The organism is Bradyrhizobium sp. 14AA, from assembly GCF_054185205.1.
Genome location: NZ_JAVAYM010000025.1, coordinates 1 through 114,992 on the forward strand (window position 1 = coordinate 1; position 114,992 = coordinate 114,992).

Annotated in this window: 94 protein-coding genes, 1 tRNA gene and 1 pseudogene (1 of these 96 running past the window's edge); 57 read left to right on the forward strand and 39 right to left on the reverse strand. The window is 64.9% G+C overall.

What is annotated here, in order from left to right; translation table 11 throughout:
- Positions 1-217 precede the first annotated feature (217 nt).
- From RAD15_RS34010 to RAD15_RS34030, 5 genes are all read right to left on the reverse strand, one after another.
- Entirely contained in the window at positions 218-1,057 is an 840-nt protein-coding gene (locus RAD15_RS34010; protein ID WP_458182971.1) for a Crp/Fnr family transcriptional regulator, read from the reverse strand.
- A gap of 234 nt (positions 1,058-1,291) precedes the next feature.
- Positions 1,292-2,272: an LLM class flavin-dependent oxidoreductase gene (locus RAD15_RS34015; RefSeq protein WP_458182973.1), complete on the reverse strand. Its 981-nt coding sequence runs from the start codon at positions 2,270-2,272 to the stop codon at positions 1,292-1,294.
- Positions 2,269-3,000, reverse strand: coding sequence for a 4'-phosphopantetheinyl transferase family protein (locus RAD15_RS34020; RefSeq protein WP_458182975.1), 732 nt, complete (start codon positions 2,998-3,000; stop codon positions 2,269-2,271). The genes RAD15_RS34015 and RAD15_RS34020 overlap by 4 nt, the downstream gene beginning before the upstream one ends.
- A 233-nt stretch (positions 3,001-3,233) precedes the next feature.
- Entirely contained in the window at positions 3,234-3,401 is a 168-nt protein-coding gene (locus RAD15_RS34025) for a hypothetical protein (RefSeq protein ID WP_458182977.1), read from the reverse strand.
- Positions 3,402-3,540: 139 nt separating this feature from the next.
- On the reverse strand, positions 3,541-9,981 hold the full coding sequence (locus RAD15_RS34030) for an amino acid adenylation domain-containing protein (protein WP_458182979.1): 6,441 nt from the start codon (positions 9,979-9,981) through the stop codon (positions 3,541-3,543).
- A 142-nt stretch (positions 9,982-10,123) separates the two neighbouring features.
- On the opposite strand from RAD15_RS34030, the gene RAD15_RS34035 reads away from it, so the two are divergent.
- The 3 genes from RAD15_RS34035 (at position 10,124) to RAD15_RS34045 (ending at position 15,431) form a co-directional block, all read left to right on the forward strand.
- A complete protein-coding gene (locus tag RAD15_RS34035; RefSeq protein WP_458182981.1) occupies positions 10,124-13,588 on the forward strand; it encodes an ATP-binding protein in 3,465 nt (1,154 codons plus the stop codon).
- A gap of 1 nt (position 13,589) precedes the next feature.
- Positions 13,590-14,384 (forward strand): protein-L-isoaspartate O-methyltransferase family protein, encoded by a 795-nt coding sequence (locus RAD15_RS34040; RefSeq protein WP_458182982.1) that lies wholly within the window; start codon positions 13,590-13,592, stop codon positions 14,382-14,384.
- Between the two features lie 96 nt (positions 14,385-14,480).
- Positions 14,481-15,431, forward strand: a complete 951-nt coding sequence (locus RAD15_RS34045; RefSeq protein ID WP_458182984.1) for a DUF6492 family protein — start codon at positions 14,481-14,483, stop codon at positions 15,429-15,431.
- 9 nt (positions 15,432-15,440) lie between these two features.
- On the opposite strand, the gene RAD15_RS34050 is transcribed toward RAD15_RS34045, so the two are convergent.
- A complete protein-coding gene (locus RAD15_RS34050) occupies positions 15,441-16,508 on the reverse strand; it encodes an endo-1,4-beta-xylanase (RefSeq protein WP_458182986.1) in 1,068 nt (355 codons plus the stop codon).
- Entirely contained in the window at positions 16,505-17,593 is a 1,089-nt protein-coding gene (locus RAD15_RS34055) for a glycosyltransferase (protein WP_458183176.1), read from the reverse strand. The genes RAD15_RS34050 and RAD15_RS34055 overlap by 4 nt, the downstream gene beginning before the upstream one ends.
- Positions 17,594-17,856: 263 nt before the next feature.
- On the opposite strand from RAD15_RS34055, the gene RAD15_RS34060 reads away from it, so the two are divergent.
- Entirely contained in the window at positions 17,857-19,293 is a 1,437-nt protein-coding gene (locus RAD15_RS34060) for a lipopolysaccharide biosynthesis protein (protein WP_458182988.1), read from the forward strand.
- A gap of 239 nt (positions 19,294-19,532) precedes the next feature.
- Positions 19,533-21,095, forward strand: a complete 1,563-nt coding sequence (locus RAD15_RS34065; RefSeq protein WP_458182990.1) for a L,D-transpeptidase family protein — start codon at positions 19,533-19,535, stop codon at positions 21,093-21,095.
- Positions 21,096-21,118: 23 nt separating this feature from the next.
- Here RAD15_RS34065 and RAD15_RS34070 read toward each other — a convergent pair whose 3' ends face one another.
- The 3 genes from RAD15_RS34070 to RAD15_RS34080 form a co-directional block, all read right to left on the reverse strand.
- Entirely contained in the window at positions 21,119-21,931 is an 813-nt protein-coding gene (locus tag RAD15_RS34070) for a class I SAM-dependent methyltransferase (protein WP_458182992.1), read from the reverse strand.
- A gap of 90 nt (positions 21,932-22,021) precedes the next feature.
- Positions 22,022-22,561, reverse strand: a complete 540-nt coding sequence (locus RAD15_RS34075; RefSeq protein WP_458182994.1) for a VOC family protein — start codon at positions 22,559-22,561, stop codon at positions 22,022-22,024.
- 25 nt (positions 22,562-22,586) lie between these two features.
- On the reverse strand, positions 22,587-23,552 hold the full coding sequence (locus RAD15_RS34080) for a Bug family tripartite tricarboxylate transporter substrate binding protein (RefSeq protein WP_458183178.1): 966 nt from the start codon (positions 23,550-23,552) through the stop codon (positions 22,587-22,589).
- Between the two features lie 185 nt (positions 23,553-23,737).
- Here RAD15_RS34080 and RAD15_RS34085 point away from each other — a divergent pair, with 185 nt between their 5' ends.
- The 6 genes from RAD15_RS34085 to RAD15_RS34110 all read left to right on the forward strand — a co-directional run bounded on the left by RAD15_RS34085 (position 23,738) and on the right by RAD15_RS34110 (position 28,944).
- Complete coding sequence (locus RAD15_RS34085) at positions 23,738-24,439, forward strand: TetR/AcrR family transcriptional regulator (RefSeq protein ID WP_458183180.1); 702 nt, start codon at positions 23,738-23,740, stop codon at positions 24,437-24,439.
- The gene (locus RAD15_RS34090; RefSeq protein WP_458182996.1) at positions 24,417-24,968 is read left to right on the forward strand and encodes a carboxymuconolactone decarboxylase family protein; all 552 of its coding nucleotides are present in this window, start codon (positions 24,417-24,419) and stop codon (positions 24,966-24,968) included. Before RAD15_RS34085 ends, RAD15_RS34090 begins: the two co-directional genes overlap by 23 nt.
- A gap of 9 nt (positions 24,969-24,977) precedes the next feature.
- Positions 24,978-25,823 (forward strand): SDR family NAD(P)-dependent oxidoreductase, encoded by an 846-nt coding sequence (locus RAD15_RS34095; protein WP_458182998.1) that lies wholly within the window; start codon positions 24,978-24,980, stop codon positions 25,821-25,823.
- A 209-nt stretch (positions 25,824-26,032) separates the two neighbouring features.
- Positions 26,033-26,617, forward strand: a complete 585-nt coding sequence (locus RAD15_RS34100) for a HutD/Ves family protein (RefSeq protein ID WP_458183000.1) — start codon at positions 26,033-26,035, stop codon at positions 26,615-26,617.
- A 114-nt stretch (positions 26,618-26,731) separates the two neighbouring features.
- The gene (locus RAD15_RS34105; RefSeq protein WP_458183001.1) at positions 26,732-27,928 is read left to right on the forward strand and encodes an adenylate/guanylate cyclase domain-containing protein; all 1,197 of its coding nucleotides are present in this window, start codon (positions 26,732-26,734) and stop codon (positions 27,926-27,928) included.
- A gap of 281 nt (positions 27,929-28,209) precedes the next feature.
- Positions 28,210-28,944 carry an outer membrane protein gene (locus RAD15_RS34110; RefSeq protein ID WP_458183003.1) on the forward strand — a complete coding sequence of 245 codons (735 nt, stop codon included), beginning with the start codon at positions 28,210-28,212 and terminating at the stop codon, positions 28,942-28,944.
- 101 nt (positions 28,945-29,045) lie between these two features.
- On the opposite strand, the gene RAD15_RS34115 is transcribed toward RAD15_RS34110, so the two are convergent.
- The gene (locus tag RAD15_RS34115) at positions 29,046-30,125 is read right to left on the reverse strand and encodes a Gfo/Idh/MocA family protein (protein ID WP_458183005.1); all 1,080 of its coding nucleotides are present in this window, start codon (positions 30,123-30,125) and stop codon (positions 29,046-29,048) included.
- Between the two features lie 218 nt (positions 30,126-30,343).
- Here RAD15_RS34115 and RAD15_RS34120 point away from each other — a divergent pair, with 218 nt between their 5' ends.
- Positions 30,344-31,012, forward strand: coding sequence for a TetR family transcriptional regulator (locus tag RAD15_RS34120; RefSeq protein WP_458183006.1), 669 nt, complete (start codon positions 30,344-30,346; stop codon positions 31,010-31,012).
- Between the two features lie 119 nt (positions 31,013-31,131).
- Entirely contained in the window at positions 31,132-31,926 is a 795-nt protein-coding gene (locus tag RAD15_RS34125; RefSeq protein ID WP_458183007.1) for an adenylate/guanylate cyclase domain-containing protein, read from the forward strand.
- Positions 31,927-31,957: 31 nt separating this feature from the next.
- On the opposite strand, the gene RAD15_RS34130 is transcribed toward RAD15_RS34125, so the two are convergent.
- Together RAD15_RS34130 and RAD15_RS34135 are read right to left on the reverse strand one after the other, a co-directional pair.
- The gene (locus RAD15_RS34130) at positions 31,958-32,959 is read right to left on the reverse strand and encodes an NADP-dependent oxidoreductase (RefSeq protein ID WP_458183008.1); all 1,002 of its coding nucleotides are present in this window, start codon (positions 32,957-32,959) and stop codon (positions 31,958-31,960) included.
- A 69-nt stretch (positions 32,960-33,028) separates the two neighbouring features.
- Positions 33,029-33,886 (reverse strand): oxidoreductase, encoded by an 858-nt coding sequence (locus RAD15_RS34135; protein ID WP_458183009.1) that lies wholly within the window; start codon positions 33,884-33,886, stop codon positions 33,029-33,031.
- Positions 33,887-34,001: 115 nt separating this feature from the next.
- Here RAD15_RS34135 and RAD15_RS34140 point away from each other — a divergent pair, with 115 nt between their 5' ends.
- The 4 genes from RAD15_RS34140 to RAD15_RS34155 all read left to right on the forward strand — a co-directional run bounded on the left by RAD15_RS34140 (position 34,002) and on the right by RAD15_RS34155 (position 42,073).
- Positions 34,002-34,553 (forward strand): TetR/AcrR family transcriptional regulator, encoded by a 552-nt coding sequence (locus RAD15_RS34140; RefSeq protein ID WP_458183010.1) that lies wholly within the window; start codon positions 34,002-34,004, stop codon positions 34,551-34,553.
- A gap of 685 nt (positions 34,554-35,238) precedes the next feature.
- Complete coding sequence (locus RAD15_RS34145; RefSeq protein WP_458183011.1) at positions 35,239-38,772, forward strand: DUF5801 repeats-in-toxin domain-containing protein; 3,534 nt, start codon at positions 35,239-35,241, stop codon at positions 38,770-38,772.
- Positions 38,773-39,062: 290 nt separating this feature from the next.
- Positions 39,063-40,766 carry a type I secretion system permease/ATPase gene (locus RAD15_RS34150; protein WP_458183181.1) on the forward strand — a complete coding sequence of 568 codons (1,704 nt, stop codon included), beginning with the start codon at positions 39,063-39,065 and terminating at the stop codon, positions 40,764-40,766.
- A complete protein-coding gene (locus RAD15_RS34155) occupies positions 40,763-42,073 on the forward strand; it encodes an HlyD family type I secretion periplasmic adaptor subunit (protein ID WP_458183013.1) in 1,311 nt (436 codons plus the stop codon). Before RAD15_RS34150 ends, RAD15_RS34155 begins: the two co-directional genes overlap by 4 nt.
- Before the next feature lie 48 nt (positions 42,074-42,121).
- On the opposite strand, the gene RAD15_RS34160 is transcribed toward RAD15_RS34155, so the two are convergent.
- Positions 42,122-43,570 carry a M81 family metallopeptidase gene (locus tag RAD15_RS34160; RefSeq protein ID WP_458183014.1) on the reverse strand — a complete coding sequence of 483 codons (1,449 nt, stop codon included), beginning with the start codon at positions 43,568-43,570 and terminating at the stop codon, positions 42,122-42,124.
- 106 nt (positions 43,571-43,676) lie between these two features.
- Positions 43,677-45,032 (reverse strand): MFS transporter, encoded by a 1,356-nt coding sequence (locus RAD15_RS34165; RefSeq protein WP_458183016.1) that lies wholly within the window; start codon positions 45,030-45,032, stop codon positions 43,677-43,679.
- 138 nt (positions 45,033-45,170) lie between these two features.
- Between RAD15_RS34165 and RAD15_RS34170 the strand changes: the two genes are divergently transcribed.
- From RAD15_RS34170 to RAD15_RS34180, 3 genes are all read left to right on the forward strand, one after another.
- On the forward strand, positions 45,171-45,986 hold the full coding sequence (locus tag RAD15_RS34170; protein ID WP_458183017.1) for a helix-turn-helix domain-containing protein: 816 nt from the start codon (positions 45,171-45,173) through the stop codon (positions 45,984-45,986).
- 183 nt (positions 45,987-46,169) lie between these two features.
- A complete protein-coding gene (locus RAD15_RS34175; RefSeq protein WP_458183019.1) occupies positions 46,170-46,958 on the forward strand; it encodes an aspartate/glutamate racemase family protein in 789 nt (262 codons plus the stop codon).
- Positions 46,955-47,947: an asparaginase gene (locus tag RAD15_RS34180; RefSeq protein ID WP_458183021.1), complete on the forward strand. Its 993-nt coding sequence runs from the start codon at positions 46,955-46,957 to the stop codon at positions 47,945-47,947. The genes RAD15_RS34175 and RAD15_RS34180 overlap by 4 nt, the downstream gene beginning before the upstream one ends.
- Here the strand turns inward: RAD15_RS34180 and RAD15_RS34185 are convergent.
- The 3 genes from RAD15_RS34185 to RAD15_RS34195 form a co-directional block, all read right to left on the reverse strand.
- Positions 47,944-48,672: a helix-turn-helix transcriptional regulator gene (locus RAD15_RS34185; protein ID WP_458183183.1), complete on the reverse strand. Its 729-nt coding sequence runs from the start codon at positions 48,670-48,672 to the stop codon at positions 47,944-47,946. The genes RAD15_RS34180 and RAD15_RS34185 overlap by 4 nt on opposite strands.
- 112 nt (positions 48,673-48,784) lie before the next feature.
- Positions 48,785-49,162: a nuclear transport factor 2 family protein gene (locus tag RAD15_RS34190; protein ID WP_458183022.1), complete on the reverse strand. Its 378-nt coding sequence runs from the start codon at positions 49,160-49,162 to the stop codon at positions 48,785-48,787.
- A 577-nt stretch (positions 49,163-49,739) separates the two neighbouring features.
- A complete protein-coding gene (locus RAD15_RS34195) occupies positions 49,740-51,389 on the reverse strand; it encodes an amidohydrolase (RefSeq protein ID WP_458183024.1) in 1,650 nt (549 codons plus the stop codon).
- A 347-nt stretch (positions 51,390-51,736) separates the two neighbouring features.
- Here RAD15_RS34195 and RAD15_RS34200 point away from each other — a divergent pair, with 347 nt between their 5' ends.
- Both RAD15_RS34200 and RAD15_RS34205 read left to right on the forward strand, forming a co-directional pair.
- Positions 51,737-51,982 (forward strand): hypothetical protein, encoded by a 246-nt coding sequence (locus tag RAD15_RS34200; protein ID WP_458183026.1) that lies wholly within the window; start codon positions 51,737-51,739, stop codon positions 51,980-51,982.
- A 761-nt stretch (positions 51,983-52,743) separates the two neighbouring features.
- The gene (locus tag RAD15_RS34205; protein WP_458183028.1) at positions 52,744-53,028 is read left to right on the forward strand and encodes a hypothetical protein; all 285 of its coding nucleotides are present in this window, start codon (positions 52,744-52,746) and stop codon (positions 53,026-53,028) included.
- Between the two features lie 20 nt (positions 53,029-53,048).
- Here the strand turns inward: RAD15_RS34205 and RAD15_RS34210 are convergent, their stop codons facing one another.
- From RAD15_RS34210 to RAD15_RS34220, 3 genes are all read right to left on the reverse strand, one after another.
- Positions 53,049-53,912 (reverse strand): class I SAM-dependent methyltransferase, encoded by an 864-nt coding sequence (locus RAD15_RS34210; RefSeq protein WP_458183029.1) that lies wholly within the window; start codon positions 53,910-53,912, stop codon positions 53,049-53,051.
- 215 nt (positions 53,913-54,127) lie between these two features.
- Entirely contained in the window at positions 54,128-54,508 is a 381-nt protein-coding gene (locus RAD15_RS34215) for an antibiotic biosynthesis monooxygenase family protein (protein WP_458183030.1), read from the reverse strand.
- A gap of 56 nt (positions 54,509-54,564) precedes the next feature.
- Complete coding sequence (locus tag RAD15_RS34220) at positions 54,565-55,458, reverse strand: NAD(P)/FAD-dependent oxidoreductase (RefSeq protein WP_458183184.1); 894 nt, start codon at positions 55,456-55,458, stop codon at positions 54,565-54,567.
- Positions 55,459-55,840: 382 nt separating this feature from the next.
- Between RAD15_RS34220 and RAD15_RS34225 the strand changes: the two genes are divergently transcribed.
- Together RAD15_RS34225 and RAD15_RS34230 are read left to right on the forward strand one after the other, a co-directional pair.
- On the forward strand, positions 55,841-56,524 hold the full coding sequence (locus tag RAD15_RS34225) for a TetR/AcrR family transcriptional regulator (RefSeq protein ID WP_458183031.1): 684 nt from the start codon (positions 55,841-55,843) through the stop codon (positions 56,522-56,524).
- A gap of 488 nt (positions 56,525-57,012) precedes the next feature.
- A pseudogene (locus RAD15_RS34230) lies at positions 57,013-57,555 on the forward strand (recombinase family protein); the annotation flags it as partial.
- A gap of 310 nt (positions 57,556-57,865) precedes the next feature.
- Here RAD15_RS34230 and RAD15_RS34235 read toward each other — a convergent pair.
- Positions 57,866-57,941 (reverse strand) — tRNA-Ile (locus tag RAD15_RS34235).
- Positions 57,942-58,287: 346 nt separating this feature from the next.
- Positions 58,288-59,262: a Bug family tripartite tricarboxylate transporter substrate binding protein gene (locus RAD15_RS34240; protein WP_458183032.1), complete on the reverse strand. Its 975-nt coding sequence runs from the start codon at positions 59,260-59,262 to the stop codon at positions 58,288-58,290.
- Positions 59,263-59,368: 106 nt separating this feature from the next.
- On the opposite strand from RAD15_RS34240, the gene RAD15_RS34245 reads away from it, so the two are divergent.
- Positions 59,369-60,367, forward strand: a complete 999-nt coding sequence (locus RAD15_RS34245) for a TAXI family TRAP transporter solute-binding subunit (RefSeq protein ID WP_458183033.1) — start codon at positions 59,369-59,371, stop codon at positions 60,365-60,367.
- A gap of 195 nt (positions 60,368-60,562) precedes the next feature.
- Here the strand turns inward: RAD15_RS34245 and RAD15_RS34250 are convergent, their stop codons facing one another.
- Both RAD15_RS34250 and RAD15_RS34255 read right to left on the reverse strand, forming a co-directional pair.
- The gene (locus tag RAD15_RS34250; RefSeq protein ID WP_458183034.1) at positions 60,563-61,777 is read right to left on the reverse strand and encodes an ABC transporter substrate-binding protein; all 1,215 of its coding nucleotides are present in this window, start codon (positions 61,775-61,777) and stop codon (positions 60,563-60,565) included.
- A 100-nt stretch (positions 61,778-61,877) separates the two neighbouring features.
- A complete protein-coding gene (locus tag RAD15_RS34255; protein ID WP_458183035.1) occupies positions 61,878-62,771 on the reverse strand; it encodes a substrate-binding domain-containing protein in 894 nt (297 codons plus the stop codon).
- Between the two features lie 320 nt (positions 62,772-63,091).
- On the opposite strand from RAD15_RS34255, the gene RAD15_RS34260 reads away from it, so the two are divergent.
- The 4 genes from RAD15_RS34260 to RAD15_RS34275 are packed head-to-tail and all read left to right on the forward strand — an operon-like array spanning position 63,092 to position 68,214.
- Complete coding sequence (locus tag RAD15_RS34260) at positions 63,092-63,919, forward strand: substrate-binding domain-containing protein (protein WP_458183036.1); 828 nt, start codon at positions 63,092-63,094, stop codon at positions 63,917-63,919.
- Positions 63,920-63,973: 54 nt separating this feature from the next.
- A complete protein-coding gene (locus RAD15_RS34265) occupies positions 63,974-65,080 on the forward strand; it encodes a molybdopterin-binding protein (protein ID WP_458183037.1) in 1,107 nt (368 codons plus the stop codon).
- A gap of 12 nt (positions 65,081-65,092) precedes the next feature.
- Entirely contained in the window at positions 65,093-67,042 is a 1,950-nt protein-coding gene (locus RAD15_RS34270; RefSeq protein WP_458183038.1) for a molybdopterin biosynthesis protein, read from the forward strand.
- 41 nt (positions 67,043-67,083) lie between these two features.
- Positions 67,084-68,214, forward strand: a complete 1,131-nt coding sequence (locus tag RAD15_RS34275) for an FAD-dependent monooxygenase (protein ID WP_458183039.1) — start codon at positions 67,084-67,086, stop codon at positions 68,212-68,214.
- Here RAD15_RS34275 and RAD15_RS34280 read toward each other — a convergent pair.
- Positions 68,181-68,402 carry a hypothetical protein gene (locus tag RAD15_RS34280; RefSeq protein ID WP_458183040.1) on the reverse strand — a complete coding sequence of 74 codons (222 nt, stop codon included), beginning with the start codon at positions 68,400-68,402 and terminating at the stop codon, positions 68,181-68,183. The genes RAD15_RS34275 and RAD15_RS34280 overlap by 34 nt on opposite strands.
- Before the next feature lie 111 nt (positions 68,403-68,513).
- Between RAD15_RS34280 and RAD15_RS34285 the strand changes: the two genes are divergently transcribed.
- Positions 68,514-68,813: a hypothetical protein gene (locus RAD15_RS34285; protein ID WP_458183042.1), complete on the forward strand. Its 300-nt coding sequence runs from the start codon at positions 68,514-68,516 to the stop codon at positions 68,811-68,813.
- Positions 68,814-68,819: 6 nt separating this feature from the next.
- Here RAD15_RS34285 and mobA read toward each other — a convergent pair whose 3' ends face one another.
- Both mobA and fdhD read right to left on the reverse strand, forming a co-directional pair.
- Positions 68,820-69,455, reverse strand: a complete 636-nt coding sequence (gene mobA, locus RAD15_RS34290; RefSeq protein WP_458183043.1) for a molybdenum cofactor guanylyltransferase MobA — start codon at positions 69,453-69,455, stop codon at positions 68,820-68,822.
- Entirely contained in the window at positions 69,442-70,332 is an 891-nt protein-coding gene (gene fdhD / locus RAD15_RS34295; protein ID WP_458183045.1) for a formate dehydrogenase accessory sulfurtransferase FdhD, read from the reverse strand. The genes mobA and fdhD overlap by 14 nt, the downstream gene beginning before the upstream one ends.
- 209 nt (positions 70,333-70,541) lie before the next feature.
- Here fdhD and mobB point away from each other — a divergent pair, with 209 nt between their 5' ends.
- The 8 genes from mobB to ybaK all read left to right on the forward strand — a co-directional run bounded on the left by mobB (position 70,542) and on the right by ybaK (position 80,448).
- Complete coding sequence (gene mobB / locus RAD15_RS34300) at positions 70,542-71,069, forward strand: molybdopterin-guanine dinucleotide biosynthesis protein B (protein WP_458183046.1); 528 nt, start codon at positions 70,542-70,544, stop codon at positions 71,067-71,069.
- 9 nt (positions 71,070-71,078) lie between these two features.
- A complete protein-coding gene (locus RAD15_RS34305; RefSeq protein ID WP_458183048.1) occupies positions 71,079-72,335 on the forward strand; it encodes a molybdopterin molybdotransferase MoeA in 1,257 nt (418 codons plus the stop codon).
- Positions 72,336-72,380: 45 nt separating this feature from the next.
- Positions 72,381-72,644 (forward strand): sulfurtransferase TusA family protein, encoded by a 264-nt coding sequence (locus RAD15_RS34310; protein ID WP_458183049.1) that lies wholly within the window; start codon positions 72,381-72,383, stop codon positions 72,642-72,644.
- Between the two features lie 314 nt (positions 72,645-72,958).
- A complete protein-coding gene (locus RAD15_RS34315; protein ID WP_458183051.1) occupies positions 72,959-74,614 on the forward strand; it encodes an L-lactate MFS transporter in 1,656 nt (551 codons plus the stop codon).
- 92 nt (positions 74,615-74,706) lie between these two features.
- Positions 74,707-74,982 carry a hypothetical protein gene (locus tag RAD15_RS34320; protein WP_458183053.1) on the forward strand — a complete coding sequence of 92 codons (276 nt, stop codon included), beginning with the start codon at positions 74,707-74,709 and terminating at the stop codon, positions 74,980-74,982.
- A gap of 244 nt (positions 74,983-75,226) precedes the next feature.
- Positions 75,227-76,936 (forward strand): NADH-ubiquinone oxidoreductase-F iron-sulfur binding region domain-containing protein, encoded by a 1,710-nt coding sequence (locus RAD15_RS34325; RefSeq protein ID WP_458183055.1) that lies wholly within the window; start codon positions 75,227-75,229, stop codon positions 76,934-76,936.
- Entirely contained in the window at positions 76,933-79,701 is a 2,769-nt protein-coding gene (gene fdhF, locus RAD15_RS34330; RefSeq protein ID WP_458183056.1) for a formate dehydrogenase subunit alpha, read from the forward strand. Before RAD15_RS34325 ends, fdhF begins: the two co-directional genes overlap by 4 nt.
- A gap of 273 nt (positions 79,702-79,974) precedes the next feature.
- On the forward strand, positions 79,975-80,448 hold the full coding sequence (gene ybaK / locus RAD15_RS34335; RefSeq protein ID WP_458183058.1) for a Cys-tRNA(Pro) deacylase: 474 nt from the start codon (positions 79,975-79,977) through the stop codon (positions 80,446-80,448).
- A 10-nt stretch (positions 80,449-80,458) separates the two neighbouring features.
- Here ybaK and RAD15_RS34340 read toward each other — a convergent pair whose 3' ends face one another.
- A complete protein-coding gene (locus RAD15_RS34340; RefSeq protein WP_458183060.1) occupies positions 80,459-81,154 on the reverse strand; it encodes a GntR family transcriptional regulator in 696 nt (231 codons plus the stop codon).
- A 155-nt stretch (positions 81,155-81,309) separates the two neighbouring features.
- Between RAD15_RS34340 and tcuA the strand changes: the two genes are divergently transcribed.
- The 5 genes from tcuA (at position 81,310) to RAD15_RS34365 (ending at position 85,671) form a co-directional block, all read left to right on the forward strand.
- Positions 81,310-82,701 carry an FAD-dependent tricarballylate dehydrogenase TcuA gene (gene tcuA / locus RAD15_RS34345; protein ID WP_458183062.1) on the forward strand — a complete coding sequence of 464 codons (1,392 nt, stop codon included), beginning with the start codon at positions 81,310-81,312 and terminating at the stop codon, positions 82,699-82,701.
- Between the two features lie 22 nt (positions 82,702-82,723).
- A complete protein-coding gene (locus RAD15_RS34350) occupies positions 82,724-83,752 on the forward strand; it encodes an esterase (protein WP_458183064.1) in 1,029 nt (342 codons plus the stop codon).
- A 4-nt stretch (positions 83,753-83,756) separates the two neighbouring features.
- The gene (tcuB, locus tag RAD15_RS34355; protein WP_458183066.1) at positions 83,757-84,863 is read left to right on the forward strand and encodes a tricarballylate utilization 4Fe-4S protein TcuB; all 1,107 of its coding nucleotides are present in this window, start codon (positions 83,757-83,759) and stop codon (positions 84,861-84,863) included.
- Positions 84,864-84,935: 72 nt separating this feature from the next.
- On the forward strand, positions 84,936-85,094 hold the full coding sequence (locus RAD15_RS34360) for a DUF5993 family protein (protein WP_458183068.1): 159 nt from the start codon (positions 84,936-84,938) through the stop codon (positions 85,092-85,094).
- Between the two features lie 10 nt (positions 85,095-85,104).
- Positions 85,105-85,671, forward strand: a complete 567-nt coding sequence (locus RAD15_RS34365) for a disulfide bond formation protein B (protein ID WP_458183070.1) — start codon at positions 85,105-85,107, stop codon at positions 85,669-85,671.
- Here the strand turns inward: RAD15_RS34365 and RAD15_RS34370 are convergent.
- Complete coding sequence (locus tag RAD15_RS34370) at positions 85,664-86,353, reverse strand: esterase/lipase family protein (protein ID WP_458183072.1); 690 nt, start codon at positions 86,351-86,353, stop codon at positions 85,664-85,666. The two genes, RAD15_RS34365 and RAD15_RS34370, sit on opposite strands and share 8 nt — an antisense overlap.
- Positions 86,354-86,358: 5 nt before the next feature.
- On the reverse strand, positions 86,359-89,763 hold the full coding sequence (locus RAD15_RS34375; protein ID WP_458183074.1) for an acyl-[ACP]--phospholipid O-acyltransferase: 3,405 nt from the start codon (positions 89,761-89,763) through the stop codon (positions 86,359-86,361).
- Positions 89,764-90,438: 675 nt separating this feature from the next.
- Here RAD15_RS34375 and RAD15_RS34380 point away from each other — a divergent pair.
- The gene (locus tag RAD15_RS34380; RefSeq protein WP_458183186.1) at positions 90,439-91,059 is read left to right on the forward strand and encodes a TetR/AcrR family transcriptional regulator; all 621 of its coding nucleotides are present in this window, start codon (positions 90,439-90,441) and stop codon (positions 91,057-91,059) included.
- 13 nt (positions 91,060-91,072) lie between these two features.
- Here RAD15_RS34380 and RAD15_RS34385 read toward each other — a convergent pair whose 3' ends face one another.
- The 3 genes from RAD15_RS34385 to RAD15_RS34395 all read right to left on the reverse strand — a co-directional run bounded on the left by RAD15_RS34385 (position 91,073) and on the right by RAD15_RS34395 (position 94,917).
- Positions 91,073-92,380, reverse strand: a complete 1,308-nt coding sequence (locus tag RAD15_RS34385; RefSeq protein ID WP_458183076.1) for a GGDEF domain-containing protein — start codon at positions 92,378-92,380, stop codon at positions 91,073-91,075.
- Between the two features lie 237 nt (positions 92,381-92,617).
- Entirely contained in the window at positions 92,618-93,922 is a 1,305-nt protein-coding gene (pncB, locus tag RAD15_RS34390; RefSeq protein WP_458183078.1) for a nicotinate phosphoribosyltransferase, read from the reverse strand.
- A 74-nt stretch (positions 93,923-93,996) separates the two neighbouring features.
- Positions 93,997-94,917, reverse strand: a complete 921-nt coding sequence (locus tag RAD15_RS34395) for a LysR family transcriptional regulator (protein ID WP_458183080.1) — start codon at positions 94,915-94,917, stop codon at positions 93,997-93,999.
- 102 nt (positions 94,918-95,019) lie between these two features.
- On the opposite strand from RAD15_RS34395, the gene pcaH reads away from it, so the two are divergent.
- Complete coding sequence (gene pcaH / locus RAD15_RS34400) at positions 95,020-95,808, forward strand: protocatechuate 3,4-dioxygenase subunit beta (protein ID WP_458183081.1); 789 nt, start codon at positions 95,020-95,022, stop codon at positions 95,806-95,808.
- Between the two features lie 4 nt (positions 95,809-95,812).
- A complete protein-coding gene (pcaG, locus tag RAD15_RS34405; RefSeq protein ID WP_458183082.1) occupies positions 95,813-96,439 on the forward strand; it encodes a protocatechuate 3,4-dioxygenase subunit alpha in 627 nt (208 codons plus the stop codon).
- A gap of 24 nt (positions 96,440-96,463) precedes the next feature.
- Here the strand turns inward: pcaG and RAD15_RS34410 are convergent, their stop codons facing one another.
- Together RAD15_RS34410 and RAD15_RS34415 are read right to left on the reverse strand one after the other, a co-directional pair.
- Positions 96,464-97,075, reverse strand: a complete 612-nt coding sequence (locus tag RAD15_RS34410; RefSeq protein ID WP_458183084.1) for a LabA-like NYN domain-containing protein — start codon at positions 97,073-97,075, stop codon at positions 96,464-96,466.
- Positions 97,076-97,386: 311 nt separating this feature from the next.
- Positions 97,387-98,292 carry a helix-turn-helix domain-containing protein gene (locus RAD15_RS34415; RefSeq protein WP_458183085.1) on the reverse strand — a complete coding sequence of 302 codons (906 nt, stop codon included), beginning with the start codon at positions 98,290-98,292 and terminating at the stop codon, positions 97,387-97,389.
- 50 nt (positions 98,293-98,342) lie between these two features.
- Between RAD15_RS34415 and pobA the strand changes: the two genes are divergently transcribed.
- Positions 98,343-99,515 carry a 4-hydroxybenzoate 3-monooxygenase gene (gene pobA / locus RAD15_RS34420; protein ID WP_458183087.1) on the forward strand — a complete coding sequence of 391 codons (1,173 nt, stop codon included), beginning with the start codon at positions 98,343-98,345 and terminating at the stop codon, positions 99,513-99,515.
- A 267-nt stretch (positions 99,516-99,782) separates the two neighbouring features.
- Here the strand turns inward: pobA and RAD15_RS34425 are convergent, their stop codons facing one another.
- From RAD15_RS34425 to RAD15_RS34435, 3 genes are all read right to left on the reverse strand, one after another.
- Entirely contained in the window at positions 99,783-101,933 is a 2,151-nt protein-coding gene (locus RAD15_RS34425) for a CHASE2 domain-containing protein (protein ID WP_458183089.1), read from the reverse strand.
- A gap of 18 nt (positions 101,934-101,951) precedes the next feature.
- Complete coding sequence (locus RAD15_RS34430) at positions 101,952-102,620, reverse strand: hypothetical protein (protein WP_458183091.1); 669 nt, start codon at positions 102,618-102,620, stop codon at positions 101,952-101,954.
- A 189-nt stretch (positions 102,621-102,809) separates the two neighbouring features.
- A complete protein-coding gene (locus tag RAD15_RS34435; protein WP_458183092.1) occupies positions 102,810-103,949 on the reverse strand; it encodes an HD domain-containing phosphohydrolase in 1,140 nt (379 codons plus the stop codon).
- Between the two features lie 270 nt (positions 103,950-104,219).
- On the opposite strand from RAD15_RS34435, the gene RAD15_RS34440 reads away from it, so the two are divergent.
- From RAD15_RS34440 to RAD15_RS34485, 10 genes are all read left to right on the forward strand, one after another.
- Positions 104,220-104,543 (forward strand): STAS domain-containing protein, encoded by a 324-nt coding sequence (locus tag RAD15_RS34440; protein WP_458183094.1) that lies wholly within the window; start codon positions 104,220-104,222, stop codon positions 104,541-104,543.
- Positions 104,543-104,908 carry a response regulator gene (locus RAD15_RS34445; RefSeq protein ID WP_018644022.1) on the forward strand — a complete coding sequence of 122 codons (366 nt, stop codon included), beginning with the start codon at positions 104,543-104,545 and terminating at the stop codon, positions 104,906-104,908. The genes RAD15_RS34440 and RAD15_RS34445 overlap by 1 nt, the downstream gene beginning before the upstream one ends.
- The gene (locus RAD15_RS34450; RefSeq protein ID WP_458183096.1) at positions 104,905-106,971 is read left to right on the forward strand and encodes a chemotaxis protein CheA; all 2,067 of its coding nucleotides are present in this window, start codon (positions 104,905-104,907) and stop codon (positions 106,969-106,971) included. Before RAD15_RS34445 ends, RAD15_RS34450 begins: the two co-directional genes overlap by 4 nt.
- Positions 106,971-107,432, forward strand: coding sequence for a chemotaxis protein CheW (locus tag RAD15_RS34455; RefSeq protein WP_458183098.1), 462 nt, complete (start codon positions 106,971-106,973; stop codon positions 107,430-107,432). The genes RAD15_RS34450 and RAD15_RS34455 overlap by 1 nt, the downstream gene beginning before the upstream one ends.
- A gap of 37 nt (positions 107,433-107,469) precedes the next feature.
- Entirely contained in the window at positions 107,470-109,167 is a 1,698-nt protein-coding gene (locus tag RAD15_RS34460; protein WP_458183100.1) for a methyl-accepting chemotaxis protein, read from the forward strand.
- A 66-nt stretch (positions 109,168-109,233) separates the two neighbouring features.
- A complete protein-coding gene (locus tag RAD15_RS34465; protein WP_458183102.1) occupies positions 109,234-109,722 on the forward strand; it encodes a chemotaxis protein CheW in 489 nt (162 codons plus the stop codon).
- Between the two features lie 57 nt (positions 109,723-109,779).
- Positions 109,780-111,582, forward strand: a complete 1,803-nt coding sequence (locus RAD15_RS34470) for a methyl-accepting chemotaxis protein (RefSeq protein ID WP_458183104.1) — start codon at positions 109,780-109,782, stop codon at positions 111,580-111,582.
- 141 nt (positions 111,583-111,723) lie between these two features.
- Positions 111,724-112,578 (forward strand): CheR family methyltransferase, encoded by an 855-nt coding sequence (locus tag RAD15_RS34475; RefSeq protein ID WP_458183106.1) that lies wholly within the window; start codon positions 111,724-111,726, stop codon positions 112,576-112,578.
- A gap of 16 nt (positions 112,579-112,594) precedes the next feature.
- On the forward strand, positions 112,595-113,686 hold the full coding sequence (locus RAD15_RS34480) for a protein-glutamate methylesterase/protein-glutamine glutaminase (RefSeq protein ID WP_458183108.1): 1,092 nt from the start codon (positions 112,595-112,597) through the stop codon (positions 113,684-113,686).
- Positions 113,687-113,691: 5 nt separating this feature from the next.
- Positions 113,692-114,992, forward strand: the 5' portion of a protein-coding gene (locus RAD15_RS34485; RefSeq protein ID WP_458183109.1) for a chemotaxis protein. The gene runs 427 nt beyond the window's last position; the window shows 1,301 of its 1,728 coding nt (coding positions 1-1,301); it begins with the start codon at positions 113,692-113,694; its stop codon lies beyond the right edge, outside the window.

Below are 114,992 nucleotides of genomic sequence, written 5' to 3' on the forward strand. Positions count from 1 at the left end.
GCGCCAACCTCATGCAGCGCCGCCGTATCGACAGCTTGCTCCAACCACCCACGATCAGCCAAGATCAGCCCCAGATGTGCCTAAGTCTGGCTCAAACCTAAACCGGACACCCGTGGGCTTGTCCCGGGCATCCACGTTCTTTGCTCCGCGCGGTAATGCGTGGATGGCCGGGACAAGCCCGGCCATGACCTAACTCCACCGGCTCGCTGCCAGGCGATCAATCCTTAAACAGGATCTGCTCCAGCAGCTCGATCCGCCTGATCCGGATGGTGCTGCCGTCGATGGCGATGATGCGGCGGTTCTGGAAGCGCTTCAGCATCATCGTGACCCATTGCCGGGTCGAGCCGACCATGGCCGCGATCTGGTCATGAGTAATCTTGCGGTTGATGATGATGGTGTCGCCGTCAACCGTGCCGTGCAGCTCCGACAAAGTGAGCAGGAACTGCGCCAGCCGTTCGATCACCGAGCGCGTGCCGAGGATCTGCGCCATCGAGGAATAGCATTTGCCCTTGGCAATGAGGCCGTCGATCAGCGCCAGCGCGAAGCTGGGCATGCCGGTCAGGAGCTTCTCCAGCGCCGGGCCGGACAGCGCCGCGATCTCGCAGGCCTCGATGGCGATGCCCGACCACATGTGAATGCCGCCGCCGGAGATCTCGGGGCCGCCGATGAAATGTCCCGGCGTCCAATAAGCGAGCGTGATCTCGCGCCCCGATGGCGCCGTGTAAAAGACCCGCACCTGCCCGCGACGGATGATGAAGATGCCGTCGTGGCCGTCGCCCTGGCTGAACACCATCTCGCCCTGCGGCACCGTGATCGTGCGGCCGGCCGCGTGCACGCGCGCTCGCTCCGCCGCGGACAAGCGATCGAGAAAATGCGCGCCGGCGTTGAGCCCGTCGATCGTCTCGCTCATGAACAGCGCCGAGCTTGCGGCCTTCGTGCGCGCGTTGCGGACCCGCGGCGTCTTGGTGCGATCGGTCCAATCGAACTGAACTCCCGCATGAGGGCTGCCGGCGAAAGCGGCGGGCTGGGTCGCGGCAGCTTCCTTGAGTGTGGTCATCGCAATTCGTCAGCTCTCCGGGTGTCTTGCGAACAGGTAAGAGCGGCGGAGGCGCGATGTCCATCTCTTTGCGATCGTTCCAAATCACTTAGCAAAGCTTGATATGTGCGGCGACCGGCTGCGAAACGAAACCCCTGTCCGTCGCTTTGTTTCGAGAAAATCCTTTGCGCCGTTGCGCGACGGAATCGTGAGGCGAACGCTCCGCGATGGCGATGCAAGTAGATGCTTGCGCTCCTAGAACATCCCGCTTGCCGCGAGCGCCTTGCAGACGTGCTTCATCTCGGCGTCATCCGCCACCATGTCGAGCATGATCGTGGTCAGTCCTTTCGCCGCAAAGTCCTTCAGCCTGGCCCCGATCTCCTCGTAGCTGCCGACGAGATAGGGGCAGTCGGCCTGGAAGGTGAGGTACGGCAGCAGCCAGTAGCCGTTGTCCGCGAGCTCGCCGCTCTGGCCTTCATAGAGGCGCCGCTTCCAAACGGAGTCGCTGTTCTCCACGGTGAGCGCGAGCAATTCGCGGTCATCGGGGTTGTCGCGGAAACGCAGCTTCGCTGCCTGCCGGGCCTCGTCGCGGCTCTCGCGCGCGAAAATTCCAAAGTTCATGCCTGGTGCTTCGAGGCCGCGATCGAGATCGGGCGGCAGCATCTGCATCTTGATGCAGCCGGTCTCCTTCGCCACGCGCTGCGCCGCCTCGGACTGGCCGGCGACCAGAAATTCCGGCATCAGCTCCGCGGGCAGGCGCGGGCGCAGTTGCAAATTGCTGGCGCGATAGAACCGGCCCTCGAAATTCACCGGCCGCGGGCTTGCCAGCAACTGGCGCATCAGCATGACGAATTCGCCGAGCCGGACGTAGCGGTCGGCATGCGACTGCTCGTCGCCGAGGCCCTGCAGGTCGCTGACCGCGGTCCCCGTGATCATGTTGAGATAGACCTTGCGGCCGTGGAGCTGCGCGAGCGACGAGACGAACTTCGCGGCCGTGAACGGATGCATGTAGACCGGATTGACGGCGATCAGCGGCGAGCTTCGCGTCGTCGCGGCCAGGATGTGCTGGGCCATCGCCCAGGGCTCGACGAAGACGTCGTTGCCTTCGAACAGCAATATGCCTTCGAAGCCGTTGCGGTCGGCGAACTGCGCCACCCGCATCAGCTCGCCGACATATTTCTTGGGGTCGCGGTTGCGCGAGATCGCGGGAAAGACGCGCAGCCGCGCCGGCATCATTCAGCCGCTTCCTGAAGCGGCCAGGCATTGCGGGTGATGGGAAGGCCGCCGTCCGCCCGCGAGCCGTCGGCAATCGCGAGGCGATGCGAGGGGGATGGCGAGCACAGCGAGAAACGCCAGCCATCCGGATCGTCGGCGATGTCGGGCTTGAAGCTGATCTCGATGGCCTCGCGCGACACCTGCATCGCGAAGGCGTCGAGCGGCAAATTGAGGCCGAAACCCCTGGCCTTCAGATAGGCCTCCTTGAGCGTCCAATAGTCGAAGAAGCGCTCGATCGCGGCGGGTTCAGGCAGTCCGCGCAGCGTTTCGACCTCCTCTGGCGCAAAGAAGCGAAGCGCGGTCGACAACGGTGCCACCCGCCGCGACACGGTTTCGACGTCGACGCCGACCGCCTCGTGTCTGGATACGACGCAGGCGACGCAGCCATCGGCGTGGGACAGGCTGAAATGCAGTGCGGTCGAGGTCTTGGGCGATGCGACAAACGGCCGCCCGTAGCGGCCGGGCGCGAACGACCAGTCGGTGGGCGCCACGTTGGAAGCGACCTGCGACAGTGCCAGGCGCAGCATGGCATGCGCGAAAATATACTGCCGTCGGTGCCGCTCGAACATGAAGCGATCGGCCCGAATCCGTTCGTCGGCCGAGAGCAGACGTCGACACGCATCGACCGCGTCCGGCGCGTCAATGGTCTCGATCAGTCCGACGAAGAGTTCAATTCTGTCGTCTGCCATCAATTGGGCCTTTGGCATCGGGCGGAGGCTGGATCCCCGGTCCCGACGGAAGAATCAACTGAGCAAGAATCAACTAAGCGGACCGCTTCTAACGGTCCACCCGGGCGAATTCTTGTCGATTTGCAGGCCGGTTTACAGGCGCAAGCTTGTGCGAGACCCCAACTCGACAGGCGAGCGGCCCAAATCCGAAAACTGAAGTTCGAAGATTCGTGTGGCGTCCCGGCCGACGAACCTTACTTCTTCTTCTTGGCTTTCTTCGACCCGCCCAGCACCGAAAGGCTGGCGTCGACGTCCTTCAGCGCGGCCTGGAGCTTCTTCTTCTCGGCGCCCAGCAGCTTCTGAAGGGCCTTGCGGTCCTTGTCGCTCAGCGAGGTACCCTTGGTAAATTTGATGAAACCCATAACACTCCCCCGGTTGAAAATAATCGTCCAAATCAAAACACGAGAATAATCTTGCGCGGTGGAGCCAAATAATCAAGATGCAACTTGGTCATTCACAGCTCAGACGAGTGAACCCGTATTCGCCCGTGCTGTATGGCGGTCATGCCGCCCTGCGGTCGAGCAATCGGCCGAGCGGCGTGTTGGGTTGGGCGACGGCAGCCGTCAGCAGCGCGACGAGATCCTCCATCCACTCGCCGACCATGCGGCCGTCGAGCTGTTCGCCCTTGAAATTGCATGAGCCGGTGATTCCGGTCGGGCGTTCCTTGAGCATGAGCGATAGCCAGGTCTGGTCGATCGGCAGCACCGGCTGGCCTTCGCGCGCGATGTTGCCGATCGACCCGGTCGAGAGATCAGGCAGGTCGAGCGGCTGGCGCAGCGGATTTTGCAGGGTGAAATAGACTTGGAGCAGCGAGGCCGGATTGCCCCCCTCGCGCTCCAGATGGTCGGCCAGGATGTTGAACGGCAGCTCCTGCCGCGCATGCGCATCCAGCACGCTCTGGCGGACCCGCGCCAGGGCTTGTGTGAACGACAGTTCCGGCGTGATTCTCGTCCGTACGATCACCGTGTTCTCGAACGGGCCGATGATTCGCTCGGCGTCGGGCTGGGCGCGATTGGCCATGGCGGTGGCGATCGAGATGTCGGTACGGCCGGTCCGCGACAGCAGCAGGGCCTTCAGGCCGGTGAGGAGGCACATGAACAGCGTACAATTGTGCTGGCCGGCGAACGCCGTCAGCCGGCTGATCAGCCCACGATCCAGGCTCACCGGATGATGCCCGGTGGACGCGCCCGGGCTCGATTCGCCGTCGAAGAGAGGGGCCGCACCGCGCAAATTCTCCGTCCAGTCGGCGGCCTGGCGGCGGGCGGCGTCAGTGCCGCACCACCAGCGCTGCCAGCGCGCGACGTCCGAAAAGGCCGGCGGCAGTTTCGGCAGCGGCACTGACGGATATCCGGCCAGCGCCGCATAGCGGCTCGACAATTCCTCGAACAGCACACCGATCGACCAGCCGTCGGCGATGACGTGATGCAGCGTCAGCAGCAGCACATGATCCTCGTCGTGGAGCCGCCACAGCCGGGCGCGCAACAGCGGCGCGCGCGTCGTGTCGATGGGAGTATGGGCCTCCTGTTCGATCAGGAGATCGATCTTTCTGTGCTCCAGGGCCTTGCGCCGCCTGTTGTTGTGGGGCTGACCGTCGCCGATCGTCTCGATGGCCAGGATGCGGCCGAGGGTGCGGGGCGCGGCGATGCGGCTGACGGGCTCCTCTCCGTTCCAGCCGAAGGCGGTCCGCAATGATTCGTGCCGGCGCGCGATGTCGTTGAACGCCTGCGCCAGGGCGGCCGGATCGAGCGGACCCTGGAGGCGGAAGGCGAAGGGCAGGTTGAACAGCGGCAAATCCGGCAGGTTCTGCTCGATCCGCAGCATCTGGTCCTGCGCGATCGAGAGCGTCGGAGGGCCGCTTTCGGCCAGGCGCGGCACGCTTGCGGCAGGCTTGCGCGGCTTCGCCGCCACGGCCTCGTCGACCCGCCGGGCAAGCTCCTCGATCGTCGGCGCCTCGAAGATGGTCTTGATCGGCAGCGACACGCCGAGCGCGCGGGCGACGCGCGCCATCGCCTGGCCGGCCAGCAGCGAATGGCCGCCGAGATCGAAGAAATTGTCGGTCACACCGAGGCTTTCGACCTTCAGCAGGTCGATCCAGATATCTGAGAGCACTTTTTCGGTGAAGCGTCGCGCCGGCACGGCCGCATCCGGTCCGGACGCGTCCTGCGGCGGCGGCGCCAGCAACGCGGACCGGTCGATCTTGCCATGGGTGTTGAGCGGCACTTGATCCAGGAACAGGAACGCGGACGGGATGGCGTGATCCGACAGCCGGCTCTTCAGGAAGTCGCGCAGCTCGCTGGCGCTGATCCGGCTGCCGGAATTTGCGACGATATGGGCGATCAGCCTGACGTCGCCGCCCGCCTCGCGGCGCGCCTCGACGATGCCAGCGCGCACACCCGGATGGTCGGCGAGGGCGTTCTCGATCTCCTTGAGCTCGATGCGGTAACCGCGGACCTTGACCTGATGATCGGCGCGGCCGAGGCATTCGATCGTCCCGTCGGCGCGGCGGCGGGCAAGGTCGCCGGTGCGGTAAAGCCGGCTGCCGGCCTGGCGCGAGAACGGATCCGGCAGGAAGCGCTGCCGGCTCTGCGCGGGATCGTTGACATAGCCGCGGCCGACGCCGGCGCCGCCGATGCAGAGCTCGCCGGTCACGCCGACCGGCTGCGGCTCCAGGTTTGCGTCGAGCACGTGGAGCTGGGTGTTCGGCAGCGGCGCGCCGACCGGAACGTTGCTGGTCGCCGCCGCCGGCGCCTTGGTCAGGCGGTGCAGGGAGACGTCGTCGGAACATTCCGACGCGCCATAGGCATTGATCAGCGGCACTTTCGGACAGCGGGCGAACCAGGTGCGGCAGAGGTCGACGGACAACGGCTCGCCCGTCGAGATCAGCAGCCGCAGTCTGGAGAAGGCGCGCCGCATCGGGGCTTCGTCGATCCGATCGAGGATGACCCGCAACAGCGAGGGCACGATTTCGAGCACCGTGACGCCCTCGCGCTCGATCTCCCGCGCGAGCAGCATCGGATCCTGCACGATCGCGTTGCCGCAGACATGGACGCGCGCGCCGACCATGGGCCCAGCGAGGAATTGCCAGACCGAGATGACAAAGCTCTGCGGCGCGGTCTGCGCGATCACATCCCTGGCGGAGAGACGGAGCTCGGAGACGAGCGAGGCCAGATGGTTCGACAGGCCGCGCTGCTCGATCATGACGCCCTTCGGCGCACCGGAGGAGCCGGACGTATAGATGAGATAGGCGAGGCTCGAGGCCGTGCGCCGTGCGGCACGGGCCGGCTTGGTCGATCCGGATGCGATTGCGTCTTCGAGCTCGGCCACCTGGATGCGCTCGACCAGCGGCTCGATCAGCGCCCCGACCATGCCGGACTGCGCGCGCCCGGTCAGCAGCACGCGGGCGCAGCTCGATCCGAGGATGGTCGTGAGCCGCGCCGGCGGCTGGTCAGGATCGAGGTTCAGGAAGGCCGCGCCGACGCGCTGCACCGCCATCATCGCAGCGAGCAGGTCGGGCCCGCGGTCCACGAGCAAGGCGACCACGCTCTCGGCGCCGACGCCTTCGCGGGTCAGCCAGCGCGCGACTGCCTGGCTGCGGCGGGCCAGTTCCCGATAGCTCAGCGATGCGCGCCCGTCCGACACCGCGATCGCGTTCGGCGTCTTCTTGCTCTGGCGGTCGAAGCGTTCGCTCAAATTGCCGCGCGCGGTGAAATTGGCTGAAACGCCTTGGCCTGTCGCCAGCACCTGCCGGCGTTCAGCCTCGGTCAGGAGCGGCAGACGCGAGATGCGCTGTTCGGGATTGGCGATGACGGCCTTGAGCAGGGTCTTGAACTGGGCAGCCATGCCTTCGATCGTCGCCGCGTCGAACAGATCGGTGGCGTATTCGAAGAAGCCGGTGAACCGGCCATCGGCCTCGACCAGTTCGAGCGTGATGTCGAAGCGTGCCACTTTCGGATCGACTTCCAGCCGTCGCGTCGAAAGGCCCGGGAAACGTGCCGCCTCGATCGACGCGTTCTGGAGGATGAACATGATCCGGAACAGCGGATTGCCGTCGTTCCGGCGCGCGATCTGCAATGTGCGCAGCACGTCCTCGATCGGGAGGTCCTGGTTGCGATAGGCATCCAGCGTGACCTGCCGCACCCGCCGCAACATCTCGCCGAAGCTCGGGTCGCCGCCAAAATCGTTGCGCAGGATCAGCGTGTTGGCGAACAGACCGATCAGGCGCTCGCTCTCGATCTGGTTGCGGTTGGCGATCAGCGATCCGGTCGCGACGTCCTCATGCGAGGTGTGGCGGAACAGCAGGCACTGGAACACTGCGAGCAGCGTCATGAAGGGTGTGGCGCCCTGGTCCTGGCTCAGTGCGCGGACATCGCCCGAGAGAGCCCTGGAGAACTCGAAATAGTGACGGGCGCCGTGACCACTCCAGACCTCCGGCCTTGGCCGATCGGTTCGCAGCGGCAGCGTGGTGACGCCGTCGAGCTGAGTTCGCCAGTAGTCGAGCTGTTCCTTCGCCGCCGGCGTCTGCGCCCAGCTCTGCTGCCAGAGCGCGAAGTCGCGATATTGGAAGGCGGGCGAGGGCAGCGTCGCTGCGCTCGTCTTGCGGGCGGCGGCATAATGGGCGGCGAGCTCCTCCCAGAACAGCCGCTGCGACCAGCCGTCGGTGACGAGGTGATGGACGTTGACCACAAGCGCGTGGCTGGATTTGTCGAACGACAGCAGCGTGACCTTCAGCGGCGCCTCGCGGGCGAGGTCGAACGGATATTGCGCGAGCTCGAGCGCCTCGCGCCGGATGACCGCGGGCCGCTTGTCCGCGGGACAGGCCTTGAGCTTGATCCGCTCGAACCGCGGCGGCGATGGCAGCACGCGCTGCGCCGGCTCGCCCTGGCGTTCGATGAAGACCGAGCGCAGCGCCTCGTGGCGCGCGCAGATCGCGGCAAGGCTCGCCTGAAGTGCGGAGACGTCGAGCTGGCCCTTGAGCAGCGCGACTTCGACGACATTATAGTTGTAGCGGGTCGGATCCAGACGCGAGAGCACGTACATCCGTTGCTGCTGGAACGACAATGGCGTGTCGGCTCCCGTGGCCTGGCGCCAGGTCGGCAGCAGCGTTTCGCGATGAGTTGCGGCGATTTTCAGCCGGGCCGCAAGCGCGGCGACGGTGGCGCAATCAAAAATGTCCTCGAAGGAGAAGTCGACGTTGAAGCGTTCGCGCAGGCGCGAGCGCATCTGTGTCACCGCGAGCGAGTCCGCGCCGAGCGCGAAGACATCCTGATCGACGCCGATTTGCGGCAGTTCCAGCAGATTGGCCCAGATCGCGGCGAGCTGGGTCTCCAGCGCATTGCGCGGCAGCGGGGCCTCGTCATCGCCGTCTGCGCGCGTCGCGATCAGCTCGGCCAGCGCATTGCGCTTGACCTTGCCGCTGGCGCCCTTCGGCAGCGCCGCGACGCTGCGGATCAGGCTTGGTATCTTGTAAGCTGCGAGCCGCTTTCGCGCGAACTGGCGCAACTGGTCGGAGGTCGCCTCCGAGTTCGGCCGCAGCACCACGACGGCGGCGACGTTCTCTCCGAGCTTCTCGTGCGGCACGGCGAACACGCCGGCCTCCAGCACCGCCGGATGGCTGAGCAGGACCTCTTCCACTTCCAGCGGCGAGATCTTCTGGCCGCCGCGGTTGATGACGTCCTTGATGCGGCCGACGATGAAGAGATAGCCGTCGGCATCGAGATAGCCGAGATCGCCGGTTCGGAACCAGCCGTTGCGGAATGCGGCCCGCGTCGCCGCCTCGTCATTGTAGTAGCCGCGGCTCATGTTCGGTCCGCGCAGCATGATCTCGCCGTGTGCGCCGCTCGCCAGCATCCGGCCTGTCTCGTCCATGATTGCGATCTCGGGGCCCGCGGCACGGCCAACCGATCCGGCCTTGCGCAGCCCGAAAGGATTGGCCGCGATCTGCGAGGCCGCCTCCGTCATGCCGTAGGTCTCGAGCACGGGCACGCCGAACATCGTCTCCAGCCCGTTCAGGATCGCTGGCGCGAGCGAGGACGAGGCCGAGCGGATCACGCGCAGCGACGACGACCGGGCGCGGTCCGGGTCGGCTTCGGCCGCCGTCAGCAGCGCGCGATGAATCGTCGGCACCGCCGTGTACCAGGTCGGTTGCAGCTCCCGCATCCAGCCGAAGAAGGACGATGCGTCGAAACCGTCGGTGCAGATCACGCTGGAGCCCGCGGCCAGCGCCGTCAGCAGGCCGGAGATCAAGCCGTGGGCGTGAAACAGCGGCAGGACGTTGAGCAGGCGGTCATGGGAGGAGAGCGACAGCACGCGGCCGGCATTGGCGGCGGACAGACAGACATTGCGATGCGTCAGCGGCACCATTTTCGGCCGCGCCGCCGTGCCCGACGTCAGCAGGATGAACGCATCGTCGTCCCCGCGCGAGACGCCGCTGGCGCTCGCCGGTCCGATCGTCGGGCCGACGAACGCGCAGCCGCCAAGATCATTTTGCGGTCCCGGCACGAAATCGATCACCGCGATGTCGAGGGCTTTGGCGACGTCGCGGCTTGCGGAGTTCATGTCGGCCCGGGTGACGAGCGCCGTCAGCTTCAATTCGCTGAAATAGCGTTGCAGCTCGTCCGCCGTCAGATCGGGATTGACGGGGATGCAGGCGCCGCTCGAGGCGACCGCGATCAGCGCCAGCGCGCTGTCGGCCCCGCGCGGCAGCGCAACGGCGATGCGGTCAACAGGCGCAATGCCGAGCCCGCGCAGGGTTCGGACGAGATCCTGTGTCCGCTCGCCGAGCGCGCCGTAGGTGAGGACCGGCCGGCCAGGGGCGAGGAGGGCGGGTGCCGCCGGCGTCTTGCGGGCGTAGAAATCGAGAAGGCCGCCGATATGCGCGAATATCGTCGGTTCGGCCGTCGTGCCGGCTGATCCCTCCAGCGTTGCGCGTGTGACGTCCGACAATTCCGTTCCCTTTTGATCCGGTTGAGCTATTCTTCCAAGAAGTAAGGGAACGCGTCCAGTCCGAGGTGAAGTTTGGGCCCCAAAATCTGTGGTTGAGGGGCCCTGAAGCCCTTCGACGGAGTGATAGTCGGGCAGAATCACCATGCTGGAGAACGAGCCGGGCACGGAAACGGAGGGCGGGCTGAAGCGCTGGCTCGAGGGCATCGGTCTTGGCCAATACGCCGATCTCTTCGCGCAGCACCGTCTCGATCTCGACGTCATGGCGGACCTGACCGAATCCGATCTGGTCGAGCTCGGATTGCCGCTGGGCGATCGCAAGCGCCTCCGGCGGGCGATGGCGGCATTGTTTCAGGCAGAAACGGCGCAGGCGCCGGCCGCGGCGATGCCTTCGCAGGCTCGGACGGAGGTCGGTGCCGAGCGCCGTCAGCTCACCACCATGTTCTGTGACATGGTGGATTCCACCTCGCTCTCGGTGCAGTTCGATCCGGAAGACGTGCGCGACATGATCGCCAGCTTCCGCGAAACCTGCGTCCGCGTGGTCAAGCATTACGAAGGCTTCGCCGCCCGTTTCGTCGGCGACGGTATCTTGGTCTATTTCGGCTATCCGACCGCACATGAGGACGATGCCGAGCGCGCGGTGCGCGCCGGGCTCGAGATCGTGCGGGTGCTGTCGACTGCCCGCGCCGTCGAGCCGCGTGGCGCGCTCAGCCACTCACCCGCCGTCCGCATCGGGATTGCGACCGGTCTCGTCGTGGTCGGCGACCTCGTCGGACAGGGCACCGAAGAGCGCGACTCCGCGGTCGGAGAGACCGTCAATCTCGCCGCGCGCCTGCAGGGCCTGGCGCCGCCAAACGGCGTGGTGATTTCCGCCTCGACCCAGTCGCTGCTGAAGGGGAAATTCGACTACCGCAATCTCGGCACCCACGTCTTGAAGGGCATCTCCGAGAAAGCGCAAGCTTGGCACGTGGTGCGCGCCTCGCGGGTGGAGACCCGCTTCGCCGCCGCCATGGGCACGCGGCTGACGCCGCTCGTCAACCGTGAGGAGGAGATCGCGCTGCTGATGGGACGCTGGCAGCAGACCAAGGACGGCGACGGCCAGGTCGTGGTCAAGTTCGGCGAACCCGGCATCGGCAAGTCGCGCATCATCCAGGAAATCTTCGAGCGAATTTCGGGCGACCGGCACGGACAGGTCTCGCTCCAGTGCTCGCCTTACTACACGTCCACGGCGTTCTATCCTTTCGCAGAGCAGCTCAAATTCTCCCTCGGCCTCGACCGCGAAGATCCTTCCGCGCAGTCGCTGGCGAGCCTGGAAACCGCGATCGCCGCGGCGCATGGCGACATCGAGCAGGTCGCACCGCTGTTTGCCGCGCTGTTGTCCATCCCGACCGGCGACCGCTATCCGCCGCTCGAGCTGTCGCCGCAGCAGCAGAAGGATGCGACCGTCGCGGCGCTGGTCAATCACTTCCTCGGCCTCGCGCGCGAGATGCCGCTGGTGATCGCGTTCGAGGATCTGCACTGGATCGATCCGACCTCCCGTGAGGTCATCGATCTCCTGGTCGACCGGGTGCAGAACCGACCGATCCTGGTCATCATCACCGCGCGGTCGGAATTCCAGCCGAGCTGGAACGCGCATTCGCACATCACCACCCTGGTGCTGAATCGCCTGAGCCGGCAGCTGCGCACCACGCTGGTCGAGCGGGTCGCCGGGCGGGAGCTGCCCAAGGAGGTGGTCGAGGAGATCATCGTCAAGACCGACGGCGTGCCGCTGTTCCTGGAAGAGCTCACCAAGACCGTTCTCGAATCCAACCTGTTGACCGAGCGACACGGGCGCTACGTGCTGTCGGGCCCGTGGCGGCAGCTCGCGATCCCGGCGACGCTGACGGACTCGCTGATGGCGCGGCTGGACCGGATGGGACCGTTCAAGCGGATCGCGCAGATCGGCGCCACCATCGGCCGCGAATTCTCCTACGAGACGCTGCATGCGGTTGCCAACACGCCGGCGGAGCAGATCGAGGCGGCGCTCAATCATCTGGAGCAGGCCGGGCTGATCGTGCGCCGCGGCCTTCCGCCCGACGCGCTCTATTCCTTCAAGCATGTGATGATCCAGAACGCCGCGCATGCGAGCCTCTTGCACAGCGAACGGCGCAAGCTGCATTCCCGGATTGCCCAGGTGCTTGCCGAGATGTATCCGGAGAAGACCGAGCGCGAACCGGAGCTGCTAGCCCATCACCTGACCGAGTCCGGCCAGAGCGAGGGCGCCGCGAGCTTCTGGCTCAAGGCCGGCAAGCAGGCGGCCAAGAGCGGCGCCAATCTGGAGGCGATCGGCCATCTGCGCCGCGGCCTCGGCGTCGTGCAGGCCAATGCGCGCATGCAGGGTGCGGACGAGATGGAGCTCGAGCTGCGCATCGCGCTCGGAAACGCGCTGATCGCCGCCAAGGGCTACGCGGTGCAGGAGGTCGAGGAGAACTACATCCGTGCGCTCGAGCTCGGACAGCAGCTCGACGACGACGAGAAGGCGTTCGCCGCCACGCGCGGCCTCTGGGTCTGCCATTTCATCCGCGCCGATCTCAGCCGCGCGCACGATCTCAGCGTCGAGCTGCTGAAGTTCGCCAAGCGCGAGCGGCTCAACGAGCGGACGCAGCCGGCGCAGCAGACCGGCTATCTGATCGAGGCGCACCGTTCGATCGCGATGACCATGCTCTATCGCGGGCGTTTTGCGGCTTCCCAACACCACCTGCATCGCTGCATCAACCTCTACAGCCCCGACCTGCACTCGGATTTGATGGAGCGGCACGGCACCGATCCCGGCGTCGTCTCGCTGTCCTATCTCGGCTACCTCCTCTGGTTCCTCGGCCGGCCCGATGCGGCGCGCCAGCACAGCGAGCAGGCGATCGCGAATGCCGAGAAGATCCGCCATCCCTTCACGCTAGCCTTCGCGCTCGTGTTCGGCGCCTATCTCTGCCAGCACTTGCGCGACGTCGAGGGCACGCGCGATCACGCCAACCGCGCCATGATCATCGCCACCGAGCATAATTTCCTGCACTGGAAGCAGCAGGCGGCGATCCTGCGTGGCTGGGCGCTGGTCCAGCTCGGCGAAGCCGACGAGGGTCTCAGCCAGATGCGCTTCGGCCTCGACGAATACGAGGCGATGGATTCCTGGCTCGCCGGCTGCTGGTTCCGCTGCCTGCTCGCGGAGTCCTATGCCAAGGTCGGAATGCGCGATGCCGCCTTGCGCGCGCTCGACGGCGCGCTCGCGACCGCGAGACGGACCGGCGATCACTCCTATCTCGCTGAGGTCTACCGCCTGCAAGGCGAAATCACCCTGTCGGACGGCGACCCGGCGTCGGTGCAGGAGGCCGAGGACCTGTTCGCCCTGTCGCTGGAGACCGCGCGCAAGCAGGGCGCGCTGTCCTGGGAGCTCCGCACCGCCGTCAGCCTCGCGCGCCTGTCGCATCAAGCCGGCAATCGCGAGCACGCAAGTCTCCTGCTCGAGCCGATCGTCGGCAAATTCAGCGAGGGTTTTTACACGCCGGACCTGAAGCAGGCGATGCAGCTCGTCAACGAGCTCGGTGCGGACGCGCCCGTTCACGAACGGGCCGATCCCTGACATGAGCGATCTCGCCGCCGCGCGTGCGCGCTACGTGGAAGGAATCGCAAAGCGCGAGCGGATTTCCTCGAAGCGCCTGCTCGAGGCGCTCGCCGCCGTCCCGCGCGAAAACTTTCTGCCGAGGGGGCCCTGGCGCATCAAGAGCGAGGCGGCGCGCAGCTACCGGCTGACGCCGGATGCCGATCCCGTTCATCTCTACGACAATGTCCTGGTTGCGATCGACGCGCGCCGCAAGCTCGACACCGGCTTGCCGAGCCTGTGGGCGCATTTCATCGATTTGCTCGATATCGGGGAGAAGGACCGCGTGGTCCAGATCGGCTGCGGGCTCGGCTATTTCTCGGCGGTGCTGTCGAGGATCGTCGGCCAAAAGGGCAGGGTGCATGCGATCGAATGCGACGGGCGGCTTGCGGCTCGCGCCGCGACCTATCTTCGTGCCTACCATAATGTCGAGGTGGTCCACGGTGACGGCTGCGAAAGCATTGAACAGCCCGCCGACGTGGTCATCGTGCATGCCGGCTTTTCGCATCCGCATCCGCTCTGGCTCCAGTCGCTGCGCCCGCGCGGTCGCCTCCTGGTGCCGCTGACGCAGCGGGACCGCGAAGGCGCCGCCCTCAAGATCACGCGCAAGGGCAGGGGGTTTGAAGCCGAAGCGGTGCAGCAGATCCGGATCTTCCCCGGCCAGGGCCGGGGCACCACCGCGCTCGACGACCGCGTCGCCGACTGGTGGCAACGGGCCTCAGCGCTCGCGCCGCTGCGCTTTCGCGGGATCGCGCAGGGGTTGCCGTCGGATGGCTAACGCTTCGTTTCATTTTACCTTGATTCCGTTTGTGAGTTTCCAGCGTCTCCCGGCGCGGCTATGAGTGCGGCCTAATGGCCATTCGAGCGCGCGCCCATGTATTCCGTTGCCCTGCTGACTGCCAGCTATGCCAAGGATATCGAACGCTTTTCGCTGCTTAGCGAGAGCATCGACACCTGGCTCTCGGGATACACGCGGCATTATGTTCTCGTTAACGATGAGGACGTGCCGCTGTTCGAGCGCTTCGCCTCCGACAAGCGCGTCATCGTTCCGGCCTCGCGTTACTTGCCGAAATGGCTCTTCGCGCTGCCGCCGGCGCTCCAGTTCATCAGCAAACGGCGCGTCTGGCTGTCACTGCTGTCCTCGCCGGTGCATGGCTGGCACATCCAGCAGATCCTGAAGATCGCCGGCGTGCTCAACGCGCCCGAGCAGCGCGTCTGTATCCTGGATTCGGACAATCTGTTCTTCCGCGAATTCGACGTCGGCCAATATGCCGGCGGCGAGAAAACGCCGCTGTTCGTCACGCGCAAGGCGATCGGCGCCGACCACCCGCTGCATGGCCTGTGGCTCCGCACCGTCGATCAGCTTCTGGGGATCAAGGATCGCGCCTTCCCCGCCGACGATTACGTCGGCAACGCGCTGGTCTGGGACAAGGACACCGCGCGCGCGATGACCGATGCGATCAAGTCGGCGACCGGTCTGAACTGGGTCCTGGCGCTGTGCCGCAAGAAGAAGTTCTCGGAATATCTGATGTACGGCCACTTCGTCGCGGGTTCGCCCGCGCATCTGGCCACCCATCGGGTCACCGAAGACAGTATCGCGGTCTCGCATTGGGACGACACGCCGCTCGACCGCCCGGCCATCGAAGCGATGATGCGTGCCGCCTCGCCCGAGCAGGTCGCGCTTTGCATCCAGTCCTATTCGTCGACCTCGGTCGGCGACATCCGCGACGTGTTCCGCCTCAGTTCGCGCGACCGCCGCGGTCCGAGCCTCGCGCCCGACCACATGGACGACGCGGCCGAGTTCGAGGTGAAGACGCGCAGCTAGGTCGCGCCTTCAGGCGTCCTTCGTGAACTTGCTGATGACGTCCATGAACGGCTTCGGCTTGAACTCGCCGTCGAGCGGCAAGGGACGGTTCGGCTGCTTGTCCTTGCGGGCGAAGGTGCCGTTGATCCAGCTGTAGCGGTCCGAGATGCCCCAGGTCAGGATCGAGCGCACCGGCCCGCTGGTCGAGATCGCAGTCAGCAGGTCATCGACACGCTTGGCGACGATGGCGTCGCGCTCCGCCGGATTGCCCGTCAGCTTCTGATCGTCGACGTCGAGCTCGGTGACGAGAACCTCCAGGCCCCAGGAGCGCAGTTCGGTGACGAATTCGGCGAGCCCATGCGTGTCGATCTCGAGCTCGGCATGCAGATGCGATTGCAGCCCCACGGCGTGCAGCGGAACGCCCTGGTCGAGCAGGTCCATGATCAGGTTGCGGTAGGCCGCGCGCTTGGCAATGAACGAGTCCTTGGCGGACTCGATGTCGTATTCGTTGATCGCGAGCTTGACATAGGGATCGGCCGCCGCGGCGGTGCGAAAAGCGAGCGGAATCCAGCGGTCGCCGAGGTGCTGGGTCCAGAACGTGTCGCGCCGGTCTTTTGGGCTGCGGGGATTGTCCGGGATCGGCTCGTTGACGACGTCCCACGAGGTCAGCTTGTCCTTGTAATAGGACACGACGGTGTTGATGTGGTCGAGATACGCGCGCTCGACGCCCTTGCCGTCCTTGATCTGTTTGGTCCAGTCGGGAATGTCGTGATACCAGGCGAGCGCGTGGCCGCGCATCGTCAGATCGTTCGCCCGCGCGAAATCCAGGATCGCGTCGGCGCGCTCGAAGGCAAACGTATGCGCGTCCGGCCGCAGCATCGGCCATTTCAGCTCGAGCACCGGCACGACCTGCGTGCAATAGGTGCTGATGGCTTCGCCGAGCCTGGGATCGGCTTGCAGGTCCCAGAGCGTCGCCGCGGCACCAAAGCCGGGGCGGCGCTGGGCGAGCTTCGACGCCGGCGCCGCCGACGCAGGTAAGCCCGTCGCAAGCGTTGCAGCGCTGCCGAGGAGAAATTCGCGTCTGTCGAGCCTGGTCACGCGTGCTGCCGCATCGCGGCTTCGGCGATCTCGTAATAGTGCAGCGCGCCCTTCTCGAGCGTCAGGTTCTCGACCACATAGCCGCGCGGGGAGAAGTCGCCGGCGCTGGCTCGCAACCAGAACTCGCGCCAGCTGGAGATGAAGCCAGCCGCATCGGTGAAGGTCATGCCGCAACGCGCGTCGAAATAGGGCACCGAGGACACGCCGCCTTCGTACCTCACCTTGTGCGGATAGTATTTCGGATCCTGCCACGGCCCGCCGCGATCCCAGGCAAAGACGGGAACGCCGCTCGACAGCGCCTGCTGGCATGCGATGCCCTGGCTCTCATGCTCGCACAGGAAGATCATGCTGCGGCAACGCGCCAGCGCCGCCTTGTAGTCGTCTTCCTTGTAGTGGCCGTAGCGGAGCACCTCGACCGTGCGGCCGCTGGCCTCGAGATGCCTGCGGATCGGTTCGATCAGCTCCGGCTGGTAGCGCTCGTAATCCCAGCGAACCTTGTCATAGAGCAGCACGTCCACGCTCTTGCGGTTGGCCGGCGTCGGCGTCCACAGATCGGTGTCGATGCCGACGGGCCAGGCGTCGACATGGGGCCAATGGGGACGGAACATGTCGGCGTACCATTTGCACGGCACCAGCACGCGCTTCACCTGCAGCTCGTTCAGGCGCTCCGGAGCGTCGATCGGGTGGTCATACATGGCGACGCCGAGCAGGAGCGGGTTCTTCCATTTGAACCAGTCGAGCACGAACGTCCGCCCGATGATGCAGGCGAGTTCCTCGGGGTGCTTGCGGATATAGCGATAGTCGTTGACGCGGTAGCGGATGCCGAGTCGGTCGAGGCCCGCGCACAGATTGAGGAGGACGCGCCGCTGTCCGCTGATGAAGGACTCGCCCATGATCAGGCGCCGCAGCAGCGGCCGGATGTGGCGGTCGCCGGGAAACCAGCGGTCGTCCCGCTCTTCAAAGAAAAGGTTGAGGACCATCTTTTCGTGGCCTTGCGTGCTGGAATCCGCCGGAACCAGCGGCGCATCGGTGCCGCCGTGCGGCCGGGAGGTCGGGTTCGCCCGTGTTCGTTCGGCAACGTCCATGTCAGTCACGTCCACGCATCGGGGGAGTCGGGCGACGTCTTGATATCATTGCTTCTTTTCTGTGATCCCGTCGGTCCCTTCAAGGACAGGGCAAATTTAACGCTAACGCGCGATAACCGCCTGCACGCTTCATTCGCGGTCCGATTTGCAGGCTTATGCGACTATCCTCACCGGTGCTGGCGGCGCAGTCCGGTCGCCGTAGCAAAGTCCAACTGTTTTAACGCCCCGTTAATCCTCAAGGTCGCCGCCGGTCCCGTGCTCGCATGCTGAACCGACATTTTTCCATTTATCTCGTGGCCTACATCCTGCCGGCGGCGGTGGGCTTCCTCGCGGTCACCGCCTACACACGGCTGCTGAGCCCGGCGGAGTACGGCGTCTACGTCGTCGGCATCAGCCTTGCCGGCATTCTGGGCGCGATCTTCTTTGCCTGGATCAAGCTGTCGGTGTCGCGTTATCAGGCGATGTCGGCGGAGGTGGATTTCCGCGGCACGGCGATGGTCGCCTTCGCGCTGACGGTCGCGGTGCTCTGCGCCACCACCCCGCTGGTCTTCCTGTTCCGCAGCGATGTCAGCGTCGAGCTGCTGCTCGCCAGCATGTTCGTCGCGATCATGGCCAATGCGGTCGATGTCGGTCAGGAGTTCGAACGCGCCAAGCTGCGACCCTACAGGTTCGCGGCAATTGCAGTCGTGCGCAGCGTGTCCAGCGTCGGCTTCGGCCTGCTCGGCATCTGGCTCGGCTGGGGCGGCATCGGCCTGCTCGCGGCGTTCGGCCTGGGCTCGCTTGTCGGGATCGTTCTCAACCTCGTCGGCGACCGCACCAAGATCGCGCGCTTCCAGCGCGGCCAGTTCATGCAGCTGGCGCGCTATGGCCTGCCGCTGACGCTGGCCGGCCTTTCCGTTGCGGTCTATTCCGCCTGCGACCGGCTCATCGTCGCCTATTTGCTCGGCAAGGACGCCGCCGGCATCTTTGGCGTCGCTGCGGATCTGCCGCGACAGTTCATGGTCATGATCGCCTCGAGCGTCGCTGCGGCGACTGTGCCGCTGGTGTTCCGGTCGTTGTCGGAGAAGAACGACGAGACGACGCAGGCGCGGCTGACCGAAAGCCTCGAGTTGCTGCTCTTCGTCGTCGCGCCCGTCGCCGTCTGGCTCGCGCTCGCGGCGGACCAGGTCGCCGGCACGCTCGTCGGCGTCGACTTCCGCGCCGGCGTGTCGGCGTTGCTGCCGACCCTGGTGCTCGCCCGCCTCTTCGGCATCGCCAATCAATTCTACGTGCAGATCAGCTTCCAGCTTGCCGAGCGGCCGTTCATGCTGGCGGCGCAATCCTTCCTCACGCTGGTCGTCAGCGTCGTCCTGATGTTCGCGCTGGTTGCCGGCCACGGCCTTTACGGCGCGGCGCTGGCGACGCTCGCGACCGAGGCGATCGGCCTGCTCGTTGCCGTCGTCCTGATGCATCGCGCCCACCCGGTGCCGTTCGACGTCAACCGCCTCGCCGGCATTGGGGCTTCCGCTGCGGCGATGGCGGCGGCGATTCTGGTTGCGCGATCGCAAGCTGCCGGCACCGGTCTCGTGTCGCTCACTGTCGTGAGTCTCGCCGGGGGGCTCGCTTATGCGGCGACGGCCTGGCTCCTCAACGTGGCAAACGTCCGGACGCTGTCGCTGCGTTTCCTCCGAAATTTCAACCGGAAGGCCCTGGGCGTCTAGCGGGTCGACCGGCTGGGGCCACCGGCTAAGGCGGACATTCTGCCGCAGCGATAGACGACCAGCCTCGGGTCCAGGCGACCCTTCCGCCTGCACGCGCCGTCATATATGAGAGATTTGTCGCCCGAACGTGCCGAATCTCGCCACAGACGGAACGTAAGGCGGCTGTGATTTCTTAATCCAATGATCGCAATCTGATACAAGCCCGGCATGAGCGGGCTGGTATTTCGACCGAGGATGGCATGAAAAACCGACTGACGACGGCGCAACCCACCAGGTCGATGCGGCGTCGGAGGCCTCCCGGAATAGTCACATTCGCGGCGGTCGCTGCCCTGACCGCGCTGACGGCGAGCGCCGAGGCGGCGAAGCAGGCGCGCCAGCCGGCCGAGGCGGTGGCGCCGCGCGAGGCCGGCGAGCCGATCATGGCGATCGTGTCGATCAAGAGCCAGCAGGTCACCTTCTACGACGCCGAGGGCTGGATCCTGCGCGCGCCGGTCTCGACCGGCACCACGGGACGCGAGACGCCGGCCGGCGTCTTCGCCATCGTCGAGAAGGACAAGGATCACCGTTCGACCATGTATGACGATGCCTGGATGCCGAACATGCAGCGCATCACCTGGAACGGCATCGCGCTGCATGGCGGTCCGCTGCCCGGCTATGCCGCCTCGCATGGCTGCGTGCGGATGCCGTTCGGCTTTGCGGAGGGCCTGTTCGACAAGACCAACATCGGGATGCGGGTGATCATCTCGCCGAACGACGCGGCCCCGATCGACATCGTTCATCCGTCCCTGTTCGTGCCGAAGCGGGAGGCCATCGCGGCGGCTCCGGGCCGTATCGACAAGCTCTCCGCCGAGGCCGAGGAAGCCACCCGGGCTGCCGACGAGACCAAGAAGGCCGCGGCCGTGGCCGCGAAAGAGGCGACGTCGCTTCCGGCATCGCTGCGCAAGCTGGAGCAGCAGAAAGCGCGCGCCGATGCCGAGCTTGCCTTCGCCGACAAGACGCTTGCGGCCGCAAAGACCGATCAGGCCCGCGCCAAGGCCGAGGAGCTGAAGCAGAAGGCCGCCACCAAGGCTGCCGACGCAGCGACGCAGCTCGATGCCGCCAGGACCGCCGCACAGCCGAAACGCGACGCCGTCGCTGCGACGAAGGAGGCTGCCAAGGCGGCAGCGACCAGGAAGACCGACGCGGTCAAGGCTGCGACCGACGCAAAGCTCGCGCTCGAGCCGGTCTCGGTCTACATCAGCCGCGCGACGCTGAAGCTCTATGTGCGGCGGAATACGCACAAGCCGGCGCCGGACGGCGGCGGCGAGGTGTTCGACACCAGCATCGAGGTCCCCGTCACGATCCGCAACCCCGACCAGCCGCTCGGCACGCATATCTTCACGGCGATGGCGAAGAACGACACCGGCCTGCGCTGGAGCGTGGTCACGATCGAAAACAGCGACGAGGCCAGGAACGCGCTGGACCGCATCACCATTCCCCAGGACGTGTGGGATCGCATTGGGCCGACCGCGTTGCCGCGCTCGTCGATCATCGTCTCGGACGAGCCGCTCAGTGCCGAGACCAATTACCGCACCGAGTTCGTCGCGGTGCTGAGCAACCAGCCGCAGGGCGGCTTCATCACGCGCAAGCCGACCGCGCCTCCGATGGACGTTGCCAGCGATGACGGCTGGGACAATGGCGGCAACAATTTCGGCTTCTTCTTCCAGCAGCGCGACCCGTACGCGCAACCGGTCAATCCGCGCCGCCGCGGCCAGTATCAGTATTATCAGCCGGCACAGCCGATGCAGCGGAGCTTCTGGTAGGACGCGGGCTGCAAAGCCTGCAATTACCGGCGCGCCTCGATTACGATAGCCTGGATCTTGCCTTCGATGGCTCCAGAGCCATGGCGCAATCGCAGCGCCTCGGTCACGATATCGGTCGCAGCCTGAAGCTTGCTGGCATCCCTTGCCTCGATCTCGCTGCGCAGTGGCGTGCCCTGGCAGAGCGCGATCGCGACATGGTCGGGCGACGGCGCGCGGCTGATCTCGGATCGCGTTTCGATTCTGATGTCGCGAAAGCCCGCGCGTTCGAGGTCGGTTCTGATGACGGCCTTGTCATGGTAGCCGTGCGGCGTCCGGACCATGAAACGGGGCGGATCGTCGGGAAACAGCTTTTCGAGCGCGACCGTCGCTTCATGCGTCAGCAAATTGTCCTCGATGCGATCCCAGACGTTGAACACGAACGTGCCACCCGGCTTCAGCACGCGCTTCACTTCCGCGTAAGCCTTGACGCGGTCCGGAAAGAACATGGCGCCGAACTGGCAGCAGACCACGTCGAACTCGGCGTCACCGAAGGGCAGGGCCGATCCGTCCGCCTGGCGCCAGGTGATGCGTTCGTCGTCCGCCTGACGCTGCGCCGCGACCGCGAGCATCGGCTCGTTGAGGTCGGTCGCGACATAACGGACGCCGCGCGGCAGCGCCGCCGCCACGGCGCGCGTCACCGCGCCGGTGCCGGCTGCGATCTCGAGCAGCACCGAGGGAGCGAGAGCGGCGACGCGTCTTGCGATGTCCTCGGCATAAACCGAGAAGATCATCGGGACGAGATACTCATCGTAGAGCTTCGGGATCGAGCCGGCGAAAACCTTGTCAGTGCTGGACATGCTTGCCTCGCCCAAGGTTCGGACACGAGGCTCACGTTAGCATGATTTCCCGTTCGCACCAGCAACCGCGCAAATCCCGCCGTACCGGTTCTATGATCTCGCGCCGCCGACCTCGCGGATCGGCCGCGTGCCGTCCCAGCTCAAAGCCGCCTGACGAACTCTTTCGAAGAACGGACCCTTGGTGCCGCTGATGTCGGAGATTTCGATCACGGTGCCCGGATGCGCCTGCGTGTCGAAATAGGCAAAGCGTCCCTTGTCGCCGCCGATCTGCCCCTCATGGCCGATCCTGTAGCCGAGCCCGATCGCCCTGTCGTAGAGCGCCTGATAGTCGTGGCTCCAGTACGACATGTGCTGAAGGCCTTCGTGGCCGGCGTCGAGGAATTCCCTGTAGAGCGAGGGCGCATCGTTGCGCTGCTGGATCAGCTCGATCTGGAGGTCGCCGGAATTGGCGAGCGCAATGCTCATCTCGACCGCGGAGTCCTGGCCGCGATGACGGAACCAGTCGGTCTGGACGCGGTCCATGTAGTACCAGGGACCGACGCCCATCACCTCGATCCAGTGCTTCATCGCAGCCTGGATGTCCCGCACCACATATCCGTTCTGGCGCGCCGCGCCGAAGATGCGGCTCATGCCCGCGCTCCCTTGGTCGCCTTGTTCACTTGACCTCGATGCCCGCGTCTTTGGCAACCTGCTTCCAGGCCGCGATGTCGCGTGTGTTGATGTCGCGCTGCTCCTCGCCGGCGACGAATTGCGGCGTGATGCCGAGCTTCAACAGCTTCTCCTTGACCTCGGCATCGCCGAGTGCGTCCTTCAGCGCCGTCGACAGCCTCGCGGCAATCGGCGGCGCGAGGCCCGCGGGGGCATACATCGCCCAGGACAGGCTGCGGTCGAACGGCACGCCCTGCTCCTTGTAGCTCGCGACATCAGGCAGGCTCGGCGAGCGCTCGCCGCAGGCGGCCAGCGCCTTGATCGAGCCATCCTTGACCAGCGGCGTTGCGGTCGCGACATCCAGCGTCGCCAGCGAGATGTGGCCGCCGAGCAGATCGCCGGCCAGTTTGGCGATGCCGTTGAACGGCACGTGCTCCATCTTGATGCCGGTCTGCTGCATCAAAATCTCTGCGCAGAATTGCCCGGTCGAACCGACGCCCCAGCTTCCGTACTGGATCGGCTCGCCCTTCTTGGCCAGCGCAATCAGGCCCTTGATGTCATTGGCGGCAAAGTCCCTGGTTGCCACCAGCATGATCGAGGACGTCCCGATGCGCCCGATCGTCGTGAAATCCTTGATCGAATCGTAGGGCAGCTTTGGATAGATTGCCGGCGCGAGCACATGGGTGGTCATGCCGCCGACGGTGATGGTGTAACCGTCATTCGCCGACGTCGCGACCATCTGGGTGCCGAGCGTGCCGGCTGCGCCCGTGTGGTTCTCGATATAGATGCTCTGCCCGAGCGTCTTGCCCATTTTGTCGGCGAGCAGCCGGCCGACCACGTCTCCGCCACCGCCGGCCGCGTAGGGCAGCAGCATGCGGATCTTGTGTGTGGGGTAGGCGGCGGGATCTTCGGCGCGCGCCGGCAGCGCCGCGGACAACGAGAGCAGTGACAATGTGACGATGCGCAGCTTCATGATGGTTTGCCGCGTGGGCAAAAGGCGAGCGAAGTGCGCCATGGCGTTGTCCCCCAAATTGCTCTCCGCTTCTTGAGGAGCGGAGTTGAATGCGGCCTGCCCTTGCAAAGGCGAACGATCGCCAAGCAAAACGAACGATCGTTCGTCCGGTTGACTAGCGAACGATCGTTCGTTAGTCAACCATGATGGCTGTCCAAACCTCCAGCGCGGCGGAAGCCGCTGCGCCCACGACCCGCGAGCGCATCCTGAACGAGGCGCTCGATCTGTTCGCGCAGAGCGGCTATGGCGGCGCCTCGATGCGCGAGCTGGCGCGCCGCGTCGGCATTCGCGAGAGCAGCCTTTACAACCACTTCTCCGGCAAGGCCGCGATCCTGGAAGCGATCGTGAGCGAGCACGGTCCGGCGAGCTCGGCGAGCCGGCTGGAAGAGCCGCGCTACAGGCAGCTCGCGCGCCAGCCCGCCGCGTTCTGCCGCCAGTTCGCGCTCGATCTCGTCGAGCAATGGTCCGACCCGCGCGAGCATCAGTTCCAGAAGGTGATCACCGCCGAGCGCAACCGCGTGCCCGGCATCCGCGCCAAATTCGCCGATCATTTTTACGCGCGCGAGCAGCGCATGATGACGGATTACTTTCGCGGCTTCGCGCTCGCCGGCCTCGTCTCGACGCCCGATGCGCGCGAGACCGCGCGGCTGTTCGCCGCCGGCCTCATCTACATCCGCCTCGAGCATTACGTGATGGGCGCGGTGCCTTCGTCGCGATCGAAGGTGATCGAGGCGATCGACCGCTATCTCGCCTTCTTCCTGTCGCTGATCGCGGCGGATGGCGGAGCTGCCGGCAACAAGAAACGAAAAGCCAAGGGAGAAACGCGTGGCAAGGCTGCCCCTGATTGATCCGGAGACGGCGAGCGGCGACATTCGCGCCTCGTTCGACCGCATGCCGGTCAAGCTCAACATCTTTCGCATGATGGCCCATGCCGAGGCCAACATGATCCCGGCGATGCGGCTCGGCAATTCGATCCTGCACAAGCAGAAGCTCTCGGCCGTCAACCGCGAGCTGCTGATCCTCCAGGCCGCCCAGCTCGAAGGCGGCGCCTATGAGTGGCGCCAGCACGTGCCGATCGCACTCGGCGTCGGCTGCACGCAAACGCAGATCGATGCGGTCGAGCGCGGCGACTACGATGCTGCCGCGCTGAATGAGGCCGAGCGCGCCTTGCTGAAGTTCGGGCGCGAGGTCGTCGAGAACGTCCGCGTGCCCGAAGCCACCTTCGCTGCTGCTCGCGCGCACTTCAGCGACCAGGAGATCGTCGAATCCATCGTTGCGCTCGGCTTCTATATGATGATGGCGCGCCTCACCGAGGCGACCGAGACCGATCTCGATCCGGCGGCCGGCATGAAAGTCTATGACGGCGGCAAGAAGTAGGCGGCTGAGATGACGGAGACCGAGAGCAAGCCGGAGCGCTACGTCCGTCCACCGAGCGCGGAGTCGTTGGGCGAAGCGCCGGGCAGGGGGCGCCTGAAGGGGCGCCGCATCCTGATCGTCGGCGGCGGCCAGCGCGTGTTCGATGCGGCCACCGATCCGATCGGCAACGGCCGCGCCATGAGCATCTTGTGCGCGCGGGAAGGTGCCAAGGTCGCGGTGGCCGATCTCAACCGTACCTCGGCTGAGCAAACCGTCAAGCACATCACCGACGAGGGTGGTGAGGCCTTTGCCATCGCCGCCGACGTCACGTCGGAGGCCGACGTTCAGCGCATGATCGAGGAGGCGCACCGCGTCATGGGCGGGCTCGACGGCATGGTGCTGAACATCGGCACCTTCGGCAAGGTCGGGCTCGATGCCGTCAGCCCTGCGGAGTGGAATGCGATCTACGACGTCAACGTCCGTGGTCCGATGCTGTGCTGCCGCGCCGCCGTGCCGAAATTCGACGATGGCGGGTCCATCGTCTTCATCTCCTCGATCGCGGCGCTGAAAGCCGGTTCGCAGATGGCCGTGTATGATTCCTCCAAGGCCGCGCTCGGCGGCCTCATGCGCAACATCGCCCATCTCGGATCGCGCCGCGGCATCCGCGCCAACCTCGTCTATCCCGGCCTGGTCGACACCCCCAACGGCCGCGAAGCCGGCGCCGGCCGCCCTTCGCGCGGCAAGGGCCACGTCCCGTTCGGCCGCCAGGCCACGGCCTGGGAGATCGCCTATGCCGTGCTGTTCTTCCTGTCGGAGGAGAGCGTCTACGTCACGGCACAGACGCTTGCGGTGGATAGCGGCCTGAGCGGGATGTAAGGCGCGCCGCGCGTCGTTCGCCTGTGCCGTGGCCCGGATATCGCTTCGCTCATGCGGGCTACGATCTCCCACGTCGTCCTGGCTTTTGCCAGGACGACACCGTTATTGGAGCAAGCACGCACTTGACCCGGATTGCGTTGCGCTCCATCCGGGCTACGATGACGTGCTAACGCATCCGCACACATGCCTTTCCCGGATAGTCCCAACCCATGAAAACCACGCTGCTCAGATCCGAGGACTATGCCCGCTCGCCCTGGAAGAACGGCGGCGGCGTCTTCACCGATATTGCCGGTGCCCATCGCGCTGATGCCGAGGCAAAGGACTGGGACAGCCTGCTGTGGCGCTTCGCCTCGACGCCGATCGTGGCGCCCGGTCCGTTCTCCTACATGCCCGGCATCGACCGCTTGCAGATGGTCGTGGGCGGGCGCGGGCTGGTGCTGAAGGCGCCGGGGCAGGAGTTCGACGAGCGTGAACCTTTTACGACCGTCCGCTTCACCGGCGAGCTCGAGATCGTGACGGAACTTCACGCCGGTCCGGTCGAGGTCGTCAACCTGATGGCACGGCGCGGTGCGGTCGAGATCGAGCTCGAAGCGCTCAGGGAACCCGGCGACCGATCGCTGTTTGCCGGCACGCATCTGGTTTACGCGGCTCGCGGCGATTGCCGTATCCGTCTCGATGGCGAGGATTTTGCGATTCCCAACGACGGCACGCTGAAGGTCGAGCTCACCGCGAAATTGCAGCTCGCGCTCGTTTCGGGTCTGGCGGTGCTGGGGTCGATCCGGCTTACTGGCTAGGCGGCGACTGCCTCGGCAGGCGCGCTGCGCACAATCCATGCAACTGGCTAGGTTGACGTCGCCGGGCCGGAGCACGATATCTGCCCTCATGCAGACCGCCGCGAAGGGCAGGATATGAACGCGCCGCACGATACCCACGCCCCCGTCACGATGTCCGACGGCGTCGTCGACTGGCTGACCAACGGCACGCGCGACGAGCGCTTCATCGACAACATCTTCGCCGAGATGTGCGTCCGCATCCAGCAAGCCGGCATTCCGCTCAAGCGGTCCACGCTCCATGTCCTGATCCAGCACCCGCAATGGCTGGGGGCCCGCATCCTGTGGTCCGACGGCGTGCGTGAGGCGGAGATTACGCGGGTCGACTTCGATGTGAGGCAGCGCCCCGAATATATAGGCAGTCCGGCCAACGAAATGCAGGACGGCGCCAGCGAGGTGCGCGAGAATCTCGAACGCGACCCTTCGCTTGGCCGCAAGCACGTCTTCTATGACGAGATGCGCGAGATGGGCCTGACCGACTACGTGGCCTGGCCGCTCTACCACACGCTCGGCAAGCGGCACATCGTCACCTTCGCGACCGACCGGCCCGGCGGCTTCGACGGGGTGCATATCGCCGCGCTCAAGAAATTGCTGCCGGTGCTGGCGCTGGTCAGCGAGATACGCATCAAGAACCGCCTCGCGCGAACGCTGCTCGAGACCTATGTCGGCGCGCATGCCGGCCAGCTGATCCTCGCCGGCGCAACGAGGCGCGGCAGCGGCACGACGGTGCGCGCCGCGATCATGATCTGCGATTTGCGCGATTTCACGAAGATCTCCGACAACTGGCCGCGCGACGACGTCATCGACCTGCTCAACGACTATTTCGATGCGATGTCGGAGCCGATCGCGCGGCACGGCGGCGAGATCCTGAAATTCATCGGCGACGGACTGCTCGCCATCTTCCCGCTTCAAGAGCCCAATGCCTGCGCAAACCTGCTGCATGCCGTGACCGAGGCCCGTCAGGCCATGGCCGCCCTGAACGAGCGGAACAACGGCACCGGCCGCGCGCCGCTGAACTACGGCATCGGCGTCCATGTCGGCGATGTCATGTACGGCAATATCGGTTCGGCCAGCCGGCTCGACTTCACGGTCATCGGCCCCGCCGTCAACATGGCCTCCCGTCTCGAAGCCCTCACCAAGCAGCTCGGCAAGACGGTGCTGCTGTCGCGCGATTTCGCCGAGCTGGTGGAGAAGCAGTTCGAGCTGGAGCGTGTCGGCGAGCATCAGGTGCGCGGCTTCAGCGATTCGATCGAGCTGTTCGCGTTTCACGGCTGAGGGGCGCAGCTTCCATCGCAGCGTTCTCCTGTCGCGGCGGATGGCGTAAAAAGCCCAGCAAGATGTCGGTCGAGCCGCTGCCGGAAAATTGCCGGCAACGCGCGTCGTTCGGAAGCAGATGCCATCTGCAGTTCATTTGCTCTTCGCGTCGCGTCATACCTTCAGGTGGCGCTGAGCGCATGCTTAGCAATTTCCTATGTGTCGTTCGGACTACAGCCAGATCGGTGATCGGCAAGTATGAGTCGATCGTCGTTTTAATCGAACTGCTGGGAAATCGAACTATGAAGAAATTCGTTGTCGCATTGATCGCCACCACCGCCCTGACCACCGCGGCGTCGGCGGCAGACCTCGCGGCGCATTATACCAAGGCTCCCGTCGCTGCGCCGATCACCGATTGGACCGGCGTGTATCTCGGCCTCTCGGCCGGCGGCGTGTGGGGCACCAATGAGTGGTCCTCCGACGAGACCTCTCCTTATCGCCCGGGCGCCTACAACACGTCGGGCTGGACCGCCGGCGGCATCGTCGGTGCCAACATCCAGGTCCGCAACACCGTCCTTGGTGTCGAATTCGACGGCAACTGGGCGGACGTGACCGGCTCGAAAGCCATCGGCACGCCGTTCAACGGATTGGCGACCAACATCGCGTCCGTCGACAACAAGATCGACTGGACGGCCCATGCGCGTGCTCGCCTGGGTTACTCGTTCGGCAATTGGCTGCCCTTCGTTGCCGGCGGTGCCGCGATTGCCGGCCTGCGCGACAATCTGAATTTCATCACACCCACCGCGTTCAATGGCGGCATCTATTCCGGCTACAGCAACAGCGCCACGCGCGTCGGCTTCACTGTTGGCGGCGGCATCGACTTCAAGGTGACGCCCAACGTGATCGTTCGCGGTGAATATCTCTACGACAATTTCGGCAACACCTCCGGTCGTGTCGGACCGCCCACGTTCAACAACGAGGTGTTCACGCTCGACACGCATACGGTCCGCGCGGCCGTCATGTACAGGTTCGACTGACCTCTACGACCCGTTCCAGTCGACTCAGCCCGGTCTCGCCAGAGGCCGGGCTTTTTTCACTTTCGGCTCCATGTAGAGCCGGCCGCGGCGAAAGCTCTTCTCTACGTCGTCCGCTGAGCGCCTTGCCCGAGCGCTGCGTAACGTTCGCGCAGATCGATGCGCCGACCCGTTGTCGCGGCCTCGGCGATGGCGAGCGTCACCAGCAGGCTTCGCGCGCCGTCCTCGACCGGTTGCAGCGACGGCGTCACGCCGCGGACCACATCGCGGAAATGATCGAGCTGTGCGACGTAAGGATCGATCGAAGCGGTATGGTTGGCCTGAACCTGGATCGGCTTGTTCCAGTCCTGCGCGCCGCCGTCCTGCGTCCATTGATCGAGGCTCGGAAACTCGATCGCGCCGCGGCGGCCCATCAGGCGGTAGCTGCTCTGCCCGCTGAACGGAAACTCCGGCGCCTCGCCGAGGCCCTGCTCGGTGGTCCATGGGGACACCGCGCAGTCGCTGAGAAAGAACGTGCCGAGCGCGCCGCTCTCGAACGCCAGCAGCGCGACGGCGGTATCCTCCACCGCGAAGCCGCGCTGGCGGTTCGCGGCGATGGCTTCCACGGCGACGATCTCGCCGAGCGTAAAGCGCAGGAAGTCGATCTCGTGGATCAGATTGATCAGGATCGGCCCGCCGCCCGTCTGCGACCGCCAGGGCGCGACCTTGAAATAGTCCGCGGGCTTGTGGACGGCCCAGATCGCGGAGACGCCGACGACATCGCCGATGCAGCCTTCGCCGAGCAGCGCCCTCAGCGTCTTCACCTGCCTGTGATGGCGGCGGTGATGCCCCACCAGCGAGCGGATGCCGGCCTTGCGGACCTCCGCGATGAGCTCAGTGGCGGTTTGAAGCGTATCGGTCACCGGCTTCTCGATCAGGATGTGGATGCCGGCCCGCGCGCAGGCGATGCCGTTCTCGGCATGCAGCTGATTGGGCGAGGCGATGATCACGGCCTCGGGCCGCGCCTCATCGAGCAGCTGTCGGTAATCGCCAAAGACGCGCGCGCCGGGCTGCTCGGCCGCGACCTGCTCGGCATTGACGTCGGCAATGCCGACGAGCTCGTAATCGCCGTGCTCGGCGAGCTTGCGCAGATGCTTGCGGCCGATCAATCCCGCGCCGATCACGCCAATCCTGATTTTCGTCATGTCATGCATTGCGTTGGTTCAGGCCCAGCCGCGGCAGTCTCTGCGGACAGGAGGCGGTGCGGCGGGCGACGGTCGAACGCATCTGTCTCCTCCCGTATAATTAATCCGTAGGTTAATTGCTAATTAATCGATGGGATAATTGGTGTCAAGCCCGTCCGATTGCGCTATGGATGGGCGGCGAAGCGCCGGGGCGCCGAAGCGAAGGATCGAACTGCGAGATGGCAGGTGTGAAGAGGCAGCCCGCGCGGGCGGTGAAGCGGGCGCCGGTCAAGCGGCGCGACCGCGAGCGGACGCGGCAGGAGATCCTCGACATCGCGTTCGAGGAATTCGCCGAGAACGGCTTGTCCGGCGGCAACACCGACGCCATCGCCGCCCGCGCCAACGTCACCAAGCGGCTGATCTTCTACTATTTCAACTCCAAGGAGGAGCTGTTCACCGCGGTGCTGGAGATGGCCTATGCCGAGATGCGCGCCGCCGAGGAGGATCTTCATCTCGAGGCGCTGGAGGTGGAAGCCGCGATCCGCCGGCTCGCCGAATTCACCTTCGATTTCCACCAGGCCCATCCGCATTTCGTCCGCCTCGTCAGCATCGAGAACATCCATCGCGGCCGTCACATGGCCACCAGCCGCAGGCTCAAGGAGATGACGCAGCCGAGCATCAGCCAGATTGCCAAGGTGCTGGAGCGCGGCGAGGCGAGCGGCGCAATCCGGCCCGGCATCGCTCCGGTGGAACTGCACATGACGCTGAATGCGCTGAGCTTCTTCGCGGTCGCCAACCGTCACACCTTCGAGGCGCAATTTGCCTTCGACATGTCTTCGCCAAAGGCGAGAGCCCAGCGCCGCGCCGAGATCTCCGACCTGCTCTGGCGCTGCGTGCGCAAGGACTGAAAAACCGGTGTGAGAGCGGCTCGCCAATCTTCGATTGCGAGCGCTGTTGCCAACGAAGAAATGTCCGACTACGCTTTGCTCAGGTCGCCCAGACGTTCCCGCCGATTGGCCGCGCGTTCATGCCAAAATTTCTTCGCATCGGTGTCCATCAGTCGAACGTATCCGGATATACGTCGAAGGCGTGGTGTGTCAGGCGCGTTGGCTCGGCGGTGTTCCTGAAATGGGGTGCTGTCGAGGTCCTTGGCGCCGGAGACGGGCGAAAGGTCTACTGGACACGTCTGCCGCAGGAGAAGACAATCCGCTGCGGCACGGCGCAGCGCGCCCAGGACTACACCAAGGCCGCGATCGCCCGGCGTGGCAATCATCGTTATGAGCCGCTGACCGGGGCGATTGCGCTCCGGCGCCGATCCGCCGAGCGCAGCGCCGAGCTCAAGCAGGCGCTCGCCACCATCCTGATCGTCGACATCGTCGGCTCCACCGCAAAAGCCGCGAAGCTCGGCGACGCGCGCTGGACCAAAATCATGGGCCACTATTACGCGGCGGTGCGCAGGGAGCTGAAGAGCACGCGGGGCAAGGAAGTCGTGACGACGGGCGACGGCGTGCTGGCGACGTTCAAGGCGCCGTCTGCCGGCATCCGCTGCGCGACCGCGATCCAGAAGGCCGTGCGCACGCTGGGCCTCGACATCAGGGTCGGGCTGCACGCGGGCGAATACACGATAAGCGGGGGCGAAATGGTTGGCCTCGCCTTCCACATCGGCACCCGCGTCGCCGCCAAGGCGCGCGCGGGAGAGGTGCTGGTGTCGAGCGCGGTGAAGGAGCTGATGACGCAGTCTCCAATCGTGTTCAGGGATCACGGCATGCATCAGCTCAAGGGCGTACCGGAGCGGTGGCGGCTGTTTCGGGTGGAGGGGTGAGGGGATTGCGGGAAGGCCCGCGCCAACGCCCTTACCTCATCTGGACAACGACCTTCCCCTTGGCTCGCCCTTTTTCGAGATACGCCAGCGCCTCCTTCGCCTGTTCGAACGGAAATACCTTGTCGATCACCGGCCGGATGCGCTCGGCCTTGAGAAGCTCGCCGATCTCGGCGAGTTGACTGCCGTCGGGACGCACGAAGAGGAACGAATATTTCGCGCCGATCTTGCCGGCGTTGCGAATGATCTTGCGGCTCAGCAATCCGAACAGGAACACCATGACGAAGTTCATCCCCCGGGCGCGCGCGAACGCTGCGTCCGGTGGGCCGATGAGCGAAGCTATCGTGCTCCCCGGCTTCAGGATCCGAAGCGATTTTTCGAGCGCATCGCCCCTGACCGTGCCCAGCACGGCGTCGTAGTCCCGCAGCACGTCCTCGAATTGCTGTGTCTTGTAGTCGACCACCTCGTCAGCCCCGAGGCTGCGCACCAGATCGACATTTCCCGTGCTGGTCGTCGTCCCCACCCGAGCTCCGAGATATGTCGCGAGCTGGATCGCAAAGGTGCCGATCCCGCCGGCGCCCGCGGGGATGAACACTTTCTGATCGGGCTTGAGACGTATGCGCTCCTTCAACGCCTGCCACGATGTCAGGCCGACCATGGGGATCGAGGCCGCTTGCACGAAGTCCAGATTCGGCGGCTTGAGCGCGGCGGCATCCTCCGGTACGCGCGCGAATTCGGCGAGAGCACCGGTTCCGAGATCGAAGGTGCTGGCGAAGACGGCATCGCCCGGCTTGAAGCGGGTCACGCGGCTTCCGACCTCGACGACGATTCCTGCAAGATCACTGCCCAGCGTGGCCGGCAATTGAAACTTGAGGATCGGCTTGAAGGTTCCTTTCGGAATCATGTTGTCGATCGGGTTCAAGCCCGCGGCGTGAACCTGGACCAGAATTTCGTTCGGCTTTGGCGTCGGCCGGGGGATCTCGGCCAATGCGACCTGATCCGGCTTGCCGTAACGTTTGAAGACAAGAGCTTTCATGTTTTCTCTCGGTCCGAAGGTTCTCGCGGTCGCGGCCGCAGGAGGCCGCGCGTGCGCCGGTTGCTGCGCTCAGAAGGCCCGGGCAGTGCGGTTGGTTCGCGATGCCGCCGGCGCATCGAGCCGCAGGTCCTTTCGAATGCCGGCATCCACCAGGACGGCCGGCGCAAATCGCCGTAAAAATCGCAGGCGCTTCGCGAGGCTGCCGGCTGCGTACCGGAGTTGCGGCCGCGCCGCGCTCGCCGCCTTCAGCACGGTCTCGGCCACGACGGCCGGCTGTTCGGCCGTTGCCATCACCTCGTTCACTCTCTTGGTCACGCCCGCGCGCGCCTCGCGATAGTCATCGAGCTTGGCATCGGGCTCCAGGAAGTTCGCGTCGAACGGCGTCTTGGTGTACGCGGGCTCGATCACCGAGACCCGGATGCCTCTCGTGCGCAGTTCATGGTCGAGCGATTCCGAATAGCCGGCCACCGCGTGCTTGGTTGCGGCATAGAGCGCGCCGTAGGGCATCGGCAGAAAGCCGAGCACGGAGCCGATGTTGATGATGTGGCCGCTCCCCTGGCGTCGCATGTGCGGCACGACGGCCCGCGTCATCCGGATCAGCCCGAAGAAGTTCGTGTCGAAGATCGCGCGTGCCTGATCCATCGAACTCTCTTCGGCTCCCGCGGGAGCAACGCCGAAGCCGGCGTTGTTCACGAGCAGGTCGATGCGGCCCTCGCGCCGTATCACTTCGCTGACGGCTGCTTCCACCGATGCATCGCTGGTCACGTCGAGGGACAGCATCTCGAACGGATGCTTGCCGGCCTGCGCGCCGCGCCTGCTGGTGCCGAACACGCTGTAGCCGGCGTTCGCGAGCCGTTCCGCCGTGGCCTGTCCGATGCCTGACGAGGCGCCGGTCACCAGCGCGACCTTCCGCTCAATCCTGTTCATAAGCCTCTCCGACGGCCCCACCGGGCTGAATATCTTTTTGATTACGGTCGTAATTATTGATATACATGACGATCGTAATTATAATTGTCAAGCCTCGTGCCCAAGGATCGGTCCCATGCGCGTCTCAAAGGAACAGGCCGCCAAAAACCGCGAGCGCATTCTTCAGGCCGCCTCCCGCCTGATGCGCGAGCGCGGCATCGCCGGCGTGGGTGTCGACGCTCTCGCCGAGGCGGCCGGGATGACGCACGGCAGCCTGTACAGTCAGTTCGGCTCCAAGGAGCGGCTGGTCGAGGAAGCGATGGCCTATGCGATCAGCGCCAAAGGGCAGGAATTGCCCGAGGCGTTTGCGCTCGACGATTACGTTTCCGAATATCTCTCGCCGGCCCATCGCGACGATCCGGCAAGCGGCTGCCCTTTTTCGGCCCTGGCTTGTGAAGTGTCACGCCAAAGCAGCGGCGTGAGGGAGCGTTTCACGGCCGGCGTGCGGGGCATGATCGGCTTGCTGAGCAGCCGAATGGCCTCCGCGCTGAAGCCACGGCAGCGTGAGGACAAGGCGCTCGCGGCCACCGCCACCCTCATCGGCGCCCTCGTGCTCGCCCGGGCCGTGAACGATCCCAAGCTGTCGAATGATATTCTTCGCGCGACGAGGAATTCGCTATCGGAGTGACGGCGCACTCAATTCACCAATATTCGAAGTCGCGAATGAGCGCGGTGAAGGGGTTGATGACGCAGTCTCCAATCGTGCATCCATCAGCTCAGGGCGTGCCGGAGCGGTGGCGGCTGTTTCGGGTAGAGGATTGAGGGTGGATTGCCAGCGAAGCGCCGCCAGCGTGTGGCGAAGTGTCTTACCCCGAAATTGGTACTGCTTTTTCACCCATTTACCGGGAACTTTCTTGCCGTCTAACTAGGGAACTTCAAGGCGTGGTCTTGCCTCGCATGTCTTCCGAGAGCGCCACGCGTCAATGATTGCCGATTTTACGTTTGATCACGCGAGCAGGGTCACTTCATATGCGTTGATGTCATATGCGTTGATGTCGCGATTTCAGCGGCAACCTCTCGCTTGCTACTCCACTGGCGTTCGCAGCTGCTTGCAGCAGATCGATGGAGCATAGCATGCAAAAGTGTCTGATTATTCTTTTTCCGTTGCTTCTCTCCCCGCCCGATCATTCAAGCAGGGTAGCAAGGGCGAACGCGAAGTAGACCCAAGCTTCGCTCCGCCCCATTTCCTTTGGCCTACCGTTCTCAACGAGCCGACGGCTCCTCGTGGCAAAACGCGGTGGAGTGCCGAAGGGTCGGCTCATGGAATTTCTGACGTGCGAGTTCACCATTGATTCTCCTGGAGGAGGCTTCCCATGGCACTTTCAGTCACCCTTACCGGCAAAACCGTTATTCTCGACGAAACCGCTGGCCTGCAGAATGACGATACCAATACGGCGCTCCCGAGCGAGTTTTCGACCCGGCTGGCGGCACTGAACGCTCCGGCCACGGAGATCAATCACGCGGTCAGCAACGGCGACGTCATCACCATCAGTGGCGTCACGGGCTCGGTCGGCAACCTCGCCTTTACCGATTCGGGTGGCGGCGCGCTCGACGGCGACACGAGCGGTCTCTTCACCAACGACGGCGAGGAGGTCTTCCTCTGGGCGGACCCCCTGAACGACAACATCGTGGTCGGCAAGACGGCTGCGGGTGTCATCGCCTTCGCGGTCTATCTCGAGCAGACCGCGACCGGCGCCAAGATCTGGAGCGTTCAGTACGAGGCCCTGGAGCATCCGGATGGCACCAATCCCGATGACTCCATCGACCTGGGCACCCATCTCAAGGTCGCGGTCAGCGAGGTGATCAATTTCGGCTTCGCCGGGGCGCCCTCCGGCAGCAATCTCTTCATGACCTTCGGAGATCCTACCTCGACCCAGATCGTGGTGATCGGCAAGGATCCGTTAAACCAGTCCCAGGGCGGAAACATCTCGACCAAGGACGTGCTCAATATCAGCCAGGCCGGCAGCACCACCTCGTTCGGCGTCAACGGCAACGCGATCAACCCGGGTGAAGGTGCGTACATCACCTATGTCACGGGCGCGAACACGAACTTCCTCGTGCCCAATCTGGACCAGAACGAGGCCGACGTCGAAGCCAACATCGACTTCCAGAACGTCTTCAATGCGACCAGCGCGTCCTTCACCGTCAACCAGACCAACCCGGGCGTCGGCCCCGTCACCGTCAAGATCTCGGCCTTCAACACCGCCGCGGAGCCGGGGGTGAACTTCGTCGACGGACTCACCAACGACGCGCACGTCAACATCACGTCGTTCTCGCTCACCGACGTCGTCGTCAAGTCAGGCAAGACTCAATTTACGCCGCAAGCCACGATCGACAACGACGGCAATCTGATCATCACCGGCCTGAGCACAGGCGACAAGGTGCAGTGGACGACGAGCGGAACGCATGACCGTGTCCTGATCGAGAACATCAGCGCCATCGACGGCATTACCGGCAACGACAACAACACGTTCGACATCGGCGGCTTCAGCTTGAGCAGCGCCAACGCCGCGAGCGCCACGGTCGGCACGGCTATCCACTTCGAGGATGACGGGCCGACGGCGGGAATCGCGCAGGGCACGGCGAAGGTGGCGCATGACGAGACTGCGGGTATTCAGGCAGATGCTGATGACACCACCGCGGCAGGCGTGGTCGCGCTGTTTGCTGGCGTCAGCAATGTCAGCACCGACCTCAGCCCGATCGGTTATGCGCAGGACCCGAACGCTGTCGTGAGCTCGACCGCGAGCTCGTTCGGTACCGATTCGTTCGGCGGGACGACGGCGTTCTCGCTGGATGTCTCTGCCGCAGGGGTGGATTCCGGCCTCGACACGACGGCCGGCACCAGCATCTTCCTGTTCAAGGAAGGCAGTCTGGTGGTCGGCCGCATCGGCAGTGCCGCCGGGGCGGCGGCCTTCGCGGTGGCGATCAATAGCACGAGCGGCGTCGTCAGCGTGGCGCAATACGCCTCACTGAAGCATCCGATTACGACGAATCCTGACGATTCGGTGTCGATCACCGACGGCGCGCTGCTGGCGGTGGTGACGGTGACCGACGGCGACGGAGACACGGCGACGAGCTCGACCGGCATTGGCGATGCCGTGCAGTTCCAGGACGACGGGCCGACGGCAGCGATCGTCCAGGGCGCCGCGACGGTGGCGCATGACGAAACTGCAGGTGTCGACGCGGATGCCGACGACACAACCGCGGCAGGTGTTGTCGCCTTGTTCACTGGCGTCACCAATAAAAGCACCGATCTCAGCCCCGGCTACGCACAGGATGCCACCCCAGTCGTGAGCGCGACCGGCAGCTCTGCGGGCGCCGATAACGAGGGCGCGACGACGGTGTTCTCGCTGGCGGTGTCCTCCGCAGGCGTGGATTCCGGCCTCGACGCCACCAACGGCACAAGCATCTTCCTGTTCAAGGAAGGCAACCTCGTGGTCGGCCGCATCGGTAGTGCCGCCGGGGCCGCGGCCTTCGCGGTGGCGATCGACAGCACCAGCGGTGTCGTCAGCGTGGCGCAATACGCCTCGCTGAAGCACCCGACAGGCGGTTCCAGCTACGATGAGGCGATTAACATCACCGAAGCCGCGCTGCTGGCGGTAGTGACAGTCACCGACGGCGACGGCGACACCGCGACGAGTTCGACCGGCATCGGCGATGCCGTGCAGTTCCAGGACGATGGGCCGACCATCGGGCCCATCGCCGATGGGCAGGTGGACTTCGCCGCCGGCGCCACCGTAACCAAAACGCTCAACGCAGTGGTCGGCGCGGATGACCCGGCGACATACAGCATCACCAGCTCGCCGGCGAGCCTGACGATCCTGGATGGCACGGTCTCGCAGACAACGCTGCTCCGGGACCTCACGAACAGCAATACTGTCGCAACCTACTACAAGGACGTCGATGGCAGCGGCACACACAACGCAGGCGACATCGACTTCTTCAAGCTGACGGTGTCCGGCGGCAACTACACCTTCGATGTCCTGCAGAATCCCCCGCCGGCGGAGATCAGCTTCAGCTTTGCGGGGGCGCCCTCCGGCAGCAATCTCTTCATGACCTTCGGCGATCCGACCTCGACCCAGATCGTGGTGATCGGGGAGAATCCGCTGAACCAGTCGCTGGGCGGCAATATCACGACCAAGGACGTGCTCAATATCAGCCAGGCCGGCAGCACCACGTCGTTCGGTGTCAACGGCAACCAGCTCAATGACAGCGCCAATTACCCCACTGAGGGTGCGTACATCACCTACGTGACGGGCGCGAACACGAACTTCCTCGTGCCGAATCTGGACCAGAACGAGGCCGATGTCGAAGCCAACATCGACTTCCAGGCCCTGTTCAATGCGACATCGGCGTCCTTTACCGTCAACCAGACGAACCCGGGCGTCGGACCCGTCAGCGTCAAGATCACGGCCTACAGCACCGCCTACGAGCCGGGGACGGGGTTCGTCGATGGTCTCACCAACGACACGCACGTCAACATCACGTCGTCCACGTTGACCAACTTCGTCGTCAAATCGGGCAACACGACATTTACTCCGGTTGCCACGGTCGACGCCGACGGCAATCTGATCATCACTGGCCTCAGCACCGGCGACAAGGTGCAGTGGACCACGGATGGAGCCCACAACCGCGTGCTGATCGAAAACATCAGCGCCCATGATGGCATCACTGGCAACGACAACAACACCTTCGATATCGGCGGGTTCAGCCTGGTTCAGTCGCAGCCGGCACCCGACGAGAAGCTCGACTTCACCGTTCAGATCGCCGATGCCGACGGGGATACGGCTTCCAGCAGTTTCTCAGTCGGGATTGACGGAAACCACAACGGCGTCATCACGATCTGAACCGCAAGCCGCCGGCTGCACGCCGCTTTGGCGCGCAGCCGGCACCTGTTCGGTCGCACGGGCCTGGAGTTGATCGGATGCCGGATAGTGTCACTGCCTGGTGCGGCCATCTCTCCCGGTCCGCTGGCGCCTGGTGCGGCCAGGTTCTCGGTTATCCGGAGGAGCTGGCGAGCTTCACCATACGCGTCGGCCTGTTCGCCGCGGCGGCCTTCATTTTCATCAGGCTGGTCTTGAAGCGGCGGCGCACGGCGGCAGCTGCGCGAGAGAACGAGCCACCTCAGGCGCATCAAATGTCCTCACCGCTTCACGCCTGTCGCGGCGTGCTGGTCGGGCTCGGCCTGATCACCGCCATGCTGAACGTGCTGTACCTGACCGGCTCGTTCTTCATGCTCGAAGTCTACGACCGCGTGGTGCCGAGCCGCAGCGTGCCGACGCTGATCGGTCTCGCCGCGCTGGTCGGGGCGCTCTATTCGTTCCAGGCGTTCCTCGACATTCTGCGCGGGCGCATCCTCGTCCGCATCGGCGAGTGGCTCGACCGCGCGTTCTCGGCGCGCGCCTACGACATCGTCGCGCGCTGGCCGCTGCGGGCGCGCGCGAGCGGCGACGGGCTGCAGCCGGTGCGCGATCTCGACCAGGTGCGCAGCTATCTCTCCGGGCTCGGCCCGACCGCGCTGTTCGATCTGCCATGGATCCCGTTCTACCTCGCGATCTGCTTCATGTTTCATCCGCTGCTCGGGCTCACGGCGTCGATCGGCTCGGTGATGCTCGTGTCCCTGACCCTTCTCACCGACCGCTTGACGCGTGCGCGCACGAAGGAAGTCACCGGCCAGATCGCGCAACGCAACGCCCTCGCCGAGGCGAGCCGGCGGAATGCCGAGGTATTGCAGGCCATGGGCATGCGCGGGCGGCTCGCCGCGCGCTGGGCGGACATCAATGACAGCTACATGTTCACCCAGCGCCGCGCCGCCGACATCGCCGGCGGCTTCGGTTCCGCCTCCAAGGTGCTGCGCATGGTGCTGCAATCGGCGGTGCTGGCCGTCGGCGGCTATCTCGTCATCATCCAGGAGGCGACCGCCGGAATCATCATTGCCGGCGCCATCCTCACCTCGCGCGCGCTCGCGCCGGTCGAGCTTGCCATCGCCCACTGGAAGAGCCTGATCGCGGCCCGGCAAAGCTGGAAACGTCTGCAGCAGCAATGGATACAACTCCCGGCCGAGGAGGAGAAGACGCCGTTGCCGCCGCCGTGCAAGACCCTCGCCGTCGAGGCCGTCTCCGTGGCGCCGCCGGGCGAACAGATCGCCGTCGTGCTGGAAGCATCCTTCGCGTTGAACCCGGGGCAGGGGGTCGGCATCGTCGGCCCGAGCGCATCGGGCAAGTCGTCGCTGGTGCGTGCCGTCGTCGGCGTGTGGGGAGCCGCGCGCGGCAAGGTGCGGCTGGACGGCGCCGCGCTCGACCAATGGAGCTGCGAGGCGCTCGGCCGCCACATCGGCTATCTGCCCCAGGACGTCGAGCTGTTCGCCGGCACGGTGGCGCAGAACATCAACCGCTTCGAGCCCGCCCCCGATGCCGAGGCGACGATCGCCGCCGCGAACGCGGCCGGTGTGCACCAGATGGTGCTGCGGTTGCCGAAGGGCTACGACACCCCGATCGGCGAAGGCGGCGCGGCGCTCTCTGCCGGGCAGCGGCAGCGCATTGCGCTTGCCCGCGCGCTCTACCGCGACCCCTTCCTGGTGGTGCTCGACGAGCCCAACTCCAATCTCGACGCCGAGGGCGACCAGGCCCTGACGCAAGCCATTCTCGGCGTGCGCGCCCGAGGCGGCATTGTCATCGTCGTCGCGCATCGCACCAGCGCGCTCGCCGGCGTGGACCAATTGATCGTGATGGCCGAGGGGCGCGTGCAGGCGTTCGGACCCAAGGACGCGCTGCTGGCCAAGATGATGCAGCCGCGGCCGGCAGTGCCGCTCAAGATCGTAACCGAGGGAGCGAGCCTTTGAACCGCGAGCCGGTGAACCAGGTCCCACACGCGATCCGTCAGCACCTGCGCGCCGGCCTCGTGGGCGTCATCATTCTCGCCGGCGGCGTCGGCGGCTGGGCCGCGACCACGGAGCTGGCCGGCGCCGTCGTTGGCTCCGGCACGCTGGTGGTCGACAGCTACATCAAGAAAGTGCAGCATCCGACCGGCGGCGTGGTCGGTGAACTCAACGTTCGCGAGGGCGCCCGGGTGAAGGCCGGCGACGTCATCGTGCGCCTCGATGAGACGGTGACGCGGGCCAATCTCCTGATCGTCGTAAAGAGTCTCGACGAACAGGCGGCGCGGCGGGCGCGGCTCGAGGCGGAGCGCGACGGTCAGGAGTGGCTCGGCTTTCCCACGGACCTCGTTGAGCGTACCGCTGATCCGGACGTCGCTCGCTTGATCGTCGGCGAGCGCAAGCTGTTCGAGCTGCGCGGCGTCGCCCGCGCCGGGAAAAAGGCGCAGCTCAACGAGCGCATCGGCCAGCTTCGCGAGCAGATCCGCGGGCTCGAGGAGCAGATCCAGGCGAAAGACAGGGAAACCATCTTCATCGACCAGGAGCTGCTGGGCGTGCGCGACCTGTGGCGAAAGAATCTGGTCCAGATCACGCGCCTGACGACGCTCGAACGCGACGCGGTGCGCGTGCACGGCGAACGCGGCGCGTTGGTTGCCGCCATCGCCGAAGCCAGGGGCCGGATCACCGAGACCATGCTGCAAATCATGCAGATCGATCAGGATCTGCGCAGCGAGGTGGGAAAGGATCTCGCCGAGATTCGCGCCAGGACCTCGGAGCTGGTCGAGAAACGCGTGGCCGCCGAGGATCAGCTCAAGCGCATCGATATTCGGGCGCCGCAGGACGGCACGGTGCATCAGCTGGCGCTGCACACCGTCGGCGGCGTCATCAGCCCCGGCGAGCAGATCATGCTCATCGTCCCCGCCAACGATGCGCTCGTCGTCGAGGTGCGGATTCCTCCGCACGAGATCGATCGTCTGTCGGTCGGCCAGCCGGTGCTGCTGCGCTTTTCGACCTTCAACCAGCGCACCACGCCTCAACTCAACGGCGAGGTGAGCACCGTCTCCGCCGACGTCGCAATCGACCAGAAAAGCACGGCGAGCTTCTACGTCGCCCGCATCGCCGTTCCCGAGGCGGAGATCGCGCGCCTGGGCGAGCTGAAACTGATCGCCGGCATGCCGGTCGAAGCCTTCATCCAGACCGGCCAGCGCACGGTGATGTCATACCTCGTCAAGCCGCTCTCCGATCAGCTGATGCGCGCCTGGCGCGAGCGCTAGCGCGAACTCGGCGATTCCCAAACGCAACCTTCACATATGCATTCCGACTTAATTGTCGATCGGCCAGAGGTTGCGCGACCGAGCCCGATAGTTCAATTCCTTCCAGTTCATGCTGGCCCCGCCTGGTGAATCGACGAACAGCACCTTGGCTGCGGATGGCGCATAGGCCGCATAGAAATGGTTCGCCGACTTCACCACGACGATTTTTCGAGACCTCCAATCGATCCCCATCGGGGTGAAGACGTCGCCGAGCGCCTGGAGGCGCCTTTCAACAAGCACGACGTCAATTCCGGCGACGTCGATCCGAACCGAGCGGCCCATCGGCGTGCTGCCTCCGGAGCCGAAGCAGTTCAGCATATCTGCTGCCGGCGCGCAGTTCAGCACGCGGGCTTCGACGTCGAGTGGCTGGCCGGATGCCGGCGAATGTTTTCCTCCGATGCGGACTGGAAGTGTTGCGCCGACGCCTGCCGAGTAACAGATGGCAAGCGCACCGGGATCGTAGAACGGGCCCACGCAGGCCTCGGTGACGCCGCGCTTCAGCATCGCCTCCAGGACGAATGTCGAATCGCCGGCCGCCCCGCCGCCGCTGTTGTCTGCGACATCGGCGAGCACGATCGGATGAGTTGAACTCCGTGTCGCCTCGTTCAGTGCCGTTTCGATGTCCAGATATTCCGCGAAGCATCGATCGCGAATGGCGAAGAGTTCGTCACGGAGCTGCGCGGCCAGGGCATCGCCGAGGCTCTTTCGCCCGTCCGTGATGACCAGCATCTTCGATCCAAGCTCGGAGCAGTCGCCCCAGGCGAAGCCGTGGACGAAGGAGATCGAGAGCACGCCGTCCTGGCCTTCGAGCTCCTTCATGCGCCGGACGAACGAACTCATCGGCTCGCGCAGCGTCATGAATTGCGCGATCATGTTGCAGGGGACGACGGACATGACCGGTTTGATCTGCTTGCGCGCCGCGCGCAGGCAGAGGTCGACCAATTCCCTGGCGCGATCGAGAATGTCGAGATGAGGATATTCCTTGAAGAAGACCAGGATGTCGGCGCTCTCGAACTTCTTCTTCGACAGGAAGCCATGCAGATCCAGTTCGACGCCGATGGTCACGTCCGGTCCGACGATGCGGCGGACTTCGGCGATCAGATCGCCTTCGGCATCCTCGTAGCCGTCGGCAATCATCGCTCCGTGCATGGCGAGCGCGACGATGTCGACCGGCATCGCGGCGCGCAGATCCTCCAGCAGGCGGTCCCGTAATGTCTCATAGGCCGTCCTGGTGGTCATGCCGTTGGGCTCGGCGAAACCGCCTCGCCCCTGCACGATGTCCAGCCGTTCTTCCGCGGCGCGTTCGCGAAGCACGCGAAGCACCATGCCGAACAGATGATACTCGCCCGGCTTGCCGTCGCTTGCCGGGCGCTCGTTGGGCTCGAACTGGTCGATCGAGGTCGGAAACGGCGAGAACGTGTTCGTTTCCGTGCCGAACAGAGCCGAAAATATTCGCATGGTCGTCACCGAAGAGTTGCGAGAGAGCTGGAGAAGTCCGCACTATCGAGGCGTTGGAAGTCGTCTCTTCCAACGCGCGTTGTACGATATTTTTCGTCGCGTCGGACTATGCCTCCACGCTGGCTTCGGCCTTGGGCTGAAATTCGGTCGCACCAGCGGACGCAGGACGCAGCGCGACGAGCATCACGACCCCGGCCAGGGCGAACAGCCCCGCCACGAAGTACATCGACATCGCCTGGTCACCGGTGCGGCTGTTGATCTGCGCCATCATGATCGGGCTCACGACGCCGCCCAGCAGCGCAAGGCTGTTGATGAAGGCGATCCCCGTGGCCGCGACTGGCTTGGCCAGATACTCGGTGACGACGGTCAGGAACAGGGGCAACGCGGAGGCGAGACCGAGCATGGTCACGCAGAGGCCGGCGAGGGAGCCCGCGAAATTGCCTTGCGTGAGAATGCAGATCCCGAGTCCCGCCGCTGCGACGAAGGTGCTCGCTGCGTAATGCCAGCGGCGTTCGCGCGTTCGGTCGGAATGCCGGCCGACGAAGATCATCGCGGTAATGCCGACGGCTTGCGGGATCGCCGCGAAAATCCCCACCAGCAGCAGGTCATCGACGCCCCAGCCCTTGATCAGGCTGGGGATCCAGAACACCAGCGCATAGTTCGCCGCAATGAGCAGGAAATCCGACAGCGCGAGCGTATAGACGCGCCAGTCGCGGAACAGCGCCTTGAGCGCACTGCTCGAGGCCGTCGCGGTCGGCCGGTGATATTCAATGTCCGCCTTGATCCGCTGCTTCTCCTCGCCCGTCAGCCAGTGCGCCTCCTCGGGGCGATCCTGCAGCCAGAGATAGGCGGTGATGCCGAGCAGGCTGGCGGGAAGGCCCTGGGTCAGAAACAGCCACTGCCAGCCGGCCAGGCCGCCGACGCCGTTCAGATATTTCATGATGGCGCCGGACGCCGGTCCCGCGATGACGCCGGCGCCGACCACGGCGGCCATCAGGATCGCCAGCACCTGTCCGCGGCGTGGCTCGGGATACCAGTAGGTCAGATACAGCACGACGCCGGGCAGGAAGCCGGCTTCGAACACGCCGAGCAGGAAGCGCATGACGTAGAACTGCAGCGGCGTTTGCACGAACAGCATGCCGGCAGCGACGAGGCCCCAGATGAACATGATGCGCAGCAGAGTCTTGCGGGCTCCGATTCTCTGCATCAGCATGTTGCTGGGGACCTCGAACATGACGTAGCCGACGAAGAAGAGCCCGGCGCCGAAGCCGTACACGGCGTCGTCGAACGACGGCAACTCGGCCATCTGGAGTTTTGCGTAGCCGATGTTGACACGATCGACATAGGCGACCATGTAGGACACCATCAGCAGGGGAAGCAGCCGCCATCCCACCTTCTTGTACAATGCGTCGTTTGAGGGATTCGCGGCCGGGGAAGCACTTGCAAGAGATGAGCTGGTCATGGAGCGCCCTGATCTTTGATCGGAGGAGCTCGATCCTGAGCAGGGACTTTGGGTCGTGCAATTTTGCAAGCTGTCGACGAATGGTGCAACCTGACGCTACCAACGCGCCATTTGGCAAGAGACGGGCTCGGACACTAGATGTTCACCAACGCGAATTTTCCTGGCAACCTCAAGCTGCTCTGCAGCCACTACCGGTCCATTGCCGAGGTCTGTCGCCGGCTCAAGGTCAATCGGGCCCAATTCAACAAATATCTCAGCGGTCAGACCGCGCCGACGGCCCACAATCTCAAGCGCATCTGCGATTTCTTCGGCGTCGAGGAGAGCGAGATCGTGCGGCCTCACGAGGAGTTCGCGCAGCTCATCGGCGTGCGCGTCGGCACCTCGGCCCGTGCCGCGCTCAGCGTGCCGCCGCTCAAGCACCTCGAGACGCTGCGGCGGCATTCGTCCGACACGCTGAAGAAGTACGCGGGCTACTACTTCGAATATTATTATTCGATGTCGTCGCCCGGGCGCATCCTGCGTTCGCTGGTGCATTTGCACGAGACCAGCGGATATTGGGCCTGCGAGCGGACCGAAAGATTGCAGGACGTTGGCGCGCCGGCCCGACATGCCCTGTGCCACTATGTCGGCATGGCGTTCTATCTGAACGAGCGCATCTTCGTGCTCGACTACGAGTCGCTCACCTCCAACGAGATCACGCAGACGGTGCTGATCCCGAGTTTCAAGAACAGGATCACGCGCCTGAACGGATTGAAGCTTGGCGTCAGTGCGGCTGACCAGCGCGCGCCCTGTTGCTCGAGGGTCGTGTGGGACTATCTGGGACCGAAGGTTCCCCGTATTCAGTCCTATCGCAAGCTCGGCCTGTTTGCGCTCGACGACGATCAAATCGACGTCGATGTCCGACGGCGCCTGCAGCAGACCCGGTTCGATCAGGGCCTGTTCTCGGTGCCCTAGATTCTTGCTTTGACGCGTTTTCTTCACGCGAACCGGTGTCCACTTCGCTTGAAAACGCTCTGGAAGTGCAACAGGTTGCGCCAGCAGCCTTGGGTAACTCGCGCCACTGCCGAACGAGTTGCGAAATTGCACCGTGTCCGACCGCGCGGCAAACCAGCCGCATCGTCAACGGTGCCAATGGTCATGAACGCGTCCGCCCCCCTCGATCCGGGTCCTCATCCCACATCGTCCGACATCGCTCTCGCAGGCTATGTCGCCCGGCCCAGGATCGGAATCATCACCGGCTCGGGGCCCGAAGCCGGACTGGATCTGTGGGCGAAGGTGCTCCGGGAGAACCGCCGCCGGATGGGTTCGCAGTTTCGTCACGACACGGATGCGCCGGCGATCGACATCATCTCCGATCCGGCGCTCGGCCTGTCCATGGAGCTCGATCGTACCGAATCGGCGGTGTGGGCCGCGCTGCGCGCCGATGCCGAGGCGCTCGATGGACGGGTCGCCGCCTACGCCATCGCCTGCAACACGCTGAACGTGTTCGCGCCGCGCCTGAACGAGCTCGGCCTGACGGCGCGCCTGATCTCGTTCACGGACGTGCTTGGCGCTCATCTCCGGCAACGCGGCGAGACGCAAGTGTGCCTCCTGGGAGCGCGTACGGTCGCCGAGCTGGGAGCGTGGTCGCCCTATCGGTCCTTGCGTAGCGTGGTTGATTTCGAGCCGCTGGATGAGGACGGGCGCGTGGCGCTCCATCAGCTCATCTACGACGTCAAGCAGTACGGCGCGGAGCATCCGCCCCTGCGCGATCGGTTTGCGCGCCTGCTCGAGCGGGTCCGATCGGAAACAGTCCTGCTCGCCTGCACCGAATTGCCGCTCATCGCAGACGTGGAGACGACCAAGCGCCTGGTCGACGTGACCCAGCTCGTTGCCGAGGCGCTGGTGGATTGCACCGGACTTGCGGCGACGTCGGACGGCTCATGAAGCATAGCGGCAAGCTCAGGAGCGGCAAGCTTGGGGTCGTGATCACGGGGGGCACGATCGGAATGCGCGCCGGCGATGCAGGGCTGGCGCCGGAGTCCGGCCTCGGGGCCCGCATGCGCGAAGCCATATGCGCGCAGGGAAGGCACGATGTCGGGCCGTTCGTCGAGCTGGCGCCGCTGATCGACAGCGCCAATGCGGAGCCCGAGTTTTGGGTGCGGGTTGCGGCCGCGGTGGTGTCGCTCGTCGAGGATGCAGATTGCGATGGCGTGCTGGTTCTTCATGGCACCGATACCATGGCCTATACCGCGGCCGGCCTTGCGTTCCTGCTGTTCGGCTTGCCCGTGCCGGTCGTGCTGACGGGCGCCATGCATCCGATCGGTGACGCCGGCAGCGATGGCTGGGACAATCTATCGGGCGCATTGGACCTGCTGAAAAACGATCCGCCGGCAGGCACCTACGTTTACTTTGCGGGCAAGCAGATCCCGGCGGTCCACTGCAGCAAGTGGCGGACGCAGACGGTCGATGCCTTCACCAGAACCCGGCGGCCTACGATCGACAGGTCCGCATCCTCCCTGCCGCCCTGGAGCTACCGCAAGCTGGTCGCGCCGGCCCGCGTCGCCGTGCTGCCGCTCCACCCCGGCTTCGAGCCGATGACGCTCGAGGCGCTCGTGACTGCCGGCGTGCCGGGCTGCGTGCTCGAATGCTACGGTTCGGGAACGGCGCCTGTCGCGGACGCGCGCTTCATCGCCGCTCTCGAACTGGCGCGTTCTCGCAACATGGTCGTCGTCGCGATCAGCCAGTGTCCCGAGGGCGCGGTGGCGTTCGGCCATTATGCGACGGATCACCGGCTGAAGTCCGTCGGGGTCGTGAGCGGGGGCGGCATGACGCGCGAGGTCGCGTTGGCGAAACTGAGTACCTTGCTGGGCGCCGGGCTGCCGGCCGCGGCCTGCCGGGACTGGATGGGCGTGAGCGTCTTCGGCGAGCTTTAGCGCGCCTTCTTGCTGCGGCCTGGATTTGCAGTGGTTTGCTGCCGCTCGGCTTCGGCGACTTGCGTTCGCCATTGCCTGACGAGGTCTCGCCGGCGACCGGGGTAGCGTTCCGCCAATAGCTTTGCGGACAGCACCCGATCGGCCCGGAATGACCGGAAATCCCGCCGAAGCTCGCACCAACCGGCGACGATCCTCCGGGACTCGAAGAACCCGAGACCGATCGGCCAGATGACCCGCCTGGTGTCGGCGCCCCTGGGATCGCGATAGACGATGCGCAGCTTCCGTTGCTCGCGCATCGCTTCGCGCACCATCTGGAGATCGACGTGCTTTGGTTGGGGCGAGGCACGGCTGACGTGAAATGTATTGTCGCTCAGCGTGCGCCGCAGTTCGGTCGGGAGCACCGCGCCGATCTTTCCGAGCGCGTTGCTGGCGGCGAGGGCCAATCCCGCGTCGGTTTGGCGGCTCACCCATTGCATGCCCAACGTGATGGCCTGCAGTTCCTCTTCCGAGAACATGAGGGGTGGAAGCAGGAAACCAGGCTTCAGGACATAGCCCACTCCGGGCTCTCCCTCGATCTCCGCGCCCATGGCCTGCAACACAGCGATGTCGCGGTAGATGGTCCGCAGTGAGACACCGGCTTCGTTCGCGAGCGCGGGGCCCGGCACCGGATGGCGGTGCCGGCGCAGAACCTGCATGAGCTCGAAAAGCCGTTCGCTCCTGGACATGGACCTTTCTACCACATCCCGTGCCAAAATTTGGCAGCAGGAACTTTGCCGGCGTCCGGAGCCGGAAGTCCTCCAGCTTCATGGTCTCCGGACCGCCTGCCGCCGACGGCGCTCAGTGAGGCTGCGTCGTCGCCGCGACGGCAGCGAAGGGCGTCGCGTCGTAGATCACGTCTGTCGAAGCGATCTTGCCGTTCTTGACCTGGACGCGTTCGGCCACGATGGCGCCGGCCACGGGATGGGTGTCCACGACGTAGACGATCACCGCCTGTTCATCGTCGCCGTAGACCGCGAGAGCGCTGAGCTTCTTGATCATGCGGGCGAAGCCGCCGTGGAAGCCGCGGAAGCTCTCGATGCCGGCGATCCGGCCGCGAGGGGACGAGCACACGATGTCGTTCGACGAGATCGAGACGATCGTCTCGACGTCCTTGTTGGCCATCGCCTCGACATAGGTACGGGCGATTTCGGCGGCTGTTCCGGCGGTCTTGGTCACAGGTGTTTTCCTTTTGGTGGGTTTGGACAGCCGGACGTCTAGCGCAAGGCAGTGACAGATTTTGTCAGCATGGTGCGCGGGTGAGGTTTCGCCTGAGCGGCCGGTGTGCGGGCCAGTTCGCAAGGCCGCGGAGGCCGTTCTCGATTGCGCGGCGGGCGGCGCAAGGCTCTACAGCAGTTTGGCTCCCTGCCGGCGTTCGGTCAGCGACGCTGCCGAATACTCCCGTCTGGCGGCGTGCCTGTCGTCGGTAGTGCCTCCCCGGGCGCACGGTCGAGCGGCGGGTGTGGCCTCGCGAGTCCTATCGTTCCGGGAGGAGCGTCGTTGCTGGCCGTAGGAGTATTGACGCGCTCCAGCGTGATTGTGGATGCAACCACGATGGCGATGGCCAAACCGATAGCAGCCAGGACTAGGGCAGTCCGATCATTCGGGTCCATCGTCAGACCTCCGCGAAACGGCTCCATAGCGCGGGGATAACGCCGATCTGGCAATTTGGTTCTTGCGGTGGCACGTATTGCGGTCCAGCACTGCCACCGCAATTAAAGCAGACCGTTATGAGCGGTCAGCTCCCCTCCAACTCCTATTTCGCGTTCGCAAAAACATCCGCCGCGTACACGACCTTGCCGCCCACGACTGTCAGCAGAGACGCCGTGCCGCCGATTTGCTCGACGGGGACGGACATGAAATCCCGGTCGAGAATCGCGAAGTCGGCGAGCTTGCCGGCCTCTAACGTGCCGCGCCGCGTCTCGTCGAAGCAGAACCAGGCGCTTCCCACGGTGTAGAGGCGCAAGGCATCTTCGCGGCTGGGTGTTTCGTCCGGGCCGCGCGTCGATAGTCCGCCGACGGTCTTGCCGTCGAGCATCCATTGCAGCGCAACGAACGGATTGTAGGATGCGACCCGATGCGCATCGGTGCCGGCCCCGACATGGACGCCCGTGCGCAACGCCGTGACGATGGGCGGCATGCTGCGCGCGGCTTCGCCGGCCTGCGCCACGATCCGGTCGCCTCCAAGATACATGGCGTCTTGCATGGTCCAGCCGATACCAAGGGCCTTCATCCGGCTAAGCGTTTCGGATGAGGTGTTGTCGAGATGGGCGATAGACCAGCGCAGCGGCGCGATCGGCGTCTCCTTGTTGACCTCTTCATAGAGGTCGAGGAGCTCTCGGACGGATTTGTCTTCCTGCCAGTGGATGGTGACCGTAAGTCCTTGCTTTGCTGCCCAGCGAACGATCTCGAGGAACTTGTCCTTGGCGGCCGCGTCGGGGGCGTTGTTGTTGTACATGGCGCCGGTGATCCGCTCGCCTAGCCCATTGAAGCGCAGCATGTCGTCGCCGAATCCCATCGGCAGGAACGGCGTGAGCGTCTTGTACTCCTCGAATTCCGCGCCGACATTCTGGGCGAACAGGCTGTAGGCGACCCGCACTGTCAGTGATTTCTCGCGCCAAAGCTTTTGCAGGGCGGCGTAATGGCTGGGGTAAATGCTGAAGCCGCCGGGATCCACGATCCCGGTAACTCCGAGACGATTGAGCTCCGTGAAGAACTGCCGGGTTCCGGCGACATTGTCTTCGAAATTCGGCCGCGGCAGGCGGTCGAACAGCGCCGAAATGCTGACAATGGAGCCGTTGAACCAGCCCGTGGGTTCGCCCGATGCGGCGCGTTCGGCCGTGATGCCGGCCGGCAACTGATCCGCGGAGATCCCGAGCGCTTGCTGCGCTTTCGGCGTCATCAGCAGCGCCGAATAGAACAGCTGGATGTAAGCCGGATTGTCGGGAACGGCCGACATCACTTCAGTCAGGGTTGGCCGCCGCTTTTCCGCAAACTGCAATTCGCTCCAGCCGCCGGCCACGATGATCCAGGACGCCGGGCGCGCTTTTGCCGCCTGGCGCAAGCGTTCCATCGCCTCGCCGATGGTCTTCGCGCCGATCCAGTTGACCTCGGTTGCGTAGGTGAGGCCGGCGCGCACGGCGTGAATATGGGAATCGATCAATCCCGGAATGATCGTGCGTCCGCCTGCGTCGACGCGGCGCGTCGCAGGCCCGATCAGGCCTTCCATGGCATCGTTGCCGCCGACTGCAACGATCTTGCCTTCGCGGACTGCGAGAGCCTGTGCGATCGTCGATGCGGGGTCCAGCGTCACGATTTTTGCGTTCGTGACAATGAGGTCGGCCTTTTGTGCGTAAGCCAAAGTCGCCCAGCACGAGATCACCAAAATCGCCAGAAGCTTGCGCATGTTCAGTCCCGGGATGAGAGAGGCAGGAGTGAGAGAGGCGAGTGAGAGAGGCAGGAGCAGAGAGGCAGGAGCAGCGCCGCCGATGCGCTCGCGGACATCGCGCGTCGCAACGGGGCGTGTCGTGGTCTCGATCATGTCCAATAAAATCAGCGAGTCCACCGGAAAATCCGGTCATGGCCCCAGTCATTGATTTTACAGCCCGCCGACAGGCTGTGAGCCAGCCGGCTGGATCCATGGCCTGCGCAGGAACGACTGGCCAATATTCGATTGCCGTAACTGAAAAACAGGAAGAGACTTTGACGGTCGGACCCAACAAGCCCTTACGGCTATCACCGAAGGAGGAGGGAATGACCGCCCACAATTACGGGAAGCCGCCCACTGCCGCCCAGCGTGAGGCGCAAAGGCTCTTCAAGGCAACCGGTGCCAAAGTGGCGATGTCCGAGTATGAACGCACCCAGGCTGCGTTTCATGCGAACCGCGAGAGGCTAAAGGCTGAACGACTTGCGCGCGAGGCCGAAGCGACGGCCCGGAAGCACAAAAACCTGATCACGGCCCACTCTCCGAATGTGCATGGCGGTCTGCGGCACCGCTGATACGAGCATGGCGATCCTCGCCTTCGCTCAGCAATCGCACGCAAGTCCCGCGCTCGTGTAGCTCAAGCCGGGCGCGTTCGACGGCGATTACGATGACAGAGCACTCATTGGGAGCCTTAGGACGACGGAGCCAGCCTTACACGGCACGAGCCGTCTTGCTTCTAAGGCCTGGAAGGCCAAGCTGGATCGCTGCCGCAGGTTCGCACGCGGCGCTCCCGCCAGGCCTGCCCGTCCCAGAAGCGCTGGGTATTCCAGTGACAGGGAGGCATCGCCTCGCCAACCGGGGCATCGACATAGCCCGACCAGTACGGAGTGCCGCGTGGTGGTCCGGGATAAGTGCGCGGATACGGATTGCCGCCGGGTCCGTAATCATCGCGCGGATACGCTGGCGAGCCTGCCAAAACGGCCAAAGTCGCGGCGGCGGCGAGAGCCGATAACGTCTTCCTCATGGTGAACCTCGCAATAAGTCAGACTACCATATATGGGGCGATCTGCTCACATAGCTTTGCGAAGGGCTTCGCTGGCGGATGTTTCAAGTTGGAACGCCAATGATCGTGCGAGGCGGCAAAGGTCCGCCTGCACGAGGTTGAAGAAACGGGTTAAGCTTGCAGCTTCATCAAGGGCTAAAAGGCAAGTTCAATGACGACAATCAAGCTCTTGTCGATTGGATTGATCGCGATCGCCATGCTCACCACCTCCGCCGAGGCTCGCGAGTCATGGTGACCGGGCGTACGGTGATCCCACCCCCAAGGAGGGCAAGCATGGAACGCACAAGGAAGACTCTTCCGCTCCTGGCCATTCTATTCCTCGCCGTGCTGTCGAACGGCGAGCGTTTCGGACACATCGCCAAAGCGCAGACCGCCATGAGTGCGCTCGCAGCTCAAATCCGCAGCCAAGGCTTCGATTGCGACCAGCCGCAGAAGGCGACGCGCGACGCCAAGCTGTCAAAGCCGGATTACGATGTCTGGGTTCTCTCGTGCAAGAACGCGACCTACAGAATTGGCCGATATCCCGACCTGCCAGCAAAGGTCGAAAAGCTGCAATAGGGCCTTCGCTTGCCGCGCTATCAGCTTGCCGGATTGCGCGCCGTGACGATCCACGTCGCGCCGTTGATCATCACCGACCGCTCGCCGGCGCGGCCCGCGAAGGCGGCACGAACCGCGGCCGAGGCGCGGGCGCGGATGTCGTCGGGCTGATCAACAAGCGCGCGCGACAGCGGACCGACCTCGAACGTCATCTTCACCGCGTCGTCGATCGCCGCGTCCCGCGTCGCGCCCTCGCCAAACGGGACGCAGGCATCGAATGGCGCGAGAGCAATATCGGTGAAGCCCGCCGCCGTCAGGATGCGAGCCACCCGCCCCCGGTCGCCGAACGAGAATGGACCGGGCGCTTCGGGATCAGGCGGCGCCATCGGCGGGACGATGCCTTTGATCGCGCCCATCGGCAGGCGCATCCAATCGTTCTCGGCCACGCCGCGCCAGCAAACGAACGCGACCCGCCCGCCCGGCTTGAGCGCGCGGCGCATATGCGCGAACGCCCCTGTCGGATCGGCGAAGAACATCACTCCGAAACGCGAGAACAGGATGTCGAACGCCCCCTCGGGCAGCTCGCCGCTGCTGGCGTCGGCCACGCGGAACAGGGCCGGCGTATCCTGTGGCGCAAGCGCGCGCGCGCGGGCGATCAGCGGTTCGGATATGTCCACGCCCAGCACCTGGCCCCCCGCGCCGACGCGGGCGGCCAGGGCCAGACTCGACGCGCCCGTGCCGCAGCCGACATCCAGCACGCGCTCGCCCGCCGCGGGCGCGGCGGCTTCGATCGCGGCCTGGCCGAACACCGCCAGCCTGGCGTCGAGCTGGGCCTGGTGGGCGACCCAGCGTTCCCCGCTTTGGCCATTCCAGTCGGTGACCCGATCGGCATTGTGCTCTGCCATGACATATCCTTGTTCTGATGCGTTCTTGACTAAGCGATCCGTTGCCAAAGCGCGCTTCGTCTCCAGCGAGCGACGAGAGCGAACAGGATGAAAGCGATCCATTCTCCGCTGATCCTGGCTCTGTGAGCGTCGTGATGTTGAGCTGGATCATGTTCGCGGTGTGAGCATCGGCAAAGAGCGTCAGCGTGTCGGCGGTAAAGTCGCCATTTCCGGAGTCAGGCCGTGCAGAAGCCGGGGACGGCGACCTTCTGGAACAGGTGCGGGCTGGCCACGACGGATGAAGGATATGCTGGAAGTTTCGCGAGGAACTCGGGATCAGTGAAGGCGGCGCGGACCGCCTCGGTGGATTCCCACACCACATAGTTCAGGTAAGTCGGGCTATCGCCGATCGCTCGATGTAGTTGCATGGAAATGAAGCCCGGTTGCTTCGTTATGATCTCGGCAGCCGCCTTGAAAGCGTCCAGGAAGCCCGCTTCGTCGGCGGGATCGACGACCGTGAAGAGGTTGATGAGCACGAGAGGCGCGGCCGCGATACCGAGTTGGCGGTCAAACGGAAATTTATCGTCTAGGGGCTTGAATGGTTTGATGGCGGCCATGGTGGCGCTCCCGTCTAGTATGAAATTGAAACTGGCGTGATCGATGCTGCTTGCACTCAAACCACCATCGACTGCTGGGCGAAGATACCCGCCATCGCGCCCTGCGATGACGCCTGGGTGACCGAGGGCAAGAAGACCGTGGTGAGGTCGCCGGCGGCGTAGATGCCGGGCGTGCTGGTTTGGCGGCGCTCGTCGACCTTCAGGGCAATGCCGCCGGGCGTATTCACCGTGGCGAGGCCCAGTGATTCATGCAGGCTTGCGGACGGCTTGTTGCGCGGATGCGCGAACAGGATGTCGACCGCGACATTGGGGCCGGTATCGAGATTGACGGTGGCGTTATGGCCCTCGTGACGGACGATTCCGGTGATCCGGCCGTCGACGACAGGTATGTTTCGGCGCACTAGGTCGGCCCGGATATCGGGCGGAATGTCGTGACCATCGGCGAAGAGCGTCAACTTGTCGGTCCAGTCGAGGAACAGCCTGGCCTGATTGTGCGACTGCGGGCCGGACCAGACGAGACCCCAATGCCGGCCGGCGACTTCAAAGCCGTCGCAATAGGGGCAGGGCACGATGGACGTACCCCAGCTTTCGGCGTAGCCCGGAACATCAGGCATCTGGTCGACGATGCCGTAGCTCAGGATCAGGCGGCGCGCCCCAAGGCTTTCGCCATCGCCAGTGAGGACGGAGAATTTGTCGATGGCGCCGGAGATGCTGTCGGCCCGGACATTGACCAGCCTGACCGTGGGATAACGCGCCAGCTGCCGTCGCGCCTCGGCCAGGATGTCCAGTGGCGGCTTGTGATCGTGGCCGAGCAGGCCATGCGAGTGGCCGGCGAAGCGGTTACGCGGCAGGCCGGTATCGAGAACGGTGACCTTGCGGCGGGCACGGCCGAGCTGCAGGGCGCCGGCGAGACCGGCAAAGCTGCCGCCGATGATGACGACGTCATCCATGGTGATGGGCTCCGTGTTGTGGACGGAGGGAGAGGAGTTGGGCTTGTCGGTGGCTTGGGCGCGGGCGAGGCCGATGGTGGAAAGCGCGGCCAACTTCAGGAGGGCTCGTCGTTGCATCGGCGTCGCCTTATGTTTTAGTCGGCGCAATATCGTCGGACGATACCCGCTTGAGACGGGCAGCGAGCAGGGCTTCGGCATCGACGGGAACGTCGCCCATCAGGGTTTTTGGCCGGCCGGACCATGCCGCATCGGTATCGCCGGGCGGTCGGGGGGAAACTCGATTCGGAGGACAGGTTGAAATCCACCCTCCGGCTTGCACATTTTTGACACTGCATGGTATCGTAATGCAGGTATTAAGATACTGTCAAGGACTGAAACTGTCGTGACTGAAAATAGCCAGCGCCGGCGCGGCCGGCCCGCCAACGAGGCGCTTGGCCAAACGATCGTCGACGCCGCGCGCGAACTCTTTGTGGAGTTGGGTTTTCAAGCGACGACCTTGGACAAGGTCGCCCAGCGAGCGAAGATATCCAAGCTCAGCATCTACAGGCACTTCGAGAACAAGGAGGCGCTGTTCGGCGCCGCCATGGCGGCCGGCTGCCAGCAGTTGTTTGCACCACAGACCCTTCTTGAAGGCGACGACGGTTCGGTCGAAGATCAGCTCATGGCGGTGGGATCATTACTGCTTCGCACGCTGTTGAGATCAGACGTCCGCAGTGTCGAAGCCATGGTCATGGCCGACAAGACGAGTCAAAACGCGTTAAGCAAGCTCCATTACGAAGGCGGCCCCGCCCATGTCATCGGCCAGATCGAGGCAATGTTGCGTCAGCTGCACGCGAAGAGGCTTCTGAACGTGTCCGATCCTCTCCAGTCCGCCCGCTTGTTTGCCGCGCTTTTCAAAGGATCCGATCTCCTGATGATCGCACGCTTCGATCAGGCCAGAGCAGAGGACGACAACGAAATCGAATCCTATTGCCGGTCGGCCGTCGTCATGTTCATCGCCGCGCACCGTGGCAACGACCACGCGGGCGGATATTTGCCTGCCTCAAGGTCAAAAAACAAAATTTGAAGCGTGCGTGACCGATGTTGTCGAAATAACCGAGACCGGTTTGAAAGTCATGGAAGCTGAAGAGCTTTCGATTGGCGACAAGATCGCGGACAAATGCGCCTGTTGAACTATCGGTTGCGATACCAGTCCGCACGATGATTCCCGCGCGCCCACCCGCTCTTGTCTTGCGTACAAGCACGCTGGCAGCTTCGGACGCGCGTTTCGGCATTACGGTGACGGTGCACAAAACTCTGCAAGCCAAAGCAGCGGATCCTCGGTGACGCATTCGTCACATTCGCTCCGTCTTCGAGAGGTCGTGGAGCTGGCAGTCCGTCTTCGCTTCCGCTGCGCTCCAGCTACGCCGGACACCACGCTTCGCCCTTCGTTCTCCGCGCGGCTGCGCCACGCGTAGCCCGCAGGGCGACGAAGCGTGGTGGGCCCGGCAGGAGCATCCACCATTATCCCAGGAGCCTCGATTTCCAGAGAACCGTGGCAGGAGGGAAGACACAATGTCTCACCTTTCTGTTCAACTCTACGCGCGCGTAAGCACCGCCGATCAAGACCTGACCTTGCAGCGCAACGCACTAAAAGCGGCTGGATGCGAGACTATACGTGAGGAGAAGGCGAGCGGCACAAGCACGAAGGGCCGAACAGAGCTTGCGATCCTGCGAGAGTTCATGAGGAAGGGTGACACTTTGGTGGTCACGCGGATTGATCGTTTGGCTCGCTCAATAGGGGACCTACAAGACATCGTGCGATCCCTGAAAGAGAAAGGTATTGCACTGAAGGCTACTGAACAGCCCATCGACACAAGCACAGCCGCAGGCAAAGCATTTCTGGACATGCTCGGCGTGTTCGCTGAGTTCGAGACGAATTTGCGTAGAGAGAGGCAGCTAGAGGGAATTGCTAAAGCAAAGGCGCTCGGCGTGTACAAAGGGCGGAAGCCGTCGGTTGACGCAGCGAAGGTGCGTGAGTTGCAGGCAGCGGGCATCGGACCAACTGCGATTGCAGAGAAGCTTCAGATCGGGCGTGCATCCGTGTATCGCGTCCTGAACGCGCAGCGTTCAGCCTACGTATCTCTTCAAACGTCATTCCGTGCTCGGTGCAGTGCTGAACCAGTTGTTGAGCCGAATAGCTTAGTGCGCGTGACAGTCGCAAGGCTTCCTTCGGATCACGTGTTTGTAGCGATATCTTTACGCTTGATGATCTGCGCTCCATCGACGCAGCGCGCATGGGCCAACGAAAATAGTAGATGCCGTGACGCGACACGGCCAGGTAAGAGGGAATGAACACGCCTGAATGCCTCACCAAAATGTCCCACCAGTGGGCATCCGGGAGCCAAGGCTTTGATCTTTCGGGGAATGGTGGGCCCGGCAGGACTCGAACCTGCAACCAGACCGTTATGAGCGGCCGGCTCTAACCGTTGAGCTACAGGCCCCGCCGCGAAGCGGCCGCGGATGTGCGGTCGGCAACGGTGCGCGGTTCGTTTACAGGGATGGAGGCGGGGGTGCAATGCTGGCTCTGGCGGGGAACGCGAGCACCAGCAATTTTTGAATAACCGAAATTTGGGGCGATGCCGTTATAGTCCTGTTTTGCCCGACGGGTCAACTCGATTTTCGGCAAGGCTCGTTTCGGCAAGGCTCGTTGGTCGCTTCCGTAACCCCTTGTAATTGTTGGCCTCGTCTACTGTGCATGGGGTTGTTTTCGCGTTTTTTGTTTTGAGAGGGCCATCGGCCCGCTCAAGCATCTTGCTGGCGAGCCACCGGCCCGTCGCCGAGGCGCCGCTAGTCCACCGACACCCCGGCGAACTCCACCACCTTGCGCCACTTCTCGGTCTCGTCAGTGACCAGCTTGCCGAACTCGGCGGGTGTCATCGGCTTGGGGATGCCGCCGGTCTCGGCGAGGCGGGCGATCAGCTTCGGGTCCTTCAGCGCTTCGCCGACGGCCTTGTTGAGGATCTCGATCACCTCGCTCGGCGTGCCCTTCGGCGCGGAGATGCCGTAGAAGCCGACCGATTCGAATCCCGGCACCGTCTCGGCGATCGCGGGCACGTCGGGCACGCTCGGCCAGCGCTGCGGCGAGGTCACGCCTAACGCGCGGACAGTGCCGCCCTTGGCCTGCTCCAGCGCGGAGGGCAGATTGTCGAAGATCAGCTGCACCTTGTTGGAGATGATGTCGGGGAAGGCGATCGCCGAGCCGCGATAGGGCACGTGCACCATGTCGCACTTGGTCATCACCTTGAACAGCTCGGCCGACATGTGCACCGAGGTGCCGTTGCCGGACGAGGCAAAGGAGATTTTTCCGGGATTGGCCTTGCAGTAGTCGACGAACTCCTGAACCGTCTTGGCGGGAAACGCGTTGGAGACGACCAGCATGTTGGTGAGCTGCATGATGCTCGCGACCGGCACGGTGTCGCGCAGGAAGTCGAACGGCAGCTTCTTGTAGAGCGAGGTCGAGATCGCGTTGTTGGGCGCGACGAACAGCAGCGTGTAGCCGTCGGCCGGCGAATTGATCGCGGCGGCCGCCGCGATGTTGCCGCCGGAGCCGGTGCGGTTCTCGACGATGAATTGCTGGCCGAGACGGTCCGACAGCCACTGCGCCATGATCCGCGCCACGATGTCGACCGGGCCGCCGGCGGCGAATCCGATCATCCAGTGCACGGGGCGGTCGGGATAGCCGGCGGAGGCGGGAGGGGTAGCGCCGAAAAGAGTTGAAAGGAAAACCAGCCCGAAAACACCGTTACGCAAAATTCGCAACATGAAGCCTCCCATTGCATTATTGTCGTTGGTTGCATGCTTTCACAATATGCGGCCGCTGCCTACATCACTGCAAGTCGGTGTTGACGCAGGTCCGCCAGGAACGACCATGAGATTCGCCATCATCCTCATCAGTGCGGCGCTGCTCTTGAGCCCCGCCGCCGCTCAAATCGGAGGCACGGCCATTCCGACCACGACACTCAGCCCTACGATCAGCCCTACGATCAGCCCTACGATCAGCCTTGGCACCGCGACGCCCGGCGGCGGCTTTCCGCTCTATGGCAATGCCTTCGCGGAAGTGATGAACGCGGCGGATGCCTCGCTCACCATCGCCCCGCGCAACACCAAGGGCAGCAACGAGAACATTCCGCTGCTGGAGAAAGGCGAGCTCGATCTCGCGCTGGTCGCGGGCGAGCCGGCGTATGAAGCCTTCGCCGGCATCGGCCGCGCGCCCGTGCGATTGAAGATTCTCACGGCGATCTACTCCAACCCCGGCATGTTCGTGGTGCGCGCGGACAGTCCCTACAGGACGATCCGCGATCTCGTCGGTCAGTCCGTCGCGTTCGGCGCCAAAGGCTCGGGCCTGCCGATCCTCGCGCGCTACGTGCTGGATGGCCTCGGCCTGAAGCAGGACGAGGATTTCAAGGCGATCTATCTCGACCGCGCCGGCGACGGTCCCGCGATGGTCGAGGACGGCCGCGTCGCCGCGCTATGGGGTGCCGGCATCGGCTGGCCCGGCTTTGCCGCGGTGGCCTCGAGCGCGTCAGGCGCGCGCTTCATCGCGCCGAGCGCGGAGGAGATCGCGCGCATCCGCGCCAAGCATTCCTTCCTCAAGCCGCTGACCGTGCCCGCCGGCTCCTATCCAAAACAGTCCGAACCGATCGCCTCGCTGGGCTCCTGGAGTTTTGTGCTGACGCGCGAGGATCTGCCCGACGATGTCGCCTATCGCCTGGCGAAGACGCTGCACGGCGTCGAGGCGAATTTCTGCAAGCAGCTCGCGCAGGCCTGCGAGACCACGGCCGCGAACACGGTCGCGGCCGCGCCGAAGGCGGAGCTGATCCATCCGGGGGTGATGAAGTATTTTCGCGAGATCGGCGCGGTGAAATAGCAGGCGCTCTAAGCGCACGCTTCCCTCCTTCTCCCCTTGTGGGAGAAGGTGGCGCGAAGCGCCGGATGAGGGGTTGTCTCCGCGAACTCAACAGCAAGAGGCTCACTCGCGGTGACAACCCCTCACCCGGCTGCGCTTCGCGCAACCACCCTCTCCCACAAGGGGAGAGGGTGCACTGTCATCGCGGTTACGCGCTCACTTCTTCACCAGCGAACACGCCGGGTCCGGCGGCCCGAACGCCTTGTCGCCCGAGATCGTCGTGAGGATCTTGTAATAGTCCCACGGATATTTGCTCTCCTCCGGCGTCTTCACCTGCACCAGCCAGAGGTCGTGCACCATCAGATTGTCCTCGCGCAGCTTGCCGTTGCGGGCGAAGAAATCCTCGATCGGCTTTTCCCGCATCTTCGCCGCCACCTTGAGCGGATCGTCGGTGCCGGTCTCCTTGATCGCGTTGAGATAGTGCATCACGCTGGAATAGACGCCGGCTTGCCACATCGACGGCATCTTGTTCATCTTGGCGAAATAGCGCTTCGACCATTCGCGGGTCTTGTCGTCCATGTCCCAGTAGAACGAGGTGGTCAGCAGCAGGCCTTGCGCCGCTTGCAGGCCGAGTCCGTGGATGTCGGTGATCAGCGCCAGCAGCGCCGCCATCTGCTGGCCGCCCTTGAACACGCCGAACTCCGAGCCGGTCTTGATCTCGTTCATGTTGTTCGGGGGACCTGCCGCAATCCCGATGATCTTGGCCTTGGAGGCCTGCGCCTGCAGCACGAAGGAGGAGAGGTCCGGCGTTGCCAGCGGCGGCCGCACCGAGCCGAGCACCTTGCCGCCATTGGCGGTGACGACGCTGGAGGCGTCGCGTTCAAGGGAGTGGCCGAAGGCGTAATCGTCGGTGATGAAGAACCAGCTGTCGCCGCCGCGCTTGACCACCGCATCCGCGGTGCCGACCGCGAGCGCGCGGGTGTCGAACACCCACTGCATCGCGTAGGGCGAGCAGAACTTGCCGTGGAAATCTGCGGTGCCGGTGGAGTGGGTGATGAACAGCCGCTTCTTCTCGTTGGCGATGTTCTGCACCGCGAGCCCGACCGCGGAGACCGGCACGTCGACGATGAGGTCGACCTGGTCGACGTCGTACCAGCGCCGCGCGAGCGAGGCGCCGATGTCGGCCTTGAGCTGGTGGTCGCCGATCACGATGCTGATCGGCTTGCCGAGCACGGTGCCGCCGAAATCGTCGATCGCCATCTGCGCCGCCGTCACCGAGCCCTGGCCGGTCGGCGCCGAGGCGGGACCGTTCATGTCGGTGAGCACGCCGATCTTGACGATGTCGTCCGAGACCTGTGCCGACGCCGCACCCGCCAGCAGCGTCGCCGCCAGAGCGGCCGCGACCGGCAGTCCAATTCTCGCTGGATTCACGCTTGTCCTCCCCTGATCCGGCTCGTTGGCCGGTGTTGCGTCCGGGTACGGCCCGGCTGAATTGGTTTCTTTTGCAACTATTTGGGGGCGGGCGTCAACGTCATGCTGCGAAGCGGATCTGCCCCGCCGGCGAGGGATCGTAGCCGGTCAGTTCCTCGGCGCGCTGCCGCAGCCGCTTTTCGTCGAGGAACCGGAGCAGGGCCTGCATCTGCGGGCGGAAATAGCTGCGCTGCCGCATCGCGAGGTCGAAATTCTCCCAGACCAGCGGCACGAAATCGAGACCGGCCGAGCGCGCCGCCGCGCGCGTGGCGATCCCGCAATCGGCCTGGCCGGCGCGGACCAGTTCGGCAAGGTCCGGCCCGGTGAGGGCTGGCGTTTCGATCCGGCGCAAATCCCGCGTCGAGGCGCCCGCGCGCTTGAGCAGCACGTCGAGCAGCATCTGCGCGCCTGTGCCCTGTTGTCGCATGGCCATCCTGGCACCGAGCGCGAGCACGTCGGATAGACTGTGCAGCCCTTTGGGATTGCCTTGCGGCAGCACGAGACCCTGCTCGCGGCGCACGAACGCGACCAGCACCGCATCATGCAGGTCCGGCGCATCTCGCAGCGCCGTCGCGCTGGCGTCGGTCGCGAGATTGCCGTCGGCGTCGAGGCTGTGGAAGTGCACCGCCGCGGCCATCACCTCGTCGCGCTGCAGGCGCTCGAGCCCGCGCGCACTGCCCTCGCTCATCGATCCGAGGCCGGAGCCGGATTCGCGCAGGGCCCAGTCCAGGAGTTCATCCTGGCTGCCGCCCATGACCGGCGGCGGCTCCGCGATCAGCATGCCGGCCGGACGCGCCATCCCCGAGAGCACCCAGAGGTCGAGTTCGTGCCGCGGGAAGAGCCACTTCCCAGTCACCTTGGTGCAGGGGATCGCACCGGTGGTGACGAGTTCGTAGAGCTTGCGTTCGCCGAGCCGAAGGTAGTCGGCGGCTTCGCTGGTAGTCAGGAATTCCATCCTGCATTCCTATGCAAATTCTTGCTTCTTTTTGACGTTCGACGCAGGTGGAATTCTGCATTTCAATTCGTGTCGCGCGGAACCATGCCCGATCATCTCGCTGCTTTGCAACACATCCTCTCGCGCGATTTTCGCTTTGGTGAACGAACCTGAAGCGCTTGCGTGGCGCAGGTCCTGCGGCTCTCGCGGATTGCAATCGGCGTGCCGGTTCGAGCTTTGCCGAAACTTCCCGGACAGGCAGCGCAAAGGGCCGACGCGTCACGAGTGCGGCGCAATCGACCATCATCATGAGCGCATCATAGCCAAGGGGAACCCCGATCATGGGCCGCCTGTCCGTTGCATTCGCGCTTCTCTTTGGCCTCGCCGCGGGCGTTGCGGCGTCGTCCGCGGAGGACCGCGCGATCGTGCTGGCCTCGACCGCGTCGACGCAGGATTCCGGCCTGCTCGATTACCTGCTGCCGATCTTCCGTGACCGAACCGGCATCGACGTGACGGTGATCGCGCGCCGTGCCGACGAGGTGCTCGACGGGGCCCGGCGGGGCGAGGTCGATGTGGTGCTGATGCATGCGCGGCCGCAGGAAGAGAAATTCGTCGCCGACGGTTTTGGATCGAAGCGCTACGACGTGATGTACAACGACTATGTGCTGATCGGACCGAAGAGCGATCCCGCGGGCGTCAAGGGCAAGGACATCGCGACCGCGCTGAAGGCGATCGAGGCCAAGGGCGCGCCGTTCGTGACGCGCGGCGATCGCTCGGGCACCCACGCCGCGGAGCTCGCGCTCTGGATCGTCGCCGGCATCGACATCGCCGCTGCCAAGGGCGCCTGGTATCGCGAGGCCGGGCACGGCATGACAGCCGCCCTCGACGCCGCGCGCGCCGCGAATGCCTATGTGCTGTCGGACCGCGGCAGCTGGATCTCGTTTCGGGATCGTGGCGATCTCGACATCGTCGTCGAAGGCGACAAGCGGCTGCTCAACCAGTACGGCGTGATGCTGGTCAGCCCTGAGAAGTTTCCGAATGTGAAGAAGGAGCCGGGGCAGATCTTCGTCGACTGGCTGATCTCGCCGGAGGGACAAGCGGCGATCGCCGGCTACAAGGTCGACGGGCAGCAGCTGTTCTTCCCCAATGCGGCCAAGTCCGGCGGCTGACCTTCGTATCGCCGGCGGTTGCCAAACCGGGCGATGCGTGGTCCATCATGACGGATGACCCAGCGCCTGCCGCCATCGCTGACGCCGCTCGACACCGCGCTCGCCGCGTTGCTGAACCAGCTCGAGCCGCTTGCGCCGGTGGAGTTGCCGCTGCCGGAGGCGCTTGGCTGCATCGCGGCGGGCACTGCGCTGCCTGCGGCCTGTCCGTCTCGCGACACGGCCGCCACGGACGGCTGGGCGCTCTGCGCCAACGATCTCGTCGGCGCGTCCTCCTATTCACCGCTGCCTTTGACAAAGGCACCGGCGTGGGTCGAGGCCGGCGACGCGATGCCCGACGGATGTGATTGCGTACTCGATGCCGATGCGATCGACGCAGCGGGGCCGCTCGTGCAGGTGCTGGCGGAGGCGGTGCCGGGGCAGGGCGTCAGGCGCGCCGGCAGCGACATCGCCGCTCACGCGCCGGTCGGCACCGAGGGCTATCCGGTCGGCGCAGCCGATCTGCTGATCGCGCGCGTTGCGGGTTTGGGGAAACTCAGCGTGCGGCGGCCGCGGCTGCGCATCGTCAACGTGCCGGGCGCGACGGCAGCGGCGCATATGATCGCCGGGATCGCGCGCGCCGCGGGACTGGATGTGAAGACGTTGGAGGCCGCCGCGCGTGATGAAGCATCGATTGCCGATGCGCTCGATGCTTCGTCCTGCGATCTCCTGCTGACGATCGGCGGTAGCGGCGTCGGTCGCGGGGATGCGGCCGTCGCGGCGCTGGCCCAGCGTGGCGACGTGCTCGCCCATGGCCTTGCGCTCCAGCCCGGGCGGACTGCCGCTGTCGCGAGGCTCGGACAGGTTCCCGTCGTCGCCTTGCCCGGCTCGCCGGATCATGCGCTCGCGGCGTGGCTGGCGCTTGCGCTTCCGCTCGTCGACCGATTGTCGGCGCGCCGGCCACGGCGGCAGGTGACCCTGCCGCTCGCGCGGAAGATCGCATCCGGCGTTGGCATCGCCGAGATCGCTTTGCTGGCCGAGGAACATCATGGCTGGATGCCGCTTGCCGTGGGCGAATGGCCGCTCCAGGCAATTGCCCGAGCGGATGCATGGCTGCTCATTCCCGCCAGCCATGAGGGATTTGCAGCGGGCGTGCCGGCCGATGCCTATCTGATGCGGGAGTGATATGGGTTTGGCATGATGACGATCCCGCAGGCACCAGACCGCAGTGCGTTCGAACAGGAGCAGTTCCTCAAGATCCTGTCGCGCGAGGAGGCCCTGGCGCGCTTCGAGGCGGCCTTGTTCCCGCGCGCGGTGCCGAGCGAAACGCGCAAGCTCGCTGCGGCGCTGGGGGCCGCGCTCGCCGAAGACATCACTGCCCCGATCGACGTTCCGCCGTTCGACCGCTCCAATGTCGACGGTTTCGCCGTACGCTCGGCAGACCTTGCGGCGGCCGGCGAGGGCGCGCCTCGGCGCCTCGCGCTGAATGCCGAGACCATCCACTGCGGCACCGCGCCGAGAGTTCAAGTGGCGGCGGGAACCGCGACGCCGATCGCCACCGGCGGTCCGCTGCCGCGCGGCGCCGACGCCGTTATCATGGTCGAGCATACCCAGCCGGCCGGCCTTGAGGCGATCGACGTTCGCCGGGCGATCTCGCCTGGGCAATTCGTGTCGTATGCCGGATCCGACATCGCGCGCGGCGAGGCGCTGCTGCGTGCCGGCACGATCATTGGCTCGCGCGAGATTGGCATGCTGGCAGCCTGCGGGATCGCGGAGGTCGCAGTGGCGCGCAAGCCGCGGGTTGCCGTGATCTCCACCGGTGACGAATTGGTCCAGCCCGGCGAGGTGCTCGCGCCGGCCGCGATCTACGACACCAACGGCGCCATCGTCGCGGCCGCGATCGACGAGAACGGCGGTGAGGCGGTCTTCCTCGGCGCGATTCCCGACGACGAAGCAGAACTCGAAGCCGCGATGCGCCGCGCGCTGGCGGATGCCGACATGCTGGTGCTGTCCGGCGGCACGTCGAAAGGCGCGGGCGATCTGTCCCATCGCATCATCGGCCGGCTCGGTGAGCCCGGTATCATCGCGCATGGCATCGCGCTCAAGCCCGGCAAGCCGCTGTGCCTCGCGGTCTGCGACGGCAAGCCGGTGGTGATCCTGCCGGGCTTTCCAACCTCGGCGATGTTCACCTTCCACGACATGATCGTGCCGGTGCTGCGCAGGATGGCCGGGCTGCCGCCGCGCTCCGATGCCAAGATCAATGCGACCGTGCCGGTGCGCATTGCGTCCGAACTCGGCCGCACCGAATTCGTCATGGTCTCGCTGGTCGAGGGCAGGGACGGCCTGATTGCCTATCCCTCCGGCAAGGGGTCCGGTGCGATCACCTCGTTCGCGCAGGCGGACGGCTTCCTACGCATCGACGCGCTCGCCGACCAGATGCCGGCCGGCACCGAAACCGAGGTGACGCTGTTCACGCCGCATGTGCGCGTGCCCGATCTCGTCATCGTCGGCAGCCATTGCACCGGCCTCGATCTCGTCACGGCACGGCTCGCGCATGCCGGCCTCACCGTGCGCTCGATTGCGGTCGGCAGCCTCGGCGGACTTGCGGCGGCGAAACGCGGCGAGTGCGATCTCGCGCCGATCCATCTGTTCGACGACAAGAGCGAGACCTACAACACGCCTTATCTCGTCGAGGGGCTCGAGCTCGTCCCGGGCTGGCGGCGGATGCAGGGCATCGTGTTCCGCAAAGGCGACAAGCGCTTCGAGGGCCTCGGCGCAAAGGAGGCCGTCGCGGCAGCGCTTTCCGATCCCACTTGCATCATGGTCAATCGCAACCAGGGCGCCGGCACGCGCATCCTGATCGACCGGCTGCTCGGCGGCGCGCGCCCGGAGGGCTATTGGAACCAGCCGCGATCGCACAACGCCGTTGCCGCGGCTGTCGCGCAGCATCGCGCCGACTGGGGCATGACCATTGCGCCGGTCGCCCATGCAGCCGGCCTCGGTTTCATTCCGCTCGCCGAGGAGCATTATGACTTCGCGCTGGTGACGGCGCGCAAAGACCGTGCGGCCGTGCAGGCGTTTCTCGACGCGCTCGGCTCGGACGAGGCACGTGCGGCACTGGAGCGGGCGGGCTTCCGGCCTGTGTAGATCGACGACGCGGCGTTCAAGCCGCGCGGCAGGGGGATGCGATGACAAGGCCGCTTTCGGTTGCGATCGTCGGAGCCGGCATGGGTGGGCTCGCGACGGCCGCAGCGCTCAGACGCGTCGGTATCGACGTGATGGTTTACGAGCAGGTCTCCCAATTCGCCCGTATCGGCGCCGGCATTCAGATCGGCTGCAATGCGATGAAGGTGCTGCGTGCGCTGGGACTTGAAGCGCGGATGCGCGGCCAGTCGTTCTATCCGCGCTCCTGGAACAACCGCGATTGGAGGAGCGGCGACATCAAGTTCGACATGATCTTCGGCGAGAGCGCGGAAGAGAAATTCGGTGCGCCCTATCTGCTCGCTCATCGCGGCGACCTGCACGCGGCGCTCGCGAGCGTGGTGCCGGATGAATGTGTGAAACTCAATCACCGGCTGGTGGGCCTTGACGAGACCGGCGGCGGCATCCGGCTGAGCTTTGCCGACGGCACCCGCGCCGTTGCCGACGCCGTGGTCGGCGCCGACGGCGTGCACTCGGCGGTGCGCGACATCCTGTTCGACACCGCGCCGGTCAAATTCACCGGCCGCATCGCCTATCGCACCACCTATCCGGCCGCGCTGCTCGGCGGTGAGAAGATCGACGACTGTACCAAGTGGTGGGGTGAGGACCGCCACATCGTGATCTATTACGTCAAGCCCGATCGCAGCGAGGTCTATCTCGTCACCAGCCAGCCCGAGCCGGACTTCCGCATCGAGTCCTGGTCGGCGAAGGGCGACGTGCGCGATCTGCGCGCCTCGTTCGAGGGTTTTCATTCGCAGGTCGGAAAAGTGCTCGCGGCGTGCCCCGACGTGCACAAATGGGCGATCATGGATCGCGAGGCGCTGGAGCGCTGGGCGGACGGCAAGGTGACGCTGCTCGGCGATGCCTGCCACCCCATGACGCCCTATATGGCGCAAGGCGCGGCGATGGCGATCGAGGACGCCGCCGTGCTGTCACGCTGCCTCGACCGTGTCGACCGCGACGGCGTCGCGGACGCATACCGCCGCTTCGAGGCGACGCGGAAACAGCGGACGACACGGGTGCAGGAGACCTCGCGCGCCAACATCTGGCTGAAGGAGCGGACCGATACGAGCTGGGTCTATGGCTACGACGCCTGGGAGGCCCCGCTGGCGGCCTGATCGCGTAGGCGTTCCCGCTCCTCGGCCTCGGCCAGTGCACGCTGCGCGGCAGGGGGCAGCGGTTTCGGGTCCGGTGGGACCTCGACGGTATCCGCCTTGCTCAGCCGTTTCGTACGGTCGATCGCGGCCGAGAGGTCGACCACAAAATCGACGACAGTGAAGATGGCGTTCAGGAGAGACTCGGCCATGGCTGATCCGGGGCAATGTCCCAATCAGTGGTCGCCGCCGGCCTCGGTCCGGTTCGACGGCTCCATGAACTCAAGCGGCTGCCGCTGCGACCAAGGGGCATGAGCCAAGCCATGACCGCGCCAGCCCCGCCCAATTTCCGCAAGATCGGCGCCCTCGTGGCGGCCGTGGGCACGTTGTTCTGGCTGTACACCTTCTATTTCATCGCCCATGTGCCGCCCGGCGACGGCTCCGGCTTTCAATGGCTCGCGGTGTTTCCGCTCGGCATGATCTTTGGGCTGTTCTTCCTGCCGGCCTGGCTGCTGGTCGCGATCAACCGGCTGCCGCGCTTGACCATCGTCGTCGGCCTCTGCGGCCTGATCGCTTTCGCGATCATCTGGGCACAGCTCCTCGGCGAGTTTCCAAAATCGTAGGGCGGCTCAAGCTGCGTCATCCAGCGCCGCCAGCCGTTCCGCCTCGGCGATGTCCTCGACCGTGTTGGCGTTGAAGAACGGATCGAGCGGCTCGGCCGGCCATGTCACCGTCGCGAGCGGATAGCGCGCGGTCCAGCGGTCGATCTTGCGGAGGTCCTCGACGACCAGCGCGTGACGCAGCTCATCGCGCAAGGCGACGCGCCACAAGCCGATCACCGGATGCGACTGGTCGCCTGATGCTGCGACTGCAAGCTGCGCGTTCTCACGCGCGCGTGCTTCATGCAGGCGGGCGACCAGATCGCGCGGCAGGAACGGGCAGTCGCCGGCGGCGCTGAGCACCCACTCGATCTCCGGCCGGTTCGCCGCGGTCCAGTCGAGCGCGGCGAGGATGCCGGCGAGCGGGCCGGGAAAGCCGGGCACGTCGTCGGCGACGATCTGCAAGCCGAACGCGGCGAAGCGCGTGGGATCGCCGTTCGCATTCAGGATCAGCCCGCTGCACTGGGGCGTGAGGCGCGCGATCACGCGCTCCAGAATGGTGCGGCCGCCGATGGTGCGCATCGGCTTGTCGCCGCCGCCCATGCGCCGCGCGAGACCGCCGGCGAGCAGCACGCCTTGTGTGGGCGGAATGTCAGTCGTCACCACCTTCACCCTTGCGCTTGTGCTTCGCCGACTCCTCCTCGACGTAAGCGAGATCCTGGTCGTAGACGATGCGCTCCTCGCCCGCGAGCACGATAAAGCGCTTGCCGCGGGTGCGGCCGACCAGCGTCAGCCCGACCTGCCTCGCGAGATCGACGCCCCAGGCGGTGAAGCCGGAGCGCGACACCAGGATCGGAATGCCCATCCGGACTGTCTTGATCACCATCTCGGAGGTGAGGCGTCCCGTGGTGTAGAGGATCTTGTCGGAGGCGTCGACGCCGTGGCGGTACATCCAGCCGGCGATCTTGTCGACGGCGTTGTGGCGGCCGACATCCTCGGTGTAGCAGAGCGGAGTGCCCTCCTTGCACAGCACGCAGCCATGGATCGCGCCGGCCTCGAGATAGAGCGAGGGCATCGTGTTGATGGTCTGCGTCATCTGGTAGAGCCAGGAGGTGCGCAGCTCGGCCTTCGGCAGCGCGACGCTTTCGACCGCCTCCAGCAGGTCGCCGAAGGCGGTGCCCTGCGCGCAGCCCGAGGTCTGCGTGCGCTTCTTCAGCTTGGCCTCGAAATTGGTGTGGTGTTCGGTGCGCACGACGACCACCTGAAGGTCGTCGTCGTATTCGACCTCGGTGACCGCGTCATTATATTTCAGCATGTTCTGGTTCAGCAGGTAGCCGAGCGCCAGATATTCGGGGTAATCGCCGATCGTCATCATGGTGACGATCTCCTGCGAGTTCAGGTAGAGCGTCAGCGGCCGCTCCATCGGCACCTTGATCTCGACCCTGGCGCCGGTCTGGTCGGTCCCGGTCACGCTCTGGGTCAGGCGCGGGTCGGCCGTGTCAGGGACGATCAGGGGCACCGGGGCTTTGTCGATCTTCATCATGGCCGCGAGGTTAGCATGACATTCCGCTCAAGCCGATATAAGCATGGCGGGGAACGGGTGAAATGCCTCCGTTCGTCATTGCGAGCGCAGCGAAGCAATCCAGGAATGGATCTGCGGAGACAGTCTGGATTGCTTCGCTGCGCTCGCAATGACGGGGAGGGGGCGGTGGTTCCATCAGGAGCCACGTTGCTCGCGGACACGGAGCTTGAATGAAAGTCATCGGCCTTGCGGGCTGGAGCGGTGCGGGCAAGACCACGCTGTTGACGCGGCTGATCCCGCATTTCAACGCGCAGGGTCTGCGCGTCTCGGTGATCAAGCATGCGCATCACCAGTTCGACGTCGACGTGCCCGGCAAGGATTCCTGGCGCCATCGCGAGGCCGGTGCGGCCGAGGTACTGGTGGCCTCGTCAAACCGCTGGGCCCTGATGCACGAATTGCGCGGGGCGGCGGAGCCGCGGCTGCCGGAACTATTGAGCAAGCTTTCCGCGGTCGATCTCGTGGTGGTCGAGGGCTTCAAGCGCGAACCGCATCGCAAGATCGAGGTGCATCGCGCGGCGAACGGCAAGCCGTTGCTGTTTCCCGACGATCCCGGGATTGCCGGGATCGCGACCGACGTTGCCATTGACACAAGGCTGCCGACTGTCCATCTCGACGATGTCCCTGCTGCGGCGGCGTTGATGCTGCGCGCGGCGATGCCGGTCGAGGAAGCCATAGCAAAGAGCGCTGCGCTGCGCTGACGAGGCACCATGGCGCAACTGTCGGACGATTGCTTTGCCTTCGGCGGCCCGATGATGTCGGTCGACGAGGCCGTTGGCCTGATCACGACGCGCGTCAATGCGATCGCCGATCTGGAAACCGTGGCGCTGGTCGAGGCGGACGGGCGCGTGCTGGCGCGCGACGTCGCAGCGCCGCTGCCGCTGCCGCCCTTCACCAACTCGGCCGTCGACGGCTATGCCGTGCGCAACGCGGATATTCCAGAAGGCGCGGAGCAGGCGCTGCCGCTCGATGGCCGCATCCAGGCCGGCGGCCTGGCACAGGCCGCAATCAAGCCCGGCCACACCGCGCGGATCTTCACCGGCGCGCCGATGCCGCAGGATGCGGAGACCGTCTTCATGCAGGAAGACGTCCGTATCGACGAGGCCGGCAGGATCGTGTTGCCGCCGGGACTGAAGCCGGGCGCGAATGTCCGCCCTGCGGGCGAGGACATTCCAAAGGGACACGTCGCGCTGCGCGCGGGCCAGCGGCTGCGGCCGCAGCATGTCGCGCTCGCAGCTGCGTTCGGCCTTGTCAGGCTCGACGTCGTCAGGCGTATCCGCGTTGCGGTGTTCTCGACCGGCGACGAATTGGCCTCGCCCGGCGAGCCGCGCGCGGCCTCGCAGCTGTTCGATTCCAACCGCTTCATGCTGATGGCGATGCTGCGCCGGCTCGGCTGCGAGGTCTCGGATCTCGGCATTTTGCGCGACGAGCAGAGTTCGCTTGCGGACGGCTTGAAGCAGGTCGCTGGCAGCCACGATCTGATCCTCACCACCGGCGGCGTCTCGACCGGCGAGGAGGATCACGTCAAGGCGGCGGTCGAGAGCGTCGGTTCGCTCGTGTTGTGGCGGATGGCGATCAAGCCCGGCCGGCCCGTGGCGATGGGCATCATCGGCGGTACGCCGCTGATCGGTTTGCCCGGCAATCCCGTCGCGAGTTTTGTCACCTTCGTCCATGTGGTGCGGCCGACGGTGCTGGCGCTGGCGAGTGGGCTGCCGGAGCCGCTGTTGCCGATCCCGGTGCGTGCTGCGTTTACCTACAAGAAGAAGATCGGCCGCCGCGAATACGTTCGCGCCTCGTTGCGGCGCGGAGAGGACGGTGCGTTGGAAGCGGTCAAGTTCCCGCGCGAGGGCGCCGGCCTGTTGTCGTCGCTGGTCGAGACTGACGGCCTGGTCGAACTCGGCGAGGACATCACCAATGTCGAACCGGGGCAGAGCGTAGGTTTCCTGTCCTATGCGGATCTGCTCTGAGCCCGCCGCGTTGACGCCGTCGTTTCACCTCGCCATGTTGCGCCCATGACCAGAACGACGCTCGACCTCACCGGGCTGAAATGCCCACTGCCGGCGCTCAAGACGCGCAAGGCGTTGAAGCCGTTGCAGCCGGGCGATCAGCTCGAGGTGCACTGTACCGATCCCTTGTCGGTGATTGACATCCCGAACCTGATCCGCGAGACGGGCGACACGGTGGAGATCACCGAGCGCAACGACGCGCGCATCGTGTTCTTGATAGAAAAGACAAATGACTCGATAGGCAGTGTCAATGGTGCGCCGCGATCCTGAGCGTTACCTCGCTGATACCGACCTTTTGTCTATCGACATCGATCATCGCTTCTGTCCAAGTTGACTTTCTCCGTGCGGGCGCGGAGGTTGAGTCTTGCCTGTGATACGCGGATCAACGGGCCATGGACGAAGCCTGCACGTCGTATCGGGCATAGAGCCCCGCGCGAGGGGTTAACTTTTCGGACGCGCGGGACGATCCTGGCGCACGTCGCGTGAATGTGCGGAGCAGCGGGGACACAGGCTGCACTGCATTGGCTGAGGAACAGGATGTGGCAGCAGATCCGCTCAGAAGGGCGGCTGCAGGGGAGGAATGCATGTCTACAATTGAGAGCGCTGGAACACTTTCGGGCGCCGGCTCAGGTTTTCTTGATCGCGAGCGGACCATCGCGACCGCCGGGTTCAATCGCTGGCTGGTGCCGCCGGCGGCGCTGTGCATCCATCTCTGCATCGGCATGGCCTACGGCTTCTCGGTGTTCTGGCTGCCGCTGTCGCGCGCGATCGGATTGACCGCGCCGAAGACCTGCGGGGACATGTCGCTGGTGCAGGAGCTGTTCACGACCAGTTGCGACTGGAAGGTCGCCAGCATGGGGTGGATGTACACGCTGTTCTTCGTGCTGCTCGGTATCGCGGCTGCGGTTTGGGGCGGTTGGCTGGAACGCGTGGGTCCGCGCAAGGCCGGCTTCGTCTCGGCGCTGTGCTGGTGCGGTGGCCTCTTCCTCGGTGCGATCGGCGTCTACACCCATCAACTTTGGCTGTTGTGGCTGGGCTCGGGCGTGATCGGCGGCATCGGTCTCGGCCTCGGCTACATCTCGCCGGTGTCGACGCTGGTGAAGTGGTTTCCGGACCGCCGCGGTATGGCGACCGGCATGGCCATCATGGGCTTCGGCGGCGGCGCCATGATCGGCGCGCCGCTGGCGAACCTCTTGATGAACTACTTCAAGACCCCGACCTCGGTCGGCGTCTGGGAGACCTTCGTCGCGATGGGCGTCATCTACTTCGTGTTCATGATGATCGGCGCGTTCCGCTATCGCTTGCCGCCGCCCGGCTGGCAGCCCGAGGGCTGGACCCCGCCGTCCAAGGCCAACGCGATGATCTCGAAGAACAACGTCCATCTCAACGACGCGCACAAGACGCCGCAGTTCTGGCTGATCTGGTGGGTGCTGTGCTTGAACGTGTCGGCCGGCATCGGCGTGATCGGCATGGCCTCGCCCATGCTCCAGGAGATCTTCGCCGGCAAGCTGATCGGCCTTCCGGACGTCGGCTTCAACGCGCTCGACGCCGGGCAGAAGGCGCAGATCGCCGCGATCGCCGCGGGCTTCGCCGGATTGCTGTCGCTGTTCAACATCGGCGGCCGCTTCTTCTGGGCGTCGCTGTCCGACAAGATCGGGCGCAAGAACACCTACTACACCTTCTTCATTCTCGGCATCGTGCTCTACGCGCTGGCGCCGACCTTCGCGGCGATGGGCTCGAAGCTGCTGTTCGTGCTCGGCTTCGGCATCATCCTGTCGATGTATGGCGGCGGCTTCGCGACCGTGCCGGCTTATCTGGCCGACATGTTCGGAACGCAGTTCGTCGGCGCCATCCATGGCCGGCTGCTGACGGCGTGGTCCACCGCGGGCATCATCGGTCCTGTCGTGGTCAACTACATCCGCGAGTTTCAGCTCGCGGCCGGTGTGCCGCGCGACCAGCTCTACAACACCACCATGTACATTCTCTGTGCGATGCTGATCGCGGGCCTGATCTGCAACTACCTGATCAAGCCGGTCGACTCGAAGTGGCACATGAAGGAGGACGATGTCGCCAAGTTGCAGGCGGCGAGCGCCAGCGCCGCCGCTGCGGGGCCGCACGGCTCCTACGGCATCGGATTTGGCGGGCTTGACGCCAAGGCGGCGCTGTTCTGGGCCTTCGTCGGCGTTCCCCTGCTCTGGGGTGTCTGGAAGACGCTGGAGAGCGCGGTCAAGATACTCTGATCGCCATCACGACAGCCGCGGGATGCTCATCATCGGCGTCCCGCGGCGTTCGCCTTTCAGACATCATCGAGAATGGGACTTAGGGGATTTAAATGTTTCGCATTCGAATTTGCCTTGCGGCCGTGTTGCTTGTTGCTGGTCTTCATGCCGCATCCGCGCAGACCACGACGACACCGGCGGCGCCCGCTGCAACGACCGAAGCCAAGCCTGGCAAGATCAAGCTCACCATGCAGAAACTGAAGGACATGAAGGCGAAGTGGGCGGCCAACAAGCCGAAGCTGAAGGCCTGCCGCGCCGATGTGAAGTCGAAGGGCCTGACCGGCGACGATCGCTGGTTCTACATCGAAGAGTGCATGAGCAAGACGTGAGGTTGGGTTCCATCAATCAGGTCGGGGGCATGGTGGCACTGCCGCATGCCCCTCAAATGGTTGTAGACTCGTTCTAAATTTACTTGGCATCTGGCATGCCACGGACTAGAGTTCTGGCGAGAGTAGGCGTGATCCGACAAAGCTGGGACCAGCTTTGCGAGGTGTCATGCGGGATAGCGTAGGCCGATCGCGATGGCGATTCTGTCTGAAGTCATTGGGCTTTTGAGGAGAACGCGACGTTTCCATGAGCAGCAACGACGACGTTCACAAGGTCAGAGAATTCGAGCATCCGGGCGAGGGCCGTCGGCGCGCCAAGGCCACCCCCAAGGGGCGGCAGGTCGATCCGACCGCCTCCCATGAGATCGAGCAATTGCTCGGCGACAGGCCGCGGCGGCGCGATCTCCTGATCGAATATCTGCACCTGATCCAGGACAAATATCATCAGATCTCGGCCGCGCATCTTGCCGCGCTCGCCGACGAGATGAAGCTCGCCTTCGCCGAAGTGTTCGAGACCGCGACCTTCTACGCGCACTTTGATGTGGTGAAGGAGGGCGAGCCGAACATTGCGCCGCTGACGATCCGTGTCTGCGATTCGCTGACCTGCGCGATGCTCGGCGGCGAGAAGCTGCTCGAGGATCTGCAGAGCGCGTCCGGGCCCGGCATCCGCGTCGTGCGCGCGCCCTGCGTCGGCCGTTGCGACACCGCGCCCGCTGCCGAAGTCGGCCACAACTTCGTCGACCATGCGACCGTCGCCAACGTGATGGCGGCGGCGAAGGCGGGCGACACCCACGCCCATCTGCCCAAATACATCGACTACGACGCCTATGTCGCCGGCGGCGGCTACAAGTTGCTCAATCGCCTGCTCTCCGGCGAATTGTCGAAGGACGATCTCCTCAAGTCGCTCGATGACGCCTCGCTGCGCGGTCTCGGCGGCGCCGGCTTCCCGACGGGGCGCAAATGGCGCGCGGTGCTCGGTGAACCCGGTCCGCGGCTGATGGCGATCAATGGCGACGAGGGCGAGCCCGGCACGTTCAAGGATCGCGTCTATCTCGAAAGCGATCCGCATCGCTTCATCGAAGGCATGCTGATCGGCGCGCATGTAGTGCAGGCCTCCGACGTCTACATCTATCTGCGCGATGAATATCCGGCCTCGCGCGAGATCCTGGAGCGCGAGATCGCCAAGCTCCCGCCGGGCGGTCCGACGCTGCATATGCGCCGCGGCGCCGGTGCCTACATCTGCGGCGAGGAGTCCTCGCTGCTCGAAAGCATCGAGGGCAAGCGCGGCCTGCCCCGGCACAAGCCGCCTTATCCGTTCCAGGTCGGCCTGTTCGGCCTGCCGACGCTGATCAACAACATCGAGACGCTGTGGTGGGTGCGCGACATCGTCGAGAAGGGCGCCGACTGGTGGAAGGGCAATGGCCGCCATGAGCGCCACGGTCTGCGCAGTTTCTCGGTCTCGGGCCGCGTCAAGAACCCCGGCATGAAGCTCGCGCCGTCAGGCATCACCGTGCGCGAGCTGATCGACGAATATTGCGGTGGCATGGCCGACGGCCATCAGTTCTACGCGTACCTGCCGGGCGGTGCGTCCGGCGGCATCCTGCCGGCGTCGATGGATGACATCCCGCTCGATTTCGGCACGCTGGAAAAATACGGCTGCTTCATCGGCTCGGCCGCAATCGTGATCCTGTCGCAGAAGGACAGCGTGCGCGCGGCTGCGCTCAACCTGATGAAGTTCTTCGAGGACGAGAGCTGCGGCCAGTGCACGCCGTGCCGCGTCGGAACCCAGAAGGCGGCGCTGCTGATGCAGAAGCCGGTCTGGAACCGCGCATTGCTCGAAGAATTGAGCCAAGCGATGCGCGATGCCTCTATCTGCGGTTTGGGGCAGGCGGCATCCAATCCGCTCGCCACCGTGATCAAATATTTCCCTGACGAGTTCAAGGAAGCGGCCGAATGACCAAGATTACGTTCGAGCTCGACGGCAAGCAGGTCGAGGCCAATCCCGGCGAAACGATCTGGCAGGTCGCGCAGCGCCAGGGCCGCGAGATTCCGCATCTCTGTTATTCGCCGGCGCCCGACTATCGCCCCGACGGCAACTGCCGCGCCTGCATGGTCGAGATCGAGGGCGAGCGCGTGCTGGCGGCATCGTGCAAGCGCACGCCGTCGGTCGGCATGAAGGTGAAGAGCGAGTCCGCGCGTGCGACTGCCGCGCAAAAAATGGTGATGGAGCTGCTCGTTGCCGACCAGCCGGCGCGCGAGACCTCGCACGATCCGGATTCGAAGTTCTGGCACTGGGCCGAGACCACAGGCGTCACCGAGAGCCGCTTCCCCGCCGCCGAGCGCTGGGCGACCGACGCCAGCCATCCGGCGATGCGCGTCAATCTCGATGCCTGCATCCAGTGCGGCCTGTGCGTGCGCGCCTGCCGCGAAGTCCAGGTCAACGACGTCATCGGCATGGCCTATCGCAACCATGGCTCGAAGATCGTGTTCGACTTCGACGATCCCATGGGCGAGTCCACCTGCGTTGCCTGCGGCGAATGCGTGCAGGCCTGTCCGACCGGTGCTTTGATGCCGGCCGTGATGCTCGACGACAAGCAGACCCGCGTGACTTACGCGGACAAGAAGGTCGATTCGCTCTGCCCGTTCTGCGGCGTCGGCTGTCAGGTGACCTACGAGGTCAAGGACGAGAAGGTGATCTATGCCGAGGGTCGCGATGGTCCCGCCAATCGCAATCGTCTCTGCGTCAAGGGCCGCTTCGGCTTCGACTACATCCACCATCCGCATCGCCTGACCAAGCCGCTGGTGCGGCTGCCGAATGCGAAGAAGGATTCCAACGACCAGGTCGATCCCGCCAATCCCTTCACGCATTTCCGCGAAGCGAGCTGGGAAGAAGCGCTCGATATCGCGGCGAAGGGCCTCGTCAAGATCCGCGACGAGAAGGGCGTGAAGGCGCTGGCCGGCTTCGGCTCGGCCAAGGGCTCGAACGAAGAGGCCTATCTGTTCCAGAAGCTGGTGCGCACCGGCTTCGGCTCGAACAATGTCGATCACTGCACCCGTCTGTGCCACGCCTCGTCGGTGGCGGCGCTGTTCGAAGGCCTGAGCTCGGGCGCGGTGTCGGCGCCGTTCTCGGCCGCGATGGACGCCGAAGTCATCATCGTGATCGGCGCCAATCCGACCGTGAACCATCCGGTCGCCGCGACCTTCATCAAGAACGCGGTCAAGCAGAACGGCGCAAAACTGTTCGTGATGGATCCGCGCCGGCAGACGCTGTCGCGCCATGCGACCAAGCATCTGCAGTTCAAGCCGGGCTCCGACGTCGCCATGCTGAACGCGATGATCAACACGATCATCACCGAAGGCCTGACCGACGACCAGTACATCGCCGGCTACACCGAAGGCTTCGAGGATCTCAAGGAGAAGATCAAGGAGTTCACGCCGGAGAAGATGGAGGCGATCTGCGGCATCCCGGCGCAGACGCTGCGCGAGGTGGCGCGGACCTATGCCCGCGCAAAATCCTCGATCATCTTCTGGGGCATGGGCATCAGCCAGCATGTCCACGGCACCGACAATGCGCGCTGCCTGATCGCGCTGGCGCTGATCACCGGCCAGGTCGGCCGTCCCGGCACGGGCCTGCATCCGCTGCGCGGCCAGAACAACGTGCAGGGCGCCTCCGACGCCGGCCTGATCCCGATGTTCCTGCCGGACTATCAGCCGGTCGGCCGCGACGATCTGCGCGGCAGCTTCGAGAAGCTCTGGCAGCAGGATCTCGATCCCGTCCGTGGCCTGACCGTGGTCGAGATCATGAATGCGATCCATGCCGGCGAGATCACGGGCATGTATATCGAGGGTGAGAACCCCGCGATGTCCGACCCGGACCTCCAGCATGCGCGCCAGGCGCTTGCCATGCTCGATCATCTCGTGGTGCAGGATCTCTTCGTCACCGAGACCGCGTTCCATGCCGACGTCATCCTGCCGGCTTCGGCGTTCGCGGAGAAGGACGGCTCCTTCACCAACACCGATCGCCGCGTGCAGCTCGCGCGCCAGGTAATCAAGCCGCCCGGCGATGCGCGGCAGGATCTCTGGATCATCCAGGAAATCGGCAAGCGCATGGGCCTGTCCTGGAATTACTCCGGTCCCGGTGAAGTCTTCACCGAGATGGCAGAGCTGATGCCGTCGCTGAAGAACATCACCTGGGAGCGGCTGGTGCGCGAAGGCGCGGTGACCTATCCGGTCGACGATCCCAACAAGCCCGGCAACGAGATCATCTTCACCACAGGCTTCCCGACCGCGAGCGGCCGCGGCAAGATCGTGCCGGCCAAGGTGATCCCGCCGGACGAGATTCCCGACGCCGAATACCCGATGGTGCTGTCGACCGGCCGCGTGCTGGAGCACTGGCACACCGGCTCGATGACGCGCCGCGCGCAGGTGCTCGATCAGATCGAGCCCGAGGCGGTCGCGTTCATGTCGCCGAAGGATATGCGCAAGAAGAAGCTCGCGCCGGGCGATTTCATTCGCCTGGAGACCCGCCGCGGCGCCGTCGAGGTCAAGGTGCGATCCGACCGCGACGTGCCGGAGAACATGGTCTTCATGCCGTTCTGCTACGCGGAGGCGGCGGCGAACCTGCTGACCAACCCCGCGCTCGATCCGTTCGGCAAGATCCCGGAGTTCAAGTTCTGCGCGGCACGGGCCGAACGGGCCGAGATGCGGGACGCGGCGGAGTAGGACTCCGCTGTCGTTTTGATGGCTTGGTGGTTGGACAGTGCGGCGCTGCCAAACATTCGGTGTCGTCCTGGCGAAAGCCAGGACCCATACCGCGGAATCCATCAATTGCGGATGCTCGCAGTACCGGACCACGAATCTTCGCCAAACAACTCCCTGGGGTAATGGGTCCTGGCTTTCGCCAGGACGACAGCGGAGGGTGGGATGCGCAAGAGCATCCGCACGCGTCATTGCTTAGTCGCTTCGTTCCTCGCAAGGACGGTGCTAACGTGCCCCATGTCCAAAGCCACCCCAGCCACCCGCGCGCTTGACGCCGCCGGTGTCGCCTTCACCGTCCACACTTACGACTACGATCCCGACGCCGAGAGCATCGGGCTCCAGGCGGCGGCAGCGCTGGGCGAGGATCCGGCGCGCGTCCTCAAGACGCTGATGGCGCTGGTTGACGGCAAGTCGGTCTGTGTCATCGTCCCGTCCGATCAGGAAGTCTCAATGAAGAAGCTCGCCGCAGCCGTGGGCGGCAAGGCGGCGCAGATGATGAAGCCGCCGGAGGCCGAGCGCGTCACCGGCTACAAGGTTGGCGGCATCAGCCCGTTCGGGCAACGCAAGTCCGTGCGCACCGTGATCGAGCAGAGCGCGCTCGCGCATGATCTGGTCTATCTCAATGGCGGCCAGCGCGGCTTGCAGGTGCGGATGAAGCCCGGTGACGTCAGGGATGTGTTGAAGGCGGTCACCGCGGATGTGATCGCCTGAGCGCGCGCGGCTACTGCTTCTGCAACAGCTTCAGCCGGCAGCGCAGCGCCTCGCGGATGTGCGCGCGCGCCAGCTGCTCGGCCTTGTCGCCGTCGCGCGCGGCGATGGCCTTGATGATGGCCTGATGCTCGCCATGGCTGGTCGAGGGGCGTCCCGTCACCGTGAAAGTGGTCGGGCCAAGCAGGGCGATCCAGTCCTGCAATTCGCCTGACGCATTGTCGAGATAGCGGTTACGCGCGGCGCGGCAGATGGCCTCGTGGAAGGCGCGGTTGAGCCTTGCCAATTCTCCTGCCATCTCGGCGGCGTCGGTCGCGGAGGCCTCGACAAATGCCTGCTCGATGTCGCGGAGCGCGTCGATCTCGGGCGGTGAGGCGTGCCCGGCGGCGAGGCGCGCGGCGGCGCCTTCCATGATCTCGCGCATGGCGTAGAGCTCGAGCACCTCCGAGATGTCGAGGTTGCGCACGATCAGTCCTCGGCCGCCCGCGGGCTCGACGAAGCCGCGTGCTGCCAGCCGGCCCAGAGCTTCCCGGACCGGTGTGCGGCTGACCTTGAGCCGCTGCGCAACCTCCTCCTCGCGCAGGCGGTCGCCGGCGCGATAACTGCCGGCCTGAAGCGCCTCGCAGAGCGAGCGGAACACGGCTTCGCCCAGCGCCACGCCTGAGCCGCGCGCGATCGATCCGCCTGCCTTTGCCGGGCGTCTGGCCATGTTCCCTCGGAGCAAGGCGCATCATGCCCATGCAGAGATGCCGCTTGCGCCGTTATTGTATATCTTTGTATACAAACGTGCGCAATGGCTGTCGCGGTGACCCGCGCAGCCAGCGGGCCAGAATGTCTCCAATTTCGTCGCATCGGGCAGACGGCATGAGCAGCAAATACGACGTGCTGGTGATCGGCGGCGGCAACGCGGCGCTGTGCGCGGCGATCGCCGCCCGGCGCGGCGGCGCTTCGGTGCTGGTGCTTGAAGGCGCCCCAAAATTCTATCGCGGCGGCAACACCCGCCACACCCGCAACATGCGCTGCGCCCATGACGCTGCGACCGAAATCCTGACGGGTCCCTATACCGAGGACGAATTCTGGGAGGATCTGCTGCGCGTCACCGGCGGGCAGACCGACGAGGTGCTCGCGCGCCACATGATCCGCGAGTCCAAGGACATCCTGAACTGGATCGTGGAGCAGGGCGTGCGCTGGCAGCCATCGCTCGGTGGCACGCTGAGCCTTGGCCGCACCAACTCTTTCTTCCTCGGCGGCGGTCGGGCGATGCTGAACGCGCTCTATCTCACCGCTGAGCGGCTCGGCGTGGACGTCGAGTACGACGCCGAGGTCACCGACCTCGTGATCGAGGACGGCATGTTCCTCGCCGCCCGCCTCAAGCGGCCGATCAAGGGCGAGACCGAGATCCGTGCCACCTCGCTGGTCGCGGCGGCGGGCGGGTTCGAGGCCAACATCGAATGGCTCAAGCAATATTGGGGCGAGGCCGCCGACAATTTCCTGATCCGCGGCACGCCCTATAACCGTGGCTCGATCCTGAAGATGCTGCTCGGCAAGGGCGTGCAGGAAGTCGGTGATCCCACGCAGTGCCATGCGGTCGCGATCGATGCCCGCGCGCCGAAATTCGACGGCGGCATCATCACGCGCCACGACTCCGTCGTGTTCGGCATCGTCGTCAACAAGCACGCCCAGCGCTTCTATGACGAGGGCGAGGACATCTGGCCGAAGCGCTACGCGATCTGGGGCCGGCTGGTCGCGGCGCAGCCCGACCAGATCGCCTACATCATCTTCGATTCCACCGTGGTGACGAGCTTCATGCCGACACTGTTTCCACCGATCGCCGGGCAGAGCGTCGCCGAGCTCGCCGGTAAGCTGGAGCTCGATCCGGCTGCGCTGGAGAAGACCATCACTGAATTCAACGCCGCGGTGCGGCCCGGGAGCTTCGACCACACCATTCTGGATGACTGCGTGACCGAGGGCATAACGCCCCCCAAGACGCACTGGGCGCGCAAAATCGAGACGCCGCCCTATCTCGCTTATCCGGTGCGGCCCGGCATCACCTTCACCTATCTCGGCACGCGCGTGAACAAGGAGGCGCGGATGCTGATGGCGGACGGCAAGCCGTCGGGCAATATGTTCGCGGCCGGCGAGATCATGGCCGGCAACGTGCTCGGCAAGGGCTATGCAGCCGGCATGGGCATGACCATCGGCAGCGTGTTCGGACGGATCGCGGGACGGGAAGCAGCACGCCATGCGAAGAACTAAAGAAAAGACTCTGGGAGGAACCATGTCGCGCATTGTCATTGCTTCGATCGCAGCGCTCCTGATCGCCGGCCACGCCCGCGCCGCCGAGCCGATCAGCCTGCGCGACATGGGCTCGTTCCATGTCGGTGGGCGTCTGGTCGAGATCTCCGGCAAACCGGTGAAGGAGGTCGTGTTCACGCCCGGCGGCGTGCCGGCCAAGGTCGACCCCAACGGCACCTATCAGGTCGAGCAGATGTACGTGCAGTACTTCCTGCCGGCCAACGAGACGGGCGCCTATCCGCTGCTGATGTGGCACGGCGGCGGATTGACCGGCGTCACCTACGAGACCACGCCCGACGGACGCGAAGGCTGGTTGAACTATTTCCTGCGCAAGGGGTGGGCGGTCTATAATTCCGACGCAGTGGAGCGCGGACGCGCAGGCTGGGCGCAATATCCTGACATCTTCAAGGGCGAGCCGGTCTTCCTCACCATCGCCAATCCGTTCGAGCGTTTCCGCATCGGCGATGGGCCGAACTCCTACGACCCCGATCCCGCCAAGCGAAAGCTGTTGCCGGGCAATCAGTTTCCCGTCGAGGGCTACGAGAACTTCGTCAAGCAGAACGTCCCGCGCTGGACCACGACCGACGATGCGACCATCGCCGCCTATATCGCCGAGCTCGATCGCGTCGGCCCCTCGGTGATCCTGTTCCACAGCCAGGCCGGCAGCTTCGGCTTCAAGGTCGCGCAAGCCCGGCCCGACAAGGTGAAGGCGCTGATTGCGATCGAGCCGGCCGGCATCGGCGATCCCGCCAAGGTGGATGTGCTGAAGAACATTCCGACCCTGATCATCTATGGCGACTATATCGAGCGCGATTCGCGCTGGCCCAAGATCCGCGCCAACGGGATCGCCTTTGCGGATGCCATCAAGGCGGCCGGGGGCAGCGTCGACATCGTCGACCTCCCGCAGGCCGGCATCAAGGGCAATTCGCATCTGGTGATGATGGACAAGAACAACCTCGAGGTCGCGGACCTGATTCAGAAATGGCTCGAGGCAAAGGGCCTGACGAAGTAAAGCCATGCACGGAACCAGAATTCTGGACGAAGCCGACCGTCTCATGACGGTCTGCAATTCCTGCCGCTACTGCGAGGGTCTGTGCGCTGTGTTTCCGGCGATGGAAATGCGCCGCGCCTTCTCAGACGGCGACCTCAACTATCTCGCCAATCTCTGCCATTCCTGCGGCGCCTGTTACGTCGACTGCCAGTTCTCGCCGCCGCACGAATTCAACGTCAATGTCCCGCAGACGCTCGCGGTCGCGAGGGCCGAGTCCTATGCGGCCTATGCCTGGCCGGGCGCGCTGTCCGGCGCCTTCGCGCGCAACGGCCTCGTCATCAGCATCATCGCTGCGCTCAGCATGGCGGCCTTCATTCTCGGCTTTGCCGCCTTGAACGACCGCAGCGTGCTGTTCGGCGTGCACAGCGGTCCCGGCTCGTTCTACAAGCTGATGCCGCATAACGCGATGGCTGCGCTGTTCAGTGCTGCGTTCCTCTTTGCGATCCTGGCGCTCGTCATGAGCGTGCGCGCGTTCTGGCGCGACATCGGCTCGCCGATCGGCGGCCGCGCCGATGGGGGCTCCATCTTCCAGGCGATCCGCGACGCCGGCGAACTGCGCTATCTCCATGGTGGCGGCGTCGGCTGCTACAACGAGGACGACAAGCCGACCGACCGGCGCAAGCTGTATCACCATCTGACCTTCTACGGCTTCCTGCTGTGCTTCGCCGCGACTTCAGTCGCGACGCTCTACCACTATCTTCTCGGTCGCGAGGCGCCGTATCCGTGGTGGGATCTGCCCGTGGTGCTGGGCACGCTCGGCGGCATCGGCCTGGTCTTTGGCCCGGTCGGCCTGTTCACGGCCAAGATGCGGCGCGATCCAGCGTTGCTCGACGAGAGCCGCTACGGCATGGACGTCGGCTTCATCGCCATGCTGTTCCTGACCGGGCTCACCGGCATGCTGCTTCTTATCCTGCGCGAGACTTCGGCGATGGGGCCGCTGCTCGCGCTGCATCTCGGCGCCGTGTTCGCGCTGTTCATCACCATGCCCTACGGGAAGTTCGTGCACGGCATCTACCGCTTCGCGGCGCTGGTGCGTTACGCGCAGGAGCGTCGCGGCGAAGCCGGCTCTTGAGGGGCATGCAGGGCTGACGTATCTCTTGGTTCCGTTCGCGCAACGCGCGAATCGCCTTGGGAGTCCGCGCGCATGTACATGTTCCTGCCCTTCCTGCTGGCGCTCGGAGGCTGCGCCTGCGTCTGGCGTTCGCGCGCGGGGCTGAGCTATGCGCTCTGGAGCGTAACGGTCCTCGTCACTGTGGCGTGGTTCTTTCACCACGCGACCGACCCGCTGAAATTCTCGTTCTGACGGTGTCGAGATGAACCCTGTAGAGACGAGCGAGCAACAACCGGTCGGCGCGATCCTGAACATGCTCGGGTTGCTCGGGATCTCGCTGATCCTGACCGTCGCATTCACCTATCAGCTTGCGCTTGGCGAGTTGCCCTGTCCGCTTTGCCTGCTGCAACGCGCCGGTTTCATCGCGATCGGCATGGGTTTCCTGTTCAACGCGCGCCTCGGTGAACGTCCATCCCACTACGCAATGATCCTCGTGGCGAGCCTCGTCACCGGCTTCATCTCGATGCGGCAGGTGTCGCTACATCTCGCGCCGGGCGATCCCGGATACGGCTCGGCGCTGTTGGGCTTGCATTTCTACACCTGGGCGCTGATCGCGGCGGTCATCGTCATATGCTATGTCGCGCTCGTCTTCGTGCTGAAAGACGTGACCGGCAAGCGAGGTGGGGACATGCCCCTGAACGGAGCGGCATCGAACGCGGTCTTCGCGATCTTTGCGTTGCTGGTTGCCGCAAATCTCCTGTCCACCGTGCTCGAATGTGGAGCGGGGCAGTGCGATGACAACCCGGTTCGCTATCTCTTGCTCAGGTGAGCGGTGCGGTGCGGAAACGCCCATCGCGCAGGAACGCGATGGTCTGCTCGATTGCGGCGGCGTGACGCGGAAGCCCGGTATGGGACGCCTTCACGACGATATGGTCGACCATGCCGGTCAGCCCGGCGCTTTTCACTGAGACTCGCCCGTCATTCGGTTTCGGCAGAACGAAGAGGCCGGCGACGGGATCGATGAAGCGGTTGCCGGCGATCACGCCGACCGGATAGTCGAGGGCGGGCAGGGCATCCGGCGCGGGCGCTGGCGCTGGCGTGGTGGTGAGCTCGAGCCCGGCTGGCCCGTAGAATTTGCGATAGGGCAAAAATCCCCGCAGGAGATCGGCGACCTCGCTGCCGCTGTTCGGCGTGCCCAGCATCACGACGCGGCCAAGCCGGGCTGGCCGGTGTTTTGCGATATAGGCGCGCGCGACGAGGCCGCCCATCGAATGCGCGACGAAATGCAGCGGCGCGTCGCGTTCGGCGAAACCGGCGATCGCCGGGTGAATGTCGTCTGCAAGTGCCGTGATCGGCTTCTTGCGGCTGGGATAGTCGAGATTGAGCGTCGCAAAGCCGCTCGCCCGGAGCGCCCGTTCCAGCCTCCCCAGGGATGCCGAGGTGCGCGCGATGCCATGAAGCAGAACCACTCCCGGGCATCGCGCGTCGCCTGATTGAGGCGCCTCGTGCATCTGTCTTACGCCACCTCGCGCTCCGGCGAGGAGTTCTGCTCGCGGGCCATCGTGGTTGCGGTGACGTAGTCGGTCTTGCCGGTGCCGAGCAGCGGCACCTTGTCGACCACCATGATCGCCGCAGGAACGGTCAGCTCGGACGCGCCGATCGCCTTGGCCTGGCCCTGCATCGCGCTGCGCTCGGCGGTCTTCTCCGTCGTCAGCAGCACGATGCGCTCGCCCTTGCGCTGGTCGGGGATCGACACGGCAACCGATGCAGCTTGCGGCCACAGCGTCGTCGCGATGCTCTCGACCGCCGACAGCGAGACCATTTCGCCTGCGATCTTGGCAAAGCGCTTGGCGCGTCCCTTGATCGTGATGAAGCCGGCCGCGTCGATCGCGACGATGTCGCCGGTGTCGTGCCAGCCTTCGGCGAGCGGTTCGAGCACGCCGGGATTTTCGGCCCTGAGGTAGCCGAGCATCACGTTCGGTCCGCGCACCGAGAGGCGACCGCCTTCCTCGATACCGGGGACCGGATCGAGGCGGCTTTCCATCAGCGGCGACAGGCGGCCGACGGTGCCGGGGCGGTTGGCCATCGGCGTGTTCATCGCCAGCACCGGCGCCGTCTCGGTGACGCCATAGCCTTCGAGGATGCGGATGCCGTAGCGCTCCATGAACACCTGCCGTGTCCGGTCCTTGACCGCTTCGGCGCCGGCGATCACGAGCCGCAGGGTGCGGAAGTCGTAGGCGTGCGCCGAACGCGCATAGCCGGTCAGGAACGTGTCGGTGCCGAACAGGATCGTGGCGCCGGTCTGGTAGATCAGCTCGGGCACGATCCGGTAGTGCAGCGGCGAGGGATACATGTAGATCGGAATGCCCGCGAGCATCGGCATCATCATCCCGCCGGTCAGCCCGAACGAGTGGAACACGGGCAGCACGTTGAACACCTTGTCGTTGGCGTTGGCGTCGACCCGCGCCAGAGCCTGCGCCGCGTTGGCGAGGATGTTGCGGTGGGACAGCACCACGCCCTTGGGCGTGCCTTCCGAGCCCGAGGTGAACAGCACGACGGCCGGGTCGCTGGCCTGGCGGACAACGCGCGGCGCCGTGCCTGCGAGCAGGCCCTTGATCTTGTCGGCCGTACCGATCGAAGCACGGACGTCTTCGAGATAGACGATTCGGGCCTCTGCGGAGATCGCGGCCATCAGCTTGTCGAGTTTGCCCTTCTCGATGAACGCCTTCGAGGTCAGTACGGTCTTGACCTGCGCGGCCTTCATGGCGGCGAGCACGTTGACCGGACCGGCCGAGAAGTTGAGCATCGCCGGCACGCGGCCGATGTTTTGCAGCGCCATGAAGACGACGGCGACGCCCGCGGAATTCGGCAGCAACACGCCGACATTTTCGCCGACGGCGGTGCCGTTTTCCAGCTTCCGGCTCAGGACCTGCGCGCCGAGGATCAGCTTGCGATAGGTCAGCTTGGTGCCGAGCGCGTCCTCGATGATGACCTTGCCGGTGTCGCGGTCGCGATAGGCGTGTCCGAGCGCCTCGAACAGCGAGTGATCGAGCATGGCGTTCTTGACCAGGGCGTCGATCATCACGTCCTGAAGCGCGGCGCCCGCGGCGTTGCGGCGTGCCTTGCCCTTCAGTGCCGGATCGACCGGAAGCTTGATCGGCGGCAGGATGGTGACCGTCACCCGCGGGAACCACGAGCGCTTGATCTGGCTGCTGTTGAGGTAGCTGAGATGCGAGCGCTGTGCGCCTTCGATGCGGACTGGCACGACCACGGCGTCGGCCTTGTCCGCGATCATCGCGGTGCCGTCATAGACCTTCATCAGCGAGCCGGAGACGGTGATCCGTCCTTCCGGAAAGATCACGACCGGTTCGCCCGCGGCGACGAGCTTGATCAGGTCGCGCGCGGCCAGCGGCTTGGTCGGGTCCATGGTGTAGTGCTTGACGACGCGCAGGAACGGCTTGGCCCACCAGGCCTTGGCGATGCCGGTATCCACCGCGAAACTCGCGTCGATCGGCAGCACGGCATGGAGCAGCGGGCCGTCGATCAGGCTGACGTGGTTCGGCGCGATCAGCATGCGCGTGCCGGGAGGCGGCAGGTTCTCGAGGCCGCGAATCTCGGTGCGGAACAGCGCGCGGAACAGCAGCCCGCCGAAGTCGCGCACGCCTTCCTTGCCCCACTTCGTGAGCACGAACCAGACCGCACCGAAGCTGGCGACGCCGATCCCGAAGAAGATCCAGCCGACATGAAGGCCCGCTGCCTGCAACAGCGCGACGAACAGCGAGCCGACCACCATGAAGGCGGCCTGCAGCACGTTACCCGCGGCGATGATGCGGGCGCGCTCGGACGGTGCCGACCAGGCCTGGACGGCGGCGAAGGAGGGAACGACGAACAAGCCGCCACCGAATGCGAAGGCCACGAAGTCGACCAGCATGCGCAGACCGGCGAACGAGGTCGCGAAGTCGGCCGCGGTGATGCCCTGACCCTTGGTGGTCACGCCGATGGCCCAGGCGAGATCGAGGCCGGCAAATCCCATGATGATGGCACCGATCGGCACCAGCGCGAGGTTCGGGCGAACATGGCTCAGGCTGGCTGCGAACAGCGAGCCGATGGCAATGCCGATCGCGAAGATCGCCAGGCACAGCGTCACCACGCCCTCGGTGCCACCGACGACATCCTTGACCAGCGCCGGCAGCAGCGACAGCACGATCGCGCCGACCAGCCAGAACCAGGAGACGATCACGGTGCCGTCCCACAGCCGGTGGTCGGCGTGCAGCGTCTTCAACAGGCCGAGCGTCGAGGTCCAGGGATTGGCGTTGACGGGCAGATCGGGCGCGGACGGCGTGGTCTGCGGAATGCGGGAGGCAAAGGCCCAGGACAACAGGGCGAGCACGACCACGGCCGATGCGACCCAGCCCATATGCGCCGAGCCGGCGACGAACTGGCCGCCGGCGACGGTGCCGAGCAGGATGGCCATGAAGGTCGCGCCTTCGACCAGCGCGTTGCCGGTCGCAAGCTCTCCGAGCTCGAGCTGGTCCGGCAGCATGGCGTATTTCACCGGGCCGAACAGGGCGGCGATGGTGCCGAACAGCGCAAGCGCTGCGAACAGCAGCGGCACCGAGTGCAGGAAGAAGCCGGCGGCGGCAAAGCCGGCAGCAAAAATCTCGGCGAATTTGAGCCGCCGTGCGACGACGGATTTGACGTATTTGTCGGCGAGCTGGCCGCCGAGCCCGGACAGGATGAAATAGGGGAAGATGAAGACGGCGCCTGCCGTCGTCACCAGCGCGTCACCGTGGCCGGTCGCGGCGCTGTAAAGCAGGATGATGACGAGTGCGTTCTTGAGCACGTTGTCGTTGAGCGCCGAGAAGAATTGCGCCCAGAACAGCGGCGCAAAGCGGCGTGACGACATCAAATCCCTGATCATGACGAGTCCTGTTTTGAAAAGGCAGCCTGAAGTTGTTGCGTTGTCGGTGAAGCGTCACGACCGGAAGGGCGTGGGACGAACGATTGCAGGGTGACGACGGTCGCCGGCCTGCTCTTGTCCCCTCGGTCCCTCCGATCCTGTTGGTCTCCAAGTGCTCTGGTTAGGTTCGCAAATATCTGGTCGCAGCGGCCCGGGCGGAGCCGCCGCGCTTACCGGGATAGCGCGCGGGGCGATAAGCAAAAGCTGAACGGCATCACCAAGGACCGCGTCATCGGCTGCGAATGTCGGGACATGGTAAGCCCTTCCTTGCAACCGGGTCTTGCATTCGAGCCGACCGAACGCGCCGGCTGTGCCCCCTCAGGTGAGATGGGAGAGGCGGCGAAAGGGCGAGAAGCGGCCGAGCAGGCTGAACCGGCGGCCCTCGTGACGAGCACGGGCACGGCTCGCACGCCACATCCGGAAGGTCGCGCGGCGCTCGGTCAGCACGCCGGCAATGTCGCAGGCATTTGCGATGCGATCGATCGGGGCCATGGCGAACCGCAGCAGGGTCCGGCCAAATCCGGTCACGAGAGCCGCGGCGTCATCGACGAAGGTGGAGGCGATATCAACAGCGAGGGTTTGCATTTTGGTTGTCTCCGGGTTAATTTGAACAATGTTCACATGAGTAGCTTGAAAATGAACAATGTTCAAGAAGAATCGCTGCGGGACCGAAAAAAGTTTCGCCGGAGGCTCGAGATCCTGGAGATCGCCCGCCGTATCATTGCGGCTAAGGGGTTGAGATCACTTAAGGTTCGGGACGTTGCCGAAGCTGCCGGCTGCTCGGTCGGCAGCGTCTATAACGAGTTCGGCGATTTCGACGGGGTGATCCTGACCGTCAACCGGGAGACGGTGCAGGCACTCACGGCGCGGCTGCGCGGGGTTCCGGCGGACGATCCCCTTCGCCAGCTCTATGGACTTGCCGAGACCTATCTCGATTTCTTTGCGGAGCACGCCAATCTGCTGCGCTCGCTGTTCGAGCATCGGATGGAGGACGATCGTCCCTACCCGGACGACATCCTTCAGATGGTGATGGACGCCTTCGCGCTGATGCACCCACCGCTGGTGCGGGTGCTACCGGATTTGGACGACGTGAAGATCGCGCTGCTGTCGCGCACCCTGTTCTCCGCGGTGCATGGCATCATCTCGCTCGGCCTCGAGGAGCGCATGATCGCCGTGCCGCCCCAGATGCTGCGTCAGCAGGTTGAACAGTTCCTCGATGCGCATCTTGCCGGTCTTGGGATTGCGCCTTCGCGGTGACGGAGCAACAGCGTCAGGCGCGCGCAGCCTCGCGAGGCCGGGTAGCCACGACGACGACATCAGGTCTCGCGCTCTCGACCTGGACCCGGTTGCGTCCCTTTTCCTTGGCGCGATAGCAGGCGGCGTCCGCACGCCGCATCGCCTCCTCGAGCGTGGTGTTGCTGTTCGCGATGCAGGTGACGCCGATGCTGGCGGTCACCGCAAAGCAGCGATCGTCCCAGGCAAAACTGAACAGCTCCAGTGACCGCCGCAGCCGTTCGGCGATATCGACGGCGTTCGAGGGCGAGCATTGCGGCAGGATCAGGCCGAATTCATCGCCGCCGAGCCGGGCCACCAGATCATGCGGCCGCCGGTCCTGTTGCAGGAGGCGGGAGACCTGGCAGAGCAGGCGATCACCGGCGAGATGACCGCAGCTGTCGTTGACGCTCTTGAACTGGTCGAGGTCGAGCAGGATCAGGCCCAGCGGACCCGCCGCGGTATTGTCCAGCTCGCTTTGCAGGCGCGCCTCGAAGGCCCGGCGGTTGGACAGGCTGGTCAGCCAGTCGTGCGATGCCTGCCAGGCCAGGCGTTCTTTCTCGGCATGCAAGGCATCCTCGAACGCCTGTCGTTGCAGCACCAATCGCCTTGTGTGCCAGATCAGGAGCAGGATCAGCGTCACGGCGGTAACGATGTTGATGCAGGTCAGCGTCACCTTGATGGCGCGGGAGCCTTCGCCGAGGACCGTGGAGAACCGGTTGGCGCGCACCGTGAACTCGGTGTTGAGTTCCGAGAGCCGCGACGACAGGAATTTCAGACGGCCGCTGTCGCTAACGGGACCGTTCGCCAGCTCGGACCGGATGACCTCGCCGAAGACGCTCAGCTCCAGCAGCATGGGATCGGTGGCGGTCCACTCGCGGATCGCTTCCTGAAGGAAGCTGACGCCGTTGAAATAGCGAAACAGCCAGATCAATCCCGGAACGTCATCGGGATGATTGCCGCCTTGCAGGAAGCCGATGCGGGCGGCCTCGACGTCGACCGGATCGCGCTCTAGCGCCCACCGCGCGAACTCGTCGCCGATGGGAACGGCGAGCGCGGCCTGATATTGCGCGAACTGGCTGGCATCGCCCGAATGCAGATAGCGATTGAGGAAATAGACGGCGTTTTTCTGCGAGCGTGACCACATCGCTTCGCCCGCGACATAGGCGCGAACCGACGACATGACCTCGAGACTGAATCCCGCGATCGTCGCCTGGAGCACGACGACCATCACGAAAGGCGAGACGAGCTTGATGACGTGAAGGAAGCTGTGTCCCTTCATTGACGTCGCTGTTCTGCGAAACACCGTGCGTTCCCCAAATCGCGCAACGACCCCAGCGGAGCGCTGCGCCTGCAACGCCAAGTAGAGGAGATGGTTGCTTAACCTGGGCTGAAAACAGTGCGGGACCGCGGCGCAGGGTGAAGGCGTCGTGAAGCGGATGGCCGCAGATCGCTTCAAATACCGAGAAAGCGGAACTGGCGCGGTGTCGGCGAACCAATGCCGCGCATTCGTCGTGTGCGGTTTACTCGATTGAGAGAATTGCTAGACCAGCACCGGCTTGCGCACGCGGCCGGCGTCGCCGAACACGCGCAGGTACCGCTCGATCTCCGAGGGCATGCCGGTCGCCTTCTCCGGATTGTCGGAGAGCTTGACGGCGGGACGGCCGTCGACCGACGACACCTTGCAGACCAGCGAGATCGGATCGAGATTGAACGAGCCGTCCGGCGTGCAGCCGACGAAATCATTGGTGAGGTTGGTGCCCCAGCCGAAGGAGAGTCGCACACGGCCGGCAAAGTGATGATAGGTGTCCTCGATCGAGCCGACATCCATCGCGTCGGAAAAGACGAGCAGCTTGTCCTTGGGATTGCGGCCCTTCTTCTCCCACCAGGCGACGATCTCCTCGCCGGCCTGGATCGGCGGCGCGCTGTCGGGGCGGAAGCCGGTCCAGTCGGCGACCCATTCCGGAGCATCGCGCAGGAAGGCCTTGGTGCCGAAGGCGTCGGGCAGTGCGATCAGCAGGTTGCCGCCATAGGTCTGCCGCCACTGGTCGAGAATGCGATAGGGCGCCCAGCGCAACTCCTCGTCGTCCTTGGCGAGCGCGGCCGCGACCATCGGCAGCTCATGCGCATTGGTACCGATGGCTTCGAGATCGTTGTCCATCGCCAGCAGCACGTTGGAGGTGCCGATGAAGGACGAGCCCAGGCCTTCCTTCACCGCCTCCACGCACCAGCGCTGCCAGAGGAAGCCGTGACGGCGGCGAGTGCCGAAGTCGGAGAGCCTCAAATTCTCCAGCTTGCGCAGCCGCTCGACCTTGGTCCAGAGCTTGGCCTTGGCGCGGGCATAGAGCACGTCGAGCTCGAAGCGGCCGCGGCCCTTGATCGCCGCGCGCGAGCGCAGCTCGTTGAGGATCGCGAGCGCCGGAATCTCCCACATCGTGGTGTGGGCCCACGGCCCGTGGAAATGCAGTTCGTACTGGCCTTCGACCTTGCGCAGCTCGTATTCGGGAAGGCGGAATTCGGCCAGCCAGCGGATGAAGTCCGCCGAGAACATGTGGGTCTTGCCGTAGAAGGTGTTACCGGCGAGCCAGATCAGCTCTTTCTTGGTGAAGCGGATGGTGCGGGCGTGGTCGAGCTGGGCGCGCAGCTCGCCCTCGTCGATGATCTCGGCGAGCCGCACATGGCGCGAGCGGTTGATGACCGAGAAGGTCACCTGCTGATTCGGGTAATCTTCCCGAATCATCTGTAACATCAATAGCTTGTAGAAGTCGGTATCCAGCAGGCTGCGGATGATCGGGTCCAGCCGCCAGCTGTGATTGTAGGTCCGGCTCGCAATATCGGTCACTGTCATGGGGCAATTCTAGCGTGGCTCCCCATGCGCAACCAGTGGGTTTGGCGTGGGGCAGGCTTCCGAGAGGCCGAGGCTCAGCCGCCCGCAGCCGTCGCTGCGACAGTCTCGAGCTGGCTCCTGACCCAGCGATGGGCCGGGTCCTTCTGATAGCGCTGGTGCCAGACCATGAACATCGGCAGCTCGGCCAGTGTCCGCGTGCGGGATGCCAGCGGAATCCGTATCTGCGCGAAGCCGCGCATGACGCCGTCCGCCAGCAGGCTCGGCATGCTCGCCAGCATTTGCGAGCCGCGCAGGAAGGACGGCACGCCGGAAAAGCTCGGCACGGAGATCGCGATGTCGCGGTGGAATCCGTTGGCGGCGAGCCGGCGGTCGAAATCGAGCCGCTCATTATCGGTGTAGACCACCGTGATGTGGCGCGCCGCGAGATAGGCACCGCGGCTGGCTGGAGCAGTGCGTGTCTTGGCGTCGTAGTAGCAGACGTAAAAGTCCTGGAGCAGCCGCTTCTGCACGATGTCGATGCCGGAGGGCGGCAGCGGCGTGATCAGGAGATCGCAGCGGTTTTCGCGCAGCATCGCGGGTGAGGGTGACTGCGAGGGGATGACGCGCAGGTTCAGGCTCTTCACCTGGCCGGCGACATGGTCGAAGAACCGCGGCAGCAACAGGTCGCGCTGGAAGTCATTGGCGGCGACCGTCAGCGAAAGCTGCGCTCGTGCCGGCTCGAAGCTGACACCGCCGGCAAAGCTCCGCATCTCGTCGATCAGCGCGCGCGCCTTCGCGGCTAACGCTTGCGCATGCGCGGTGGCGACGATGCCGCGGCCGGATTTGGCGAACAGCGGGTCGCCCGCGATCCGCCGCAGCTTGTTCAGGGCGTGGCTGACCGCGGATTGCGTCAGGCCGAGCCGCGTGGCGGCCGCCGTGACCGAGCCTTCCTCCAGCACGGCGAGGAACAGTTCGAGGGCGTGGCCGTCGAGGGCCAAATGATCGATTTCTTTCATGCAATATATTATAATCGATCTATTTATCTGTGGAATAGACCGGCCCATGATCTCCCGATAAGCCGCGCCCCCGGACCGGGCGCCAAGGGAGAGACAACGCCGATGAATGCCCAGGCGCCAGCCTTGCGGGATCCCCGCCTCAATCGCCCCGAGCCCTTTACGCCGCCGCTCGGCGATGGCGGCTTCTTCCAGCGCGACCGTTCCATCCATCCGCCGGCGCATGCGCCGGGCTACAAATCCTCGGTGCTGCGCTCGCCGCGCCAGTCGCTGCTGTCGCTGGAGAATTCGGTCTCGGAGATCACGGGACCGGTGTTCGGCCACAACGATCTTGGCCCGCTCGACAACGACCTGATCCGCAACTACGCCAAGGACGGCGATCCCGTCGGTGAGCGCATCATCGTCCACGGCCGGGTGCTGGACGAGACCGGTCGCGGCGTGCCGAACACCCTGGTCGAGTTCTGGCAGGCCAATGCCGGCGGCCGCTACCGGCACAAGAAGGATACGTATCTGGCGCCGGTCGATCCGAACTTCGGCGGCTGCGGCCGCGCGCTGACCGACGACACCGGCTACTATTATTTCCGCACCGTGAAGCCGGGGCCCTATCCCTGGCGCAACTACGTCAACAGCTGGCGCCCCGCCCACATCCACTTCTCGGTGTTCGGCTCGGGCTTTGCGCAACGGCTGATCACGCAGATGTATTTCGAGGGCGATCCCCTGATTCCGGTCTGCCCGATCCTGACGACGATCCCGGACAAGGATGCGCTCGACCGCCTCGTCGCGCCGCTCGACCTCAACGCCTCGACGCCGTTCGACTCGCTCGCCTACCGCTTCGACATCGTCCTGCGCGGCCAGCGCTCCACCTATTTTGAAAACCGCACCGCGGGGAACTGAGTCCATGCCGCAGCCGCTCAACTATCTCAAGGAAACCGCTTCGCAGACCGCCGGTCCCTACGTCCATATCGGCCTGATCCCCGCGATGGCCGGCTTCGACATCTTCGAGAAGAATTTTTCCAATGTCCTGGTGACGCCGAACACCAGTGGCGAACGCATCACGCTGGAGGGCAGGGTGCTCGACGGCACCGGCACGCCGCTGCGCGACGTGTTGCTCGAGATCTGGCAGGCCAATGCGGCCGGCCGCTACAACCATCCGGCCGACCGCTCGGCCGGCGCGCTGGAGGAGGAGTTTCGTGGTTGGGGGCGTGCCGGCTCCGACTTCGAGAGCGGCCTCGTGACCTTCGAGACCATCAAGCCGGGCGCGATCCTCGACAAGTCGGGGCGCAAATGTGCGCCGCATATCAATGTCTGGATCGTCGCACGCGGCATCAACATCGGATTGAACACGCGGCTCTATTTCTCGGACGAAGAGGCCGCCAACGCCGCCGACCCCGTGCTCAATCTCATCGAACAACCGGCCCGGCGTTCAACGCTGATCGCAAAGCGCACTGAGCGCGCCGGAAAGATCGTGTATTCCTTCACGATCAATTTGCAGGGTCCGGAGGAGACGGTGTTCTTCGACGTCTGAGGATCCGGCGGCCGTCCCGCAGGATCACTCGACCCGGTCGTCGCGCTTGACGGTTCCGCGCGCGAGGGATTGCGGCGGCTGCCGCACCTCGCGCGATCCCGGTCGGTCGACCGGATCGCGCCCCACCGTTGGTTTCAGATCTGCCAAATCAATGAATGTGTCCGCTTGCCGGCGCAGGTCGTCGGCGACCATGGGTGGCTGCGTGGAGAGTGTGGAGACGACCGTCACGCGGACGCCGCGGCGTTGCAGGGCCTCCACCAGCGAACGAAAATCTCCATCGCCCGAGAACAGCACGATCTGGTCGACATGTTCGGCGAGCTCCATCGCGCTCACCGCGAGGTCGACGTCCATGCTGCCCTTCACCTTGCGGCGGCCGGTGGTGGCGTCGACGAACTCCTTGGTGAGCTTGGTGACGACGGTGTACCCGTTGTAGTCGAGCCAATCGATCAACGGGCGGATTGACGAGAATTCCTGGTCCTCGATGACGGTCGTGTAGTAGAAGGCGCGCAACAGCGTACCTCGGCTTTGAAATTCGCCGAGCAGGCGCTTGTAATCGATGTCGAAGCCGAGCGCCTTGGAGGTGGCATAGAGATTGGAGCCATCGATAAAGAGTGCGATCTTCCCAATTGAAGACATTGTGCACAAACCTCCAGTTCCGCGCGAAGCCAGCCTGTCCGCCGGCAGGGCACGGTGTGTCGGCGGGAAACACTGAAGGCGCCGATGGCTAGCCAAAAAAGCGACGCAGACGACCGGACAGGGGGGCCGTCTTGCGCCGAGGTCAGGGAGGTTCCACGCCACCAGCGCCTGGGCGCCGAATACAGCCACGCTAAGGCGTGCGCGATCCCTGCTCAATTGTACTGAGGTTAGGGGTCTCTATCCAAAGGATGGGACCCCATATACGAAGGTAAGTGGCCGCGCCGGCAACCGCCGGGGTCTCGTCCGATGCGTCAGCCTTCACCGCCATGCAGCTGGGCGCGAAAGGCGCGCGGCGACAGTCCCGTGGCGGCAGCATAGACGCGGCTGAAATAGGCGGGGTCCTCGAAGCCGAGCGCATAGGCGATCGTCGAGACCGGTAGGTTGGTATAGACGAGGTTGCGCCGCGCCTCACGGATCAGGCGGTTGAGGATCAGATGCGAGGCGGTGTCGCCGGTCGCCGCCCGCGTGATCCGGTTGAGATGCGTCGGTGTCACCGACAGCGCCCCGGCGTAGTCCGCAACGCTCCAGCGTTCCAGATGATGCTGCTCCAGCAGCGCCTCGAAGCGGCGGAACAGGCCGGATTCGGCCGTGCCGTTGCCGCCGTTCTCGCTCGTGAGCGCGCGGGCGACGAGCCCGATCATGGCCGACGACAATGCGCGCAGCACGTGCGCGCGGCCGAAATCGCGTGCGGCGTGCTCGGCGAAGATCTGCTTCATGGTGGCACGGATCTGCGGCGTGCCGCGCACCACGGCCGAGCGGGCCAGCGCGCCGCGCAAGCCCTCGGCGGCGAGCAACGCCTCGTCCAGAATCTCCCCCGCGATGGTCAGGACCCAGCCCTGGGTGTCGGGCACGAAGCGGAAGCCGTGGACGTGGCCGACCGGCACGTTGACGATCTGCATCGGCTTTAGCGGCACCACGCGCCCGTCCAGCGTCGCCTCCCCGCCGCCGCGCTCGATCAGGAGCACCTGGTGCAGCCGGGCATGGCGGTGCACCGCCAGGGTCCAGTCGTGAAGCACCGAGCGCGACGCAATCGTCTCGCAATGCACGACGTCGGGCAGATCGCCGGATTCGCCGAACAGATTGTAGACTCGGATCGCCGGGGCGGGGGCTGCGCCTCTCATGTTCGAATAGTACAAGACAAAGACGAAACCCTCCATCGGTTTGCGGCATTGAATCTGCAAAAAAGTGCCGACGGGAGGACGCAAAAATGAAAGTTCAGGTCTGTATCATCGGCGGTGGGCCGTCCGGTCTGCTCTTGTCCCAGCTCCTGCAGCTGAAGGGCATCGACACGGTCGTGCTGGAGAAATACAGCCGCGACCATGTGCTCGCCCGCATTCGTGCCGGCGTGCTGGAGCACGGCTTTGCCAAGCTGATGCGCGAGGCGCAGTGCGGCGAGCGGATGGACCGCGAGGGCGAGATCCACCGGGGATTCGAGATCGCCCATGACGGCGTGCTTTCCCAAATCGACCTGCACAAGCATTCCGGCGGCAATTCCGTGCTGGTCTACGGCCAGACCGAGCTGACGCGCGACCTTTACGAGGCGCGGGATCGCTTCGGCGGCAAGGTCGTACACAATGCCGAGGATGTGAAGCCGCATGATCTGACGTCGGACCGGCCCTACGTCACGTATCGCGCGAACGGCGAGACCATCCGCGTCGATTGCGACTACATCGTCGGCGCCGACGGCTTTCACGGCGTCAGCCGCAAGTCGATCCCGAAGGACGTGCTGCGCGAATACGAAAAGGTCTATCCGTTCGGCTGGTTAGGGGTGCTGTCGCGCACGAAGCCGGTATCGCCCGAGCTGATCTATGTGAAGCACGAGCGCGGCTTTGCGCTGTGTTCCCTGCGCTCGCAGGTGTTGAGCCGCTATTACGTGCAGGTGCCTTTGACGGACAAGGTGGAGGACTGGAGCGACGATGCGTTCTGGGCTGAGCTGAAGCGTCGCCTGCCGGAGGAGGTTGCCGGCCGCCTGATCACGGGCCCATCGATCGAGAAGAGCATCGCGCCCCTGCGCAGCTTCGTCGCCGAGCCGATGAGCTATGGCCGCCTGTTCCTCGCCGGCGACGCCGCCCACATCGTGCCGCCGACCGGCGCGCGCGGGCTCAACAGTGCCGCCTCGGACATCTACTATCTCTATCACGCCCTGCTCGGGCACTATCAGCGCGGCGATGATTCCGGCCTTGCAGGCTATTCCGCCAAGGCACTCGCGCGGATCTGGAAGGCGCAACGCTTCTCCTGGTGGATGACGATGCTGCTGCACCGCTTCCCCGACCGGCTCGAATACGAGGATCGGCTTCAGCAGACGGAGCTGGAGTATCTGCTCTCGTCCGAGACGGCGCAGCGCCTGCTCGCGGAGAATTATGTGGGGCTGCCGTTTTAGGCTCTGCGTTTCTTAGAGGGACCCGGCGCAGTAACGTCGCTCTTCCTTCTCCCCTTGTGGGAGAAGGTGGCATAGGCGGCCTTTGGCCGCCGTTCTTAAGAACGCCGAAGCGAAGCTTCGGCTATGGCGCCGGATGAGGGGTATGTTTTCGCGAATCCAAATGGGCGCTGGACGCGCGGAGAGGGACCCCTCACCCGTCTCACCGCTCCGCGGCGAGCCACCCTCTCCCACAAGGGGAGAGGGGAAGTACACTCGCGGTTGACGTCGCTACTTCCCTTCCAGGGTATTGACGGGCGTCCAATCGTGCGGCGGCGGATTTGCAGCGAGCGCCGTCGCGCGTTTTGCAAACAGCGCCGATGCCGGATCGGTCCCAGCCGTTCGCCCGAACGCGTCAGCGGCCTTCGTAAATTCCCTTGCCCGCCAGCAGGCGAGCCCTTCGGCATACGCCGCGGCCACCTTCGTCTGCCCGGCGCTCTCTGTACCCTTGTCGGCCAGCGGCTCGAACACCTTGATCGCCTCGCCGCGGCCCAGCACCCTGATCGCGTCGAGCTCGCGCCAGGCGAAGGTGTCGCCGGTCTGGGCCATCGTCGTCTCCGAGGCCATGATCGCGGTGCCGTAATATTTGTTGGCACCCTCGAGACGCGAGGCAACGTTCACGGTGTCGCTCATCACGGTGTAGTTGAAGCGGCGCCGTGAACCGATATTGCCGACCACGGCCTCGCCGCTGTTCAGCCCGATGCGGTGCGACAGGCCATGGCCGGCGAAGGCGGCATTGCCGGCATTGAGCTCTGCCAGCGTCTCGTGGCACTTCAGCGCGGCTCGGACGGCGTTGGCGGCGTGCGCGGGATCGTCGGCCGGCGCACCGAACATCGCGACGATGGAATCGCCGATATATTTGTCGACATAGCCGCCGTGGCTTTCGATGATGTCCGTCATGGCCGACAGATATTCGTTCATCAGCGTCACCAGCTCGCCCGGCGTCATCGTCTCGGCAATGGACGAGAAGCCGCTGAGGTCGGAGAAGAACATGGTGACGTTGCGCATCTCGCCGCCGAGTGCCGGCATCTTGCCGGAGGCGACCATGGTGTTGATCACCTCGGGGGCGAGATAGAAGGCAAAGCTCTTGCGCAGGAAGCGCTCGTCGCGATCGGCCAGCACGAAACGGTAGCCGATCATCATCGCGAGCGCCGCAAGGCTCGCGAGCGCAGGTTCGGCCAGCGGCAGTGCTTGGGCGTGAACGAATGCGCCGACGGCTACGGCTGTGTAAACGAGGGTGAGAGCGAACCACGCAGTCACCGCGCCGCTCGGTGCGAGCATGCAGGCCGCGCAAGCGATGATTGCTGCGAACACGATCGTGAGAATGCTTCGCAGCGGAAAGCCGAGCTCGGTCACGGCATCGCGCTCCATCAGATTTCGGACCGCGGTGGCGTGCACGAAGACGCCGGCGATGTCGCTGCGGGCCTTCTGCCCGGGGCTCGCCGGGACGGGCAGGGCGCATCGAGCGGCTGGCGTTCCGTCATATCCGCCGGACAGGCGCATGGAGGTGAGCTTGCGATCCTCGAAATTCAGCGTGGTGCCGAGCAGCACGACCTTGCCGTCGAAGGCGCGGCGGAAGAAATCGCGGTCGCCTTTTTCGACGCAGGCCCGCAGATCGGCGAAGGAGAAGGTCGGAACGTCGCGGCCGAGCCCGCGAAAGTTGAGTGTCAGCGTATTCGGCGTTGCGCTCGGGATCGCATAGCCGGACAATTCGGTCGCGCCGGACGGCGCAATCTCGGGCTTTCCGCCGAGCGCGCGCGCAGCGAGCTCGACTGCCATGGCGGGGACGGGCCGACCCTCGATGGCAAAGCTCAGCGGCATTCGCCGGATCACGTCATCGGAATCGGTATGGACATTGAGCGCGCGGATGAGGTTGCGCACCGCCACTTGCTGCGCGCGATAGGGCACCTCCGGATGGTCGTTGCTGAGGATCTCGCCGAGCACCAGTTTTCCGCTGTCGGAGACCTGGCGCAGCGCGATCAGATAGTCCCGGTCAAACCCCTTCATGCGGCTGCCGAGTGGTGCGTCGCCGAAGGGAATTTCCGATTGCTCGATCGAGTTCGGAAAGATGACGTCGAAGCCGATCACCTTGGCGCCGCCGTCGGCGATGCTGCCGAGCACCCGGCCGATCTCGCGCGTCCAGGTCTGCGTCGGCGATCCCTTGAACGGCGGGGTGCTGTAGGTCTCTCCGTCGATTGCCACCACGACGACCGGCGACGTCGCGGGATCGCGGCGCTCGCCGATCAGCTTGCCGCGGATCGCCGTGAGGATGTCGAGGGAGAGCCCTTGCAGCGTCTGAAGCGGCGGGGACGTGACGACGCCGCCCGCGAGGAGCGCAATCAGGATCGCCGCAACGATGTCCCGCCTGCCGATCCGCCGCATCGCGTCGTCGCAGGCCGTCTATTCGAGCCGCAACAGGCGGCCGATAATCGGGGTCGGCGACGGGGTGGCGCTGGCATCGACCTGGAAGGTGTAACGCTTGGGGCCGAGGGTTGCGAGATAGGTGCCGCCGGGGGTCAGCGACTTCCCGGCCTTCGCAAAATCATAGAACTTGCCGCTGATCATGACGTCGCTCTTGAGCGGCACGCTGATCGTGGGCTCCTTGCCGTCGGTGCGCTCGATCACCAGCGTGCTGCCGCTCTTAGCCTGGACCAGCGGGGCTGTGCCGTAGATCGTCGGCAGCTTGGACGGGGCACCCTTGGTATCGGACCGCATGGTCCGGAACGTGGTTGCGGCACTCTGGTTCGCCTCGCGTTCGGACAGCTGCGCTGCCTTGGTATCGCAGGGCACCTTGGTCCGCTGCACGTTGCCGAGCTGTACCGTGCTCTGCTCCGCGCCGACCAGGACGACGCCTTCGCTGACCGTCTCGCGCAGGCAGGATTTGAGATAGCTGAGCGTGATGCTCGCCTTGGGCCCGAGCTTGATGATCTTGCCGGGCGCGACATAGTCCATGAACTCGACGCCGTCGACCTTGCCTTGCACGTCCTCGACGATCGCCGCCGGGGTCTCCGCCAGCGCGGGGGCCGCAACACAGAATGCGCCGACTACGGCGCCGATCAGGCTTTTCATGGGAATTCTCATCCAATTCGACCGACGTAGGACCGGTCCCTGTCCTGGTCCGAATGCTTAGCAGCGGGGCGCCCAGGCAAGTGTGACCAGAATCACTCTTTATTCTTGGTGCCACTCTAGCAGGAACAGGTTCAACCCGGCGACCGGAGAAAAGGGAGCTGCGGCAAGCTGTTGGCCGGATGGCTAATGTCAGGCGACCGGGACGGGCTCGGGTGAACGGTCCTCGGCCGGACGGCTTTCCGCCGCACACTCTATATAAGGAGTGAGCGTGGTTTCGGCCTTCTGAAATGGCGTCGCTTGCTGACCTGCGGCGATCTCGACCACCTCGTCCCAGCGCGACAAAAAGGCCTCGACGCAGGCCGGATCGAACTGTCGCCCCTTGTTCTCGACCAGGTAATTGCGCGCCAATTCGAGCGGCATCGGCGCTTTATATGGTCGCCGCGTCGTCAGCGCGTCGAACACGTCGGCGACCGCGACCACGCGCGCGGCCACCGGGATCGCGTCCGCCCGGAGCCCGTTCGGATAGCCGGTGCCGTCCCAGCGCTCGTGATGGCCTGCGGCAATTTGCGCCCCGAGCTGGATCAGCTCGCAACCGGAGTCCGCCAGGATCCGCTCGCCGATCGTCGCATGGGTGCGGATCACCGTCATCTCGTCGTCAGTCAGCCTGCCGGGCTTGAGCAGGATCTTGTCGGGAATGGCGACCTTGCCGACGTCGTGCAGGGGCGCGGCGAGATAGATGTCGCGGCAGAGCCGGGCCGGCAGGCCGAGCTGCACGGCGATGATGCGGCTGTAGCGGGCGACCCGCAGCGTATGCTCGCCGGTGTCGTTGTCGCGGTATTCGACCGCCAGCGCGAGTCGCAGGATGATCTCCTCCTCACGCTCGCCGAGCTTTCGTGTCGCGGCCGCGACTTCGCTGGCCAGATGCGCCGCACGATCATTGAGCTTGCGCACGGCTGCACCAAGCTGAATCAAATTCCGCAAACGCACCGTCATCTCGACGCTTTGCGGCGCCTTGGGCAGGAAATCGGTTGCACCGGCCTGCAGCGCTTCCATCTTGACGTCGTCGGTCTGCCGCGACGTGATCATCGCGATCGGGATGTCGGCGCAGCCGGGAAGGGTGCGGAGCGTGCGGATGAAGCTGATGCCGTCCATATGCGGCATCTCGTAATCGACCAGCACGAGATCGAAGACGCGCTCGCGCGCGCAGGCCAGCGCTTCCACGGGATCGAGGAAGGTGGTGGCCTCGACCAGACCTTCGCCCTCGATGTGGCGTTTCAGGAAGTTGAGGACGGAGCGGCTGTCATCAACCAGGAGCGCTTGGGTCAGCATCGGTGGCCGGGGCTCTCTTCGCTGGCAAAGGCACGGAGCCAAGCCATAACCCGAGCGAATTTAACGCGAAGCAAATGCGTCGTACGGGCGCCACTGCGCCGCAGACATGCGCGCGTCGCATACGGATTTCAGCAGGCTGTGCACGCTTGCATGCATTTGCGCGAATTCCGAGAAAATGTGACCCGTAGTTGTACGGAGGCTCGCGTTAGGGGTTTGCTCATTCGATTCGCGTCAAACGTGTAATCGGAATTTAGCAAAGGCGGGGCAGCGATGGCGCTCAATCCCACGGAGCCGAAATGGTCGTTGCGGTTGCCCGCCGATTGCAGCATCGCGTCCATCCGCAGCGTCTATGACCTCATTCGCGAGGCGTTCGGCCGCCAGGAACGGCTCGAGATCGACTGCTCCAGCGTCGACAAGGCCGACGTGACCTCGATCCAGCTTCTACTGTCGACGGCCAAGACGGGCGAGGCCCAAGGCCGCCCGGTGGTCCTGACCTCCTTCTCCCAGTCGCTTCGCAACACCCTTCGCCGCGCCGGCTTTGCCAGCGAGGCGATGATCGATCAGCATTTCCCGCAAAAGAAAGATGGCACCTAATGGCCACGATTCTCACGGTCGACGACTCCCCCAGCATCCGGCAGATGATCAAGGTCGTGCTCGAGCCGGCCGGCCACAGCGTGATCGAGGCCGGCGATGGCGCGCAGGGGCTCGCCAAGGCGCAGGCGGGCAAGCTCGACCTCGTGATTACCGACCTCAATATGCCCGTCATGAACGGGCTGGAACTGATCCGGGCGCTGCGCAAGCTGCCGAGCGCGGTCGGCATGCCGATCGTCTTCCTGACCACCGAATCCAACGACGCGGTGAAGCAGGAAGCCAAGAGCGCCGGCGCCACCGGCTGGATCACCAAACCGTTCAAGCCTGAGCAGTTGCTCGCCGTTGTCGGCAAGCTGGTGCGCGCATGAGCGCAATGGACCCGACCGAGGTCTTTCGTCAGGAAGCCAGCGAACTCTTCGAAGTTCTTGAAGGGGCCCTGCTCGATCTCGGCCAGCGTCCCGACGACCGCGAACTCGTCGATTCCGCCTTCCGCGCCCTGCATACGATCAAGGGCTCGGGCGCCATGTTCGGCTTCGACAAGGTCGCCTCCTTCACCCACGAATTCGAGACAGCCTTCGACCGCGTCCGTAAGGGCGAGATCAAGCCGACGCAGGAGCTGATCTCGGTCGCGCTGGCTGCCAAGGACTATATCCGCGCGCTGATCGAGGATCCCCAGTCCACCGACGACATCATCGGCGAAGCCATCCTCGACGACCTCAAGCGTTTCGTCGCGTTCGACCAGCCCGTTGCAGCCGTCGTCGAGGCGCCGCCGCTGGCTCCCGGCGAGAGCAAACAGGCCGGCTGGCACCTTTATCTGGAATTCGAATCCCACATCCTGCGCAACGGCTCGAACCCGCTCGACCTGCTGGAGGATCTCTGCAAGCTCGGCCCGTGCTTCGTCGTGCCAGTGACCGACGGCATCCCGTTTCTCGACGAGATGGAGCCTGAAGACTGCTATCTGAAGTGGGACGTCAAGCTGCACGCGGCCTGCGACAAGGACGCGATCGACGACGTCTTCATGTTCGTCTCGGACGAGATGAAGCTGACGCTCTCGCCGCTGGAGCATGTCGAGGCACCCGCGCCGATGCTGCTGTTCCAGCTCGACGACGAGGAGCCGGCTCCTGTGGCCGAGGTGGCTGCGCCGGTGGTCGAGGTCGCTGCCGCGCTTGTCGCCGAGCAGCCCGTCGCAAAGGCGGAGCCCAAATCCGAGTCAAAGCCGGAGCCGAAGTCCGAGACCAAGCGCGAAGATCGTGGCATTGCCACGGTTCGCGTCCAGGCCGAGCGTCTCGACGAGCTGATGGACCGGGTTGGTGAGCTCGTCATCGCCCAGGCGCGGCTGACCCAGCTCGCCGCCTCCGGCTCCGATCTCTCGATCAAGATGATCGCCGAGGAAATCGAGCGCCTCGCGTCCTCCTTGCGCGACACCACGATGGGCGCGCGCATGGTGCCGATCGGCTCGCTGTTCGGCCGCTTCCGCCGCCTGGTGCATGATCTGTCGCGCGACCTGTCGAAGCCGGTCGAGTTCGTCACCACGGGCGAGGACACCGAGCTCGACAAGACCATGATCGAGTGCCTGGCCGATCCCCTGGTGCACCTGATCCGCAACGCCATCGACCACGGCATCGAGGACACCGCGACACGTGCCGCCAACGGCAAGACCGAGCAGGGGCGCATCGAGCTCGCCGCCGTTCATTCCGGTGCGCAGGTGCTGGTCACCGTGAAGGACAATGGCGGCGGCCTCAACACCGCGCGCATCCGCGCCAAGGCTGAGGAGCAGGGGCTGATCGCGGCCGGCGCCGTGCTCACCGATCACGAGATCCACCAGTTCCTTTTCCATCCCGGTTTCTCGACCGCGCAGACCATCTCGGCGTTGTCCGGCCGCGGCGTCGGCATGGACGTGGTCAAGCGCACCATCGAGAACATGCGCGGCTCGATCGACCTGTCGACCCGGCAGGGCCTGGGCACAACGGTGACGCTGCGCCTGCCGTTGACGCTCGCCATCATCGAAGGCCTCCTGATCCGCGTCGGCGAAGGCCGTTACATCATTCCGCTGTCGGCGGTGGAGGAATGCATCGAGCTGACCGCCGAGGACGAGCGCTCCCGCGGCCGCAACTTCCTCAACGTGCGCGGCAATCTCGTTCCATTCCTGCGCTTGCGCGAGATCATGACCGCATCCGGCGTGCCCGACCGGCACCAGAAGACGATCATCATCTCGACCGGCGAAACTCACGTTGGCCTCGTCGCCGACCAGATCATCGGCAACCACCAGACCGTGATCAAGTCGCTCTCCAAGCTGCACTCCGACGTCACGGTCTTCTCCGGCGCGACGATTTTGGGCGACGGCACGGCGGCGCTGATCCTCGACGTCGCGCAGCTGGTCTCGCTGGCGCAGTCGAAGGTCGAGAAGCAGCACATCAGCGAGGCGGCGTGATGAACGGGAATTTGGCTGGCGAGCGTCGGGCCGACGCGATGCAGGTCGTGATGATCGGCCTCGGCGAGGAGAAGTTCGCGCTCGATGCCGGCCTCGTGCGCGAGATCATCGATCCCGTGCCCGTGACCAGGGTCGCGGGCGCACGCGCCTTCGTTCCCAGCGTGATCAACGTGCGCGGCAACGTCATTCCGCTCGCGGATTTGCGCATCCGCTTCGGCATGCCGCAGCTCGACGACTCCGCCGACACGCGGATCGTCGTCATCGAGCTCGAGCTCGACGGCAAGCCGGTACTGGTCGGTGTCACCGCCGACAAGGTCTACGAGGTCACGGAGATATCGCAGACCGACGTGCAACAGACGCCGCGCGTCGGCATGCACTGGAAGCCGGAGTTCATTCGCTTCATCGCCAAGTGGCGCGAAGAGTTCGTCATCGTTCCCAACATGGAACGCATTCTGAATTGAAATGAGGTCTCGGGCGAGACTGGGGTAGGGGCTGGAAATGAGATTTACGGTCAAAGCGAAGCTGGCCAGCGCATTCGGCCTGGTCATTGTCCTGTCCGTGATCGCCGGTGGCGTCGCGTACATGAAGCTCGGCGACATGATGGCGACGGCCGACAGCATGGTCCTGCGTGCCAAGCGCATGGAAAAGGCGACCCAGATCGAGAAGGACATCCTGCTCCAGCTCCGGGCAGAGAAGAATGCCATTCTGGGGACCGAAGCCGATGCTGAACAGTTTGCCGCCGACGCCGCCAAGCGTCGGGAGCAGGCGATGAAGACCCGGGACGAAGTCTACGCCCTGGCCAGCGAAGCCGGCAAGAAGCTGCTCGACGCCTTTGCCGGCACCTACGCCAAGATGAATGCGTATCAGGAAGAGACGATTCGTTTGGCTAAGACCGACAAGGCGAAAGCAACCGATCGCTCGATGAACGAGGGCCGCAAGGTCGTCGCGGACGCCCTGGAGTCGATGGGTGCCTACGTGGAGAACACCAAGAAGCAGATGGCCGAGCAGGCGGCCCAGTCGAAAGAAGAGGGGCACCAGGCGCAGTTCATGTTGATGACGCTCATCGGCGTGTCGCTGATGGTCGCGATCGGTGCCGCTCTGTGGATTTCGATCTCGATCAGCCGTTCGCTTGGCCGTGCGGTGAGCCTTGCCGGTGCGGTCGCCGTCGGCGATCTCAGCCGGACGATCAACGTCTCCAGCAACGACGAGATCGGCGATCTCGTCAAATCGCTGAACGTGATGGTCGAAAAGCTTCGGCACGTGGTCGAGGAGGCTCTCACTGCCGCCCAGAACGTCTCGGCCGGAAGCCAGGAACTGTCCGCCAGCGCCGAGCAGCTCTCGCAGGGCGCGACCGAGCAGGCCTCGTCCGCCGAGGAGGCTTCCTCCTCGATGGAGGAGATGGCCTCGAACGTGAAGCAGAACGCCGACAACGCAAACCAGACCGAGAAGATCGCTGGGCAGTCGGCCAGGGACGCGGAAGCCAGTGGCGTCGCGGTGGGTCGTGCCGTCAACGCGATGCAGACCATCGCCGAGAAGATCACGATCGTGCAGGAGATCGCCCGGCAGACCGATCTGCTCGCGCTCAACGCCGCGGTCGAGGCCGCGCGGGCCGGCGAGCACGGCAAGGGTTTTGCGGTGGTCGCTTCCGAGGTACGCAAGCTCGCCGAGCGCAGCCAGGCCGCGGCCGCCGAGATCGGCACCCTCTCGACGGAGAGCGTGAAGGTCGCCCAGGAAGCCGGCAGCATGCTGTCCAAGCTCGTGCCCGACATCAAGAAGACCGCCGAGCTGGTCCAGGAGATCACCGCCGCCTGCCGCGAGCAGGACGTCGGTTCGGCCCAGATCAACCAGGCGATCCAGCAGCTCGACAAGGTCGGCCAGCAGAACGCCAGCGCGTCCGAACAGGTGTCGTCGACCTCGGAGGAGCTCGCTTCGCAGGCCGAGCAGCTCCAGTCGACCATCTCCTTCTTCCGGATCGAGCATGCCGGCCGCGGCGAAGCCGCAGCGCCGGCGCCGATCGATCGCGCCGTCACCCAGCTCCGCGCCAAGGCCGCTCACATGGCGGCAGCGGATCGCGGTGCGAAGAAGCCGGCGCCTGTCCGTAAACCGGCACGTGCGATGAAAGTCGCGGGCGGTGGCGGGTTCGCGTTCGACATGCATGACGGCGAAGACGACCGCGACGCCGAGTTCCAACGCTGATCAAGCGGTCCGGCCTCGTGCCGGACCGTACTCATTTCCAAACCTTCGGACCCCTTGGACTGCATCATGGCCGCAACCTCGCAATATCTGACGCTCGGGCTCGCCGGCGAGACGTTCGGCATCAGCATCCGCAACGTGCGCGAAATTCTGGACATGCGGCCGATCTCGCGGCTTCCGCACGCGCCGAACTTCCTGCTCGGCATGATCGACGTGCGCGGCAGCGGCTATCCGATCGTCGACCTCAGGATCAAGCTCGGTCTGCCGAGCGTGGCGGCGACCGAGGCGACCCGCATCATCATCCTCGACGTGCCGATGAAGGATCGCCTGGTCGGCGTCGGCTTCGTCGCCGACTGCGTGTTCGAAGTCACCGACATCGACGAACAGGCGATCGAGCCCATCCCCGAGGTTGGCGGCAAATGGCAGTCGGACTATGCCGCCGGCATCGGCCGCAAAGGCGAAAAGTTCGTGGTCATTTTCGATCTCGCCAAGCTGATGGCGAACGACAAGCTCCCGGAAGGGCGTGATGCTGGCGCGGATGAGCCCCGCGCCGCCTGAATTTGTGTGAAGCGTGATGAAACGTAAGCACCCCCAATTCGAACCAACGAGACTGATATGAGATTCACCGTCAAAGCCAAGCTTGCCAGCGCCTTCGGCGTCGTCATTCTGCTCTCCATGATCGCGGGCGCGGTCGGTTACATGAAGCTGGCCGACATGGTCAGCACCACCGAGGTTCTGGTCTCGCGTGCGGGCCGCATGGAAAAGGCCGCCGAGCTGAAGGAAGGCATTTTGTTCCTCGTGCGCGCCGAGAAGAACTCCATCCTGGCGGCATCCGACGCAGAGCATGAGCAGTTCCGGGCCGACTTGATCAAGAACCGCGAAGCGGTTGCCAAGTCCAAGGACGAAATCTACGCAGCGGCCAGCGAAGGCGGCAAGAAGCTGATGGAGGTCTTCAACGTCGCGTTCGCCAAGCTGAACGCCTATCAGGATGAGACGGTCCAGCTCGCGAAGACCGACAAGCCGAAGGCGCTGGATCGGTCCATGCATGGCGGCCGCAAGGTCGTCGCGGATGCGCTGGAAGCGGCCGACGGCTACATCAAGAACGTCAAGAAGAACATGGCCGAGCAGGCCGAGCAGTCCAAGCAGGACGGCGCTCGCGCCGAGCTGCTGCTCATGAGTCTGGTCATCGCCTCGCTCCTGATCGCCGCCGTCGCCGCGACCTGGATTGCGATGAACGTCAGCCGGGCTCTGGCGCAGGCCGTCGGTCTTGCCGACGCGGTGGCCATCGGCGATCTCAGCCACAAGATCGAGTCCTCCAGCAACGACGAGATCGGAGACCTCATCAAGTCGCTGAACGCGATGACCGTCAATCTCAACAAGACCGCCGCCATCGCCAACGAGATCGCGCAGGGCAATCTCATGGTGGAAGCCAAGCCGCTGTCGGACAAGGACACGCTGGGTCTCGCGCTCGAGCGCATGGTGGAAAAGCTCCGCCAGATCGTGTCGGAAGCGCTCACCGCGGCGCAGAACGTCTCCGCCGGCAGCCAGGAGCTCTCCGCCAGCGCCGAGCAGCTCTCGCAGGGCGCGACCGAGCAGGCCTCGTCCGCCGAGGAGGCCTCCTCCTCGATGGAGGAGATGGCCTCGAACGTGAAGCAGAACGCCGACAACGCCAACCAGACCGAGAAGATCGCCGCGCAATCCGCCAAGGACGCGGAGGCCAGCGGCGCTGCCGTTGGCCGCGCCGTCAACGCGATGCAGACCATCGCCGAGAAGATCACGATCGTGCAGGAGATCGCACGGCAGACCGATCTGCTCGCACTCAACGCCGCGGTCGAGGCCGCGCGCGCCGGCGAGCACGGCAAGGGCTTTGCGGTGGTCGCCTCCGAGGTGCGCAAGCTCGCCGAACGCAGCCAGGCGGCTGCCGCCGAGATCGGCACGCTCTCGGCCGACACCGTCAAGGTGGCGCAGGAGGCGGGCTCCATGCTCTCCAAGCTCGTTCCGGACATCAAGAAGACCGCCGAACTCGTCGAGGAGATCACCGCGGCCTGCCGCGAGCAGGACGTCGGGTCGGCGCAGATCAACCAGGCGATCCAGCAGCTCGACAAGGTCGGCCAGCAGAACGCCAGCGCGTCCGAACAGGTGTCATCGACCTCGGAGGAGCTCGCCTCGCAGGCCGAGCAGCTCCAGTCCACCATCGCCTATTTCCGCATCGAACAGGCACGCAACCAGGCGCCGGCGCCGATCGACCGCGCGGTGAACCAGCTGCGCGCCAAAGCCGCGACCATGGCGGCCGCCGAGCGTCCGGCCAAGAAGCCGCAGGCCAAGCCGGCACGTGCCGTGAAGGTCGCCGGTGGTGGCGGTTTCGCCTTCGACATGAATGACGGCGAGGACGATCGGGACGCCGATTTCCAGCGCTGAGATCGCTTAAGGGATCGGCCTGCCTTTCACCGGTGGGCCGATCCATCGTCAGTGATTGGGTAACCGCGTAGGATTCAAGATGGCCCGTTCGGCCCGACATTCAGTGCAGGCGGCGGCCATCCGGGATGGGGGCACGCAGCAATGATGCCCGCCGTGCAGGATACGGCCGTCCATCTGTCGGATCGCCACTTCCGGACCATCGCCGAATTGATCGAGGGCCAGGTCGGCATCAAGCTGCCGCAGGGCAAGCGGCTGATGCTGGAGGGGCGGCTGCACAAGCGCGTGCGCGCGCTGAACTTTTCCGACCTCAACGAATATGTCGACAACCTGTTCGAGGCGAATCATTTCGACACCGAGCTCACCCATCTCATCGATGTGGTGACGACCAACAAGACCGATTTCTTTCGCGAGCCGCAGCACTTCACCTTCATGCGGGACGTCGCGATCCCCGGTCTGCTCAAGTCGCATGGACGGAAGAGCGCGAACCTGAAGATCTGGAGCTCGGCGAGTTCCACCGGCATGGAAGCCTATACGACCGCGATGGTGCTGGACGACATGACGCGGAACGGCTCGCGGTTTCAGTACCGCATCCTCGGGACCGACATTTCGACGGCCGTGCTGCGCCTCGCCAAGACCGCGATCTACACCCGCGACGTGCTCGCGCCGGTGCCGGAGCCTTTCGTGAAACGGTATTTCCTGTCGTCGCGGGACAAGTCGCGCGGCGAGGTGCGGGTCGTGCCGGAGCTGCGGCGCATGGTGCATTTCATGCGGATGAACCTCATGGATGGGTCCTATCCCGTCGACCGCGACGTTGACATCATCTTCTGCCGCAATGTCCTGATCTATTTCGAGCGCGAGACGCAGCGCAAGGTGATCGAGCAATTGTGCAGCCATTTGCGGCCCGGCGGCTATCTGCTGGTCGGGCATTCGGAATCGATGATTCACAGTGCCGTGCCGGGTTTGAAGCAAGTGCAGCCAACCATTTTCAAGGTCTAGCCGGAGCGCAACCAAAATGCCGAGGGAGAAGGTTCGCGTACTGATCGTGGACGATTCGGCGTCGGTTCGCCAAATCCTGCAGACGATCCTCAACGACGATCCTGACATCGAGGTGATGGGCGCGGCTTCCGATCCGTTTGCGGCGGCGCGACGTCTCCAGAACGAAATCCCCGATGTCATGATACTCGACCTGGAAATGCCGCGCATGGACGGCCTGACGTTCCTGCGCAAGATCATGGCGCAGCGTCCGATCCCGGTGATCATCTGCTCTTCGCTCACCGAGGAGGGCTCGAACGTGATGTTCGAGGCGTTCGAGGCGGGCGCGGTCGACATCGTGCCCAAGCCGAAGATCGACACGCGGCAGGCCCTGCTCGAATGCTCGACGCGGCTGCGCGAGGCCGTGAAGTCAGCGGCGCGCGCGCGGGTGCGTCCGCGTTCCGAGCGTCGGACGATCGAGAAGAAGCTGACGGCCGACGCCATCATCCCTCCTCCCGTGCAGGGCAAGGTCCGGCCGACGACTGAACGCATCGTCTGCATCGGTGCATCGACGGGCGGGACCGAGGCGCTCAACGACGTCCTCGAGATGCTGCCGCCGCATTGCCCGCCTATCGTCATCGTCCAGCACATGCCGGCGGGCTTTACCGCGGCCTTCGCCAGGCGTCTGGACAGCGTCTGCCAGATCCGGGTCAAGGAAGCCGAGGACGGTGAGCCGGTGTTGCCGGGCTGCGCCTATATCGCGCCGGGCGCCCGCCACATGCTGCTCCAGCGTATCGGCCTGCGCTATCAGATCGCGATCAAGGACGGCCCGCCGGTGTCGCGGCATCGCCCGTCCGTCGACGTGCTGTTCCGCTCGGCGGCCCAGCATGCGGGCGCCAACGCGCTCGGGGTCATCATGACCGGCATGGGCGACGACGGTGCGCGCGGAATGCTGGAGATGCGCAAGCTCGGTGCCTCGACGCGGGCGCAGGACGAAGAGAGCTGCGTGGTATTCGGCATGCCCAAGGAAGCCATTGCCCATGGCGGCGTCGAGAAGGTCGTCTCGCTGCACCATATCCCGCGCGAGATCATGCACTGGTATCAGGCCGGACACGCCGCGGTGGCAGGTTGATCGCAATGTCCATCATTCCGGCCAACACGCTCACGGATGCGATCGGCGCGATCGAGGACGTCTCCTCGCGCATCGAGGACGTCTTCGCGCGCGTGGGTCAAGAACTCGGCCGCGGCCATCTCATCTTCAAGGAGCTGAACCAGGGCCTTGCGGCGCTCTCGGGAGAACTCTCCGGCGCCGAGATCGAGGGTGCCGCAACGGCGCTACAGGAGATCGCCGCGCAGCTCAGCAAGCTGGCGCAGGCGCTACCGGCGGAGAGCGCTCTGCTGGAGACGATCGGCAAGAGCACAGCGGAGGCATCGTCGTCGCTCAAGCCGCTGTTCAAGCACATCCAGATGATCACCATCATCGCGCGTAGCGCGCGGATCGAGGCGGCATCGCTCGACGGCGACCGCGAGGGCTTCCTCGCCTTCACGCAGGAAGCCTACGATCTCGGCAGGGCGGTGCAACGCTCGATCGAGGGCTGCGCGAAGGATCAGCAGCGCCTGTCGGACGCCGTCGCCACGGCCTCCGGCCGGCAGAAGGACTTCGAGGGACGCTACCGGAATCAACTGATGTCGGAGAGCGCCGAGCTCGGCGCGGCCTATTCCGGATTGCGCGACCAGCGCAGGAACAGCAGCCATCTCGCCGATCTCGCCAGTTCCAGCACCAGAAAGATCGCCGAGGCGGTCGGCAGCGCGATCATCTCCTTGCAGGCCGGGGACAGCACGCGGCAGCGCCTCGAGCACGTCTCGCACGGCCTCGGCCTTGCGTCGGGATCCGGCCCGAGCCTCGTTCCCGAACCGGTCGCGGGCGACGACGGCGCGCGCGCGGTCTGCCAATTGCAGGCGGCCCAGCTCAGGGACGCCCAGCGCGAGTTCGGCGGCGACATCGGCCAGATCGTTCGCGCACTCACCGCCATCCTGCACGATGCGGGGAGCGTGGTCAGCCACGGCCGCACATTGTTCGGCGGCGAGGACGGCGGCTCGTCCTCGTTCCTGGCGCGCATCAAGCAGACGCTGGCGCACGCCTCGACCCTGATCACCACCTGCGAGGGCGCCGGCCGCTCGGTCGACGAGGCGCTGGCGATCGTCGAGGACACGCTGACGAAGTTTCGCCAGGCGATCGCCGGGCTCGCCGAGGCGACCGTCGACATCACGCTGATCGGGATGAATGCCGGTCTCAAGGCGAGCCATCTCGGCAGCCGCGGCAGCGCTTTCGTCGTCATCGCCAACGAGCTCAAGGCGACCGCCGACCAGGTTTCGGCGGGCGCAGGGCGGCTGAGACCGGTGCTCGACGATATCGAGCGTTCGGCCAGGGAGTTGAA

Bases quoted from the DNA above. Each gene is read 5' to 3' on its own strand.
- RAD15_RS34010 (WP_458182971.1), bottom strand. From the start codon at position 1,057: ATGACCACACTCAAGGAAGCTGCCGCGACCCAGCCCGCCGCTTTCGCC.
- RAD15_RS34015 (WP_458182973.1), bottom strand. From the start codon at position 2,272: ATGATGCCGGCGCGGCTGCGCGTCTTTCCCGCGATCTCGCGCAACCGC.
- RAD15_RS34020 (WP_458182975.1), bottom strand. From the start codon at position 3,000: ATGGCAGACGACAGAATTGAACTCTTCGTCGGACTGATCGAGACCATT.
- RAD15_RS34025 (WP_458182977.1), bottom strand. From the start codon at position 3,401: ATGGGTTTCATCAAATTTACCAAGGGTACCTCGCTGAGCGACAAGGAC.
- RAD15_RS34035 (WP_458182981.1), top strand. From the start codon at position 10,124: ATGCTGGAGAACGAGCCGGGCACGGAAACGGAGGGCGGGCTGAAGCGC.
- RAD15_RS34040 (WP_458182982.1), top strand. From the start codon at position 13,590: ATGAGCGATCTCGCCGCCGCGCGTGCGCGCTACGTGGAAGGAATCGCA.
- RAD15_RS34045 (WP_458182984.1), top strand. From the start codon at position 14,481: ATGTATTCCGTTGCCCTGCTGACTGCCAGCTATGCCAAGGATATCGAA.
- RAD15_RS34055 (WP_458183176.1), bottom strand. From the start codon at position 17,593: ATGGACGTTGCCGAACGAACACGGGCGAACCCGACCTCCCGGCCGCAC.
- RAD15_RS34060 (WP_458182988.1), top strand. From the start codon at position 17,857: ATGCTGAACCGACATTTTTCCATTTATCTCGTGGCCTACATCCTGCCG.
- RAD15_RS34065 (WP_458182990.1), top strand. From the start codon at position 19,533: ATGAAAAACCGACTGACGACGGCGCAACCCACCAGGTCGATGCGGCGT.
- RAD15_RS34070 (WP_458182992.1), bottom strand. From the start codon at position 21,931: ATGTCCAGCACTGACAAGGTTTTCGCCGGCTCGATCCCGAAGCTCTAC.
- RAD15_RS34075 (WP_458182994.1), bottom strand. From the start codon at position 22,561: ATGAGCCGCATCTTCGGCGCGGCGCGCCAGAACGGATATGTGGTGCGG.
- RAD15_RS34080 (WP_458183178.1), bottom strand. From the start codon at position 23,552: ATGAAGCTGCGCATCGTCACATTGTCACTGCTCTCGTTGTCCGCGGCG.
- RAD15_RS34085 (WP_458183180.1), top strand. From the start codon at position 23,738: ATGGCTGTCCAAACCTCCAGCGCGGCGGAAGCCGCTGCGCCCACGACC.
- RAD15_RS34095 (WP_458182998.1), top strand. From the start codon at position 24,978: ATGACGGAGACCGAGAGCAAGCCGGAGCGCTACGTCCGTCCACCGAGC.
- RAD15_RS34100 (WP_458183000.1), top strand. From the start codon at position 26,033: ATGAAAACCACGCTGCTCAGATCCGAGGACTATGCCCGCTCGCCCTGG.
- RAD15_RS34105 (WP_458183001.1), top strand. From the start codon at position 26,732: ATGAACGCGCCGCACGATACCCACGCCCCCGTCACGATGTCCGACGGC.
- RAD15_RS34110 (WP_458183003.1), top strand. From the start codon at position 28,210: ATGAAGAAATTCGTTGTCGCATTGATCGCCACCACCGCCCTGACCACC.
- RAD15_RS34115 (WP_458183005.1), bottom strand. From the start codon at position 30,125: ATGACGAAAATCAGGATTGGCGTGATCGGCGCGGGATTGATCGGCCGC.
- RAD15_RS34120 (WP_458183006.1), top strand. From the start codon at position 30,344: ATGGCAGGTGTGAAGAGGCAGCCCGCGCGGGCGGTGAAGCGGGCGCCG.
- RAD15_RS34125 (WP_458183007.1), top strand. From the start codon at position 31,132: ATGCCAAAATTTCTTCGCATCGGTGTCCATCAGTCGAACGTATCCGGA.
- RAD15_RS34130 (WP_458183008.1), bottom strand. From the start codon at position 32,959: ATGAAAGCTCTTGTCTTCAAACGTTACGGCAAGCCGGATCAGGTCGCA.
- RAD15_RS34135 (WP_458183009.1), bottom strand. From the start codon at position 33,886: ATGAACAGGATTGAGCGGAAGGTCGCGCTGGTGACCGGCGCCTCGTCA.
- RAD15_RS34140 (WP_458183010.1), top strand. From the start codon at position 34,002: ATGCGCGTCTCAAAGGAACAGGCCGCCAAAAACCGCGAGCGCATTCTT.
- RAD15_RS34145 (WP_458183011.1), top strand. From the start codon at position 35,239: ATGGCACTTTCAGTCACCCTTACCGGCAAAACCGTTATTCTCGACGAA.
- RAD15_RS34150 (WP_458183181.1), top strand. From the start codon at position 39,063: ATGTCCTCACCGCTTCACGCCTGTCGCGGCGTGCTGGTCGGGCTCGGC.
- RAD15_RS34160 (WP_458183014.1), bottom strand. From the start codon at position 43,570: ATGCGAATATTTTCGGCTCTGTTCGGCACGGAAACGAACACGTTCTCG.
- RAD15_RS34165 (WP_458183016.1), bottom strand. From the start codon at position 45,032: ATGACCAGCTCATCTCTTGCAAGTGCTTCCCCGGCCGCGAATCCCTCA.
- RAD15_RS34170 (WP_458183017.1), top strand. From the start codon at position 45,171: ATGTTCACCAACGCGAATTTTCCTGGCAACCTCAAGCTGCTCTGCAGC.
- RAD15_RS34175 (WP_458183019.1), top strand. From the start codon at position 46,170: ATGAACGCGTCCGCCCCCCTCGATCCGGGTCCTCATCCCACATCGTCC.
- RAD15_RS34180 (WP_458183021.1), top strand. From the start codon at position 46,955: ATGAAGCATAGCGGCAAGCTCAGGAGCGGCAAGCTTGGGGTCGTGATC.
- RAD15_RS34185 (WP_458183183.1), bottom strand. From the start codon at position 48,672: ATGTCCAGGAGCGAACGGCTTTTCGAGCTCATGCAGGTTCTGCGCCGG.
- RAD15_RS34195 (WP_458183024.1), bottom strand. From the start codon at position 51,389: ATGCGCAAGCTTCTGGCGATTTTGGTGATCTCGTGCTGGGCGACTTTG.
- RAD15_RS34200 (WP_458183026.1), top strand. From the start codon at position 51,737: ATGACCGCCCACAATTACGGGAAGCCGCCCACTGCCGCCCAGCGTGAG.
- RAD15_RS34205 (WP_458183028.1), top strand. From the start codon at position 52,744: ATGGAACGCACAAGGAAGACTCTTCCGCTCCTGGCCATTCTATTCCTC.
- RAD15_RS34210 (WP_458183029.1), bottom strand. From the start codon at position 53,912: ATGGCAGAGCACAATGCCGATCGGGTCACCGACTGGAATGGCCAAAGC.
- RAD15_RS34215 (WP_458183030.1), bottom strand. From the start codon at position 54,508: ATGGCCGCCATCAAACCATTCAAGCCCCTAGACGATAAATTTCCGTTT.
- RAD15_RS34220 (WP_458183184.1), bottom strand. From the start codon at position 55,458: ATGGATGACGTCGTCATCATCGGCGGCAGCTTTGCCGGTCTCGCCGGC.
- RAD15_RS34240 (WP_458183032.1), bottom strand. From the start codon at position 59,262: ATGTTGCGAATTTTGCGTAACGGTGTTTTCGGGCTGGTTTTCCTTTCA.
- RAD15_RS34245 (WP_458183033.1), top strand. From the start codon at position 59,369: ATGAGATTCGCCATCATCCTCATCAGTGCGGCGCTGCTCTTGAGCCCC.
- RAD15_RS34255 (WP_458183035.1), bottom strand. From the start codon at position 62,771: ATGGAATTCCTGACTACCAGCGAAGCCGCCGACTACCTTCGGCTCGGC.
- RAD15_RS34260 (WP_458183036.1), top strand. From the start codon at position 63,092: ATGGGCCGCCTGTCCGTTGCATTCGCGCTTCTCTTTGGCCTCGCCGCG.
- RAD15_RS34265 (WP_458183037.1), top strand. From the start codon at position 63,974: ATGACCCAGCGCCTGCCGCCATCGCTGACGCCGCTCGACACCGCGCTC.
- RAD15_RS34270 (WP_458183038.1), top strand. From the start codon at position 65,093: ATGATGACGATCCCGCAGGCACCAGACCGCAGTGCGTTCGAACAGGAG.
- RAD15_RS34275 (WP_458183039.1), top strand. From the start codon at position 67,084: ATGACAAGGCCGCTTTCGGTTGCGATCGTCGGAGCCGGCATGGGTGGG.
- RAD15_RS34280 (WP_458183040.1), bottom strand. From the start codon at position 68,402: ATGGCCGAGTCTCTCCTGAACGCCATCTTCACTGTCGTCGATTTTGTG.
- RAD15_RS34285 (WP_458183042.1), top strand. From the start codon at position 68,514: ATGACCGCGCCAGCCCCGCCCAATTTCCGCAAGATCGGCGCCCTCGTG.
- fdhD (WP_458183045.1), bottom strand. From the start codon at position 70,332: ATGATGAAGATCGACAAAGCCCCGGTGCCCCTGATCGTCCCTGACACG.
- mobB (WP_458183046.1), top strand. From the start codon at position 70,542: ATGAAAGTCATCGGCCTTGCGGGCTGGAGCGGTGCGGGCAAGACCACG.
- RAD15_RS34305 (WP_458183048.1), top strand. From the start codon at position 71,079: ATGGCGCAACTGTCGGACGATTGCTTTGCCTTCGGCGGCCCGATGATG.
- RAD15_RS34310 (WP_458183049.1), top strand. From the start codon at position 72,381: ATGACCAGAACGACGCTCGACCTCACCGGGCTGAAATGCCCACTGCCG.
- RAD15_RS34315 (WP_458183051.1), top strand. From the start codon at position 72,959: ATGTCTACAATTGAGAGCGCTGGAACACTTTCGGGCGCCGGCTCAGGT.
- RAD15_RS34320 (WP_458183053.1), top strand. From the start codon at position 74,707: ATGTTTCGCATTCGAATTTGCCTTGCGGCCGTGTTGCTTGTTGCTGGT.
- RAD15_RS34325 (WP_458183055.1), top strand. From the start codon at position 75,227: ATGAGCAGCAACGACGACGTTCACAAGGTCAGAGAATTCGAGCATCCG.
- fdhF (WP_458183056.1), top strand. From the start codon at position 76,933: ATGACCAAGATTACGTTCGAGCTCGACGGCAAGCAGGTCGAGGCCAAT.
- ybaK (WP_458183058.1), top strand. From the start codon at position 79,975: ATGTCCAAAGCCACCCCAGCCACCCGCGCGCTTGACGCCGCCGGTGTC.
- RAD15_RS34340 (WP_458183060.1), bottom strand. From the start codon at position 81,154: ATGGCCAGACGCCCGGCAAAGGCAGGCGGATCGATCGCGCGCGGCTCA.
- tcuA (WP_458183062.1), top strand. From the start codon at position 81,310: ATGAGCAGCAAATACGACGTGCTGGTGATCGGCGGCGGCAACGCGGCG.
- RAD15_RS34350 (WP_458183064.1), top strand. From the start codon at position 82,724: ATGTCGCGCATTGTCATTGCTTCGATCGCAGCGCTCCTGATCGCCGGC.
- tcuB (WP_458183066.1), top strand. From the start codon at position 83,757: ATGCACGGAACCAGAATTCTGGACGAAGCCGACCGTCTCATGACGGTC.
- RAD15_RS34360 (WP_458183068.1), top strand. From the start codon at position 84,936: ATGTACATGTTCCTGCCCTTCCTGCTGGCGCTCGGAGGCTGCGCCTGC.
- RAD15_RS34365 (WP_458183070.1), top strand. From the start codon at position 85,105: ATGAACCCTGTAGAGACGAGCGAGCAACAACCGGTCGGCGCGATCCTG.
- RAD15_RS34370 (WP_458183072.1), bottom strand. From the start codon at position 86,353: ATGCACGAGGCGCCTCAATCAGGCGACGCGCGATGCCCGGGAGTGGTT.
- RAD15_RS34375 (WP_458183074.1), bottom strand. From the start codon at position 89,763: ATGATCAGGGATTTGATGTCGTCACGCCGCTTTGCGCCGCTGTTCTGG.
- RAD15_RS34380 (WP_458183186.1), top strand. From the start codon at position 90,439: ATGAACAATGTTCAAGAAGAATCGCTGCGGGACCGAAAAAAGTTTCGC.
- pncB (WP_458183078.1), bottom strand. From the start codon at position 93,922: ATGACAGTGACCGATATTGCGAGCCGGACCTACAATCACAGCTGGCGG.
- RAD15_RS34395 (WP_458183080.1), bottom strand. From the start codon at position 94,917: ATGAAAGAAATCGATCATTTGGCCCTCGACGGCCACGCCCTCGAACTG.
- pcaH (WP_458183081.1), top strand. From the start codon at position 95,020: ATGAATGCCCAGGCGCCAGCCTTGCGGGATCCCCGCCTCAATCGCCCC.
- pcaG (WP_458183082.1), top strand. From the start codon at position 95,813: ATGCCGCAGCCGCTCAACTATCTCAAGGAAACCGCTTCGCAGACCGCC.
- RAD15_RS34410 (WP_458183084.1), bottom strand. From the start codon at position 97,075: ATGTCTTCAATTGGGAAGATCGCACTCTTTATCGATGGCTCCAATCTC.
- RAD15_RS34415 (WP_458183085.1), bottom strand. From the start codon at position 98,292: ATGGAGGGTTTCGTCTTTGTCTTGTACTATTCGAACATGAGAGGCGCA.
- pobA (WP_458183087.1), top strand. From the start codon at position 98,343: ATGAAAGTTCAGGTCTGTATCATCGGCGGTGGGCCGTCCGGTCTGCTC.
- RAD15_RS34425 (WP_458183089.1), bottom strand. From the start codon at position 101,933: ATGCGGCGGATCGGCAGGCGGGACATCGTTGCGGCGATCCTGATTGCG.
- RAD15_RS34430 (WP_458183091.1), bottom strand. From the start codon at position 102,620: ATGAAAAGCCTGATCGGCGCCGTAGTCGGCGCATTCTGTGTTGCGGCC.
- RAD15_RS34435 (WP_458183092.1), bottom strand. From the start codon at position 103,949: ATGCTGACCCAAGCGCTCCTGGTTGATGACAGCCGCTCCGTCCTCAAC.
- RAD15_RS34440 (WP_458183094.1), top strand. From the start codon at position 104,220: ATGGCGCTCAATCCCACGGAGCCGAAATGGTCGTTGCGGTTGCCCGCC.
- RAD15_RS34445 (WP_018644022.1), top strand. From the start codon at position 104,543: ATGGCCACGATTCTCACGGTCGACGACTCCCCCAGCATCCGGCAGATG.
- RAD15_RS34450 (WP_458183096.1), top strand. From the start codon at position 104,905: ATGAGCGCAATGGACCCGACCGAGGTCTTTCGTCAGGAAGCCAGCGAA.
- RAD15_RS34455 (WP_458183098.1), top strand. From the start codon at position 106,971: ATGAACGGGAATTTGGCTGGCGAGCGTCGGGCCGACGCGATGCAGGTC.
- RAD15_RS34460 (WP_458183100.1), top strand. From the start codon at position 107,470: ATGAGATTTACGGTCAAAGCGAAGCTGGCCAGCGCATTCGGCCTGGTC.
- RAD15_RS34465 (WP_458183102.1), top strand. From the start codon at position 109,234: ATGGCCGCAACCTCGCAATATCTGACGCTCGGGCTCGCCGGCGAGACG.
- RAD15_RS34470 (WP_458183104.1), top strand. From the start codon at position 109,780: ATGAGATTCACCGTCAAAGCCAAGCTTGCCAGCGCCTTCGGCGTCGTC.
- RAD15_RS34475 (WP_458183106.1), top strand. From the start codon at position 111,724: ATGATGCCCGCCGTGCAGGATACGGCCGTCCATCTGTCGGATCGCCAC.
- RAD15_RS34480 (WP_458183108.1), top strand. From the start codon at position 112,595: ATGCCGAGGGAGAAGGTTCGCGTACTGATCGTGGACGATTCGGCGTCG.